The 81,757-nt window shown below is 65.8% G+C and carries 64 protein-coding genes, 3 tRNA genes and 4 pseudogenes; 39 read left to right on the forward strand and 32 right to left on the reverse strand.

The annotated features are described in order from the left end of the window. Nucleotides 1-22: 22 nt before the first annotated feature. The 6 genes and pseudogenes from BST27_RS07815 to BST27_RS07835 form a co-directional block, all read right to left on the reverse strand. Complete coding sequence (locus tag BST27_RS07815) at nucleotides 23-220, reverse strand: transposase (RefSeq protein ID WP_079219753.1); 198 nt, start codon at nucleotides 218-220, stop codon at nucleotides 23-25. Nucleotides 221-402: 182 nt separating this feature from the next. Beyond that, nucleotides 403-1,986 carry a restriction endonuclease subunit S domain-containing protein gene (locus BST27_RS33560; RefSeq protein WP_232007446.1) on the reverse strand — a complete coding sequence of 528 codons (1,584 nt, stop codon included), beginning with the start codon at nucleotides 1,984-1,986 and terminating at the stop codon, nucleotides 403-405. 141 nt (nucleotides 1,987-2,127) lie between these two features. Continuing rightward, nucleotides 2,128-2,907: pseudogene (locus BST27_RS34975) on the reverse strand (HsdM family class I SAM-dependent methyltransferase); the annotation flags it as partial. Then, the gene (locus BST27_RS07825) at nucleotides 2,904-6,023 is read right to left on the reverse strand and encodes a type I restriction endonuclease subunit R (RefSeq protein ID WP_069422169.1); all 3,120 of its coding nucleotides are present in this window, start codon (nucleotides 6,021-6,023) and stop codon (nucleotides 2,904-2,906) included. The pseudogene BST27_RS34975 and the gene BST27_RS07825, both read right to left, overlap by 4 nt. A gap of 3 nt (nucleotides 6,024-6,026) precedes the next feature. Next, nucleotides 6,027-7,301, reverse strand: coding sequence for a restriction endonuclease subunit S (locus BST27_RS07830; RefSeq protein WP_079219751.1), 1,275 nt, complete (start codon nucleotides 7,299-7,301; stop codon nucleotides 6,027-6,029). Further along, nucleotides 7,298-9,034, reverse strand: coding sequence for a type I restriction-modification system subunit M (locus tag BST27_RS07835; RefSeq protein ID WP_069422167.1), 1,737 nt, complete (start codon nucleotides 9,032-9,034; stop codon nucleotides 7,298-7,300). The genes BST27_RS07830 and BST27_RS07835 overlap by 4 nt, the downstream gene beginning before the upstream one ends. 115 nt (nucleotides 9,035-9,149) lie before the next feature. Here BST27_RS07835 and BST27_RS07840 point away from each other — a divergent pair, with 115 nt between their 5' ends. Continuing rightward, entirely contained in the window at nucleotides 9,150-9,584 is a 435-nt protein-coding gene (locus BST27_RS07840) for a hypothetical protein (RefSeq protein ID WP_069422166.1), read from the forward strand. Between the two features lie 161 nt (nucleotides 9,585-9,745). On the opposite strand, the gene BST27_RS07845 is transcribed toward BST27_RS07840, so the two are convergent. Beyond that, nucleotides 9,746-9,828: transfer RNA gene (locus BST27_RS07845), tRNA-Leu, on the reverse strand. A gap of 213 nt (nucleotides 9,829-10,041) precedes the next feature. Between BST27_RS07845 and BST27_RS07850 the strand changes: the two genes are divergently transcribed. The 7 genes from BST27_RS07850 (at nucleotide 10,042) to pknB (ending at nucleotide 20,090) form a co-directional block, all read left to right on the forward strand. After that, nucleotides 10,042-11,745: an FHA domain-containing protein gene (locus tag BST27_RS07850; RefSeq protein WP_069422165.1), complete on the forward strand. Its 1,704-nt coding sequence runs from the start codon at nucleotides 10,042-10,044 to the stop codon at nucleotides 11,743-11,745. A 101-nt stretch (nucleotides 11,746-11,846) separates the two neighbouring features. After that, nucleotides 11,847-12,314: an FHA domain-containing protein FhaB/FipA gene (locus tag BST27_RS07855; protein WP_069422164.1), complete on the forward strand. Its 468-nt coding sequence runs from the start codon at nucleotides 11,847-11,849 to the stop codon at nucleotides 12,312-12,314. Beyond that, complete coding sequence (locus tag BST27_RS07860; RefSeq protein ID WP_069422163.1) at nucleotides 12,311-13,867, forward strand: PP2C family protein-serine/threonine phosphatase; 1,557 nt, start codon at nucleotides 12,311-12,313, stop codon at nucleotides 13,865-13,867. Before BST27_RS07855 ends, BST27_RS07860 begins: the two co-directional genes overlap by 4 nt. After that, on the forward strand, nucleotides 13,864-15,273 hold the full coding sequence (locus BST27_RS07865) for an FtsW/RodA/SpoVE family cell cycle protein (protein WP_069422162.1): 1,410 nt from the start codon (nucleotides 13,864-13,866) through the stop codon (nucleotides 15,271-15,273). Before BST27_RS07860 ends, BST27_RS07865 begins: the two co-directional genes overlap by 4 nt. Continuing rightward, the gene (gene pbpA / locus BST27_RS07870) at nucleotides 15,270-16,745 is read left to right on the forward strand and encodes a D,D-transpeptidase PbpA (RefSeq protein WP_069422161.1); all 1,476 of its coding nucleotides are present in this window, start codon (nucleotides 15,270-15,272) and stop codon (nucleotides 16,743-16,745) included. The genes BST27_RS07865 and pbpA overlap by 4 nt, the downstream gene beginning before the upstream one ends. Before the next feature lie 130 nt (nucleotides 16,746-16,875). Continuing rightward, a complete protein-coding gene (locus BST27_RS07875) occupies nucleotides 16,876-18,219 on the forward strand; it encodes a serine/threonine-protein kinase (RefSeq protein ID WP_079219750.1) in 1,344 nt (447 codons plus the stop codon). After that, entirely contained in the window at nucleotides 18,216-20,090 is a 1,875-nt protein-coding gene (gene pknB, locus BST27_RS07880; protein ID WP_069422160.1) for a Stk1 family PASTA domain-containing Ser/Thr kinase, read from the forward strand. Before BST27_RS07875 ends, pknB begins: the two co-directional genes overlap by 4 nt. On the opposite strand, the gene BST27_RS07885 is transcribed toward pknB, so the two are convergent. Then, on the reverse strand, nucleotides 20,068-20,763 hold the full coding sequence (locus BST27_RS07885) for an aminodeoxychorismate/anthranilate synthase component II (RefSeq protein WP_069422159.1): 696 nt from the start codon (nucleotides 20,761-20,763) through the stop codon (nucleotides 20,068-20,070). The two genes, pknB and BST27_RS07885, sit on opposite strands and share 23 nt — an antisense overlap. A 33-nt stretch (nucleotides 20,764-20,796) precedes the next feature. Continuing rightward, nucleotides 20,797-21,486 (reverse strand): DUF881 domain-containing protein, encoded by a 690-nt coding sequence (locus BST27_RS07890; RefSeq protein WP_069422170.1) that lies wholly within the window; start codon nucleotides 21,484-21,486, stop codon nucleotides 20,797-20,799. A 167-nt stretch (nucleotides 21,487-21,653) separates the two neighbouring features. On the opposite strand from BST27_RS07890, the gene crgA reads away from it, so the two are divergent. Both crgA and BST27_RS07900 read left to right on the forward strand, forming a co-directional pair. Further along, nucleotides 21,654-21,935 carry a cell division protein CrgA gene (gene crgA, locus BST27_RS07895; protein ID WP_069422158.1) on the forward strand — a complete coding sequence of 94 codons (282 nt, stop codon included), beginning with the start codon at nucleotides 21,654-21,656 and terminating at the stop codon, nucleotides 21,933-21,935. Nucleotides 21,936-22,114: 179 nt separating this feature from the next. After that, nucleotides 22,115-22,528, forward strand: a complete 414-nt coding sequence (locus BST27_RS07900; protein ID WP_069422157.1) for a PH domain-containing protein — start codon at nucleotides 22,115-22,117, stop codon at nucleotides 22,526-22,528. Nucleotides 22,529-22,663: 135 nt separating this feature from the next. Here the strand turns inward: BST27_RS07900 and BST27_RS07905 are convergent, their stop codons facing one another. After that, entirely contained in the window at nucleotides 22,664-23,203 is a 540-nt protein-coding gene (locus tag BST27_RS07905; protein ID WP_069422156.1) for a peptidylprolyl isomerase, read from the reverse strand. A 183-nt stretch (nucleotides 23,204-23,386) separates the two neighbouring features. Here BST27_RS07905 and cwsA point away from each other — a divergent pair, with 183 nt between their 5' ends. Both cwsA and BST27_RS07915 read left to right on the forward strand, forming a co-directional pair. Next, on the forward strand, nucleotides 23,387-23,815 hold the full coding sequence (gene cwsA / locus BST27_RS07910; protein ID WP_069422155.1) for a cell wall synthesis protein CwsA: 429 nt from the start codon (nucleotides 23,387-23,389) through the stop codon (nucleotides 23,813-23,815). A gap of 155 nt (nucleotides 23,816-23,970) precedes the next feature. Next, nucleotides 23,971-24,561, forward strand: coding sequence for a TetR-like C-terminal domain-containing protein (locus BST27_RS07915; RefSeq protein WP_069422154.1), 591 nt, complete (start codon nucleotides 23,971-23,973; stop codon nucleotides 24,559-24,561). A gap of 81 nt (nucleotides 24,562-24,642) precedes the next feature. Here the strand turns inward: BST27_RS07915 and BST27_RS07920 are convergent. The 9 genes from BST27_RS07920 to dnaA form a co-directional block, all read right to left on the reverse strand. After that, nucleotides 24,643-24,715: transfer RNA gene (locus tag BST27_RS07920), tRNA-Ala, on the reverse strand. 148 nt (nucleotides 24,716-24,863) lie between these two features. Beyond that, a tRNA-Ile gene (locus BST27_RS07925) sits at nucleotides 24,864-24,937 on the reverse strand. 88 nt (nucleotides 24,938-25,025) lie between these two features. Continuing rightward, the gene (locus BST27_RS07930) at nucleotides 25,026-25,931 is read right to left on the reverse strand and encodes a DUF3566 domain-containing protein (RefSeq protein ID WP_079219749.1); all 906 of its coding nucleotides are present in this window, start codon (nucleotides 25,929-25,931) and stop codon (nucleotides 25,026-25,028) included. Nucleotides 25,932-26,017: 86 nt separating this feature from the next. After that, nucleotides 26,018-29,557 carry an intein-containing DNA gyrase subunit A gene (gene gyrA, locus BST27_RS07935; protein ID WP_069421192.1) on the reverse strand — a complete coding sequence of 1,180 codons (3,540 nt, stop codon included), beginning with the start codon at nucleotides 29,555-29,557 and terminating at the stop codon, nucleotides 26,018-26,020. Between the two features lie 43 nt (nucleotides 29,558-29,600). Beyond that, nucleotides 29,601-31,634, reverse strand: coding sequence for a DNA topoisomerase (ATP-hydrolyzing) subunit B (gyrB, locus tag BST27_RS07940; protein WP_069421191.1), 2,034 nt, complete (start codon nucleotides 31,632-31,634; stop codon nucleotides 29,601-29,603). A gap of 255 nt (nucleotides 31,635-31,889) precedes the next feature. Beyond that, on the reverse strand, nucleotides 31,890-32,456 hold the full coding sequence (locus tag BST27_RS07945; RefSeq protein WP_264000818.1) for a DUF721 family protein: 567 nt from the start codon (nucleotides 32,454-32,456) through the stop codon (nucleotides 31,890-31,892). Then, entirely contained in the window at nucleotides 32,453-33,631 is a 1,179-nt protein-coding gene (recF, locus tag BST27_RS07950) for a DNA replication/repair protein RecF (protein WP_069421190.1), read from the reverse strand. Before recF ends, BST27_RS07945 begins: the two co-directional genes overlap by 4 nt. After that, nucleotides 33,632-34,831 carry a DNA polymerase III subunit beta gene (dnaN, locus tag BST27_RS07955; RefSeq protein ID WP_069421189.1) on the reverse strand — a complete coding sequence of 400 codons (1,200 nt, stop codon included), beginning with the start codon at nucleotides 34,829-34,831 and terminating at the stop codon, nucleotides 33,632-33,634. It lies immediately after the preceding gene. A 536-nt stretch (nucleotides 34,832-35,367) separates the two neighbouring features. After that, nucleotides 35,368-36,852 carry a chromosomal replication initiator protein DnaA gene (gene dnaA, locus BST27_RS07960; RefSeq protein WP_069421196.1) on the reverse strand — a complete coding sequence of 495 codons (1,485 nt, stop codon included), beginning with the start codon at nucleotides 36,850-36,852 and terminating at the stop codon, nucleotides 35,368-35,370. Nucleotides 36,853-37,429: 577 nt separating this feature from the next. On the opposite strand from dnaA, the gene rpmH reads away from it, so the two are divergent. From rpmH to BST27_RS08005, 9 genes are all read left to right on the forward strand, one after another. Beyond that, nucleotides 37,430-37,573, forward strand: coding sequence for a 50S ribosomal protein L34 (rpmH, locus tag BST27_RS07965; RefSeq protein ID WP_079219747.1), 144 nt, complete (start codon nucleotides 37,430-37,432; stop codon nucleotides 37,571-37,573). Between the two features lie 23 nt (nucleotides 37,574-37,596). Then, nucleotides 37,597-37,959 (forward strand): ribonuclease P protein component, encoded by a 363-nt coding sequence (gene rnpA / locus BST27_RS07970; protein WP_069421188.1) that lies wholly within the window; start codon nucleotides 37,597-37,599, stop codon nucleotides 37,957-37,959. Nucleotides 37,960-37,976: 17 nt separating this feature from the next. Continuing rightward, a complete protein-coding gene (gene yidD / locus BST27_RS07975; RefSeq protein ID WP_079219754.1) occupies nucleotides 37,977-38,300 on the forward strand; it encodes a membrane protein insertion efficiency factor YidD in 324 nt (107 codons plus the stop codon). Next, nucleotides 38,248-39,402: a membrane protein insertase YidC gene (gene yidC / locus BST27_RS07980; RefSeq protein ID WP_069421187.1), complete on the forward strand. Its 1,155-nt coding sequence runs from the start codon at nucleotides 38,248-38,250 to the stop codon at nucleotides 39,400-39,402. The genes yidD and yidC overlap by 53 nt, the downstream gene beginning before the upstream one ends. A 110-nt stretch (nucleotides 39,403-39,512) precedes the next feature. Next, nucleotides 39,513-40,079 carry a Jag family protein gene (locus BST27_RS07985; RefSeq protein WP_069421186.1) on the forward strand — a complete coding sequence of 189 codons (567 nt, stop codon included), beginning with the start codon at nucleotides 39,513-39,515 and terminating at the stop codon, nucleotides 40,077-40,079. A gap of 79 nt (nucleotides 40,080-40,158) precedes the next feature. Continuing rightward, entirely contained in the window at nucleotides 40,159-40,890 is a 732-nt protein-coding gene (gene rsmG, locus BST27_RS07990; protein WP_069421185.1) for a 16S rRNA (guanine(527)-N(7))-methyltransferase RsmG, read from the forward strand. Beyond that, nucleotides 40,887-41,846, forward strand: a complete 960-nt coding sequence (locus BST27_RS07995; RefSeq protein ID WP_069421184.1) for a ParA family protein — start codon at nucleotides 40,887-40,889, stop codon at nucleotides 41,844-41,846. The genes rsmG and BST27_RS07995 overlap by 4 nt, the downstream gene beginning before the upstream one ends. Nucleotides 41,847-41,848: 2 nt before the next feature. Next, nucleotides 41,849-42,838 (forward strand): ParB/RepB/Spo0J family partition protein, encoded by a 990-nt coding sequence (locus tag BST27_RS08000; RefSeq protein ID WP_069421183.1) that lies wholly within the window; start codon nucleotides 41,849-41,851, stop codon nucleotides 42,836-42,838. A gap of 351 nt (nucleotides 42,839-43,189) precedes the next feature. Continuing rightward, the gene (locus BST27_RS08005; RefSeq protein ID WP_069421182.1) at nucleotides 43,190-43,939 is read left to right on the forward strand and encodes an acetyltransferase; all 750 of its coding nucleotides are present in this window, start codon (nucleotides 43,190-43,192) and stop codon (nucleotides 43,937-43,939) included. 21 nt (nucleotides 43,940-43,960) lie between these two features. Here BST27_RS08005 and BST27_RS08010 read toward each other — a convergent pair whose 3' ends face one another. The 8 genes from BST27_RS08010 to BST27_RS08045 all read right to left on the reverse strand — a co-directional run bounded on the left by BST27_RS08010 (nucleotide 43,961) and on the right by BST27_RS08045 (nucleotide 55,132). Next, complete coding sequence (locus BST27_RS08010) at nucleotides 43,961-45,181, reverse strand: N-acetylmuramoyl-L-alanine amidase (protein ID WP_069421181.1); 1,221 nt, start codon at nucleotides 45,179-45,181, stop codon at nucleotides 43,961-43,963. Nucleotides 45,182-45,375: 194 nt separating this feature from the next. Beyond that, nucleotides 45,376-45,729 (reverse strand): thioredoxin, encoded by a 354-nt coding sequence (trxA, locus tag BST27_RS08015; RefSeq protein ID WP_069421180.1) that lies wholly within the window; start codon nucleotides 45,727-45,729, stop codon nucleotides 45,376-45,378. Further along, a complete protein-coding gene (gene trxB / locus BST27_RS08020) occupies nucleotides 45,726-46,718 on the reverse strand; it encodes a thioredoxin-disulfide reductase (protein WP_069421179.1) in 993 nt (330 codons plus the stop codon). Before trxB ends, trxA begins: the two co-directional genes overlap by 4 nt. A gap of 97 nt (nucleotides 46,719-46,815) precedes the next feature. Beyond that, nucleotides 46,816-47,547 (reverse strand): anti-sigma factor, encoded by a 732-nt coding sequence (locus BST27_RS08025; RefSeq protein WP_069421178.1) that lies wholly within the window; start codon nucleotides 47,545-47,547, stop codon nucleotides 46,816-46,818. Beyond that, nucleotides 47,501-48,151: an RNA polymerase sigma factor SigM gene (sigM, locus tag BST27_RS08030; RefSeq protein WP_069421177.1), complete on the reverse strand. Its 651-nt coding sequence runs from the start codon at nucleotides 48,149-48,151 to the stop codon at nucleotides 47,501-47,503. Before sigM ends, BST27_RS08025 begins: the two co-directional genes overlap by 47 nt. Nucleotides 48,152-48,207: 56 nt before the next feature. Continuing rightward, the gene (murJ, locus tag BST27_RS08035; RefSeq protein WP_069421176.1) at nucleotides 48,208-51,837 is read right to left on the reverse strand and encodes a murein biosynthesis integral membrane protein MurJ; all 3,630 of its coding nucleotides are present in this window, start codon (nucleotides 51,835-51,837) and stop codon (nucleotides 48,208-48,210) included. Further along, nucleotides 51,834-54,302 carry a DUF6049 family protein gene (locus BST27_RS08040; protein ID WP_232007389.1) on the reverse strand — a complete coding sequence of 823 codons (2,469 nt, stop codon included), beginning with the start codon at nucleotides 54,300-54,302 and terminating at the stop codon, nucleotides 51,834-51,836. The genes murJ and BST27_RS08040 overlap by 4 nt, the downstream gene beginning before the upstream one ends. Continuing rightward, entirely contained in the window at nucleotides 54,299-55,132 is an 834-nt protein-coding gene (locus BST27_RS08045; protein ID WP_069421175.1) for an NUDIX hydrolase, read from the reverse strand. The genes BST27_RS08040 and BST27_RS08045 overlap by 4 nt, the downstream gene beginning before the upstream one ends. Nucleotides 55,133-55,324: 192 nt before the next feature. Between BST27_RS08045 and BST27_RS08050 the strand changes: the two genes are divergently transcribed. The 11 genes and pseudogenes from BST27_RS08050 (at nucleotide 55,325) to eccA (ending at nucleotide 66,596) form a co-directional block, all read left to right on the forward strand. Further along, the gene (locus BST27_RS08050; protein WP_069421174.1) at nucleotides 55,325-56,773 is read left to right on the forward strand and encodes a CCA tRNA nucleotidyltransferase; all 1,449 of its coding nucleotides are present in this window, start codon (nucleotides 55,325-55,327) and stop codon (nucleotides 56,771-56,773) included. Between the two features lie 24 nt (nucleotides 56,774-56,797). After that, nucleotides 56,798-57,304, forward strand: coding sequence for a pullulanase (locus BST27_RS08055; RefSeq protein WP_069421173.1), 507 nt, complete (start codon nucleotides 56,798-56,800; stop codon nucleotides 57,302-57,304). 215 nt (nucleotides 57,305-57,519) lie between these two features. Further along, the gene (locus BST27_RS08060) at nucleotides 57,520-57,846 is read left to right on the forward strand and encodes a WXG100 family type VII secretion target (protein WP_069421172.1); all 327 of its coding nucleotides are present in this window, start codon (nucleotides 57,520-57,522) and stop codon (nucleotides 57,844-57,846) included. A gap of 53 nt (nucleotides 57,847-57,899) precedes the next feature. Continuing rightward, nucleotides 57,900-58,190 carry a WXG100 family type VII secretion target gene (locus tag BST27_RS08065; RefSeq protein WP_069421171.1) on the forward strand — a complete coding sequence of 97 codons (291 nt, stop codon included), beginning with the start codon at nucleotides 57,900-57,902 and terminating at the stop codon, nucleotides 58,188-58,190. Between the two features lie 102 nt (nucleotides 58,191-58,292). After that, a complete protein-coding gene (locus tag BST27_RS08070; protein ID WP_069421170.1) occupies nucleotides 58,293-59,126 on the forward strand; it encodes an ESX secretion-associated protein EspG in 834 nt (277 codons plus the stop codon). Between the two features lie 56 nt (nucleotides 59,127-59,182). Further along, nucleotides 59,183-60,121, forward strand: a pseudogene (locus BST27_RS08075) (MinD/ParA family ATP-binding protein); the annotation flags it as partial. Beyond that, nucleotides 60,121-60,339: pseudogene (locus BST27_RS33565) on the forward strand (ubiquitin family protein); the annotation flags it as partial. The pseudogenes BST27_RS08075 and BST27_RS33565, both read left to right, overlap by 1 nt. Continuing rightward, entirely contained in the window at nucleotides 60,282-61,616 is a 1,335-nt protein-coding gene (eccD, locus tag BST27_RS08080) for a type VII secretion integral membrane protein EccD (protein ID WP_232007390.1), read from the forward strand. The pseudogene BST27_RS33565 and the gene eccD, both read left to right, overlap by 58 nt. Then, a complete protein-coding gene (gene mycP / locus BST27_RS08085; protein WP_069421169.1) occupies nucleotides 61,613-63,250 on the forward strand; it encodes a type VII secretion-associated serine protease mycosin in 1,638 nt (545 codons plus the stop codon). Before eccD ends, mycP begins: the two co-directional genes overlap by 4 nt. Beyond that, a complete protein-coding gene (eccE, locus tag BST27_RS08090; protein WP_069421168.1) occupies nucleotides 63,247-64,755 on the forward strand; it encodes a type VII secretion protein EccE in 1,509 nt (502 codons plus the stop codon). The genes mycP and eccE overlap by 4 nt, the downstream gene beginning before the upstream one ends. Then, nucleotides 64,752-66,596 carry a type VII secretion AAA-ATPase EccA gene (gene eccA / locus BST27_RS08095; RefSeq protein WP_069421167.1) on the forward strand — a complete coding sequence of 615 codons (1,845 nt, stop codon included), beginning with the start codon at nucleotides 64,752-64,754 and terminating at the stop codon, nucleotides 66,594-66,596. Before eccE ends, eccA begins: the two co-directional genes overlap by 4 nt. Before the next feature lie 70 nt (nucleotides 66,597-66,666). Here the strand turns inward: eccA and BST27_RS08100 are convergent, their stop codons facing one another. Then, nucleotides 66,667-67,761, reverse strand: coding sequence for a helix-turn-helix domain-containing protein (locus BST27_RS08100; RefSeq protein WP_232007388.1), 1,095 nt, complete (start codon nucleotides 67,759-67,761; stop codon nucleotides 66,667-66,669). 390 nt (nucleotides 67,762-68,151) lie between these two features. On the opposite strand from BST27_RS08100, the gene BST27_RS08105 reads away from it, so the two are divergent. Further along, a complete protein-coding gene (locus tag BST27_RS08105) occupies nucleotides 68,152-68,430 on the forward strand; it encodes a WhiB family transcriptional regulator (RefSeq protein WP_069421166.1) in 279 nt (92 codons plus the stop codon). 68 nt (nucleotides 68,431-68,498) lie between these two features. On the opposite strand, the gene BST27_RS08110 is transcribed toward BST27_RS08105, so the two are convergent. Beyond that, nucleotides 68,499-68,957, reverse strand: coding sequence for a nitroreductase family deazaflavin-dependent oxidoreductase (locus BST27_RS08110; RefSeq protein ID WP_069421165.1), 459 nt, complete (start codon nucleotides 68,955-68,957; stop codon nucleotides 68,499-68,501). 158 nt (nucleotides 68,958-69,115) lie between these two features. Between BST27_RS08110 and sigI the strand changes: the two genes are divergently transcribed. Further along, the gene (gene sigI, locus BST27_RS08115; protein ID WP_069421164.1) at nucleotides 69,116-70,039 is read left to right on the forward strand and encodes an RNA polymerase sigma factor SigI; all 924 of its coding nucleotides are present in this window, start codon (nucleotides 69,116-69,118) and stop codon (nucleotides 70,037-70,039) included. Here the strand turns inward: sigI and BST27_RS08120 are convergent. Beyond that, nucleotides 69,990-71,126: a MinD/ParA family ATP-binding protein gene (locus BST27_RS08120; RefSeq protein WP_079220294.1), complete on the reverse strand. Its 1,137-nt coding sequence runs from the start codon at nucleotides 71,124-71,126 to the stop codon at nucleotides 69,990-69,992. The genes sigI and BST27_RS08120 overlap by 50 nt on opposite strands. A gap of 341 nt (nucleotides 71,127-71,467) precedes the next feature. Between BST27_RS08120 and BST27_RS33095 the strand changes: the two genes are divergently transcribed. The 3 genes from BST27_RS33095 (at nucleotide 71,468) to BST27_RS08130 (ending at nucleotide 78,645) form a co-directional block, all read left to right on the forward strand. Next, on the forward strand, nucleotides 71,468-71,656 hold the full coding sequence (locus BST27_RS33095) for a hypothetical protein (RefSeq protein WP_197518174.1): 189 nt from the start codon (nucleotides 71,468-71,470) through the stop codon (nucleotides 71,654-71,656). A 934-nt stretch (nucleotides 71,657-72,590) separates the two neighbouring features. Continuing rightward, nucleotides 72,591-77,186: a glutamate synthase large subunit gene (gene gltB / locus BST27_RS08125; RefSeq protein ID WP_069421163.1), complete on the forward strand. Its 4,596-nt coding sequence runs from the start codon at nucleotides 72,591-72,593 to the stop codon at nucleotides 77,184-77,186. Continuing rightward, a complete protein-coding gene (locus tag BST27_RS08130) occupies nucleotides 77,179-78,645 on the forward strand; it encodes a glutamate synthase subunit beta (RefSeq protein ID WP_069421162.1) in 1,467 nt (488 codons plus the stop codon). Before gltB ends, BST27_RS08130 begins: the two co-directional genes overlap by 8 nt. 345 nt (nucleotides 78,646-78,990) lie before the next feature. Here the strand turns inward: BST27_RS08130 and BST27_RS08135 are convergent, their stop codons facing one another. After that, a complete protein-coding gene (locus BST27_RS08135) occupies nucleotides 78,991-79,836 on the reverse strand; it encodes an LLM class F420-dependent oxidoreductase (protein ID WP_069421161.1) in 846 nt (281 codons plus the stop codon). A gap of 51 nt (nucleotides 79,837-79,887) precedes the next feature. On the opposite strand from BST27_RS08135, the gene BST27_RS08140 reads away from it, so the two are divergent. Together BST27_RS08140 and BST27_RS08145 are read left to right on the forward strand one after the other, a co-directional pair. After that, nucleotides 79,888-80,325 carry a hypothetical protein gene (locus tag BST27_RS08140; protein WP_069421160.1) on the forward strand — a complete coding sequence of 146 codons (438 nt, stop codon included), beginning with the start codon at nucleotides 79,888-79,890 and terminating at the stop codon, nucleotides 80,323-80,325. Beyond that, nucleotides 80,325-81,329, forward strand: a complete 1,005-nt coding sequence (locus BST27_RS08145; RefSeq protein ID WP_069421159.1) for a PHP domain-containing protein — start codon at nucleotides 80,325-80,327, stop codon at nucleotides 81,327-81,329. Before BST27_RS08140 ends, BST27_RS08145 begins: the two co-directional genes overlap by 1 nt. Here the strand turns inward: BST27_RS08145 and BST27_RS32325 are convergent. Beyond that, nucleotides 81,326-81,757 (reverse strand): annotated as a pseudogene (locus BST27_RS32325) (PE family protein); the annotation flags it as partial. The gene BST27_RS08145 and the pseudogene BST27_RS32325 overlap by 4 nt on opposite strands.

The raw sequence follows: 81,757 nt of genomic DNA on the forward strand, positions 1-81,757 counted from the left end.
CACCAACTACACTGAGCCCTGCTCACAGGTGAGGACTTTCAGCGGGCACACCTGAGGAATTTCGATGAGCGTGATCAACGTCGATGAGCGCTTGACGTTTCCAGCGGAACAATGTGGCCTGGCAGATTCCGGTCTCCTCGGCGACAGCGGCCACTGGTTCGCCTGAACGTAGCCGGGAAACGATTTGCCGGCGTATCGATGATGAGTACTGACGGGGCATGTGACCTCTTCCTGATCACTCTGCCCTCGACTCTCATAACGGTGGACCAACAACACGGGTACAGATCAGCCGGCCTCACCTACGGGGAACACGCCATCGGGACGTACGCATGCACTATCAAACCTCAACCAGTGCCGTTGGTTCGAATTCGTGCAGAGGACTCGACTGTTTCATCATCGTGGCTAGACCAGTGCTCCCAACTCGGATCGAAAGCCCTCTGCGTCGGCCTGCACTTCGCTCTCCGGACCGTGCTGATAGCTGACCATACGGACACTGCGCCCTTCGGTCCGGTTATAGAAGTATGTCGTGTACTGGGCATTACGCGGAGCCGCACGTAGCTGCACGAACTGTGCGAGACGCAACGGCGACTGTGCCCCATCTCGGACGAGATACAGCTCGCCGTCGATCATCGGTTCTCCAATTCTGAATTCTTGCGTTCGGAAAGGAGAACGGCTTCCGACAGCGACCTCTGCAGTCTGGATGTACCCGTCCTGCGTGCGCCGAGTGCTGCCCGCGCGAACCAGTAGGAGATCCGTCCACACATTCCCGAGGAGCTGACGAAGACTAGTGAGGTCTGATTCCAGTGAGGCGACCTGTGCCTGCCATTCGTCGGGTGATGTGTAGCCTGAGTGTCCGCTCCATCGATTTCGTTTGTGGTTCACCTCGCTGAGCTTCTTCACGACGTCCTTTGATATCAGCCGTTCGATGCCAGACCGGCGCAGCCCGGCGAACGACTTGCGAATGCGGGCCACGTCGTCGGGGTCCTCGCTCTCGAGTGAATCACGGAGTTCTTTCGACGCCTTCTCCGCAATGACAACCCAGGTACCGAACGACGCCCGCTCGATGCTCAAGTGATGATCTCGGAGGGTCTGCGCGATGGTTGTCTCAATCTCGCTGCTTCTGGCAGGATCGCAACGGATCACCGACAACAGCACAGTCGCATGGAAGGTGGCGACACCCTCCCACGCGTGGAGGTAGGCGCGCTGTTTGTCACCCGGTGAAGTTGCAGTTTCCGCCGTCCAAAGCGCAGAGGCAACGGGAAACGGCAACTGGTCCAGCCAGGCTAGCGGTGAGTCTTGAAACGCATGCGCAATTCTGTCCACGACATCTGCTGCGCTTTCCGGCTCCGCCCAGATGCTCTCACGTAGACGCATCAGCTCAGCATGGTACGAGCTGAGTCTCTCGTCGGCTGAGGCGAGAGCAATCTGAACCTCCCGTTGCGGGACAGGGACGATGAGCTCGTCCGCCCAGCGCATCAGCGAGCCGGAGTCCGACCTCAGCGCCTTCACGATGGTGCCCGAGCTGCTTGCTTCGATTGCCCGGCGACTGCTCGCGATGCCCTGCTCTGAGTTCAACCACGCAGCCAGGAATGCCGGTTCCAGGATGTCGGTTTCAAGCTGGATCGACAGCACACGTCCAGTGGAACCCGTGGCTGCGAGCTCCGTAGTGGCGTTGCCTTCGCGTGTTGTTGGAATGAACACATGACCGTCAGCGTCAGCTTCCGCATTCACTGTCGCTGCGGGTGGGGCCGCTAGGAGCCGGCTCAGACGTGTACTTGCCCACCCCTGTTCCTGTATGGATAGCAACACGTCTCGGGTGTCGTCCTCGAAGAACGGACTCGGGTCCAGGTCAACAACAGTCGTCGGATCCGAATCGATGTGGACGCCGGAATCCGGACCGTAACGAGATTCCAGTAACGCCTCGTTGATCGGTTCGTTGCGATACGTCGTGATACGCCAGGAGAGCTGGCGGCCATCGGCGGACATCCGGGACACGGGAGCTTCTGTGCGGGTTAGGTGTTCGACGTTGATGGTTCGGTTGCGGGGGCCAGATCTTCTCGTTCGAAGTCCGGATTCGAGCTCCAGCAAGGCGTTAGCAGGAATGACACGACGACTGTGCCTAGTCGTGAACTGAGTTCGCAGGTCCGCTATCGAGACCCTTCCTCGAGCATGCGCTTCAGGACTGTTTGTGAAGGTGAGAAGATACAGGGCGATTGAGGAGTCCGGGGCTAAACCGTCAGGCAGACGTGTAACGGACTCAAGCAGTCCTGCGCTCACGATCGCTTGGCGCAACGCGCCAGTGGCACCGCCGACCCTCAGTGAACCGGGGGCGACAAGAGCCGCGACGCGCCCTCCTCCGTCCATGGTGGGCCTCAGCTTCTCCAACGCCAATGAAATGAACAGCCAAGTACTGTCGTTAGTCCGCGGCAACCCGAACCGGTACTCGCCTGACTCTCGACGACGTTCTATGCCTGTTGTTGAGCTCCTCCAATCCATTCCCCAGGGGGCATCCACGATGACGAGGTCCGCTGGTAGCCCGGCGAACTCGTCGTGCACAAGGGTGTCACCGTTCGCGATTACAGCGTCCGGAACTGGTTCAAAGCGTTGCTGAGCTTTTCCCGCGGCTTCCTGGCTGATCTCTTGACCGCGATATCGGACATGTGTTCCGGCTGATTGGAGTGCATCGACCAGCATGAACCCCGCGAACCCTGAGCCTGCTGCGGGGTCCCAAATACCAATGGACTCAAGGCTCTGGTTCAGGCGGCTGAGGCACCCGACCGCTAGTGCTCTGGCCAGCGACAAGCTCGTGGTGTGCTCCGTCCCCAGGGAGTCGCGGTCGAAGTCCAGCCTCTGCGGGTACTTTGTCTCGTCGAAGATGGCGCTGAGCGCTGGGTGCGGGTTTCTCAAGCCAGACCCGCCTTCTCAGACTGGTCAACAACCACTTGATGGAACCACTTCGCTATGTCGGAGATCAGGTACTCCCGGCCAGGAGCGTTGGAGAAGAAGTAGTCGCTCATCTTCTGGTGTGCACCCTGGTTGTCGGCGACGGCTCCGGTGACGGCGTCGTCGAAGTCGGGGGACTCGATGAACTGCTTGATGGAGTTGACTTTTGCCTGCTGGACGAGGGCCTGGTCGTCGAGCAGTGTCTGAAGCAGGGATTCGAGGAACGAAACCTTCTGGGACTCGGTGAAGTCCTGGGAGCCGAACAGGTCGTTGAGCCGATCAAGCACCTGTTGGAAGGCGACCATCTTCGGGTCGCGCTTCTCGCCGGAACCGGCTGCGGTGGCGCCCTTCAGGCCGACGCGCACGCCGAGGCCGATGTCGATCTTGCCGCGGTCGATCTGCTTCACGTTCTTCAAGACGACATCGGACAGGTCGATGGGGGCGGTGTAGTTGTCGGGCTGGATGACCCGTTCGAGGTGGCGCAGGAACAGCTGCTTCTTCTCCAGCTCCGGGTCGCCGTAGTTGATGATCTGCGACATGAAGTCGTAGAGGCGGACGAAGGTTCCGGCGTCCTTGCGGAACATGTCCAGTTCGGCGAGTGCGGCTTTGTCGCCCTCGCCGCCGTTGTCGATCAGGGCAGCCTGGTAGCGCTCGGCGAAGCGTTTGTGTGCGGGGTCGATCGCTGCTTTGAGGGCGTTGTGGCCCTTGTTCTTCACGATCGCCTCGGCGCACTGGTCTATCTCGGCCGTCGTGTAGATGCCGGCGGTGTCGAGCTTGGCCGACAGGTCGTGCACCAGGTTGGGGTCGGTCTCGGTCTCCAGGAACGCGTCGGTGTAGTACGGCTCGAACGCCTTGCGGATGAGTTCGGGTTCGTTGACGAAGTCGACCACCTGGGTCATCGCCGCGGTCTTCTGGATACCCGAGGGGGTGCGGTAGGTGCGATTCAGCCGTGAGAGTGTCTGCACCGCAGTCACTCCGGAGAGAATGCGGTCGACGTACATCGCGCACAGCAGCGGCTGGTCGAAGCCGGTCTGGAACTTGTTGGCGACGATCATCACCTTGTACTCGTCGCCGCGGAACGCGGTGCGCAAATCGTGCACCCCGGGATTCATGCTCGCCTCGGTGAAGTCCTCCGGCCCGATCTCGGGGTCGTGCACGGTGCCGGAGAACGCGACCAGGGTGCCGTAGCCGTAGCCCTTCTTGGCTACGTAGTCGTCAATCGCGCGTTTGTAGCGGACGGCGGCCTTGCGGGAGTCGGTGACGACCATGGCCTTGGCGTGCCCGTCCAGCAGATGTGCGACGTTGGCGCGGAAGTGCTCGACGATGATGGCGGACTTCTGCGCGATGGTCTGGGGGTTGAGTTTGACCCAGCGCATCACCTCTTTGGTGGCCTGGGCCTGATCCACCTCCTTGACCTCACCGGCGTTCTGGCCGACCTGGAACGCCAGTTTGAAGGAGTGGTAGCCGGTGAGGACGTCGAGGATGTAACCCTCTTCGATGGCCTGCTTCATGGTGTAGACGTGGAACGGCATGGGCGGCTCACCGTCGGCGGGCCGGCGGCCGAACAGCTCCAGGGTCTTGGCTTTCGGTGTCGCGGTGAACGCGAAGTAGGAGATGTTGGCCGATTCGGCGCGCTCGCTGGCCTCTGCGGCCAGCACGGCCTCGATGTCGATCTCCTTGCCCTCTTCGATCTCTTTGAGTTCCTCGGAGGTGAGCACCGCTTTGAGCTTGCCGGCGACCTGGCCGGACTGTGACGAGTGGGCTTCGTCGGCGATGACGGCGAAGGTCTTGCCTTTAAGGCCCTTGTTGCGGCGGATCTCCTCCATCGCGAAGGGGAAGGTCTGGATGGTGACGACGATGATGAGCTTGCCGTCGGTGAGCGCCTTGGCCAGCATTCCTGATTTCGAGCCGCCGGTCTTGGCGGCCTCGGCGCGGTCGATGGCGACGACGATGCCCTGGTCGTTGTCGATCTGTTTGATGGCGTCCTGCAGTTGGGCGTCGAGGACGTTGCGGTCGGTGACGACGATGACCGAGTCGAAGACCTTCTTGTTGGCGACCTGCAGCCGGGCCATGCGGTGGGCGGTCCAGGCGATGGAGTCCGTCTTGCCCGAGCCGGCGGAATGCTGGATCAGGTAACGCTTTCCGACACCTTCGGCGGTGACGGCTTCGGTGAGGTTGGTGACCGCCTCCCACTGGTGGAAGCGGGGGAATCGCAGCGAGGCTGAGCGGGTGGTCTTGCCGGTGATCGGGTCCGTGGAGGATTCGTGCTTGATGTACATGAGCCGGCCGAGGATGTTCAGCCAGGCGTCGCGCTGCAGGACCCGCTCCCACAGGTATGCGGTCTTGGATCCGTTGGGGTTGATGGGGTTGCCGGCGCCGCCGTCTTCGGTGCCGCGGTTGAACGGCAGGAAGTGGGTCTGGTCGCCGGCGAGTTTGGTGGTCATCCAGACTTCGTCGTTGGACACTGCGAAATGCACCAACGCCCGGGCGCCGGATTCGAACAGCGGCTGCCGCAATCCGGTGTCGGGGTCCTTGGGCAGCCGGGAGGTCTTGTATTGGGTGATCGCGTCGGCGACGGTCTGGGTGAAGTCGGTCTTGAGCTCGGCGGTGGCCACCGGTAGGCCGTTGACGAAGAACACCAGGTCCACCGATCGCTGGTCGGCGGTGGAGAAGTGGACCTGTCGCATCACCCGCACCCGCACCGCGGCGTAGTCGGCGTTGCGTTTCTCGTTCAGCGTCGTTTCGGGCTTGAACACACACATCTGGAACTTCGCCGCCAGATGCGAGAACCCCTTCCGCAGAACATTCAGCGTCCCGCCACCGTTGTCCAACGGGGTGTCAAGGACTTTGACGACCCGATCCAGCAGTTGCGACCGCTGCTTGTCCTCATCCCCATAGCCCGGTTTGACGACCTTGGCCAACTGCTCCGGCTGCGTGTCCACCAGCCAACCCAGCACATCGTCAGGGAACAATGCCCGTTCCTTGTCGTAACCGGCATCGTTGGGCGAATACAACCATCCATGCGCCGCCAGATACTCAGCCAGCTCCTTCTCGAACTCGATCTCGTTGTGCTGAGACATGCTTCAGGCCACTTCCCGCACATCGATCTGACCTGTCACTGTCGCGTTGATTAACGCCGCGCGACGTTCCTGCGCCAACTCGATGAATCGCTCCGACTCGGCAATCAAAACATCGATTCTTGATATTTGTTGGTCAATCTGACTAGCGATGTTCTCTTGGATTTCTATGGGTGGCACCGGCAGTGGCAAGTTGTCCAAGTCATTCTGCTGCACACGGCGATCAAAAGTAGTGTGGGCGCGCGTATAGAGGAGGTACTGATCAATGTATGGACGAGACCGGAGAAGGTGGTGTAGGTATCTCGGACTATGCACTCCCCTAGAACGGAAGACTCGGTAGTCTGGACTGACCGCGCCGTCGACTTCCGAAACGCCGACAGCTCCTCCGATCAACCACATCGGATTGACGACGAGGTCACCAGGCCGAACCGCCAAGTATCGCGGTAGGTTTTTTTTATCAGGTTCTTGGCGGCCACTTGTGCGGGGAACAAGATGGCCGGATGAGGTCAGTGACATCATCGGCAACGAAAGATCTGCGTTGCGGACATCGAGCCTCTGAACTGCGACCTTAAAGCGCACTATCTCCCAGTCGGCAGGACAACGCTCCATCAGCGGCTCCACCGCTTCATGTCTTCCGATTGTCCGTAGTTGCCGTTGACTGACCCCTTCCGTCTCGGACACACCCAACCCGAAAACGCATTGGCTGATCACAGCTTGTCGGCGTTCGAGTAAACCCTCGACCAGGCGCCTCTGTTCTGCGATGAGCGTGTCTATCCGGGCTGTTTCACGATCGAGGAAGTAAACGATCGCACTCTGCTCTTCCGCAGGAGGAACTGGAAAGGGCATGTCTGCGATCATCGGGCGACGAACAGAGTCCACGGTGGATCTCGCACTTCCGTCGAGTGCCATCCGCCAGAACATGCTGCTGAATGCATAATAGAAAAACTTCGGCGAGACGCGTTCGAATTCGTCTAGTACGTAGACCCTCTGGTGCGCCATAAAACGACCAGATACGAGGTGAAATACCTTGGCTACCCCCGCGCCATCCCCTGCCGTAAGAACGGCAGTCGTATCAAATTCCCATTCATCGGAGCGCAAGGGCTCATCTGATCTAACATAAAACGGATACTTGCCTCCAGGTACGGCATTTATTGTGTCGCCACTCCCCGTCTGAATGCGAACCACGTGGCGTCCACGAACTACAGCCCAGTGGGCAGGCAATTCGGCGAAGGTAATGCGATTGTGCTTCGTGTACGCAGGGTATCGATCAACCCCCATCATCTCTCTACCTCCCGAAGCAGTTCCTGGATTCTGGCGACCTGCTTTTCGAGGTCGGCGTCGATTTCGGCGAGGGGGCGAGGTGGGACGTACTTGTAGAAGTGGCGGGTGAAGGGAATCTCGTACCCCACCTTGGTTTTGTTCTCATCGATCCAGGCGTCAGGTGCGTGGGGCAGTATTTCAGTTTCGAGGTATGCCTTGATCGTCGCGGCGCGCCCACTGTCACCGTCGGTGTTTGCACCGTAGGTGAACGGAACGTTTTCGGTGTCGCGTTTCTTCGGGTCTGGTTTGGGATTGCCTTTGCGGTCAGTGATCGGGTCACCGTCGTCATCGAGCAGTGGGCGTTCGACGGTGATAGTCCAGTAGCCGAAGTCGTTGGCGGTGAACACTTTCGAGTAGTCGGGGTCGGCTTCGTCGAATGCGTCGTAGAGGGCGAGGATCTTGTCGCGAGCGTCGTCGTCGATTTCGCGGTTCTTGGAGCCGAGGTTCTTGCGGATCTTCGTCCAGAACGAAGTGGCGTCGATCAACTGGATCTTGCCGACACGGTCGGGGCGTTTGGTGTTGTCCAGGATCCAGATGTAGGTGGCGATGCCGGTGTTGAAGAACATGTTGGTCGGCAATGCGATGATTGCCTCCACCAGATCCGACTCCAGCAGCCACTGGCGGATCCTCGACGGTCCGGACTCGGCAGCGCCGCTGAACAAGGGGGAGCCGTTCAACACGATGCCGGCCCGGCCGCCACCCTCGTGGGCGGGGCGCATCTTGTGCGCGAGGTGGCACAGGAACAGCATCTGACCGTCGCTGACCGACGGCAGGCCGTGGGAGAACCTCGACCCCTGGGCGAGCGCTTCCTTCTCGACTGCCTCCTTAGAGGCCTTCCAGTCCACGCCGTAGGGCGGGTTGGACATGCAGAAGTCGAAGGTGCGGTCCCAGAACTGGTCATCGGCCAGGGTGTCGCCGAGGCGGATGTTGCCAGGGTCTTGGCCTTTGGCCAGCATGTCGGATTTGCAGATGGCGTAGGACTGGTCGTTGATCTCCTGGCCGTAGAGCCGCAGTCGTGCATCCGGGTTACGTTCCAGCAGGCGTTCCTCGGCGACCGAGAGCATGCCGCCGGTGCCGGCGGTGGGGTCGTAGATGGTGCGGACGGTCCCCGGTTCGAGCAGGGCCTCGTTCTCCTCCGCGAACAGCAGGTCCACCATGAGCCGAATGGCATCGCGGGGGGTGTAGTGCTCACCGGCCTCCTCGTTGGAGGCCTCGGCGAACTTGTAGATCAGGTACTCGAACAGGTCGCCCATCTCGGCATTGGGCACCGTGTCGGGGTGCAGATCCACTTCGGCGAACGCCGACGTCACCAGGTACAGACGGTTCTTCTCATCCAAGGTCGCGAGTTCGTTTTCGAACTTGAACCGCTCGAAGACGTCGATGTTGGCCGAGAACCCGGTGATGTAGTCCATCAGGTTCGCCCGCAGGCCTTCGGGATCCTCCAGCAGGCGGGCGAAGTTGAAGGCGCTGGTGTTGTAGAAGCTCAGTCCGGTCTTACGCTTCACCTGGACGTCGAGGGCTCCGCCGCTGTACTTGGCGGCCAGCGCCCGGACGTCGTTACGGGTGGGTTCCAGGATGCAGTCCAGCCGACGCAGGATTGTGAACGGCAGGATCACCCCGCCGTACTGGTGCGGCTTGTAGACGCCCCGGAGCTGGTCGGCGATACCCCAGACGAAGTTGCCCAGCTTGCTCAACTACCTGCCCCCATCGTGAGACTTCCAGTGGTCGGGTTCCGATTCTCACCCATCCCCGCAAGCGTCGTTCCCGTTCCTGCCCGGTCTTGTCGGTGGGTGCGTCAATACTGCGCGCATGAGAGATACCTGGCTTGAGCGCGACCTTCCGGTCCTCAGAGCTGCCATCGCTGTGTTTGAACGCGACGGCGACCCCATGGACATCGACGACATTGCAGCCGAGGCCGGCTTCGACACCGACACGACTCAACGTGCCCTCCGAGCCCTGAGCACCGAGCCGTTCTTCTCCGACGGCCGGGAAACCGGCAACGGCGACATCCTCTGGGTTGGGAAACCAACCGGCGCGGCCCTGCGCGTCGCCGGCCAGTGGCCCACAGCGGAAAACCTTCTGGAACGACTCGTCACCGCGCTCGAAGCAGCGGGTGAGGACGGAACCCGGACTCCTGAGGAGCGCGGGAAACTCCGGCAGATCGCACTGGGACTGCGGACAGCCGCCGCGCAGATAGCCATCGGCGCACTCGGCAGCGCCGGCGGAAACCTGCTCAGAGGCTGACGCCACAACCTCCCGGGATTCCTCTTCGGGGACCTCCGGGCTCACCTCCCCGAGCCACCGCCAGCGCGTCCCGCCGCCCAAACACCCCCACAAACACAAAGGTCACGAACCATTTCTGGTTCGTGACCTTCTGCGTCGCAGTTCGTGGAACTGCTCACACGTGGGCGAAGGGGGACTTGAACCCCCACGTCCCGAAGGACACTGGCACCTGAAGCCAGCGCGTCTGCCATTCCGCCACTCGCCCGAAACAACCGAAGGACCATATCACTCTAGTGGCTGTCTGGTGGCGCCGCGCCTCGGCCTCCGCCTTTACCACCGTCTGGGAGCAATTCTCAGGATTCTCACGGTGACGCTGCTCGACGAAGTCCCGATAGCATGGCTATTGACACGACATTCGTCGAGTCGTTTGCCAAACGGGGCGGAAAATATTCAGGACAAGTGGGGCGAGCGCTGAAGAATGGGTAGCCAGAAAGGGCTCGTTCAGCGCATCGAGCGCAAACTCGAGGCGACCGTGGGGGATGCGTTTGCCCGGATGTTCGGCGGATCGATCGTGCCGCAGGAAGTCGAAGCCCTGCTGCGGCGCGAAGCGTCCGACGGCGTCCAGTCGCTGCAGGGAAATCGCCTTTTGGCGCCCAACGAATACATCATTACCCTCAGTAGGCACGACTTTGAGAAATTGGGATCCGACCCGGATCTCACGTCGAGCGCTTTTGCTCGGTACTTGGCGGACTATATCTACGAACAGGGGTGGCAAACGTATGGTGATGTGGTCGTCCGGTTCGAGCAGTCCACGAACCTGCACACCGGCCAGCTCCGCGCCCGCGGGGCTGTCAACCCCGACGTCGAGCCCCGCCCGACGCCCAGCGATTCCGCCCAGCCACAATCAAATCACGCGTTCGGCGCAGAACCAGGAGTACGACCAATGACTGACAATCCCAGCTACCGCGGGCAGGGGCAGGGGCGGCCCGACGAATACTACGACGACCGCTACAGTCGTCCGCAGGACGACCCCCGCGGCCAGCAGGGTGGTCCCGGCGGGTATCCGCCGGAACCTGGCGGCTACCCGCCTCAGCAGAGCTACCAGCCGCCGCGGCCCGACCAGGGCGGCTACCCGGGGCAGCAGGGCGGCTACCAAGACCAAGGCGGATACGGCCAGCAGGGCGGCGGTTACGGCCAGCAGGGCGGCTACCAAGACCAGGGTGGCTGGGGCCAGCAGGGCGGCTACGGCCCGCAGGGGGGCCAGCAAGGCGGCTACCAAGAGGGTGGCTGGGGCCAGCAGGGTGGCTATCCGCAGCAGTCCTACGAGCCGCGTCCACCCGCGCCCGCCGGTCCGCCTGGCGGCTACGGCCAGAACTACGACCAGGGCTACCAGCAAGGCGGGGGCTACGGCCAACCCGCCGGCGGTGGACAGCCCGGCTACGGCGGTTACGGCGATTACGGCCGCGAACCCGGGCGCCAGGACGAGGGCGGCTACCCGCCGGCGCCGCCGGCCGAACCGCAACGGCAGTCCTACCCCGACCAGGGTGGCGGCTACGACCAAGGTGGCGGTTATGAGCAGGCCGGCGGTTATGAGCAGGGCGGCGGCTACGAGCAGGGTGGCTACGACCAGGGCTACCAGCAAGGCGGCGCGGGCTACGGCCGGCAGGACTACGGCGGCGGCGCGGGCGACTACACCCAGTACGCCGACGCGTCGAACGCGGGCTACGCCCCGCCGGCCGGTGGGTACGGCGAGGTAGGTGGGCGCAGCGAGTACGACTACGGTCAGCAGACCCCGGACTACAGCCAGCCGCCCCCGGACTACGGTCAGCCGCCCACTGAGTACGCCCCAAGCGGCGGGTACGGCGGTTACGGGCCCGGCGGCTACGGGTCGCCGACCAAGACGGTCACCCTGCAGCTCGACGACGGCAGTGGCCGGACCTATCAGCTGCGCGACGGCTCCAACATCATCGGCCGCGGCCAGGACGCCCAGTTCCGGTTGCCGGACACCGGCGTCTCACGCCGCCACCTGGAGATCCGTTGGGACGGGCAGGTCGCGCTGCTGTCGGACCTGAACTCCACCAACGGCACCACGGTCAACAACTCACCGGTGCAAGAGTGGGATTTGGCTGACGGAGATGTCATCCGGCTGGGTCATTCCGAGATCATCGTCCGCATCCACTGAACCGGTGCGCTCAAAGCTGCCGAGCCTCGATCCGCGTCGGCTGTCGCCCAAGTATCGTGACTTTGCTGGGGTGAGCAGGTTCAGGACGGAAAGGACGCCAGATGCAGGGGTTGGTACTGCAACTGTCGCGTGCCGGATTTCTAATGTTGTTGTGGCTTTTCATCTGGTCGGTGCTGCGCATCCTGCGGACCGATATCTACGCCCCGACCGGTGCGGTGATGGTCCGCCGCGGACTCACGTTGCGCGGCGGACACCTGCTGTCGCGTCAACGCCGCGACGTGGCGCGCTATCTTGTCGTGACCGAGGGGGCGCTGACAGGCGCTCGCATCACATTGAGTGGGCAGCCGGTGCTGATCGGACGAGCTGACGACTCCACCCTGGTGTTGACCGACGACTACGCGTCGACTCGACATGCCCGACTTTCGCAGCGCGGTTCGGAATGGTATGTCGAAGATCTAGGATCGACCAACGGCACTTACCTTGACAGGGCGAAGGTGACCACTGCGGTACGAGTTCCACTGGGAACGCCGGTTCGAATCGGCAAGACGGCAATCGAGTTGCGCCCGTGACACTGGTACTGCGGTATGCGGCCCGCAGCGATCGCGGCCTGGTACGTGCCAACAACGAAGACTCCGTGTACGCGGGCGGCCGGTTGTTGGCGCTGGCGGACGGCATGGGCGGCCACGCCGCCGGCGAGGTCGCGTCCCAACTTGTCATCGCGGCGCTGGCTCCGCTGGACTACGACGACCCCGGTGGCGACCTGCTGGGCAAGCTCGAAGCGGCGGTACGCGCCGGGAATTCGGCGATCGCGGCGCAGGTCGAACAGGAACCCGAGCTGGAGGGCATGGGGACCACGCTGACCGCGATCTTGTTCGCGGGTACGCAGCTGGGACTCGCCCACATCGGTGACTCGCGCGGCTACCTGTTCCGCGATGGCGAGCTCACCCAGATCACCAAGGACGACACCTTCGTCCAAACCCTGGTCGACGAGAATCGGATCACTCCGGAGGAGGCTCACAGCCACCCCCAACGCTCGCTGATCATGAAGGCACTGACCGGCCACGAGGTCGAACCCGCCTTGACGATTCGCGAGGCGCGGGTCGGCGATCGGTACCTGCTGTGCTCGGACGGCTTGTCCGACCCCGTCAGCAACGAAACCATCGCCGAGGCGCTGCAGATCCCCGATGTAGCCGAAAGTGCTTACCGCTTGATCGAATTGGCGCTCCGTGGCGGCGGCCCGGACAACGTCACCGTGGTGGTCGCCGACGTCGTCGACGACGAATACGGCCAGACGCAGCCCATCCTGGCGGGTGCAGTAAGCGGTGACGAAGAAGAGTTGACGCTGCCGAACACCGCCGCCGGCCGTGCTTCTGCCATCAGCGCCCGCAAAGAATCGCCGAAGCGTGCTCCGCCCGCCGAGGTCGAAACGGTCGGCCGCTCCACCCGCTGGTCCCGCCGGCGGATGGCGCTGGTCGCCACACTCGTCGTGCTCGCGATACTGGTGGGCTTGTTCATCGCCCAACTGGTGATCCAGGGCAATTACTACGTCGCCGAACGCGACGGCAAGGTCGCCGTGATTCAGGGGATACAGGGCTTGCCCCTGCAAAAGGCGGTGCTGGTCGGCTGCCTCAACGACCAGAATCAGTTCTCCGACGTTGCCTTCGACCAGCTCGGGGATCATCCCGAGTGTCGTCCGCTGACGCCGAAGGATCTTCGCGGCTCAGATCGAGAACAGCTCAAGAACGGTATTCCGGCCGCCGACCTGGATGCCGCGAGGAACACCCTGCGCGAACTGGCGAACAAGGCCCTGCCGCTGTGCCCGGGGCATGCCACAGCGCCGCCCGATCAGGCGCCGTCCACCCATAGCCGGGGAACGCCGGAGCCCACCCAGACGCTTCCGCCGGTGTCGGGCGCAACCACCACCGAGCCATCCCCTGCCACCACGACCCCGAACACGGCTCCGTCCACAACCCCCAGCACGGCCCCGAGCGGCACCACCACGCCGCCCACCGGCACCACCACGGAGTCGCCTTCTGAGACGGCGGCACCGAGTGTGTCTACCGAGGTCGCACCGACAACAGTTCCACCGCAGCCGGGCATTGATTGCCGGGCGGCGGCATGACGACGCAGCTCCCGGCGCCTGTAGCGGTGACGCCGCCGCTGCCTACGCGGCGGAACGCCGAACTGCTGTTGTTGTGCTTCGCCGCCGTCATCACCATCGCCGCCCTGCTGATCGTGGAGGTCAACCAGGAACGCGGTGTGCACTGGGACCTGGCCAGCTACGGTCTGGCATTCCTGACGTTGTTCGGCTTCGCGCATCTGGCCATCCGGCGGTTCGCCCCGTTCACCGATCCGCTGCTATTGCCGGTGGTCGCTCTGCTCAACGGGCTTGGCTTGGTGATGATCCACCGCCTGGATCTCACCGACCGCCAGGGCGGCCACCACGACCACCCCAGCGCCAACCAACAGATGCTGTGGACGTTGGTCGGGGTCACAGCCTTTGCCCTGGTGGTGACCCTGCTCAAGGACCACCGCCAGCTGGCGCGCTACGGCTACATCTGCGGCCTCACCGGTCTCGTTCTGCTTGCGATACCAGGCCTGCTCCCGGCGAGTCTGTCCGAGCAGAACGGCGCCAAGATCTGGATTCGGCTGCCCGGCTTCTCGATCCAGCCTGCCGAGTTCGCCAAGATTCTGCTGCTGATCTTCTTCTGTGCCGTGTTGGTGGCCAAACGCGGGCTGTTCACCAGCGTTGGCAAACACGTGATGGGCCTGACCCTGCCCCGCCCGCGCGACCTGGCGCCGCTGCTGACGGCTTGGGTGGTTTCGGTGGGGGTGATGGTCTTTGAGAAGGACCTCGGCACCTCGCTGCTGTTCTACGCGTCGTTCCTGGTGGTCGTCTACCTGGCCACCCAGCGTTTCAGCTGGGTTGTGATCGGGCTGCTGTTGTTCGCCGGCGGAAGCGTGGTCGCCTATTTCTTGTTCGGCCATGTACGGGTCCGCGTACAGAACTGGCTGGACCCCTTCGCCGATCCCGACGGCAGCGGGTTCCAGATGGTGCAGGCGTTGTTCAGCTTCGCCACCGGGGGGATCTTCGGTACCGGCCTGGGCAACGGTCAACCTGACACCGTGCCGGCCGCGTCGACCGACTTCATCATCGCCGCATTCGGCGAGGAGCTTGGCTTGGTGGGCCTGTCAGCCATTCTCATGCTCTACACCATCGTGATCGTCCGCGGTATGCGCACCGCGATCGCCACTCGGGACACCTTTGGCAAGCTGCTGGCCGCGGGTCTGGCGTCGACGTTGGCCATTCAGCTGTTCATCGTGGTCGGCGGTGTGACCCAGCTGATCCCGCTGACCGGATTGACGACGCCGTGGATGTCCTACGGGGGATCGTCGCTGCTGGCCAACTACGTGCTGCTGGCCATTCTGGCGCGCATCTCGCACGCCGCCCGCCAGCCCATACGCACGCGCCCCCGTAAGAAGTCGCCCATTGCGGCGGCACGCACCGAGGTGATCGAGAAGGTATGAACGCCTCTTTGCGCCGGATCTCGGTGGCCGTGATGGCGTTGATCGTCCTGCTGCTGCTCAACGCCACGATGACGCAGGTCTTCACCGCCGACGGCTTGCGCGCCGATCCCCGCAACCAGCGGGTACTGCTCGACGAGTACTCCCGCCAGCGGGGCCAGATCACCGCGGCCGGACAGTTGCTCGCCTACTCGGTGTCCACCGACAGCCGATTCCGGTTCCTGCGGGTTTACCCCAACCCCGCGGTGTTCGCGCCGGTGACCGGTTTCTACTCGTTGCGCTATTCCAGCGCCGGCCTCGAACGTGCCGAAGACCTGCTACTGAACGGCTCCGATCAACGATTGTTCGGCCGTCGCCTGGCCGACTTCTTCACCGGCCGCGACCCGCGCGGCGGCAATGTCGACACCACGATCAACCCGCGCATTCAGCAAGTCGCGTGGGACGCCATGGAGCAAGGATGCGGCGGCCCATGCAAGGGATCGGTCGTCGCGCTGGAACCGTCGACGGGCAAGATCCTGGCGCTGGTGTCCGCGCCGTCCTACGATCCCAACCTGCTGGCCTCGCACAACGCGGAAGTGCAAGCGCAGGCATGGCAGGAGTTGCGCGACAACCCCAACTCGCCGTTGACGAACCGCGCGATCTCCGAGACCTATCCGCCCGGATCCACGTTCAAGGTGATCACCACCGCAGCCGCACTTGCTGCGGGTCTCACCGAGAACGAGCAATTGACGGCCGCGGCCAAGATTCCGCTGCCCAACAGCACCGCCACGTTGGAGAACTACGGCGGCCAACCGTGCGGTTCGGGACCAACCGTGACTCTGACCGAAGCCTTCAGCAGGTCGTGCAACACCTCGTTTGTCCAGCTCGGCATGCGCCTCGGTCCCGACGCTCTGCGCAGCATGGCGCAGGCGTTCGGGTTCGACACCAACCCCAACCCGATCCCGCTGCAGGTCGCTGAGTCGACCATCGGGCCTATCCCCGACACCGCCGCGTTGGGCATGTCGAGCATCGGGCAGAAGGACGTCGCCGTGACGCCGCTGCAGAACGCTCAGGTGGCGGCGACGATCGCAAACGGCGGGGTTGTCATGCGGCCCTATCTCATCGACAGCCTCAAGGGTCCCGACCTGTCGAATATCAGCACAACAGCCCCCACGCAGCAGCGCCGCGCAGTGTCACCGCAGGTCGCCGCTAAGCTAACAGAGCTGATGATCGGCGCCGAGAAATCCGCACAGCAGAAAGGGGCCATCCCCGGCGTGCAGATCGCATCCAAGACTGGTACCGCAGAGCACGGCACCGACCCTCGTCACACGCCACCGCACGCGTGGTACATCGCCTTCGCACCGGCGAATGCGCCGAAGGTGGCCGTCGCGGTGCTGGTCGAGAACGGGGGCGACCGCCTCTCCGCGACGGGGGGTGCGCTCGCCGCGCCGATAGGGCGGGCCGTGATTGAAGCCGCTTTGCAGGGGGGACCATGAGCCCGCGTAGGCGAACGCCGTTGGTGACCGCAAGCGTGGCGACGCCACGCGCAGCGGGTCGCCACGTGGTGTGCCCAGTGAGGATCGCAGCGCGGAACGCGCGAGGACCGGAGCGAGCGGGAGGCAAGCCATGAGTCCCCGCGTTGGGGTGACGCTGTCCGGCAGATACCGCCTCCAGCGCCTCATCGCCACCGGTGGCATGGGCCAGGTATGGGAAGCGGTGGACAGCCGGCTGGGGCGCCGCGTTGCGGTCAAAGTACTCAAGCAGGAGTTTTCCCAAGACCCTGAGTTCATCGAGCGGTTCCGCGCCGAAGCGCGCACCACCGCCATGCTGAACCACCCCGGCATCGCTCAGGTGCACGACTACGGCGAGAGCGCCATGGACGGGGAGGGCCGGACGGCCTACCTGGTGATGGAGCTGGTCAACGGCGAGCCGCTGAACTCCGTGCTCAAGCGCACCGGGCGGCTCTCGCTGCGGCACGCGCTCGACATGCTCGAGCAGACCGGCCGCGCTCTGCAACTCGCGCACGCCAACGGTCTGGTGCACCGCGACGTCAAGCCCGGCAACATCCTGATCACCCCGACCGGCCAGGTGAAGATCACCGACTTCGGTATCGCCAAGGCCGTCGACGCGGCGCCGGTGACCCAGACCGGCATGGTCATGGGCACCGCCCAGTACATCGCCCCCGAGCAGGCCCTGGGTCACGACGCAACCCCAGCTAGCGACGTGTATGCCCTGGGCGTCGTTGGCTACGAGGCGCTTTGCGGCAAGCGGCCGTTCAGCGGTGACGGGGCCTTGACCGTCGCGATGAAGCACATCAAGGAACCTCCGCCGCCGTTGCCGGCCGATCTGCCGGCCAACGTGCGGGAGCTCATCGAGATCACCATGGCCAAGAATCCGAGCATGCGGTACCGCAGCGGCGGCCCGTTCGCCGACGCGGTCGCCGCAGTGCGGGCCGGCCGTCGCCCCCCAAGGCCGAGCCAGTCGCCGCCGGCGGGCCGCGCTGCGCCGGCGGCAATTCCGTCGGCGACGCCGGCGCGGGTGGCGCCCGCTCCCAGCACCACTCGGACCACGGGGTCGCGCCGGGCGGCCACGGCGCACCGTCCGCCACCGGCCCGCCGCACCTTCTCGTCAGGTCAGCGCGCGCTGTTGTGGGCCGCCGGGGTGCTCGGGGCGCTGGCGATCATCATCGCGGTGCTCATCGTCATCAACTCCAACGCCGAAACCAACGAGCCGGCGACCACCGTCACCCAGACGGAGCCGGCGCCGGCCACCAGCACCCCGGTCGGCTCCGGCCCCGCGCCTGGTGTAGGGCGAAATTGGACGGACGGCCAACAGCCAGGTACTCCTGGGATAAACAACAATGAGCCCGGCTTCCGCCCTGCCTCCGTGACGCCTGGGGCCGACCCGGTGAGGGTTGATCACCCATTCCGTCTATCGGGGTCGCCGGCCCGATATGAGTCAGTGCAATGACGACCCCTCGGCACCTGTCCGACCGCTACGAACTCGGCGACATTCTCGGGTTCGGGGGCATGTCGGAGGTACACCTGGCTACCGACCTGCGGTTGCACCGCGAGGTCGCGGTCAAGGTGCTGCGCGCGGACCTGGCCCGCGACCCGAGCTTTTACTTGCGCTTCCGCCGCGAGGCGCAGAACGCCGCGGCGCTGAATCATCCGGCGATCGTTGCGGTATACGACACCGGCGAAGCCGAGACACCCGCCGGGCCGTTGCCGTACATCGTCATGGAGTACGTGGACGGCGTCACGTTGCGCGACATCATCCACACCGAAGGCCCGATGGCCCCAAAACGGGCAATCGAAGTGATCGCCGATGCCTGTCAGGCACTGAACTTCAGCCACCAAAACGGCATCATCCACCGCGACGTCAAGCCCGCGAACATCATGATCAGCTCCACCAATGCGGTGAAGGTGATGGACTTCGGCATCGCCCGCGCGATCGCCGACAGCGGCAACAGCGTCACCCAGACCGCCGCGGTGATCGGAACCGCGCAATACCTGTCGCCCGAGCAAGCCCGTGGTGACTCGGTGGATGCACGGTCCGATGTCTACTCGTTGGGCTGTGTTCTCTACGAATTGCTCACCGGCGAACCACCTTTCACCGGTGACTCGCCGGTGGCGGTCGCCTACCAGCATGTCCGCGAAGACCCGGTGCCGCCTTCAGAACGTCACGAGGGCATCTCCGCCGACCTCGACGCCGTGGTCCTCAAGGCGCTGGCCAAGAACCCGGAGAACCGCTACCAGACCGCGGCCGAGATGCGCGCCGATCTGGTTCGGGTGCACAACGGTGAGCCGCCCGAAGCGCCGAAGGTGCTGACCGGGGCGGAGCGCCGTTCGCTGCTGTCGTCGCCACCCCACGGCAGCCCGCGCACCGACCCGCTGCCTCGTCAGGTCTTTGATGACACCGACCGTGACCGCCCCATGGGTTCGGTGGGCCGGTGGGCGGCGGCCGTTGCCATCCTGGCGGTGTTGACCATCGTGGTGTTCATCGCCATCAACACTTTCGGCGGCAAGACCCGCAGTGTTCAGGTGCCCGACGTACGAGGGCAGGCGTCGGCCGATGCCATAGCGGCGCTGCAGAACCGCGGCTTCAAGATCCGTACCCAGCAGAAGCCGGACTCGACGATCCCGCCCGACCACGTCATCGGGACCGACCCCGGTGCCAACGTGTCTGTGGGCGCCGGCGACGAGGTCACGATCAACGTCTCCACCGGACCCGAACAGCGCGAACTTCCCGACGTTTCTTCGCTGGGGTACAACGAGGCCGTCAAGAAGCTGCAGGCGGCGGGATTCACGAAGTTCAAGCAGGCGAACTCCCCGTCGTCCCCGGAAATGGCCGGCAAGGTGCTCGGCACGAACCCGCCGGCCAATCAAACGTCGGCGATCACCAACGTGATCACCATCATCGTGGGCTCCGGGCCCGAGACGAAGCAGATCCCCGACGTCAAGGGCCAGACGGTCGAGTTGGCCCAGCAGAACCTCACCGTCTACGGCTTCACGAAGTTCAGTCAGTCGCAGGTGGACAGCACAAAGCCGGCCGGGGACGTGATCGGCACCAATCCTCCTGCCGGCACGGTCGTCCCGGTCGATTCGGTGATCGAACTACAGGTGTCCAAGGGCAACCAGTTCGTGATGCCCGACCTATCTGGAATGTTCTGGACGGACGCCGAACCACGGCTGCGCGCGCTCGGGTGGACCGGGGTGCTGGACAAGGGGCCGGATGTCGACGCGGGCGGCGCCCAGCACAATCGGGTCGTCTACCAGAGCCCTGCCGCCGGGACCGGTTGCAACCGCGACGGCGTCATCACGCTGAAGTTCGGTCAGTAACTTCACGCTCGGGCGGCAGTTGCGGCCGTACCGCGGTGAGGACCTCGTTCTCCAGCCGACGGACCAGGGTGTCGTCGCGTCCCCATCCGCAGTAGGTGAGCCAGTTCGCCAGCATCCGGTGTCCGCCCTCGGTCAAAATCGACTCCGGGTGGAATTGCACCCCGTGGATCGGCACTTCGCGGTGCTGGACGGCCATGATGACGCCGCTGCGGGTGTGGGCGATGGCCTCGAGTTCGGCGGGCAGCGACTCCGGCAGGATGGTCAGGGAATGGTAGCGGGTCGCCGTGAAGGGATCCGGAAGTCCTTGCAGCACACCGGCATTCGTGTGGAACACGCTGCTGGTCTTGCCGTGCAGCAGCTCGGGCGCACGATCGACGGTGGCGCCGAACGCCACGCCGATCGCTTGGTGGCCGAGACACACCCCGAGCAGTGGCGTGCGGGCCGCGGCGCAGGCACGGACCAACGCGATCGACGCGCCCGCGCGTTCCGGGGTGCCCGGGCCGGGGCTCAGCAAAACACCGTCGAACTGCGCCGCGACGGCGGCCGGGCCGTCGGCAGCGGAGAGTCGGTCGTCGTCATTGCGCCACACGTCGGCTTCGACGCCAAGCTGGCCGAGGTACTGCACCAGGTTGAACACGAAGCTGTCGTAGTTGTCGACGACCAGAATCCGCATCGTGACAGGTTACCTCCGTAGTTCGGAGGGGGTTCAGTAGCCGATCGGCCCCGAGGGTTTGGCGACGTGCAGCTGCACTGTGCCCGGGTAGCCGACGATCTGGACGTCGGGCTTGACCTCTTCGCGATACCCGAGGCCGAATCGGACGACGTACTGCTTGTAGAGGGTCACCAGGGGAGCGGCGCCCAGCGCCGCCTGCATCGCCGCGGCGTTGCCGACCGCGGTGATCGTGTAGGGCGGGCTGTAGGTACGTCCGTTGAGCAAAACGGTGTTTCCGACGCAGCGGACCACCGAGGTCGCGATGATGCGCTGGTCCTGCACCTGGATGGCCTCGGCACCGGCGCTCCACAGCGCGTTGAGGACGCCGTCGATGTCCTGCTGATGCACGACCAGATCGTCTGGCGAGGCATCGCGCGGGAAGCGCCCGTTGGCATCGCGCTGTGCGTCGTCGAGTCGGACCACCATGCCCGGGCCGTGCACGGGTTCCATGTCCGCCTCACCGGCCAGCTCGGCGGCCCGCCTCAACATGGCTTGCAGCGCCGCGTCGGTCGACTTCCCGTGCGAAGTATCGATCTTGGTGGTCAGCGCTTCTCGACGCGCGGTGAGCAAGCTCACCGACGCCTGTGCCTCGCGAACCATGTCCACTAGGCGTGGCGCGTCACTGCGGCGAATCTCGGCTCCGCCCGATACCCCGTGCGTCGCGGCCAGGAGCAGCCCCGCCATCAGGCACACCAGCGGGACACCGAAGCGCCACGGCGATCGGCGCTTGTCCTCGCGCTTGGTGGCCAACGTGTCTCTACTTCCGGGTCCAGGTGAGCTGGTCAAAGGGTCAGGTGCGTTAGTCTCGTACCCGAGCGATACCTGCAATAACCGTAACTCCGAGGGATCAGATGCCGAAGTCCAAGGTCCGTAAGAAGAACGACTTCACCGTCAGCGCGGTAAGCCGCACGCCGGTGAAGGTGAAGGTCGGGCCGTCGAGTGTGTGGTTCGTCTGCCTCTTCATTGGGCTAATGCTGATCGGCCTGGTCTGGCTAATGGTGTTCCAGTTGGCGGCCCTCGGGGCGAACGCTCCACAGGCCCTGCACTGGATGGCGGAGCTGGGTCCGTGGAACTACGCGATCGCGTTCGCTTTCATGATCACGGGGTTGTTGCTGACGATGCGTTGGCATTGAGCACCAGTTGGACCCGGCAGGCGAGGATTTGCACAGACGTAATGAATTCATCTCGCGGTCGTTCTGTTCATGGGCTAGCAACCTTGTCGTCACTCAATCACACGCGTGTGATTCATCCCCACTGTTGATAGCGTCTGTGGATAACTGCATCCGCAGTGGTGAGAGGGTCTAGCTAACGCATGCAGCAAACTCAATGGGAGCCTTCTGCGGCTGGAATCGCTGGTTGCGGAGTCGCGGGTCTAATCATGGCTACCGCCTGTGTGACCTTGGTCACAGACCCGCCGGGCCGCGTCATGACCGGGATTGCCGCGCTGGGTTTGATCTTGTTTGCGGGCGTGTCGTGGCGTGCCCGTCCAAAGCTGGCAATCACCCCCGACGGTCTGGCGATTCGAGGGTGGTTCCGGACGCAGATATTACAGCGCCCCGAAATCAAGATCATCCGGATCACCGAGTTCCGCCGCTTCGGCCGCAAAGTTCGGCTACTGGAGATCGAGGGCGTCGCCGGCGGCATGTGGATCCTGTCCCGTTGGGACCTGGGCACCGACCCGCTGGACGTGCTTGATGCCCTCACCGACGCCGGTTATGCCGGTTGAGCTCTTTGGGGCCTTAGTTCTCGACGAGCGCGCGTGTTCGCACGCCGCCACGCCGCGAAGGCTGGCATTTTGCGCGCCCTCGCGGCGGGCTGTTGCGCGGTCTACGGTCGGCGCCCCCGTGGGCGGCCGGTGGGATCAAGAAATGGTGATCGACTCGATGACGACCGGGTCGGTGGGTCGGTCGTTGGCGTCGGTCGGCGTCTTCGAGATCGCCTCGACGACTCGCTGCGACTCGGGGTCGGTCACTTCACCGAAGATGGTGTGGCGCCGGTTCAGGTGCGGCGTCTTGCCCACCGTGATGAAGAACTGTGAACCGTTGGTACCCGGACCGGCGTTGGCCATGGCGAGCAGATAGGGCCGGTCGAACTGCAACTCGGGGTGGAACTCGTCAGCGAACTTGTAGCCAGGACCACCACGACCCGTTCCGGTCGGGTCGCCACCCTGGATCATGAAGCCCTGGATCACCCGGTGAAAGACCGCGCCATCGTAAAACGGCCCAGAGGGGCCACCCGATGCGTTCTGTGTCGAGTACTCCTTGGTGCCTTGTGCCAGGCCCACGAAGTTGGCGACAGTTTTGGGCGCGTGGTTGCCGAACAGGGCAACCTTGATGTCTCCGCGATTGGTGTGCAGCGTGGCGGTTGCGGTCTGGATAGTCACGAAATCACAGTCTGCCATCACGCGTGGGCCGGTCCGCAGCCGGTGTACCCGCCAAGAGCCGCAAAACGACACTCCCGCACACGTCGTCGAGATGGCAGTCTGTGGTGGTACTCCTTAGCCCTGGCCAACGACCCTGGCCGATGATCCAGCAAGAACCGGCAGAGACCCGGCAAGGCCCGGCAAGACCATGAAAGGCGGCAGATGAGCACGAAGGCGGAAACTCGGTTGACCCCACGGGAGCGACTGACCCGCGGCCTCACCTACACGGCGGTGGGCCCGGTGGATGTCACCCGAGGTGTTGTCGGACTCGGGTTGAACTCCGCGCAGTCGGCCGCATCGGAGCTACGTCGCCACTACCGGGAGGGCCGGCTCTCCAAGGAGATCGCAGCCGCACAGGAGACGTTTGCTCAGGAGTTGGCCGCCGCGCAGGAAGTGGTCGCCAGTCTGCCGCAGGTGTACCAGGAAGCGCGTCAATCCCAACGGCGCCATGGCAAGCGGCCGTGGATCATTGGAGGAGCGGCGGTCGCAATCGTGGCGACCGGCGCCATCGCGTTCAGCATCGTTCGCCGTTCCACGCGCCCCGATCCGTCACCGCTGCCACCCAGCGTCGACGTACAACCGCGACCGTAGGACACCCGTTGTCCAACGTGATTCGCAGAGCACCCGAGTCCCGCTCGCAACCGCGCCGGGAGTAAACCCACTATTGGAGAGGTGCCGAACGTGGTTGACGCCGCTCGGGCAGGTTAGGTCGAAGCGTTTCGGTTGATCCTGGAAGGCCGGGAGACATGGAGCCGTCTCGACCACGGCATGCCGCTCAGGCTGCCATTCCTGATGACGTCCGCGCGCGGGTGCTGCCCGCCGTGCTGGATGAGTTGGCCTGCTGGGGTGTTGAGCGGTTCAGCGTGGAAGCGATGGCGGAGCGCCACAATTTCGACCCCGCGATCATCTACCGCTACTGGGGTGATCGCCACCGGCTGATCGTCGATTTTGCCGTAGGGGATAACGAGGCGCTGCAATCGGACATCGACACCGGCTCGCTGCGCGGGGACCTGCTGGCACTTGCCCGTCACGTCGCCGACCGGATCAACACCGAAAGCGGTCGCACGTTCGTGCGGGCCCTGGTCATGGACCTTCGCGGCCGGCATGACCAAGAGACCCGGATGGCGATTTGGCGGGAGCAGTTCGCTGCCGCGCGCACGATTTTGGCTCGGGCAAGAGAACGCGGGGAGTTGCGGCCCGACGTCAACACGCTGGCCGCCGTGCAGATAGTGATGGCGCCACTGAACGTCTACGCGCTGTACAGCGAGGAAGTGATCCCCGTCGAGTACTACACGGCCCTCGCGGACATGGCGTGGCATGCGCTGACTGCCAGATAGGACAGGGTGTCTGGTCCGCGTCCGGGCTTGGCCGCATCCTCGGCACGGTGCGCCGCAGACGACGTCATGGAAAGAAATCTGTGGAGCCTAGGGGAATCGAACCCCTGACACCCGCCTTGCAAAGGCGGTGCTCTACCAACTGAGCTAAGGCCCCTCGTAACCAGGTTCGTGACCAGCGCCGGGATCCGCCGCCATGTGCCAGACTTCGACATCGCGCCGCGAGCGCACTACCGCCGCTACGACAGCCACCATTACCAGCGGCAATGCCACCTTCACCCAACGTCTGGACGGGCACATGATCGTGGGCCTGGGAGGACTCGAACCTCCGACCTCTTCGTTATCAGCGAAGCGCTCTAACCGCCTGAGCTACAGGCCCGCACTCGCGTACGGCCGAGCGACGAGATTACCGCAATCGGCGCCGTACTCCCAAAACGGGTGTATGTGTGCAGTTCACGGACAGCGCGTCAGTCCCTGTCGGCCAGGGTTACCTCGATGCCGCCGATCAGATCCGTCGTCAGGTTGTAGACGAACGCGGCGATGGTGGCCATCGCCGTCATCAGGACGATGTTGACCAACCCGATCAGGACCGCGCCGCCGAATATGGTGCCGCTGGACACCAGCTCGCCGCTGCTCCCGCTGGTGTTGTTCAGCAGGTCGCCGACATTGCTGTTCAGCTTGGCCCACACGCCCATACCGCCGAGCACGAGGTAGAGGAAAGCCACCGCGATCATCCAGACGAAGAACAGCGCCACCGACAACAGCAGCGACACCTTCAGCGTGCTCCAGGGATCGATCCGGCGGATCTGCATGCTGGCCCGAACTGGGCCACGGGTGGCTCGACGTGGCGACACCTGAACCCGGCCTTCTCTGCTCTCGCCGCGGGCTTCGGCGGCCGCCGCGCGGGCTGCTCCGGGACGCGCCGCCGGCGCCTTCTCCGCCGCGCGTTCCGGTGCGGACTTGCGGGCCGGTCCGGGGATCGGGCCGGACAGATCGGGCAGTTCGCTGGCGTAGGCCTCGGCCGGTGGGTTCTCACTACGCGGCGACGGCGCATCCGGCTCCGGCGGTGAGCCCGTGCCCTTACCCGATGTTCCGGACGTTGGCGTCGGAGAGCCGGTGATAAAGCGGTTCAGGCGGGCATCTGCGGCCGAGGACGCCGTCGTTGGCCGCACGTCAGTGGGCGGATCCGCCGCTGCTCGTTGGGTCGTCGAGGACGCCCGAGTCGCGCCGCGCTGCCACGGCGGCGATTCTCCGGAGTCCGGCAACCGGCCGGGTCCGGTCGTCGCCCGGTGTACACCAGCGCGATCGACCACCGCATCCCCATTCGGGTTGTCGCCCTGATTGGGGGCGCCCTGCTCGTTCGGTGAGGTCACCCCAACTCCTAACGTGTCCTATTCAGGCGCCGAGTCTAGTTGCCGGGGTTTACCTGGAGTTGATCCACCGTCCGAATCGTCGCCGGTTAGGTATCCGACCCCTCGCCCTCAGCGCCTTCTTCGCTGTTTTCTTCGGCGTTGCGCGCGATGGCCAGCAGGGAGTCGCCCTCACCGAGGTTCATCAGGCGCACGCCCTTGGTCTGTCGGCCGGCTTTGCGGACCTGGCGCGCGGTAGTACGGATGACGCCGCCGCCCGAGGTGATCGCGTAGAGCTCGCTCTCGTCGTCGACGATCAACGCGCCTACCAGCCGGCCGCGTCTGCGGTCGTACATGATGGTGAGCACGCCCTTGCCGCCGCGGCCCTGTACCGGGTACTCCTCGATCGCGGTGCGTTTCGCGTAGCCCCCGGAGGTGGCCACCAGCAGATAGGTGCCTTCGCGGACCACGTTCAGCGACAGCAGCCGGTCATCTGCGTTGAACCTCATGCCCTGCACGCCCGAGGTCGCGCGGCCCATCGGTCGCAGCGCCTCGTCAGTGGCCGAGAAGCGGATCGACTGGCCGTTGGCCGACACCAGCAGCAGGTCGTCCTCGGCGGAGCACAGCACCGCCCCCACCAGCTCGTCCCCGTCACGCAGGTTGATGGCGACGATGCCGCCGGACCGGTTGGAGTCGAAGTCGGTCAACTTCGACTTCTTCACCAGACCGTTCTTGGTCGCGAGCACCAGATACGGAGCGTCTTCGTAACTCCGGATCTGGATGACCTGAGCGATTCGCTCCTCCGGCTGGAATGCCAACAGGTTGGCGACGTGCTGGCCGCGCGCCGTGCGAGAGGCCTCCGGCAGCTCGTAAGCCTTGGCCCGATAGACCCGACCCTGAGTGGTGAAGAACAGAATCCAGTCGTGGGTTGAGCAGACGAAAAAGTGCCGGACGATGTCGTCCTGCTTCAGCCCGGCGCCCTGCACGCCCTTTCCGCCCCGCTTCTGGCTGCGGTACAGATCGGTCTTGGTGCGCTTGGCGTATCCGGTTTCGGTGATGGTGACGACGACGTCCTCGCGGGCGATCAGGTCCTCGTCGCTGACGTCGCCGTCGGCAGCGATGATCCGGGTACGACGGTCGTCCCCGTGCTTCTCGACGATCTCGGCGAGTTCGTCGCGCACAATGGCGCGTTGGCGTTCCGGCTTGGCCAGGATGTCCTCGAGGTCGGCGATCTCGGCCTCGATCTTGGCCAGATCGTCGACGATGCGCTGACGTTCCAACGCCGCCAGGCGGCGCAGTTGCATGTCCAGGATGGCCTGGGCCTGAATCTCGTCGATGTCGAGCAGTTCGATCAAGCCGGCCCGGGCGATGTCGACGGTTTCCGACGCCCGAATCAACGCGATCACTTCGTCCAGCGCGTCCAGCGCCTTGACCAAACCGCGCAGGATGTGGGCCCGCTCGTTGGCCTTTCGCAGCCGGTAGGTGGTCCGGCGGACGATGACGTCGAGTTGGTGCTCGACGTAGTAGCGGATCATCTGGTCCAAGCGCAGTGTGCGTGGCACGCCGTCGACGATCGACAACATGTTGGCGCCGAAGCTGGTCTGCAGCTGGGTGTGCTTGTACAGGTTGTTCAGCACGACCTTGGCGACGGCATCGCGCTTGATTTCGATGACGATGCGCAGACCGACCCGATCGCTGGACTGGTCTTCGATGTTGGAAATGCCGCTCAGTCTGCCGTCGCGGACCTGCTCGGCGATCGAGGTGATGAAGTTGTCATGGTTGACCTGGTACGGCAGCTCGGTGATGACCAGCGACGTACGGCCGCGTGAATCCTCTTCCACCTCAACGACTCCGCGCATCCGGATGGACCCGCGGCCGGTCTTGTAAGCATCCACGATGCCCTGCGAGCCGACGATCAGTCCGGACGTGGGGAAGTCGGGGCCCTTGACCCGTTCCATGACGGCGGCAAGCGTCGCCTCTTCATCGGCGTCGTAATTGTCCAAGCACCAGAACACGGCCTCGGCGAGCTCGCGCAGGTTGTGCGGCGGGATGTTGGTGGCCATGCCGACCGCAATGCCACCGGAGCCATTGGCTAACAGGTTGGGGAATCTGCTGGGGAGTACCGTCGGCTCTTGGACGCGACCGTCGTAGTTTGGGATGAAATCGACTGTCTCCTCGTCGATTTCCCGCAGCATCTCCATCGCCAGCGGGGTGAGCCGGGCCTCGGTGTTGTGGCTGACGAAACCGTTGGTGAGGAAGGCGTGGTCTTCGGTGTCCACCCGCAGGCTGTAGACGGGCTGCACGCCGGCGTCGGTAACAGACGCGACGCGCGCGTAGTAGAACCGGCCGTCGGTGAGGTCCGTCGCGATGGCCCGCACGTCGGGATCGGCGATATGCGAGAGGATTTCGTCGCCACCGGTGCGCCAGCGCTGGATGTTGTCGATGTTGTGGCGGTTGAGCCAGTCCTTGTCGACCGACCGGCTGCCGCAGTGCCGCCGGATGAACCTTGCCAGACCCGGGACGTGATCGCTGTCGCGGCCTTTGCCCGGCGGCATGGACGACAAGATGCCGACTAGCTTTTCCTGCTTGGCGCCGCCGAATCCGATTTGGTTCGCGAACAATTCGGCCTGGGCACGGTTGGTGATGACGACCTTGTATTCACCGACCGCATGCAAGTAACGGCGCGAGATGACGCCGAACTCCAGTAGCATCTGCTGGACATCCATGGCCAGTTGCTTGCTGCGGGTCGAGTAGGAAATCTGAATCGTGTTGCGCGGCAGCGCGGAGCACGATCCGTCGCCTTCGAAGAGTGCTTGTAGGAAGGCCCGCTTGATGGCCGCGGGGGAGTGCCACAGCCACTCGGGGACGAGTTTGTCCCCAAGCAACAGCGCTTCCATCGTGTCATGCGACTCGGCGGGGCCGAACTCCATTGGGGGCGTGCGCTGTAAGACGACATGGTCGTCGGGTCGAATTTCTTCGATCAGCTTCCACAGCAACGTCGGCACACCGGCGACATCGACCAGGCACAGCAACGGGTGATTGGCGGTACCGGTGACCTCGTAGCCTTCGGCCGTGCGCACCGTGTATGTCTGGTGCTCGCCGGAATGGAACAAGCGGTCAATCGCAACAGGATTCCCATGCCGATCGAGGACCTTGAGATCGACCTGGTTGTCCGTGTTCGGCCGGGCACCCGGGACCACATCAGCGATGCGCACCGATTGCCCGAATGGCAAGCGCACCAACGCATCTCCGGAGACACAGTAGCGCATCGCGGCCGGCGGGTCGTTGCCCGGGGAACCGAAGTTGCCCTGTCCGTCGACTAGCGGATACCGCAACGACCACGGTTGGGCCATGCGCACCAAGGTGTCGTAAATAGACGCGTCACCGTGCGGGTGGTAGTTACCCATCGTCTCGGCAACCGAGCGCGCGGACTTGGCGTGACTGCGATCCGGGCGAAAACCGGAGTCGTACATGGCATACAGCACGCGCCGGTGCACCGGCTTGAGGCCGTCGCGAACCTCGGGTAGGGCGCGGCCGACGATCACGCTCATCGCGTAATCGATGTAGCTGCGCTGCATCTCCTGTTGAATGTCAACCGGTTCGATGCGGTCGACCGAGTCGTCACCCGGCGGCAGCGTCGTGTCTGTCATCTATCCCTCGTCGTTCGTTGTTTAGCTAATCGACCGCGGACACTTACACGTCTAGGAAGCGAACATCCTTGGCATTGCGGGTGATAAAGCTGCGCCGTGCTTCGACGTCCTCACCCATCAGGATGGAGAACAACTCGTCGGCCGCGGCGGCGTCGTCGAGCGTCACCTGGCGCAACACCCGCACCGCGGGATCCATGGTGGTTTCCCACAGCTCCTTGGCGTCCATTTCGCCCAGACCCTTGTAGCGCTGGATCCCGTCTTCCTTGTTGATCTTCTTGCCGGCCTTGAGACCCGCCTCGAGTAGGCCATCGCGCTCACGGTCGGAGTAGGCGAACTCCGGATCGCTGCGCTGCCACTTGAGCTTGTACAGCGGCGGTTGCGCCAGGAACACGTGGCCGTTCTCGATCAGCGGCCGCATGAACCGGAACAACAAGGTCAACAGCAAGGTCGAAATGTGTTGGCCATCAACGTCGGCGTCGGCCATCAGCACGATCTTGTGGTAGCGCAGCTTGGAGATGTCGAACTCGTCGTGAATGCCGGTGCCCAGCGCGGTGATGATCGCCTGGACTTCGGTGTTCTTCAGGACGCGGTCGATACGGGCCTTCTCGACGTTGATGATCTTGCCGCGCAACGGAAGAATCGCCTGGAACATGGAGTCGCGGCCGCTCTTTGCCGAGCCGCCGGCCGAGTCACCCTCCACCACATAGAGTTCCGACTTGCGCGGATCGGTGGAACGGCAGTCGGCCAACTTGCCGGGCAAGCCACCCAGGTCGGTTGCGCTCTTGCGGCGCACCAATTCTCGCGCCTTGCGTGCGGCGATCCGGGCCTGCGCCGAGGACACTGCTTTGTTGACGACCGTCTTCGCCTCGGACGGGTTCGCCTCGAACCAGTGCGTCAACTGTTCGTTGCAAACCTTCTGCACAAACGACTTCACCTCGGTGTTGCCGAGCTTGGTCTTGGTCTGACCTTCGAACTGCGGCTCGGAGACCTTGACCGAGATGACCGCGGCCAGCCCTTCCCGGATGTCATCACCGGTGAGGTTGGGGTCCTTGTCCTTCAGCAGCTTCTTGTCCTTGGCGTACTTGTTCACCACGGACGTCAGCGCGCTGCGGAAGCCTTCTTCATGGGTCCCGCCTTCGTGCGTGTTGATGGTGTTGGCGAAGGTGTGCACGGACTCGGAATAGCCGCCGTTCCACTGCATCGCGATTTCGACTTCGTGGCCGGGACCTTTGCCATCGAAGTCGATGATGCTCTGCTGGATGGGGTTCTTCGTGCGGTTGATGTGCTTGACGAAGTCGACCAGCCCGCCGGGGTAGTGGAATTCGCGGTGCTTGACTTTGTGCGGCGCCTTGGATTCGGCCTCTTTCTCCTCGGCAGACTTGGGCGCGTCGGCGGTGTCGCTGACGATCTCGTCGACAACCTCGGTCTGCTGCACCCGCTCGTCGGTGAGGGTGATGGTCAAACCCTTGTTGAGGAATGCCATTTCCTGCAGCCGGCGCGCCACCGTCTCGAAGTCGTATTCGGTGGTTTCGAAGATCTCCGGGTCGGCCCAGAACCTGATCGTGGTACCCGTCTTCTTGGTGGCCTCGCCCTGCTTCAAGGTGCCCGGCACGGCGTGGTCGTAATACTGCGACCACTCGTACCCGTCGCGTTTGATGTCGACCTCCAGGCGCGTGGACAGCGCGTTCACCACGGACACACCGACGCCATGCAGGCCACCGCTGACGTTGTAGCCGCTGTTCTCCCCGCCGAACTTGCCGCCGGCGTGCAGTTGGGTCATGACGACATCGACGGTGGGGGCGCCGGTGGCGTGCATCGCCACGGGAATGCCACGTCCGTTGTCTACGACCTCCACCCCGCCGTCCTCGAGCAGCCGAACGTCGACCTGGGTGGCGTAGCCAGCCATCGCCTCATCTACGGAGTTGTCGACGACCTCCCAGATGAGATGGTGCAAACCGCGCTCACCGGTCGACCCGATATACATGCCCGGACGTTTGCGGACGGCCTCGAGGCCTTCCAGAACGGTGATCTGTTCTGCGCCGTATCCAGACGGGTTCTTCTTCTTCTGGGCAGCCACGGTCCGAGTGCTCTCCTTGGGGTTGCATGCGAGCGGTCCAGTCACCGCAGCAGTCGCACTAGACCACTCTACCGTTCCCCGCCGACAGGACCGACTCTGCGGCGGCGTTTCTACCTATCTGATTGCGCCGTGCGCTCGATTTCTTCATTCCGGGCGCGTCCCGACGGTTGACATAAGGTTCCCTCTCGTCCTAGCGGCTCTGAGACGCCCACTGTGAAAGTCCGGCGGGGCGGCGGCGGTGGGTCCTTCCTGCGCCTAGCCGTAGGTGTCCCGGGGCCCTCTGCCGCCGATGTGTCGCGGCCCTTTCCGCCACGACGGCTTCGCCGGACCGGTGATCTTCAACGACGTGACCACACCGTTGCCGACGGCGGCGGCGATCTTGGCCAGCAATTGGCTCTGAATGATGCGCAATTGGGTGGCCCACGCCGTGGATTCGGCAGTCACACTGAGCACCCCGTCTTTCAGCGCGGTCGGAGTGGCGTGATCGGCAATTTGGTGCCCCACCACCGAGGTCCACTGCCCGAATACCGTGCCCTCTGCCACGTGCGCCGACCAGCCGCGCTTCTTAGCCAGATCGCGAGCCAACTTGCCCAGCGGTTGCGGGTCCCGGACATCCGGGCCCGGCCCCGACCAGCTTCGCCGCTGACCGGCGACACGGCGCGGTACCGGCGGCCCCGCGTACCCCCGGCCGGCGTCGTGCCCCCGCGCCCGAGCCGCCGTCCGTGCCTCCTCGAGCGTCCGTCGGACCAGGTCGATGCCGGCGAGCCGGTCCACATCGAGGCCCTTGTCGTCGCCCGGAACTTCGTCGTCCTCGTCCGTCACGACGTGACCACCGAGAACCGCCCGGTGTCTCCGTCGCGCAGATCGATCGGAATCAGCCGCGCATCCCATCCCTGCGGAATGTCATCGAGCACCGCCGCGGTCACCAGCACTTGCTCGGCCGACTCGGCCACCGACGCCAAGGCCTGGCGCCGCGCGGAATCCAATTCGGCGAACACATCGTCGAGCAACAACACCGGTTCACTCCCTTCGGCACGCAACAGTTCGTAGGCCGCCAACCGCAGAGCCACCGCGAACGACCACGATTCGCCGTGGCTTGCAAAGCCTTTAGCGGGTTGATCGCCGAGGCGTAATTCCAAATCGTCACGGTGTGGGCCCACCAGACACACGCCGCGTTCCAATTCGGCGTCTCGACGGGCGGCCAGAGCCGCGAGCAGGCTGGCTTCCAGCAATTCACGATCGGCCCCCGCGCCCGGACCGGCGGGACCAGCGGGGGCACCGCCCGTCACCGCGTCCGTGCTGGCGCGGTAACCGATTGCGGCCGAACGTGATTCCGGCGCCAACAGCTGGTAGGCCTTCTCCACTTCCGGTGCCAATTCGTTGACCAGGTTGATCCGTGCGGCCATCAATTCGGCGCCGAACTCGGCGAGCCGGCTGTCCCAGACGTCCAGCGTGTCCAGCGCACTGTTGTCGCCGCGGTACCGCGCGCCCGACAAAGACTTCAACAACGCGGTGCGCTGGCGCACCACCTTGTCGTAATCGGCGCGCAGGGCAGCAACCGCCGGGCGGCGCACGGTCGCCAGATCGTCAAGGTAGCGGCGGCGGTCAGCCGGGTCACCGCGCACCAGCGTCAGGTCTTCCGGGGCAAACAACACGGCGCGGAGTACACCGACCACCTCACGCGTGCTGCGCACCGGTGACCGATTCAGCCGAGCTTTGTTAGCCCGTCCAGCGGCGATCTCCAGATCGATCGCGCATTCCCTGCCCTCGTTGACGACGATGGTCGAAACCACCGCACGATCGGCGCCCGCCCGGATCAACGGTGCATCCGTACCGACCCGGTGTGAGCCGAGAGTGCTCGAATACCAAATCGCCTCAATGAGATTCGTTTTGCCAAAACCATTGCGACCAACGAACACCGTCCGGCCCGGGAGCAATTCGAGGTCGGCGTTGGCCCAGGACCGGAAATCACGCAGTCCCAACTGCCGGATATACACCTATCCGGGCAACCGAACCGGCATCAGCAGGTACACGTAATCCGTCGGCACCGCCTGGAACGGCCCCGGTCCGGTCGCAACCTCGTCGTCTGCCGTCGCCGGCCGCAGCAGCGCCGGCTTGCCCGGGGTGGTGAAGCCGAACGACACCTTCTCCGAGTGCAATGACTGCAATCCGTCGGTCAGGTAGTTCGGGTTGAAGGCGATGGTCAGCGGGTCGCCGGCGAAATCCACGGCGAGGTCTTCTTCCGCACGTCCAACATCGTCGGCGCCGGCCGAAAGCCGCAACGAGCCTTCGCTGAATTCCATCCGGACTTGAGCGCCCCGGTCGGCGACCAACGCAACCAGCTTGATCGCTTCGGTCAACTCCGCCACGTCGATGGTCGCCACCGCGGTGTGCTGCGCCGGCAGTAGCTGGCGGAACTTGGGGAACTCCGCATCGAGTAGCCGAGTTGTGCTGCGTTTGCCATTGCCGGTGATGCCCAGCAGGCCCTCTTTGCCGACGGCCGCCCCGGCACCCAACGACAACCGAACCTCCGAACCGTCGGTGCCCGTCTTCGCGGCTTCGGCCAACGTCTTGGCCGGCACCAGCACCGCAGCCTCGACGTCGGGAGACAACGCCGTCCAGGTCAGTTCTCTGACGGCCAGCCGGAACCTGTCGGTCGCCGCCAAAACCACCGTCTCGCCGGAGATCTCGACCCGGATGCCGGTGAGCATGGGCAGCGTGTCGTCACGGCCGGCCGCGATCGCGACCTGGCTGATCGCCTCGGCGAACAACTCCGACGGCAGAGTGCCTGTATCTTCCGGCAACGTCGGCAACGTCGGGTAGTCCTCGACCGCCATCGTCGGCAACGAGAATCTGGCATTACCGCACGTCAGCGCGACGCGGTTGCCGTCCACGTAAAAGTCGACCGGCTTGTTGGGCAATGCCCGGGTGATGTCAGACAACAACCGCCCGGATACCAAAACACTTCCCGGAGAAGCGATTTCGGCGGCAATCTGCACCTCGGCCGAGACCTCGTAGTCGAACCCGGAGATGGTCAAGCCGTCGTCGGAACCGGTCAACAACACTCCGGAGAGTACGGGCACCGTCGGCCGGGTGGGCAGATTCTTGGCCACCCATGAAACCGCTTCGGCGAACGACTCGCGTACCACACGGAATTTCAAATCGGTGAGGCCAGCTCGTGTCGTAGCCGCGTCCATTGCGTCCCTTCACCTCACGATGGGTACCAATCCAGGGGCTAGCTTCCCCCCGCTAGCTCGGGGACTTTCGGTGCTGAGCGCCGATGACACCTGCGTCGCGACGCCGACACTGCAGTCGAAGAACAACCGTAGATCTTCTAGCCCGAACTTGAAAGCTACCGGTTACGGGTGACACGCAGGTCAACTGGTCCGGCGAAAGGCGCCTGTTGAGCGGGTGTCCCCAGCGTTGTTCTTCAACGAAGAAACAACGGAGAGATCTCAATATCAGTATTAAGGGGTGTGGATCCTGGGGATACGTGCGTCTTGCCGCTGCTAGGCGGCGGGGCGGGGCTGTGGATTGCGGCGTGGAAAGTTGTGTGGTTCAGCTGGACGGGCTGGGGAAGACGGGCGGCTGTGGACGATCGGCCGAGTTCTTCACTCCAGTATTGAGTGGTTGTCCACAGGGCTGCACACAACGCGATGCTGTGATTGATGTGACTGGCGGGGGAGAAGTTTTTTGAAAAAAATTACCGTCAGGACGCGCGGATGTGGTGGATTCAGCGCTTGGCGCGTTGCCGGATGCGGGTTGTGAGCTCTTTGACGTGATCGAAGACCTCACGGCGCTCGGCCATTTCGGACAGGATCTTGCGCTGGGCGTACATCACGGTGGTGTGGTCGCGACCGAACGCCTGGCCGATCTTGGGCAACGACAGATCGGTGAGTTCTCGACACAGGTACATCGCGATCTGGCGCGACTGCGCCAAGGCGCGGGTCTTACCCGGCCCGCGTAATTCCTCGACCGTGGTGTCGAAGTACTCGGCGGTCGCGGCCATGATGGCCGCCGCGCTGATCTGCATCGTGCTGGCGTCGGCGATCAGGTCGCGCAACACGATCTCGGCGAGGGCCTTGTCGATCGGGGTCTTGTTCAGCGAGGCGAACGCGGTGACCCGGATGAGCGCTCCCTCGAGCTCACGGATGTTGCGTTCGATGCTGCTGGCGATGAGTTCCAGCACGTCGTCGGGAACAGCGAGCCGCTCCATTTGTGCTTTCTTGCGCAGGATCGCGATCCGGGTTTCCAACTCGGGCGGCTGAACGTCGGTGATCAGCCCCCACTCGAACCGCGTCCGGAGCCGGTCTTCCAGCGTGGCCAGTTGTTTGGGAGGCCGGTCGGAGGAGATGACGATCTGCTTGTTCGCGTTGTGCAGCGTGTTGAAGGTGTGGAAGAACTCCTCTTGGATGCCTTCTTTGCCTTCGATGAACTGGATGTCGTCGACGAGCAGCACGTCGACGTCGCGGTAGCTGCGCTTGAAGGCCACCTTGCGGTCGTCGCGCAGCGAGTTGATGAAGTCGTTGGTGAACTCTTCGGTGGAGACGTACTTGACCCGCATGCCGGGGAACAGGCGCTGAGCGTAGTTGCCGGCGGCGTGCAACAGGTGGGTCTTGCCCAATCCTGACTCGCCCCAGATGAACAGCGGGTTGTAAGCCCGTGCCGGTGCTTCGGCGATCGCCAAGGTGGCGGCGTGGGCGAAGCGGTTGGAGGCCCCGATCACGAACGTGTCGAAGGTGTAGCGGCGGTTGAGGCTGGTGCCGCTGGCGGTAGTGGTGTCGTTGCTGCGGGGGCGCTCCGTGAAGTACGTCGGCCAGTTCTGCTGGGTGGTGTCCAGGGTCTCGCCGCGCTCGGGGGTCTCAGGGATTTCGTTGCCGACTTCGGTGTCCGGTTCCGGCCCGGTCGATTTGTCGTCGTCGGTTGGCGGCGGCGCGATGCGGACCCCGAGTTGGATTTGCTGTCCCAGCCGGCGACTGAGTGCATCGGTGATTGGTGTTCGCAGGTGGCGTTCGATCTCGTTCTGGACGAAGCTGCTCGGCACCGACAGCAGGGCAAAGCCCTCGACGATGGTGAGTGGTTGGACGAGGTTCAACCATGCTCTTTGTTGGGGAGTCAGCGGGTTGGTCAGTGTCGTCCCATTGGTCGAGTCCCCGTTGAGCTCGGAGACGACCGCGTTCCACACAGTGGCGAATCCAGAACCAGGGTCATCGGTCAACGACGCATCTCCCTGGTTCTCGCTTAACTCCCGGCTGGCCAACGACGCTAATCGAGGTGCCGTTGACTACGAAGCAACTGTCCACAGTGTTATCCACAGATGTGGAAAGGGACAGAAATAGCGCGCCGCACCTTAACCGGCAACGGCTCGCGATCTCCGGGCTGGACGACAACCGTTCGGTTGCCAGGGCAGCTAGTCGATCTGCCATCCTCGCTTCGTTGTCAACCGGTGTTTCAAGTCCAAGAGGCTTGAAACCGCACCGACCGAAGCTAACAGTTTTCGGTGCGGCTGCCAACCGTTGTTTTTCGTTCGAGGCGAGTTCTTCGCGTCCGGGACTGCCGGTGAGAATCATTGCGTTATTGATTGAGCTGGATGTGATTTGGGCCGGACCAGCGTTGACCAGGTTTGACCTGCCGAAGGCGGGTCAGTACCCTCAAACAGTCGCCCGAAAGTCGGCGATACGGCTGCGACCCAGAGCTCGCCTCTGGGGACCGCGCCGGCCAGCAGCGAGACACCTCTGACCGACGAGCCAATCCGGCGGCCGGATGGTGATGCCAGAGACACCAAGGAGTATCCCGTGGCCAAGGGCAAGCGGACCTTCCAGCCGAACAACCGGCGCCGAGCCCGCGTTCACGGATTCCGGCTGCGGATGCGTACTCGTGCTGGGCGGGCCATCGTGTCCAGCCGGCGCCGCAAGGGCCGCCGCGCCTTGACTGCCTGATTGCACCGTCGGGTTTCTTAGCGGTGTTATCCGCGCGCAACCGCATGAGGCGGTCGACTGAGTTCGACGCGACGGTGAAATACGGCATACGTGCCGTTCAGCCCAACATCGTCGTGCATGTGCGCCGAGCTGGTGACGACGAACCGGGGGAGGCCCCGCACGTTGGCCTGATCATTCCCAAGCGGGTTGGTACCGCGGTCGAGCGGCATCGGGTGGCACGTCGTCTGCGGCACGTTGCCCGGGACATGGTGGATGATCTGGATCCGCGTGATCGGGTGGTGATCCGCGCGTTGCCGAGCAGCCGGCAGGTCTCGTCGGCGAGGTTTGAGCAACAGTTGCGCAGGGGCTTGAGACGGGCCTGCGAGTTGGCGGGTACCGACCGGTGACATTGTTGACGGGCAGGTTGACGGGCAGCCCAAGGCGTGCGGTCCGGTCCGCCGGTGCCGTAGTAGTGCGCGGGCTGATTTTCCTGATCCAGCTCTATCGCCATATGGTGTCGCCATTACGACCGGCGTCGTGTCGCTTTGTGCCTACCTGCAGTCAGTACGCGGTCGACGCGCTCACGGAGTACGGACTATTTCGCGGCGGGTGGTTGGCCGCGGTCCGGCTGGCCAAGTGCGGGCCTTGGCACCGGGGAGGATGGGACCCGATACCGGAGCGACACGAGTTAGCAGATGCCAGCTGGGCTGACCCAGCGGCGCGAGGGGAGAACGAGTCTTTTGTTTGATTTCTTCAGCTTGGACTTCATCTACTACCCGGTGTCGTGGATCATGTGGGTTTGGTACAAGCTGTTCAGCTTTGTGCTGGGGCCGGCCAACTTCTTCGCCTGGGCCTTGTCGGTGATGTTCCTGGTGTTCACCTTGCGGGCGCTGCTGTACAAGCCCTTCGTGCGCCAGATCCGCACCACCCGCCAGATGCAGGAACTGCAACCCCAGATCAAGGCGCTGCAGAAGAAGTACGGCAAGGACCGTCAGCGCATGGCGCTCGAGATGCAGAAGCTGCAGCGCGAACACGGATTCAATCCGATCCTGGGATGCCTGCCGATGCTTGCTCAGATCCCGGTGTTCCTGGGCCTGTATCACGTGTTGCGGTCGTTCAACCGGACGACCGGCGGGATCGGTCTGCAGCAACTGACCGTCGAACAGAACGCGAGCCTGGGCAACTACGTGTTCACGGCGACCGACGTCCAAAACTTCTTGAAAGCCAACTTGTTCGGCGCTCCGATCGGGGCGTCCATGACCCAGAGCGGCGGGTTGGACGCGTTCGAGCACTACAACCAGATGGCGGTCATCGCTGTCGGCGTTCCGGTGATGATCCTGGCCGGTGTCGCGACGTACTTCAACAGCCGGGCATCGGTGGCCCGGCAGAGCCCGGAGGCCGCGGCCAACCCGCAGACGGCGTTGATGAACAAGATGGCGTTGTACGTCTTCCCCCTCGGCGTGATCGTCGGCGGACCCTTCCTGCCGCTGGCCATCATCCTGTACTGGTTCGCCAACAACATCTGGACGTTCGGTCAGCAGCACTATGTGTTCGGCATGATCGAAAAGGAAGAAGAAGCCAAGAAGCAGCAGGCTTTGGAACGCCGCGCTGCGAACGCACCGGCGCCGGGGGCGAAGCCCAAGCGGAATGTCAAAGCGGCACGGTCGAGCGAAACCGACGAGTCAGCGAGCGAGGCAGACGGCGACACGGCCACCCCCTCGGAGCCGGATGCTGATGAGCGGCCGACAGAAGTTCGGTCGAAGACGAGAGCGGAACGGCCGACGGGCACTGGCCCGACCAACCGAACCCCCCGACCCGGGGCGCGGCCCAGCAAGAAGCGCAAACGCTGACACCGCGGCGGCGACGTACCGGGGCGAGCCCCGAGCGTGGGCCACCGCCAACAGAACGCTTGAGAACAGCATCGCGACAACGCGAATACCTGTGGAGAGGGAGAGAGACCATGACGGAAGCCGACACCACCGAACTTGCTGACGAAGCGGCAACCACACCCGACCGGGAGGACACCGCGGCTGCGCCTGACAGCGCGGTCGAGGATTCCGATCTCGAAGAGCGGTTGGTGGCCGAGGGTGAGATCGCCGGCGACTATCTCGAAGAGCTGTTGGACCTGCTGGACTTCGACGGCGACATCGACCTCGACGTCGAGGGCAACCGTGCGGTCGTGAGCATCGATGGCAGCAACGACCTGAATAAGTTGGTGGGTCGCGGTGGTGAGGTGTTGGACGCGTTGCAAGAACTCACCCGGCTGGCCGTGCACCAGAAGACCGGTGTGCGTAGCCGGCTGATGCTGGACATCGCGAGTTGGCGGCGCCGGCGGCGTGAGGAGCTGGCCGCCCTAGGCGACAAGGTTGCCCGACGGGTGGCACAGACCGGCAAGCGCGAAGAGCTGTCACCGATGACGCCGTTCGAGCGCAAGATCGTTCACGACGCGGTTGCGGCGGTGCCCGGGGTGCATAGCGAGAGCGAGGGTGTGGAGCCGTCGCGTCGCGTGGTTATCTTGCGCGACTAACCCGTGCGGTAATCGGAATCGATCCGTGACGACGAGCAGCAGACTTACATACGTGTAGTTCCAGGGCAGCAGAGCGGAGATGTTTCACGTGAAACATGGCCCGGCCGGACCGTCGCCGGCGACTCCCTCTCCGCCGACCGAGGCGGTTCCGGACGCTGCGGTGCAACTCTTCGGCGATCGCTTGGACCTCGCCCGGCGGTACGCCCATTGGCTCGCGACGGCCGGAGTGGAGCGGGGCCTCCTCGGTCCACGCGAGGCCGAACGGGTGTGGGACAGGCATCTACTGAACTCCGTCGCCATCGCCGAGCTTCTCCGGGATGGCGAGCGGGTGGTAGACGTCGGCAGCGGCGCCGGGCTGCCGGGCCTTCCGCTCGCGATAGCTCGCCCCGATCTCCGGGTGGTTCTGCTGGAGCCTCTACTGCGGCGGAGCGAGTTCCTCAGCGAGGTTGTGGCCGATCTCGGACTGGACGTCGAAGTTGTGCGCGGACGTGCCGAGGACGCGGCGGTCCGGAAGGGACTGGGGAAGTTCGACGCGGCCGTGTCCCGGGCGGTGGCCGCGCTCGACAAGCTGGCGAAGTGGAGCATGCCGGTGCTGAAGGAGGACGGTCGGATGCTTGCGATCAAGGGGGAGCGTGCGCACAACGAAGTGCAAGAGCACCGGCGTGTGATGGAAGCAATGGGGGCCGTCGATGTCAGGGTGGTCACATGTGGCGCGAACTATTTAGATCCACCGGCAACCGTGGTGGTGGCGCGACATGGACGGCCGACGCGGCGGGCATCCCACCGAGTCGCAAAGGGGACGACAGCATGAGTGGCGTACAGGTTGGGGTGGCGGTGGCCACCGAAGCGGCGCACAATTCCCCGGTGAATGTTTCACGTGAAACATCGGCCGAAGTCGACACCCCCATCGCCGCCGCCGCGGAGCGTGCCATGCGCGTCATCCACACGGCCCATGACCCATTGCCGCGGCCATCGCGGCGCCGGCTCTTCACCGTCGCCAACCAGAAGGGCGGCGTGGGCAAGACGACTACCGCCGTGAACCTGGCCGCCGCGCTTGCCGTGCAGGGCCTCAAGACGCTCGTCATCGACCTCGACCCGCAGGGCAACGCCAGCACCGCGCTGGGCATCGCCGACCGCAAGTCGGGCACGCCGTCGTCGTACGAGGTGCTGCTCGGGGAGGTCTCGTTGGGGGAGGCCCTGCGCCGTAGCCCGCACAGCGACCGCCTGTTCTGTGTCCCTGCCACGATCGACCTGGCCGGCGCCGAGATCGAATTGGTCAGCATGGTGGCGCGCGAGAACCGGCTGCGCAACGCATTGGCCGAGCTGGACAACTTCGACTTCGACTACGTCTTCATCGACTGCCCGCCCTCGCTGGGCCTGCTGACCATCAACGCGCTCGTGGCCGCGCCGGAGGTGATGATCCCGATCCAGTGCGAGTACTACGCGCTAGAGGGTGTGTCGCAGCTGATGCGCAACATCGAGATGGTGAAGGCACACCTGAACCCACAACTCGACGTCACCACCGTGATCCTCACGATGTACGACGGCAGGACGAAGCTAGCCGACCAAGTCGCCGAAGAGGTGCGCCGGTATTTCGGCAGCAAGGTGTTACGCACGGTGATTCCGCGCAGCGTGAAGGTGTCCGAAGCGCCGGGCTACAGCATGACGATCATCGACTACGATCCCGGTTCGCGGGGGGCGATGAGCTACCTCGACGCCAGCCGCGAACTCGCCCAACGTGATCGACCACCAGCCGGGAGGGTATGAGCATGAGCCAGATGTCACGTCGCAAAGGCGGTTTGGGCCGCGGCCTGGCTTCGTTGATTCCTACCGCGCCGGCGGAGGGTGAGGAAGGCCCCGCCGCGTTCGGCCCCCGGATGGGGTCCGCGGCCGCTGACGTCGTCATCGGCGGACCGCTGCCGAGTGCCGACTCGATCGGTGCGGTGTATCGCGAGATTTCCCCTTCCGACATCGAACCCAACCCACGTCAGCCGAGGCAGGTGTTCGACGAGGAGGCGTTGGCGGAACTCGTGCACTCGATCCGAGAGTTCGGCCTCTTGCAGCCGATCGTCGTGCGGGCGGTGCCGGGCTCGGCGAGCGGAGCGCGCTACCAAATAGTGATGGGGGAGCGGCGGTGGCGTGCCGCGCAGGAAGCCGGGCTGGCCACCATTCCCGCGATCGTGCGCGAGACGGGTGACGACAACCTGCTCCGGGACGCTCTCCTCGAGAACATCCACCGGGTACAGCTGAACCCCTTGGAAGAGGCGGCGGCATACCAACAGCTGCTCGACGAGTTCGGGGTCACCCACGACGAACTGGCTTCGCGCATCGGCCGGTCACGTCCGCTGATCACCAACATGATCCGGCTGCTCAAGTTGCCCATTCCGGTCCAGCGCAGGGTGGCCGCCGGCGTGTTGTCGGCCGGTCATGCCCGCGCCCTGCTGTCGCTGGAGGCGGGTCCGGAAGCGCAAGAAGAGTTGGCCAGCAGGATCGTCGCGGAGGGCCTCTCGGTGCGAGCCACCGAGGAAGCGGTGACGATTGCCAATCACGAATCCAAGAATTCGAGCACCCCGTCGGCGCCGCGGCGCAAGCCGATCCACATGCCCGGGCTCCAAGACGTTGCTGAAAAGCTGTCCAACGCCTTCGACACCCGCGTGTCCGTGAGCCTCGGCAAACGCAAGGGCAAGATCGTGGTGGAGTTCGGGTCGGTCGACGATCTGCAGCGGATCGTCGAATTGATGACCTCTGACCGGTCCTGAGCGGTCCCGAATAGCTCTGCACGGGCACGATCAGACATACGCTGTGATTACGTCACTGTGACAGTGCGGCCACGTGCGGCGCGGAATCACTCGGTTCCGACAGCGCAACCTTACGGAGAACTGCTGTGCGTCAAGCTAATTCGAGATGCATCCCGATCCCGGGGCGGACTTCGGCCGGCTGGGCGGCACAGTGATGTACCCAACGCCGGGGGCGACGGTCCAATACTGGCCCGATCGCAAAGAATTCTCCTATCCTAGAGGGGTTGCCGGTGCATATCAGGACGGGCAGAGCGAGGCCAACGCAATAGCCTCGCAATGGGGGTGCGGGAGCGCACGGAGGCCAGGAGACTAGTGTCGGCTCGGATCACAGCGCTGCGGCTCGAAGCTTTCGAGCAGCTTCCCAAGCACGCACGGCGCTGCGTTTTCTGGGAAGTCGATCCCGGGGTGCTCGGTAGCGATGACCACTTGGCCGACCCCGAATTCGAAAAAGAAGCTTGGCTGTCGATGGTGATGCTCGAATGGGGCTCGTGTGGTCAGATCGCCACCGCCGTCCCCGATGAGCGCAGCCAGGCCGAACCGCCGGTGCTGGGGTATGTGCTCTACGCCCCGCCGCGGGCAGTGCCTCGCGCCCATCGGTTCCCGACCGGCCCGGTGTCGGCCGATGCGGTTCTTCTGACATCGATGGGTACCGAGCGCGGGCAAGCCTCCGACGACCTGCCGGCGAACATGATCTCGCGGGTTATCGACGAGTTGGTCCGACGCGGTGTGCGGGCGCTGGAGGCGTTCGGCCGGACATCGGAGGCCACCGAGTTGCACCCCGCAACGGCGGAACCGGACGTTCGGCCGGTGCTGGAAGGCCTCAACGATTGTTCGGTGGAACACTGCATCATCGATGCGGACTTCTTGATCGACATGGGATTCGTTGTGGTGGCACCACATCGGTACTTTCCGCGGCTCCGCCTGGAGCTCGAACAGCGGCTGGGTTGGAAGGCCGAGGTCGAGGCCGCGCTGGAACGCCTGCTCGAAAACGCCCAACTGCAGCAGCCGGTGGGCGCCGCCCCCACGGCGGCAAATACCTTGCGGGCCTTCAGGAATCGCTGAACAAGACCGCTGACAGTTGAACTAGGAGCCGCTGAGCCGGCTCGCCCGCTCGACCGACAACTCGTGCGCCAGCAATTCGGCGAAGGTGAAAGTTCCGGTAGGCCGGTCGTTCTTGCCCAGCAGGTAGAGCCGCTTGACGGCGGCGAGAATGCCTTCGGCAATGGCGTCGCGGGTTTGGGTGGAGATCAGCTTGGCGCGGTCGTCCGGATTGGTGATGTAGCCGACGTCGACCTGCACGGTGGGCATCCTGGTCAGCCGCAGCAGATCCCATGTCCGGCCGTGTACGCGGCAATCGCGTAAGCCGGTGCGGGCCACCACTTCTCGCTGAATGAAGTCGGCCAGGTTGCGGCCGATGGTCGACACCGAACCATGCGAATTGCCGAAATGGAATGAAGCCACACCATTCGCCGCAGGGCTGGGCTGGCTTTCACAACGCAGGCTGATCATCAGGTCCGCGCCAACGGCATTGGCGGTGGCGGCACGTTCGGTGTCCGACGGGCTGCGGTTGGTCGGCCGGGACAAGAACGTCTCCATGCCGATGGCAGTCATGCGTCCTTCGAGCCGACTTGCCAAATCCCACAAGATGTCTGCTTCGCTGATCGGCCCGGTAGGGGTCTGGATGATCAGCCCGTGGTCGGATCCGCCGCGGCCGGGATCGATGATGATCCGCTTGCCGGACAGCTTCGGACCGGACCGGCGGACCAACTCCTCTTCGCGAATCGCGTGGGGCGAGCCGCCGCTGACCCTGGAACTAAGAAAGTACAAGGAGCGCAACGTTTCTGGACCGCAAATGCCGTCGGCGGACAAGCCGTACTCACGCTGGTAGGACATCAGCGCGTTGTGGGTCTGCAACCCGAAATGCCCGTCTACCAAACCGGTGTAGAACCCGAGGTCCTGCAGGCGGGCCTGCAGCGTCGCCACATCGTCGCCGTAGAGCGGCGCGCCGAATTGGTGATACAGCGTGCGGGCACCCAGGCGGTAGGAGGCTTCCTTCAACGCGCGATAGGTGGCCTCGCCGACAATGCCGTCCACCAACAGTCCACGGTGCTGCTGGAAGGCGCGGACGGCGCGGTCGAGTTCCTCGTCGAATAAATCAAGTACGACGTGCCGGCCGGTGCTCAGATCCTCGTCGGGGCTGTCGAGCATGCCCAATGCGGCCAGCGCCGCCCGTATCTCGGTGACAGCGGCGCCGCGGTCGCCGCAGCGCAGCACGTCGCCGTCTTCGCGGCGCGGACTCGGCATACCAAGGGCCCTCCGGCAACTCACACTCACTGCATTGACTGCGCTGACTGCACCGACCGGACAGACAAGGTCGACGACAGCCAACCGGTATTGTCGCAGATCCTCGGCGAATAACGGAAAACGCCAGGCTAGGCGCGAGCCTGATTCGCCTGATCGTGACCCTGGGAGTGACCCAGACCGCAGCTGGATTGCGGCTAGGCGAGGCCGGGAACGACATCGGAAAGCTCGCGCAGCAAGGCGGCTTTGCCCTTCGCGCCCACAATCCGCTTCACCGGCTCCCCACCCTTGAACAGGATCAGGGTCGGGATCGAGACGACCTGAAACATCTGCGCCGTCGTGGGGTTTTCGTCCACGTTGAGCTTGGCGACGGTCAGATTGTCGGCGCGCTCTGCGGCGATCTCCTCGAGAACAGGTGCCACCATCTTGCAGGGCCCGCACCAGGTGGCCCAAAAGTCAACCAGCACAGGCTTACTGCTGGCGATCACATCGGTGGCGAAGGACGCGTCGGAAACCTCGACGGTGGCGGACTGCTCGGAATCGGTGGTCATCGCTGCGCTCCAATCAAATCGGTACTGTCGGCGTCTCCGGATGCTTCGTGCTCGGCGAGCCAGCGCTCGGCGTCGATCGCCGCGGCACAGCCGCTGCCCGCCGCGGTCACGGCCTGCCGGTAGGTGCGGTCCACCAGGTCACCCGCGGCAAACACACCCTCGATCGAGGTGGCGGTGGTGCGGCCCTGCACCAGCACGTAGCCGTCGGGGTCGACGTCGACAGCGTCGCGGACCAGTTCCGAACGCGGGTCGTGTCCGATGGCCACGAAGACGCCGGTGACCGCAAGGGTGCTTTCCTCGCCGGTGTTGGTGTCGCGTAACCGCAGTCCGGTCACCGTGGTGTCGCCGTCGACCGCGACGACCGCCTTGTTGGTGAGGAAGCGAATCTTTTCGTTGGCCTTGGCCCGATTCAGCATGATCTTCGAGGCCCGGAACTCCTCGCGGCGGTGCACCAACGTGACACTGCGGGCGAAGCGGGTCAGGAAGGTCGCCTCTTCCATGGCTGAGTCGCCGCCGCCGATGACGGCGATGTCCTGATCGCGGAAGAAGAAGCCGTCACAGGTGGCGCACGAACTGACGCCGCGGCCGAGCAATTCCTGTTCACCGGGTACGTGCAGGTAGCGGGCGGCGGCACCCATGGCCAGGATGATGGCCCGGGCCCGGTGGGTCTCGCCTTCGCCGGTGGTGACGGACTTGATCGGCCCGTCCAGCGACACCGATTCGACGTCTTCCATCCGCAGGTCGGCGCCGAAGCGCAGCGCCTGCTCACGCATCTGGTCCATCAATTCCGGCCCGGTGATGCCGTCGCGGAATCCGGGGTAGTTCTCCACGTCGGTCGTCGTCATCAGCGCGCCACCGAACGAGGTGCCCTCGAAAACCAGGGGCGCCAGTTGCGCGCGGGCGGTGTAGAGGGCCGCGGTGTAGCCGGCGGGCCCGGAGCCGATGATGATGACCTCGTGGACGGTGTCGTGCGCAGACGGTGCGGTCATGCCTGCCTTCCAGGTACTTCTAGCTGCTCTTAGATCCCTTGGAACGCAAGCCTAGGCCGTGCTGTTCCCGAGCTGTCTCAAGGTGCTCTGCACCACATTATGGGTGGGGTGCCCGGGGAATCGATGTACTGGCCAACAGCCCGGTGTCGGCGGCGCTGCAATTCGGGGCGACGGCAAATACCGCCAGCTCGTGGGGCGAGTCGCCCGCCAGCACCAGCAGCACCCCGGGTCGTGCGTTCACTTCGACCGGTATTGCGCCCAGTACGTCGGTCGATGACGGGTAGCCCAAGCCGCTGAGGCACGACGCCCGCCGGGCCGGCTCGCCGAGCGGGCCGTAGTCGGGCGGTTGGTTCAACAGGTCGATGATCTGCTCGTGGGTCAGCGGGATCGTGGGGGGTGTGGTGGACACCGTGATGAGTTGCGCTGATCTCGGCGTGCTGGGCTCGGGTGGGGGCGCGTTGAGCAGCGCCGCGGTGCCCAGGCCCACCGCGGCGAGCACGGCGGCCAAGCCGATGAGGCCGGCGATGACGCGGCCGGGGCGGGCGGGGGGACGAGCGGAGTGAGCCGGTCCGTCAGCACGCAGTGCGGTTGAGATACGAGCGGCTAGGCCCGGGGGAGGGTCCGGCGCCGAGGCCGGGTCGGCTCCGGCATCCGCGATGTCGCTGCGGACCTGTTGCAGGGCATGCAGGGTGGCTTGCGCCTGTGGGTCGGTGCGGAGCCGGCGGCGCACGCGAGCGGCGGTGTCGTCGTCGAGCAGGCCCGCCTGCAGGTCGGCGAGCAGCTCAACCGTCAGCGGCGGCGGATCCGCGTCGTTCTCGGCTGCATACATCGGCCCCAGTGTCTGACATGCGCGACCGGACGGCCACATCGGTGGGGCCCCTAGCGGCGAGGTGGCCGAGCGACTGCGCCAGCCGAGCGCGCGCTCGGGCGCACCGACTCTTCACGGTCCCTTCGGCCACATCCAGCAGGCGGGCGGTGTCGGCGATCGAGTAGCCCTGCATGTCCACCGCCACGACCGTGGCCCGCTGCTCGACGGGCAGGCGCATCAGCGCACGCTGCACCATGATCGCCGTCTCCACCTCTGCGGTCCGTTCGGCGACGAGGGTTCCGGCGTGCCACGGGTCGGAGAGATCCAGTGGCACGGTGGGGTGCGCTTTGGCGCGGCGCAGCCGGTCCAGGCACGCGTTGACCACGATGCGGTGCAGCCAACTACCGACCGCGGCATCGTGTCGGAAGGAAGCGGCGCTGCGGTGCGCCGACAGCATCGCCTCCTGCAGCGCGTCTTCGGCATCTTGGGTGGTGCGGCTGGTGAGCCTGGCCAGCCGGAACAGCTGCCGGTGGTGGCGCCGGAAGAGCTGTTCGAAGGCCAGGCGATCGCCGCTGACGTGGGCCGCGAGGAGCTCGGCGTCGGTGCGTTCGCTCCCGGATGGCATGGCCGGACAGTAGCCAACCCGCCACCGGCCGGCACTTCACTCGGCGACGCAGCCTGTTAGGAAGCCGCCTGGATGGTGATCTCGGAAATGGCGGCCTGGCTCTTGCCGTCGGTGGTGCCCAACGTGGTGATCCAGACCAGCACGTTCGACGTCTCGGCCGTCGTCTTCACCGGGATGGTGTTGTGCCCGGGCTTGAGCGCTGTGGCCGGCGTCAGCACTGCGGTGTCGCTCAGCTTGGTGGGCGACGCCGTCGGCGAGGAGCGGATCTCCACCTTGGTTCCGGTGCTGGAAATGTCGATGGTGACTGCGCCGACCACCGTGGGCCGGGGCAACTGGAGCAGGAGTCCGAGCCCGTTCTTGAAGTTCGGGAACGGGACCGCGTCGGTGTAGGGGTCGGTCTGCCAGGCGGTGGACGGGTCGCCGTCTGTCACCAGCCCGGCGCCTGACGGGTCATCGGGCTCGCCGTCGGGGGAGAAGACCGTGACCTTGGTGGGTTTGACCTGTTTGCCGGGAATCGTGGGCGTCTCGGGTGCGCCCGCGGCCGACGATGTCTCCGTGTTGAGCCCCAGCCGATCGCCGTTGAGGCCGTTGCCAAGGTCGAACATCTTGTTCAGCACCGACGCCAGGAGTAGCAGCGCCACCAAGATGATGGCGGCGGCCGCGGTGGCGCCGATGATCAGGTTGCGCCGTCGGCTGCCGAACAAGCCGACCGGTCGAGGCAATGGCTCGCGGGAGCCGGCGGTGGCGGGCGAGTCGTCGACGGGACCCAGGATCTCGGTGCGGTCCGCGACCGCCGTGGCCTGCTGCAGCAGGTTCAGCAGCGTTGACGCACTTCGTATGCCGCCGTCCTCCTGCACGGAGCGCACGGCGACGGCGGAGATCTGGAAGGGGATGTCGGGGTCGACGATGGTCGGCTCCACCGGATTGCCCAGGGAGTCGCGGTCGGCGGGGGCGAGTCCGCTGCGCACCCCGGCCTCGGGCAGCGGCCACCGGTTGACCAGAAGGGCGTACAGCGCGGCGCCGATCCCCCGGATGTCGTCCTGCGGGTTCGCGTCGGGCATCGTGGCGGGGAAGGCCAGCACGACGTGGCCTTCGCTGCTGACCCGGATGCGGCTGGGGTGGTCGATCGACAGGGCTACCCCCGCGCGGTGGGCAGCGTCGGCCGCGGCGGCCAGTGAGTGCATGGCGCGGATGGCGCCGACGGGCGAAGGGGCGGTGTCGGCGACTTCCTTCAACGAACCGCCGCGGATCCACTCGGCGACCACCAGGCCGCCGCTGGTTGTCTGTACGACGTCGAGCACCCGGGCCACGCCCGGCTTGTCGATGCGGCTCAGCCGCAGGGTGCGGGCCAGGATCTCGTTGAGGACGTCGTCGGGTAGGGCGCCCTCGGGGTCGACGAAGGTCAGCGCCACCCGTCGTTCCAGGGCGGTGTCCATCGCCTGCCAGAAGTGCAGCGGCGGGACACCGCCGTGCGAGACCAGCAGGCGGTAGCGTCCGTTAGCCACGCGGGCGCCAGGAACGAGGTTCAGGCCGTCACCCGGCGGCAGGGTCTCGGGGCCTTGGGGGCCATGGTCGCGCGGAGCGTCGAGGGGGCTGGGCTTGCTGCCCGCACCGCCATTGCGCGACTCGGGCGCGGGGGCCGGCCGGGGCGGACCCTGGTCGTGGCCGGCCGGGATGTCGGGCTGGAAATCGTCGGCGACCGGGCGTGACGCGTCGGCGCCAGGGCTCGATGCGCTGTTCAACGGGCGGTCGGTCACCTCCGGTCCTTTCGCTATACCGGCTATGGCTACCGGAGGACTCCGCCGGACCGGCTCGTGGACCGTGTTTCCCCCCGGCAGCGACGAATTTCTTTGCTCAGGGTACGTGACAGGTTGTCGGGGAGAAGATTTGACCTGGACAATCGGCTTGCGGGGGGCCGGCACAACGGGCTTCCCACGGCGGCCCAAACCGCCGATTCCGCTCAGCCGGCGCTGGACCGCGCCCAGCGCCGCCCGCGCTTCGGGGACCCGCGCCCCCAACATCACCGCGGCCAGGATCGGCACCATGATCGCCGTCAACACGAACAGCCGCAGCAGCGAACCCGCGCCGCCGCCGTGGTCGGTCAAGCCGCGCAGCCCGAACAGCCGGTCCACCAGGTAGGCGACCAGACCGGCCAGCAACGACGCGGTGGTCGTCACCAAGATGGTGCGTACCTCGTTGGCGCCGATGAGATGTCCACCACCTGGCCGCAGGCTGCGCCGCAGCAGGTAGTAGCCGATCAGCGCGCCCGCCAGGAAACCCAGACCGTTAGCCAGACCGAGGTAGCCGGCGACCAACTCGCGGTCATCCGTCAGGTGCGGCGCCAGCACCGAGCCGACGATCTTGACGGCGGTGATCACCAGGATGATGACGATGGGGGTCCACGGCTGCTCGCGGGCGTAGAACACGCGCAGTTGCAGCAGTACCAATGCGTAGGGGATCAGGGTGAACGCCGACAACGCGATCGCGGCCCCCAGATAACCGGCGTCGACCTGACCGAAGTTGCCGTAGGCGAACAGTGCGGTGCCGATCGCCGAGCCGCCCACGGTCATGATCGCCACGATCGGGATGAGCGTGATCATGGTCAGCCGGGTGGCCAGCGACAGGTCGGCCAGCACCGCCGGGATGTCGTCGGCGGCGGCGTTGCGGCTCAGCCGCGGCATCACGACCGTCAGCACAGTCACGCCGATCATGCCGAACGGCAGCATCAACACCAGCCACGCGTAGTTGTAGATCGCCGGCCCGGACGCCGCGGCGGTACTGGCGATCTGATTGCCGACCACCAGGCCGAGCTGGCTGATCAGCACGTACAGCACCATCGCGGCGGCCATCGTGCCGAACCGCTTGAGCCGCTCGTCGATTCCCCACAGCGGGCGCAGGCTGATGCGCTCGCGCCTGATCGCGATCAGCAGCACCGCCGTCTGGGCAAACACGCCCAAAGTGGTGCCGATCCCGAGCACCAGCAGCTTGGCGTTGCCCATCTTGACCGGGTCGATGGACAGCTCGCCCGGCACGGCCAGGTAGACCCCGAGCGTCGCGATCGCAACGAGGTTGTTGACGACGGGCGCCCAGGCCGGCGGGCCGAACACGTTGCGGGTGTTCAGGATCGCCATGAACACCGAGGACAGACCGTAGAAGAGCACCTGAGGCAGCAGTAGGTAGGCGAACGCGGTGGTCAGCGCCTCGTTGACCTGTGGGTCGCGGCCCAGCATCAGCCGCACCAGCAGCGGCGCCGTCAGCACCGACGCCGTGGTGGCCGCGATGAGCAAGGTCGTGGCCAGCGTGACGAGCCGGCGGACGAAGGCGGCGCCGCCGTCGGGGTCGTCCTGTTCGGCGCGGGCCAGCACCGGAACGAAGATCGCGGTGAACGTCGCCTCCAACACCAGCGCGGCGACCAGGTTCGGCAGCTGGTTGGCCACCGAGAACGAACTGGCCAGCGCCGCGCCCAGGATCGCGGCCAGCAGCACGATGCGGGCGAAGCCGGTGAGCCTGCTGATCAGCGTGGCGAATGCCATGCCCCAGGACCGCTGGACCAGCGCGGCGTCGGACAGCTCAGCGCGGCGCTGGGGTTCGCGTGCAGGCCCTTGCTGGGGCGGCCGGGGGCTGGGCCGCGACGCGTGTCGCGGGGGCGGCGGCGCCGGTGGCACCCGCCGCGGTGCGGCTTTCATACGCGATGCTCTTCGTCCACCCGGCGGGCCGCGACTGGTCGCGTCTCCGGGGGCCGTGAGACGGTGGGCGGCCTCGTCGGTCGCGGGGGGTCCGCGGGCGCCCCGGGCCCGGCCCCCAACGCTTTCGGCCGCCGGGCTGGCGGTGGGTCGCGATCAAGATCGGCACGGTCTGGCTGACCGCGGAACCGGTGCCAGAGCCGTCGGCCCGCCAATAACACCAGGAACGCCGCCGCGGTCAGGGTGATGGCGAACAGCACCTTGCCGTAGGCGTTGGAGTGCACCGACAGACGCACCGGGGCCCCCAGCGGCGTCCCGTCGGGCGTCTTCAGCGTCACGTCCACGGCCACCCGCTGGGTGAAGTTCACCTCGACCGGCACCCGCAGCGGCAGATATCCCGGCGGCACCTCGATCACCCCGAGGTCGGTGACCGTCATGCCCGGTGGGGCGTCGACCTGCAGCTTGACCCGGATGGGCACCGCCAGCCCGTTGTGCAGCGCCAAGGGCAGCGGGCTGTGCTCGGTGGCCAGCGTGTAGGAGCCGCCCGGGTTGACGATCGTCACCGCACCGAACAGATCGTTGATGGTGTTGCCGACGACCGCGGTCCGCTGTTGCGCGAGGCCGTTGCGGGTGTCCGGCGGCACCGATTGGCTCAGCGCGCGCAGCAGGTCTTCGCGCAGCGGCGCGGTGTACTGGGCTCCGGTCAGGCCCGTGCGGTTATCGGTGGTCATCGCCGCGGTCAGCTTGCCCAGGCGGCTCATCTGGCCGGAGATGACGGTGGTGATGTCGTCGTTGAACCGTCCCCGCACGTTCGGGTAGGCGCCCGGCGGCCGGGGTGGATCGGTGCGGGCGGCCGCGTCGGCTACCAGCGCGGGCAGGGGCCGCGGTACCGCCAGCCCGGAGTGGATCGCGGTGGCCAGCGCGGTCAGGATCAGCTGGGCGTCGTCACCGTGCAAATTCCACGTCGCCGGCGGCACCAGGATCTGGGTTCGCGGTGCCGCGGCGGGGGACAGGCTGCGCCACAGCATCGCGCCCAGCGCATCCTGCCGACGGGCGGTGGACGAGTCGTGCATGATCCGCACATTCAGCGACGAGTCGAGATACGTCGGGACGACCGGGTTGCTGCCCGCCGCGGACAGCGCCGCGCCGATGGCCGGGTCGAACGGCGCGACCGCAACCTGCGGAGAAACCCGCCGCGGCGTGATGTCGGCGCTGAGCTGCTCGTCGTCCTGCGGCGACGATGCGGCGGCCGCGACCGCCACCATGGCGCCGTCGGCGCTGAGCAGATCGACCCCGCGGTTGGTCAGGGGGCCGTCCGGCAACAGGGCGACGCCGCGGGTGGAGTTGATTTCCAAGATGCGGTCGATGATGTCGTTGGGGCTCACGGTCGCCGCGTCGCGCAACTCGGGATCGTTGACGCGCTGCAGCGCGTCCAAGTCGGCCTGCGCATACGGCAGCGGTGCCACGCAGGTGCGGTGGGCCAACGTACGCAGCCGGTTCAGCCAGGTGGCCGCGGCGGCTTGGCCCGTGCCCGGATGCGTCGGGGTGCCGGGCAGCTGGCCCGCGGGATCGGCCGAGTTGGACACCACGTAGCCGGCCGACATCGCGTTGGCGGTGACCAGCAGATCGGGGTCGACGGCCAGGCACAGCGCGCGGGTGACCGTGCCGTCGGGATCGACCTCGCGGCTGGTGGCGAGTTCGGCCGCGCTGAGCAGCACATCGAGCCTCCCGCCGCTGGCGAACGAGCCGGCCAGTTCGTCGTCGATCAACCGGACCGGAATGCTGCCGCCGGGAACGCCGGGCGCCAGCCGCGGCCGATCGGCGAGCGGCCACAGCATGGTCATCCAAACGGGTTTCTGCGTATCCGGCGGGACGGCGTTCGAGGCCGCCTCCGACTCGGCCGCCTTGTCGGGCGGAACACCGACCACCGGCAGCAGGAACCGACCGTTGTCCAGTCGGGCGGGCGCGCCGTAGTCGGGGGTGCCGTTGACGTTGACCAAGAGCGGATAGATGCCGGGCTTCTCGACGTCCAGGGACGGTTTGGTCGACGAGCGCAGTGGCGCCGACAGCGTGAAGGCGGCTTGTTGTCCCCGCTGCAGTTCGGGGGACACGGTGAGAAAGTCCCCGACCGCCTCGTACTGGTCGGTGCCGCCGTCGAGCGAGGTCCGGAGCCCGTCGGAATTGGTGAGGGCGGGGGCGTGCTCGAGCCGAACCATGACGTCGCGCACCGGGCGGTCGCCGATGTTGATGACTATGCCGCTGACGGTGACGACGGGCTCGCTGGTGGTGGTGACCATTTCCGGGGTCACCCGATCAATACGTACCTGGACGAACGGTGTGGAGGTGGGCTCGCCGGCATTGGCCCCCGGGGCGGCGGGCAGGGCCAGCACCATCGAGAGACCGGCGATGATGCCGATCACTGCGGCCAGCCGCAATAACCGTGCGCAGCGCAGTCGCAACCCGATCACGGCCCCGGCCTGTGACCGTTCTTCTGACCCGGAGTTGCTTCGGGTCCCTTGGCATGACGGGTGCGGGAGTGCGTCTGCGGGCGCCGCCGCGGCGTGCTGGGAGGCAGCGGCGGGAGCGCTGCCGGGCCGTCGGTTTGCAGCTTTTCGATCAGCTCGTCGGCCACTTCGGCCAGGCGGCGTTCGTCGGCGTAGGCGAGCCGGGACGGGAGCTCGCCGATCGGTACCCATGCCACCTCGGCCACCTCAAGATCCTCGTCGGAGAGTTCTCCGCCCAAGAACCGCATCAAATAGTGGTGCACGGTCTTGTGCACCCGCCTGCCGTCGGTGACGAACCAATAATCGATCCGGCCGAGTGCGGCCAGCACGCTGCCGCGAATACCCGTTTCTTCGGCGACTTCACGGATCGCCGTCTGTTCGGCGGTTTCGCCCTGCTCGATGTGACCCTTGGGCAGCGACCACAGCATTCGTCCGCGCCGGTCGATACGGCCGATCAGTGCGGCAACCTGCTCGTCTTTCGGTCCGTCGATGCCGTCGATGACCAACCCACCGGCCGACGTCTCGTGGACCGTCCGCATCCCGTCCGGCTTGCGGCGCGTCACCCGAGTCCGACGCTGCTTCACGTTGGCCGGGCTGGGCTTTGCCTCGCCGGCCGATGCGTTGACGGACTTGGTGTCCGGCTTGTTCTCGGGCCTGGAGTCGGGCCTGGTGTCGGGCTGGGTGTCGGGCTGGGGCTCGGTACGCTTCTCGGCAGAACCTGCCGCACCACGACCGCGACGCCGGCCACGGCCCCTGCGCCTGGGACGTGGTTTGGCCCGTTCGCCGTCTGACACCCAAGCGATATTAGCTGGCACGGGCGGGTCTACCTGACGTACTCGCCGGTTGTGGGGCCCCTGAGGGGGAAGGGACTGACTTGGGTCGCTTCGGGTCGCGTGGCGAGATTGCCGTGGTGGCTGTGGTGAGCGCGTGCAGCACGACCATGGTGGCAATCTCGGCGGCGGTACATCCGACTAGGCTGATCGAACGTGCCCGACGCTGACCAGGACGTCCAACTGCTGACCGCGGCCGCGGTCGCCCTGAACAAGCACGTCGGCCTGCTGAGTGAGCTCGGGGCCGCGTTCGCCGCCGCCGGCCACGAGTTGTACCTGGTAGGCGGTTCGGTGCGCGACGCCCTGCTGGGCCGGTTGAGCCCCGACCTCGATTTCACCACCGACGCCCGCCCCGAGCAGGTGCAGAAGATCGTGCGGTCCTGGGCCGACGCGATCTGGGAGACGGGCATCGAGTTCGGCACCGTCGGTGTCGGCAAGGGTGAACACCGGCTGGAGATCACCACCTTCCGCGCCGACACCTATGACCAGGTTTCGCGCAATCCGGAGGTGCAGTTCGGCGACCGTCTCGAGGACGATCTGGTGCGACGGGACTTCACCGTGAACGCGATGGCGGTGCGCATCACCGCGACGGGGCCCGGCGAGTTCCTCGACCCGCTGGGCGGTCTGGCCGCGCTGCGGGCAAAAGTGCTCGACACCCCGTCGTCACCGGAGGTGTCGTTCGGTGACGACCCGCTGCGGATGCTGCGCGCGGCGCGGTTCGTCTCGCAACTGGGTTTCACGGTGGCGCCGCGGGTACGGGCGGCGATCGAGGACATGGCACCGCAACTGGCCCGCATCAGCGCGGAACGGGTGGCCGCCGAACTGGACAAGATGATGCTCGGCGCAGACCCGGTCGCCGGCATCGACCTGCTGGTGCAGACCGGGATGGGTGAGGTGGTGCTGCCCGAGATCGGCGGCATGCAGATGGCCATCGACGAACATCACCAACACAAGGACGTCTACCAGCACTCGCTGACCGTGCTGCGGCAGGCCATAGCGCTCGAAGATGACGGTCCTGACTTGGTGCTGCGCTGGGCCGCGCTGCTGCATGACATCGGCAAGCCCGCCACCCGACGGCACGAGGCCAACGGTGGCGTGAGCTTCCACCACCACGAGGTGGTCGGCGCCAAGATGGTCCGCAAGCGGATGCGGGCGCTGAAGTACTCCAAGCAGATGGTCGACGACGTCTCCCAGCTGGTGTATCTGCACCTGCGGTTCCACGGCTACGGCGAGGGGAAGTGGACCGACTCGGCGGTGCGCCGCTACGTCACCGACGCCGGGCCGCTGCTGCCGCGGCTGCACAAGCTGGTGCGCGCCGACTGCACCACCCGCAACAAGCGTCGTGCCGCCCGGTTGCAGGCCAGCTATGACCGGCTGGAGCAGCGGATCGCCGAACTGGCGGCCCAGGAGGATCTGGCGCGGGTGCGTCCCGACCTGGACGGCAACGAGATCATGCGGCTGCTCGACATCCCGGCAGGCCCGGTGGTCGGCGAGGCGTGGAAGTACCTGAAGGAACTGCGGTTGGACCGCGGGCCGCTGAGCCGTGAAGAGGCCACCCAGGAGCTCTTGGCCTGGTGGGAAGAACGGAAAGCAGGGAACCCGTAACCGCGCCGCCGCGTCGGATCAGGTGTGGAGTACTGCCTTGGCGGTGATGACGGCGCGGCCATCTGGAGTCGTCCGCCGGATCTCGATGTGAACGGTGACGGTCAGCTCGACGCGATCAGCCTGGACCTCGACGGCGACGGGATCCGCGACGACGCGCTAGTCGATCTGGACGGTGACGGACTGGCCGACCATGCGGTGCTTGACCTCGACAATGACGGGATACCGGAGAGCTACTTCACCGACGACGGATCGGGGACGTGGGCCGTCGCCGTGGACCATCGCGGGCAGTTGCGCTGGTTCGGCCTCGACGGAATCGAGCACACTGGTGGCCCGCTGGTCGACTTCGACGGGGACGGGCGTCCTTACGACCGCCTGTTCGACAGCGACGGTGACGGGCTGGCCGACCGGGTGTTGTGCGTGGGGGAACGAGGCGTCACCGGCTATGTCGACACCGATGGTGATGGCCGTTGGGATGTGCGGCTTTCGGATGCCGACGGCGACGGCGAAGCCGACGGCGCTACCGATTTGTGAAGTACAGCCGACGATTCGTTGATCAGCTCTCTTTGCTTCGCTGGCCGTATAGTCCATCCACCGATTTGGCCCGAGCCAGTTTGGCCGTGTGTGGTAAATGCCCTGCTGATGCGCCGAAGCCGCCCAGGGACGAGTGAAGTGACAGCTCGGAATAGCTGGTCTAGCTTTACCGAGATCCCGGACCGGGAAAGCGAAAAATTGAGGGAGACGTAAGTATGGCAAACGCGACCATCGTCACACCGGAATTATTGCGGAGCACTCAGCAGCGAATTGAAGCGCGATTGCAGGAAGCCGCGGCAATTGCAAATCAGTACCTGAGCGGCCACGAGAACATCATCAGCGCCACCGGGTGGGCGGGGGATGCCGGCACCACATCACTCAACACCGCCGGCCAGATTCACCACGACCTGCAGCAGATCATGAGCGGCGGGCAGCGCTTGGCGCACGGCCTCGGCCAGGCCGCGGTCCTGATGGAAAACCACGAGGCGGATGCTGCCACCAATCTCAACGGCGTGTTCGGCGGTGGAACAACGGCCGTCTAGGTCGATCCCGCCACGCCCCCATCCCCAGACCTATCCAGTAAGGAACGAACGTCATGGCAGATCAGATTGTCTACAACCACGGCGCCGTCATCGGGTTCGCCGGCGAAGTTGGCTCGCAGGCGGCGCAGCTCATGGAGATTCACAGCGACGTCCTCAACCTCACGCAGGCACTCGCGGACTTTTTTCAGGGGCACGGAGCGACCGCATTCTTCGACGCGCAGCAGCAGATGCTGCGTGGTCTCGAAGACCTGATTCAGACCGTCAGCCGCCACGCCCACACCGTGCACAACGTGGACGAGATGGCACAGGCCACGGACGCCCAGATCGGAAGCTTCTTTCTGTAGGCCGGTAGGCACCACCGAAGCGGTGTGTAGAGGTACCGGGGCGCGCGCGTTGGTGTGCGCCCTGGGCCTCGCCCCTCGCCGTGCGCAAAGGACTGAAAACCCTTGTTGACCACCACCGTTGACGGCCTGTGGGCCCTTCAAGTGCTCGCGGGCATTGAATCCGTGGCCCCCGAGTTGGGGTTGCGCCCCCACTTGCCCAGCGTTGAGCCGAAGCAGCTCGCGTTGGCGCATCCGGTCATGGGTGACCTGCGCTGCGCCGGAGTCGTAGACGAGTCGGATCAGGTCGACCCCACCGTGGTCGAGTGGCTGACCGTGCTTTCACGGCGGGACGTCGCGCTTTTCGTACAGATTTGTGTGCCAGGTGCCGACGAGCTGGCGCGCGCCCTGCTCGCCAGGTTCGCGCAGTGGTGGGTGGTGATGGAACGTTCGGCGGCTCTTGTCCGCATCAGTGGTGCCGGCACCGCCAGCGCGGAGACATCAGCCAGCGCAGTGGTCAGCGCGGAGCTAGAACGGTTGTGCGGCGACCTCGAGTCGGCGCAGCTACGCCCCGTCACCTTGGACGCCGAGGCGTTGCGGGCGGCCGCCACCAGCCAGGACGCTGTGCGCGCATTCCTGGAAGACCAACGGCTGGAAGCCGATCAGCTGCAGACTTTGCTCCTCGCCGCCGACCCTAACCGCTCGGCCCGGGCTTCGGTCGTCGCGATCCAGTGTGGGGTTGCGACGGGCAAGTTCCACCGGTCGCACGTGGACGAGGGCGCGGTGACGGTGATCGACACCCCAGCAGGACGGCTGGTGGCTGAGGATGTCCATTCCGCAGGTCGGAAATGGATGATCATCGCCCCCGGAACAAAAAGCAACATCGCCGTTGCGATCAACCAAATGGTGCGGCGTCTGCCTGCCGAGCAGGAATGGTTTTCGTACCGCAAAGTCGTTTAGCTTGAGAGGTCTGTATGACGCATTCGTGGAGTGTGGCGACAAAACCGGCGGAGCATAATTCCGTCTCGGAAACCTTGCGGATATCCGACATGGTGGCGCCCCGCAAAATTCCGCCCGGCGCGGGCTGGCGCCGGTTCCTCTACACCGCCTCTTTTCGAACCCTCAACCTCGGTGAATCGCCGGCTGAAAGGCATTACCGGGAATTACAGGAGCGAATTCGGCGCCACATCCGCAGGCAGTACGTCATCGGCGTCGTCTCCGGGAAGGGCGGCGTCGGCAAAACCACCATGACGGCGTGCATAGGAGCGGCGTTCCGGGAGTGCCGGCCAGACAACGTCGTCGCCGTCGACGCGGCGCCCGGATTCGGAACGCTGGCCGGGCGCATCGACGAGTCGCCGCCTGGTGATTACTCGGCCGTTCTGGACGACACCGACGTTCAGGGCTATGCGGATATCCGGGAACACCTGGGGCAGAACAGCATCGGGCTCGATGTGTTGGCCGGCAACCGCGCATCGGATCAACCCCGGCCGTTGGTGCCGGCAATGTTCAGCGGCGTGCTGGCACGGCTGCGGCGCACCCACACGGTGATAGTGGTGGACACCTCCGACGATCTCGAGCACCCGGTCATGAAGGCGGTACTCGACTCCTGCGACACCCTGGTGTTCGTGTCCGGCTTGACCGCGGACACCTCCCTGCCCGTCACCCGAGCGATCGATCTGCTGCGGTCGATGGGTTACCACGAATTGGTCTCGCGCAGCCTGGTGGTCTTGAACGACAGCCGCAACAAATACGAGGCGGACGCGCGGACCTACCTGACCGAGAGGTTCGGTCAATGCGGGGCAACCGTCGAATTCATGCCCTTTGATCCCTACCTCGCCAAAGGCGGGATCATCGACACCCAGCACGAGCTGAAGAAGAAGACGCGGCTACGAGTTTTCGAGATCACCGCGGCACTGGCCGACAAGTACATTCCCGATGCGGACAGGCCGCGCTGATGACGAAAGCGGCAAGTCAGGTTTCCTTCCCGGCGCGCTGCGCCGTCGCGCTGGTGTGCGGTGAACACCTTGTCTCGCAGGTATATCCGGCATCCGTGCCGATCGAAGCATTCATCGACAACGTCGTCGAACTGTTGAACGACGAACTCAAGCGCCGCGGCTGCCACGGACTCGAAGCGGGTGTGGGGTACGAACTGCACAAGGCCAACGGCGTGCGGCTGGACATCACCAAGACCCTGGACGAACTCGGCGTCGAAGACGGTGCCACGCTGACCCTGGTGCCGGCGGCCGAGGGCGAGTCGTTCGAGCCGCAGTACGAAGCGTTGTCCACCGGACTGGCGCGGATCGGCTCGAACCGGTCACAGCGGAGACGGCCGCGCACACGGCGGTGACCATCCTGGCCATGGGTGCCCTCACCATTCTGGGATTGGCGCTGCGGCAGCGCATTTCGGGCGAGTCGCAGCTGCCGAGCATCGTCACCGGTGTTGCGGGCCTACTCGCCGCGGGTGCGGCGATCGCGGTGTGGCGTCGGTGGCCCCATCGCATCGACATGTTCGACGGGTTCGGGTGGCTTGCGGTACCGCTGCTGGCGGTCGGTCTGGGCGCAGCGCTGCCGGGAAGCGTTGGAGCTCCTCACCTGTTCATCGCGGCGCTGGGGGCCGCCGTGCTCACGTGCGCACTCGCGGTGACCACCAAGCGTCACGTCAAAGCCGCTGCGGCCGCGGTGACCCTGTGCGCACTCGGCGGGACGATCGCCGCCGCCCGGATGTGGTGGACGATCCCGGCTCAGTGGCTGGGGATGTGCACCCTGGTCGCGTTGCTGTTCGTCCTGACCTTGGGGCCGACGGTTGCGTTGTGGGTGGCGCAGATTCGGCCACCGTACTTCGGATCCATCACCGGACGAGATCTGTTCCGGCGCAGCGCAGGTCTACCCGTCGACGCGGTCACGCCGGTCAGCGATGGCGCTACCGTTGCTTCGGACGACGACGCGGATCCCGACACCACCCCCCGCGGAGCGCAGATCGCTGCGGCCGCGATACGCGCCAACGATGTGCTCACCGGGATCTGCGTGGGCGCCGCGCTGGCCCTGCCGGCGGCCGTCTGGGCAACTCTCATGCCCGGGCGCCATCGCGGCAGTGCCGCAGCGGTGTTATCCGTGCTGTTCATCACGATCTTCATAAGCCGCGGACGGGCCTTCGCAGACAAGCGCCAAGCGGTGGCGCTGGTGTGCGGGGCCGCCGCCGCAACTTGCGCAGGAGTCGTCAAATACGTTACGCACGAACAAGTTACGTCGTCGGGCTCGCTGGCCTGGGGTGCGCTGGCGGTGGGTGCCTTCGGGGGCGCGGGGTTGCTGGCCGCGCTGCTTGTTCCGGTCACCCGATTCACCCCACTGGTCCGCATGACCGCCGAATGGCTCGAAATCGCAGCAATTATTGTCGCCCTGCCGCTGGCGGCCTGGATCAGCGGTTTGTTCACCTGGGTGCGCATGCGATGACGGCGCCATGGATCCGGCGCAGCACGGCTCTGACCACAGCGGCCGTGATCGCCGCCACGCTGCCGAGCCTTGCTGCGGCACAGGCGATCCCACCACCGAGCATCGACCCCGGCCGGGTACCAGCGGACGGCAAGCCGGCACCGGAGCAACCCATGCGGCAAAGCAACATGTGCGCGCAGACGATCACCCTCGCAGATCCCAATGTCACCGCCACCGCACCGGGTTTCACCATGCTCAACGTCAGCAAGGCGTGGCAGTACTCGACCGGCAACGGTGTGCCCGTGGCGATCATCGATACCGGGATCAACCCCAGTTCGCGGCTGCGAGTGGTACCGGGCGGTGACTACATCATGGGCGGCGACGGCTTGCTGGACTGCGACGCGCACGGCACCATCGTGGCGTCGGTGATCGGCGCAGCCCCGCAGGGCATTCCGATGCCCGCCCCGGCGCCCAGCGCCCCGGCGTTTCCGGCCCCGATAGGACCGCCACCGACGGACTCGGCACCACCTCCGCCGGGCGGGAAACCGGCGCCGCCGGTCCCGCCTCCGCCGCCGACTCCGGTGACCGTGACCGAGACCAAACCGGCACCGCCACCGCCGCCGTCGGACGAACCCGCGAATGCGCCGGGCGACCCCGGCGTTGGGCCACAGGACAATCCCGAAGTGCCGCCACCGTCACCCGGCGCACCCGATGGCGTCGTCGGCGTCGCGCCCCACGCGGTGATCATCTCCGTCCGTCAGTCGTCGCGTGCCTACGAGCCGGTCAACCCGGGACCCGGGGACATGGAGGTTCGCAAGAAGGCCGGTTCGATCGCAACCTTGGCCAGTGCCATCGTGCACGCCGCCAACCTGGGCGCCAAGGTGATCAACATCAGTGTGACATCGTGCGTTCCGGCCGCCGACCCGTTGGACCAGGCCACCATCGGTGCCGCCGTGTGGTACGCGGCCACCGTCAAGGACGCTGTAATTGTCGCCGCGGCAGGCAATGACAGTGAAGACGGCTGCGCCCAGAACCCGTCGTTCGATCCGCTCGATCCGACCGACCCGCGCGATTGGCATCAGCTCAAGACGGTGTCGTCACCATCGTGGTTCGCCGATTACGTGTTGTCGGTGGGCGCCGTCGACAACACGGGCGCTCCCATCGGCAAGAGCCTCGCCGGCCCCTGGGTGGCGGCCGCCGCACCCGGCGTCGGAATCATGGGTCTGTCTCCGACTACCGGGGGACCGGTAAACGGTTACCCGCCGATCCGTCCCGGCGAAAAGCCTATGCCGATCTGGGGCACCAGCTTCTCCGCTGCCTATGTCAGTGGGGTGGCCGCGCTGGTGCGCGCGAAGTTTCCAACGCTGTCTGCCCACCAGATCATCAATCGAATCCTGCGTACGGCACACAATCCGCCACGCGGGGTCGACAATCAGGTCGGCTATGGGGTGGTGGATCCGGTGGCTGCGCTGACGTTCGATGTCCCGGCGGGAGAACGGCTTCCGGCGGAGGCGCATAACCGAATAGTCGCGCCGGCCGCCCCGCCGCCACCGCCGGATCATCGCGCCCGCAACATCGCGGTCGCGTTCGCCGGCGTGGTCGCGGCCGTGATCGCGGTGACAGCGTTGGTCGCTCGGGCCCGGCGGCAGCAATGATCGCCCCGACCAGGCTGGTGGTCATAGCCAGCACGTTCGTCGCCCTCCTGCTTGGCTGGTCGGTCGGTGGTTACTTCGGTGCTGCAACGGGGTTGGCCATTGGGCTGGCGGCGGGGGTGATTCCGTGGCGCGGACAGCCGGTGTGGTCGTGGCTGTTCTTGGCGTGGCAGCACAGGCAACCCATCGAATGGTCAGAGCCGCTCACCGTGGCCAACGATCGCGCGGGCGGTGGTGTCCGTTTCCAAGACGGCGTCGCGGTGGCTGCGGTGCAGCTGATCGGAAAGGCGCATACCCCAACAATCTTCACTGGATCGATGGCCGCATATTCCGAGAATGCTTTCGACGTTACCGAACTGCGGGAACTGTTGCGGCAAAGCCTTGGATTGCGGCTGGATTCATTGAGTGTCGTGGGGACGGGTTCTCGCCGACGCGCGACCGGGGATTACCCGCGGGTGTACGACACGCTGATCGGCACACCGCCCTACGCCGGGCAGCGCGAAACGTGGCTCATCATTCGCGTCAAAGCGGCGGACAATGCTGAGGCACTGCGGTGGCGTAGCTCGGTGGGCGCCGCCACGGTGGCAGCGGCACAGCGGGTCAGCGCGGCCATGCGTCAGCGCGGCTTGCGTGCGAGGGTCGCCACCGCCACCGATATCGTCGAGCTGGAGCGCAGATTGGGATGCTCCGCGTTGCAGGTCATGAACCGGCGATGGCGCTCGGTGCGCGGTGGCGGCGGTTGGCTGACGACGTACTGGTACCGACCGGACGACATCACCACGGAGAAGCTGGCCCAGGCGTGGTCGCTCCGAACGGACGGGATCACGCACAACGTAAGCCTTTTCGCGGACGGCTCAGTCACCGCCACCGTCACAGTGCGCAGCGCCCAGCCGCCCACGGCGCCCCCGAGCCTGCTGATGCGGCCGCTGCCCGGTGAGCAAGCGCAGGCGGTGGCGGCCAACATGTGTGGACCGGTGCCAGCGTTGCGCGGTGTTCGCCGTGGCCCGCCGACGGGCCCCCTCGTCGTCCCCATCGGCCCGTCGGGCGTGCTGCTAGGCAAGATTGAGGGCGGCAACCGGCTGATGATGCCGCTCGACGGCGCAGGAGATTTCAGCCGTGTGCACATCGCCGCGGAGGACGCGGTGGCCAAGCGCATCGTGGTCCGGCTGGCCGGCGCCGGCGAGCGGATCACCGTTCACACGCGAAACCCCCAGCGATGGGCCGGCGTTCGCATGCCCGACATCGTCATCAGCGATCGTGGCAAGCCGGTCGCCGGGACCACCGTCAGCGTGGTGGACGGCACAGTCACACCCTCGCCTCGTCCGAATACCTTGATCTCCGTGGGGGAGCCCGATGCCCCCTATCGAGGAACTACCGATGTGCTCATTACCCAGACGGGTCCGGCAACGCTGGAGGTAAGCGCTTCGGGTCGAACGCATCCCGTCGAGGTCGAGCTGTTCCGAGCCGAAAACCGCTACGTCAGCGAGCCAGTGGACAGCTACCGATGAGGACGAGCAGCACCACGACGGCGGCCGCGCGCAAGTGCTTCGACCAGGCGATGGCGTTGCTGGACAACGACCCTGGAGCGGCCCTCGCGCGCTTTCGCGATGCGACCGACATCGACCCGGCAATGGCCGACGCATGGCTGGGCCGGGTCGCCGCCGGTGACGACGCGCTGACGACGATGCAGCAGCTCTACGCGTACGGGAACCGACTGCACCGTGAGACCAATCGACTGGGCGTGCGCTTGGCGGCGCCAATCAAAGCGGGTCCGTACCTGTCGATTTCGGTGACGGACGCGTCGCATGCCGGACTTGCGTTGGCCAGCGCACTCATCGACGACCGCCAATACGCGGAAGCAGAAGCGCTGCTGGGTGATTCGTCTCTGCTTGACAGTTGGGAGAATCACCAGTGGAAGCAGTACATCGAGGCCTACTTGATGTACGCGGCGCAGCGCTGGTCGGACGTTGTTGCGGTGGCGGCTGCGACGCTGCCGCCACGGGCCACCATCATGTCGGCGGTAACGGCGGCGACCTGCGCGTTGGCGGCGCACGCCGCGGCCCACCTAGACCAGGCACGCGTTGCGCTCGACTGGACCAACCGGGTCGAGGTGCGTTCCGGCCGCGCGGCATCGGACCGCTATCGCAACGAGGCAGCCATCACTGCCATCGATCCCAACGAGTTCCCGCTGATCGCGGCCGACCTCGCCTATATCCGGGGGATGGCGCATCGCCAGCTCGGTGAGGAGCAGGCGGCGCAGGTGTGGTTGTCCAAGGCGACGATCAACGGCGCCCTCATCGAATCCGCCAAGCGGGCGCTGGCCGATCCCGGACTGCAATTGGTGGTCACCGACGAGGAATCCATTCGCAGCCGGACCGACAAGTGGGATGTGACCACGCAGCGCTCGGCGCAGCAGCGCAGCGAAGCCGAACACGAAGAGCGCCGAAGTCAACTCCTGCAGGAGGGCCGCGCGCTGCTGGACAACCAGGTCGGTCTGGCCGAAGTCAAGCGAGCCGTCGCCGAACTGGAAGACCAAATCGAGGTGCGGGCGCTGCGGCTGGCGGCTGGGCTGCCGGTGGCGAACCAAACCAACCACATGCTGTTGGTGGGACCGCCCGGCACCGGAAAGACGACCACCGCCGAGGCGTTGGGCAAGATCTACGCCGGGCTCGGAATCGTGCGGCATCCCGAGATAATCGAGGTCAAGCGGGCCGACTTCTGCGGTGAACACATCGGGGCGTCGGGTCCCAAGACCAACGAACTGATCAATCGCTCGCTGGGCCGGATCCTGTTCATGGACGAGTTCTATTCGCTGGTGGAACGGCACCAGGACGGTCGCCCGGACATGATCGGCATGGAGGCGGTCAACCAACTGCTGGTTGCGTTGGAGGCGCACCGGTTCGACTTCTGCTTCATCGGCGCGGGGTACGAGCGGGAAGTCGACGAATTCCTCACTGTCAACCCGGGTTTGGCGGGCCGCTTCAACCGCAAGCTGCGGTTCGAGTCCTACACACCCGACGAGCTGGTGGAAATCGCGGTCCGCTACGGCCGGCCGCGCGCCACCACCATCGAGCCGGCGGCCACCGAGGCGCTGAACAAGGCGTGTACGGCGCTGCGCGCGTACACCGCTCCCGACGGCACGCACGGGATCGACGTCATGCAGAACGGGCGGTTCGCCCGCAACATCGTCGAACGTGCTGAACGGCTGCGGGATTCGCGGGTGGCCGCGCAGCATCGCAGCGCGAAGGGCTCAGTGACGGTGGCGGACCTGCAAGAACTGCGCGCCGAGGACGTGGCTACCGCTGTTGCCGACGCGTGCGCGGAAAAGCATGTGTCGGTCCGGCTTTGACCGTTCCGACCGCCCGTCAGGTGAGCACCGACACCGTCCCGGTCTGGTCGGTGACATAGCCCGGAGCCCACTAATTGAGCTGACGTATCAGCGCTTCGATCGCCTCGATGTCACTGGCCGGCAAAGCTTCTTCGGCCTCAGCGCGGATGATCGTCTCTTCGCTCACCCCGGCCGCTTGGGCGGTTTCGAGCGTGGAAAGATTCGCGCGCCGGCGGGCGGCGTATAGACGCTGCGCCAGCGGCGCATCCGGGGCGGTGGCTCCGAGCGTCATCAACTTGTCGTGCAGACGGCGCACCGCGCCGAGAGCTTTGATCAGCTCCGGGGTGATCCGACTGATGCGGGTTGCTTGGACGGCAATCGTCTCGAGCTGGCGCAAGTCCGCGAGGATCGGCGCGGCCCGCTCGGTGAAGTCGGGATTTCTAGGCTGGGGCAGCGCTGCGATGGCGAGCGTGCAGGTGTCGACCGCCGCGGCGACGGCTTGGGCAATCAACGACGCCGGGCCGGATTCCCCGGACGACGGCTGCGACGACGAGCCGGGGGCCGGGGCCTTGGGCGGGGACGTTGGGGGCGACTGGGTCGGCGGGGCAGTCGGAAGATTTTGTTGCGGGACGGCGCGTTCGCCCTCGCGGATACGGGCAATGGTGCCGCGCGGCCATTGGAGCACTGCCTCGAGCTTGGCCCGGGTGCGTTCGCGCGGCCAACTGCGGCCCTTCTCGAAAGCGATGAGGGCGCCGGCGTTGATGATGCCGTCGGCCGCCAGTCTGCGCTGGCTGATGTCGAGCTCGCGACGACGTGCCGCCGCGGCAGCCCCGGCGCGCACTAGTCCCGGATCGGTCCCGTTGTCGTGATCCCCCGGTTGGCCGTCGACCGCGGGCTCCTTGGACTCGAACGCCAACGCATTGCCTCCATTGGGATCGCCGAACCGAACCGTTGTGCCGCTTGCGGTTACCGAATTCTCATGACGGCCGTCGACGAACATACCGTTGGGCAGGTTGTCGGCGAGCCGCCACTGACCGCCCGCGGAAGCGGGGTACAGGTGGGGCTGAGTGATGTGCGGACCGGCAGTCGGCCGATGCGGTGATTGCTGTGGCCCGGCCAGGTGGGGCCCGACGCTCTGGGACTCGGCCAGCAGCCAGGGCAGCAGCTCGTTTCCGCTTCCCGCCATGCTAACCGTTGCACCCTTCTTGTGGCTGTCACATCGCTACGCTTTTGTGGCGACGGCTGCGACAACTTCTGGTCTGCCTTGAGTCTGGCTGAACCGCGCCGTCGCTACGGTTCACTGTACCTTGAACCGACCTGAATCGGAACGGCTAGCGTGGCATCAGTGCGGTATCCGCGACCAACCGCAGCACCTCCGGAGCCAATCCACAGCTAATTGGCAGCAAGTAAACCCTGGTAAATGCTGCGGTGCGGCGTATGCTCGGGCCTCGTAACTGAAATCCGTAGCACTGCTCGAGCACGCGGATGAGAAACTGTTGCACTGCAACGGTTAGTCCTATACAGTGCTGCAGCAGCGGCCGGACAGCCGCAGCGCTTTTTGGAGGATGGCAACGACATGACCGCTACGACTCTGTACGAGATTCCGCTGGGCGTGTGTACGCAAGACCCTGACCGTTGGACGGAAACGCCCGACGCCGAGGCGAAGATGCTGTGCCGGGCGTGCCCGCGGCGGTGGGCATGCGCCCGCGAGGCCGTCGAGTTGCCGGGCGCCGAGGGCCTCTGGGCCGGCGTCGTCATCCCCGAAAGTGGCCGCGGCCGTGCCTTCGCGTTGGGCCAGTTGCGGTCTTTGGCTGAGCGCAACGGCCAACCGGTGCGTGAGCGAGTGACCGCCTGACTGGCGCAACGAGCGGTCACGCGACAGCGCGAGGAATCTCTGGTTCCTCGCGCTGTTTGCTGTCGGCGCTAGGACGGCCAAGGCGTTGCGACAGAGTCGAATCGGAACACCGCGAGCTGCCCGGCCAGCGCCTCGAACTCGTCCGGGGTGCCGTCGCGAACGATCCCCGAGCGCTTGGCGAAAGCCACCCCAACCGGCACCTGCCGGGGGAACTCCCGCAGCACCGGACGCGCTTCGTCGGCGCTGAGCTCGACGATGTTGACCTTTCGTGCTTTGCGACCACGCGACAGCACGCCGGTGCCGGCGACCCGGGCGTTCGCCGCCCAGTCCGCGCCCGGATATCCGGCCACCACGTAGAGGCCGCCCTGAAAGGTGAACGGCGTCATCGGTGTGCTGCGGGGACGACCCGACTTGCGGCCAGGCACGGTCAAGACCATCGCGGGACCCGTCGGGATGCCGAGCTTCTGCACCGCCAGCACCACCTTGTTCATCGGCTTGAGGAATCGTGGCGGTTGGAGGTCGAGCATGGGTTGCTCCTTCACTGAGATGCGCTGAGATCCGTCGAAAAGAGGTTCTGCACCTAGGACGGGCCGCGGGACCGGAAAGTTACATTCCTCGCGCAGGCATCCCGGAGGCATAGAGTCGGCAGGCGTAACTTCCTTCGCCGCCAGATCGTCGTCAAGGTATGAACCAGCCGCCGTCGAGCAATGACCAGGTCGTCGAGGCGTGGCGTCTGCACCGCCCGTATCTGGTGAATCTCGGGTACCAGATCGTCGGGGACGTCGGCGACGCCGAGGACGCGGTGCAGGAAGCGTTTCTGCGGCTATCGCGGGCCGATGCGGACCAGATCGACGATGTCCGCGGTTGGCTCACGGTGGTCACGAGTCGGCTCTGCCTCGATCAGGTCCGTTCGGCCCGGGTTCGGTATGAACGCCTGGGCGCAGCCGCCGAGGAGATGGTCGGGGGGCGCTCACGGTCGGCCGACCCCGCCGACCGGATCACGCTGGACGACGAGATCGGCGCGGCGCTACGGGAAGTCTTGCGCAGGCTCAGCCCCGGGGAGCGGGTGGCGTTCGTGCTGCACGACGTCTTCGGTGTCCCGTTCGACGAGATCGCCCAGACCGTCGGCCGCCCCGTGGGTACCTGTCGTCAACTGGCGCGGCGCGCGCGGGCCAAGTTCAGCGCCGCGCAGCCCAGAATCAACGAAGTAGCTCCCGGCGAGCACCAGCTGGTCACCGAGACGTTCATCACCGCATGCGCCAACGGCGATATTGCCGCGTTGACCGCGGTCTTGGACCCTGCGGTGTGGGGGATCGGGACTGTCCTTGCCGACCCGGCGCCGCAGCCGCAGATCAACCGCGGGCCGCACGCGGTCGCCACGAATTTGCTGCGTTACCTGGCGCAGGGAGTGACGCTGGTCAGTGGTCCCGCCGGCCAACCGGTGCTGCTTGCGTTCGCCGACCGACGGCTGTTCGCCGTGATCGTGCTGACGATCCGCGGGGGACTGGTGTGCAAACTCGAGGCGACGGTCGACCCGACGGCGCGGGCCGCGGCGACACTCAACGCGCCGGGTTCGGCCCGTCCGCACTCGCCGCGAAGTAGCCCGTAACCGCCGCCGTCACCTGCAAGAACTTCAGCCGCGTCGGCGGCGCCATTTCGTGTGTGACGTCGATGACGCCGCCGGGGCGCAGATGAGGATCGAAGGGCACCTCGACCACGAGTTGCCCCTGATCGAGGAATTCGCGCGCCAACTGTGAACGGGTGCGCTTGTCGGCGTGCCCGTCGGAGTCGTTGAGCACCACGATGCTGCGCTGCAACAGATCGGTGAGGCCGTGGTCTGACAGCCATTGCAGGGTCTTCGCGGCGGCGGCCGCCCCATCTGCCCACGGCGAGGACACCACGATCAGCGCATCGAGATCGCGCAGGACCTCCTGGGTCACCCCAGCCTCCATCGTCGAGCCGCAATCGATGACCGAGATCGCGAAGAACTGATCCAACCGCAGCACGGCTTCCCGGTAGACGGCCGGATCGAGCACCCGGCGTGGGCCGGACGCCGGATCGCCGCCCAGCACGTAGAGCCCGACGGGGTTGTGACCCACCCGGGCGGTCACGTCGCTGAAAGACCGAAGGTTCTTGTCGGCAGTGAGCTCCCAGAACGACCCGGTTGTGGCAGGGTCGATGCGGCTGCTCAACCGGCCGAACGCGGTGTCGGCGTCGATGGCGACGACCCGATCTTGGTGGCGCAGTTCGGCCAAGATGGATCCGACGCTGGCGGCCACCGAGGTCTTGCCCACCCCGCCCTTGCCGAGGACGCCGACTTTGTGGGTGCCGTGCAGCGGCACGCGTATCGCCGCTTCGAGTTGGGCGGCTTCGCGTTGTGCGGCTGACGGACCCGGCTTGATCAGACCCCCGCTGGCCTTCCGGACGGCGCGTCGCCATCCGCGGTCGTCGTACTCCCGCCGAGGCGGTGCTGCTTCGGCGAAGGCGTCGGTCCACGGCTCCTGCTGCGGGGGACCCAGTGGCGGTCCGTGCGGCGAGGGCTCCGGCCGGTGCGGTGCGCCTGGGAACGGCGGAAATGGCTGGGGCGGGCCCCCCGGATGCGGCGGGGTGAGCAGTTGCCGCGTCGGTGGTGGCGGAGCGCCCGGTGACCCAGGCCAGTGCGGCTGCTGAGGAGCGGTCGGCGGTAACGGCGGGATCGGCTCGTCGTGCAACGTGGGCGCCGGCGGTGGGAGCGGTGCGTCGTGGACGGTGGTGGCCGGTGGGGGCAGCGGCGGGATCGCAACGTCGTGCACGGTCGTGGCCGGTGGCCGCAGTGGCGGTATAGGCACCTCGTGCACGGTGGTGGCCGGTGGCGGGATCGGTTCGTCGTGCACTGTGACGGCTGGCGCTGGAAGCGGCGGGATGGGTTCGTCGTGCACCGTGACGACCGGCGTCGGGGCCGCCGGCGTGGGCGGCAGCGGCGGAGGGGGCCCGGGTACCGCTTCGTGCCCCGTCCCCTGCGGCGCGCGCGACGGAAGAGGCGGCGGCGCGGGTGGGTATGACTGAGTCGCCGACGGCGGAGGGCCGACGGGAGGTGGTGGCGGCGCGGGTGGGTGTGCCGTCGGCGGGTGGTGCCCAAGCGGTTGAGGCGGCGCCGGCGGTGGGAACGGGCCGGGCCGCGCCTGTTGGGCGGTCGCGGCCGGTGGTCGCGGGGGCGGTGGCGGTGGCGCGGGTCGCTGTGGCATAGCCGGCTGCGGGCGCGGCACGGGCCGTGCGCCGTGCGAAATGGCGTCTGAGCGATGCGGAAGAGGCGCCTGCCTGCGCGGCGGGTGTGGTTGTTGAGGCGGGTGCGCCGGCGGCACAGCGGGCGTCGGCGGTGCCATGGGCGGGGTGCGCCCAGCGCTGGCCGGCTCATCGGCCACCGGAGTGTTCGACCCGTCGGGGCGTATCCGGTCCCGGAGGAATTCTTCCCGCTCGTTCATGGCTCCTCGGCTGACTGGCGCCGGTCCGTTCCCGCCCGCTGCCCGCGACTTAGCCGGCGCTCGGTTTGCCGGCCAACGCTGCCGGCAACGTGGGACGCTCAATCGGTATTAGTCCAGTATCGACCACCGTCCCATCACCCGCCGCCCTGTGCAAACTTCCGTCAGGGCGTTGGCGCCGGCTTACCCCGCACGGCGATCACCGGGGCGGGATGAATTCAACCCAACGCTGCCATGCATTATCGTTCGCGATGTTGCTGGAGTGACGATCGAGGCGAACCGCGCGCGCCTCCGCAGGCGGCCCGACGGTGCAATCCCAGCAAATCTGTTCGCAGCGGGTCGGCCCGGCCGGTGAGCGCCGTCACAAGAGCGTTTTCGGTCACATCCCGGCAACTCAAAGCCCAGCGTCAAGCGGTTGTCGAACAGCGGTTACAGCGAATTTACGTCGCCGCCAGCTGGCGGGTTACTATTGGAAAGTTGGCATGTCAGGCGGGTTTTGTCATATCGTTTTACGACTTGTCGAGATCGGTTAAAAGGCCACCGTTCAGCGCTGCACGGACGAATTACTAACGAGATCATCACCGCCTGTCGACCAGCCTATCGGCAGGGGCCGAAGGGGTAGGGCCCGCAACCTCCGGGTACAGGCTCCTCGGAGGCGCTGATGAAGGCCGTGCAGAAAGTTTTGTGAAGGGTTAGGTGGGAATGGCGCCCAAGCGCGTCGGGTTGTACAACCCCGCGTTCGAACATGATTCGTGCGGGGTTGCCATGGTCGTCGATATGCACGGCCGGCAGTCCCGAGACATTGTGGAGAAGGCGATCACCGCGTTGCTCAATCTAGAGCACCGGGGCGCGCAGGGGGCCGAGCCGCGCAGCGGCGACGGCGCCGGGATCCTGATCCAGGTCCCGGATGCATTCCTGCGCGAGGTGGTGGAGTTCGAGCTGCCGCCTGTGGGGAGCTACGCCACCGGCATCGCGTTCCTGCCGCAGTCGTCCCGGGACGCCGCCGCGGCCTGCGAGGCGGTCGAGAAGATCGTCGAAGCCGAGGGTCTGCAGGTGCTCGGCTGGCGCAACGTTCCCATCGACGACTCGTCGCTGGGCGCGTTGTCACGCGACGCGATGCCCACCTTCCGCCAGATCTTCGTCGCGGGTGCGGAGGGCATGACGCTGGAGCGCCGCGCTTACGTCGTGCGCAAGCGCGCCGAGCATGAACTCGGCACCAAGGGACCCGGCCAAGACGGGCCCGGTCGGGAAACGGTGTACTTCCCCAGCCTTTCCGGGCGCACCTTCGTCTACAAGGGCATGCTGACCACCCCGCAGCTCAAGGCCTTCTACCTGGACCTGCAGGATGAGCGCCTCACCAGCGCGCTCGGCATCGTGCACTCGCGCTTCTCCACGAACACCTTCCCGTCGTGGCCACTGGCACATCCGTTCCGGCGGGTGGCCCACAACGGCGAGATCAACACGGTCACCGGCAACGAGAACTGGATGCGGGCCCGGGAGGCCCTGATCAAGACCGACGTCTTCGGTTCGGAAGCCGATGTCGAGAAGCTGTTCCCGATCTGCACGCCGGGCGCCTCCGACACCGCGCGGTTCGACGAGGTCGTCGAACTGCTGCACCTCGGTGGCCGCAGCCTGGCCCACGCGGTGCTGATGATGATTCCCGAGGCTTGGGAACGACACGAATCGATGGACCCCGCACTGCGGGCGTTCTACCAGTACCACGCGTCGTTGATGGAGCCGTGGGACGGCCCGGCGTCGATCACCTTCACCGACGGCACCATCGTCGGCGCGGTGCTGGACCGCAACGGTTTGCGTCCGTCCCGCATCTGGGTCACCAGCGAGGGCCTGGTGGTCATGGCCTCCGAGGCCGGCGTCCTCGACCTGGACCCCTCGACCGTGGTGCAGCGGATGCGGCTGCAGCCCGGCCGCATGTTCCTGGTGGACACCACTCAGGGCCGCATCGTCGCCGACGAAGAGATCAAAGCGGAGTTGGCGGCCCAGCACCCGTACCAGGAGTGGCTCGACCAGGGTCTGGTTCCCATCGAGAAGTTGCCTGCCAACAAGTACGTGCGGATGCCGCACCACCGGCTGGTGATGCGGCAGCAGGCCTTCGGCTACACCTATGAGGAACTCAACCTCCTGGTGGCACCGATGGTGCGCACCGGCGCCGAGCCGATCGGCTCGATGGGCACTGACACCCCGGTCGCCGTGCTGTCGAAGCGTCCGAGGATGCTCTACGACTACTTCCACCAGTTGTTCGCGCAGGTGACCAACCCGCCGTTGGACGCCATCCGCGAGGAGGTGGTGACGAGTCTGCAGGGCACCACCGGTGGCGAGCGGGACCTGCTCAACCCGGAACCGGACTCCTGTCACCAGATCTCGCTGCCCCAGCCGATCCTGCGCAACTACGAGCTGGCCAAGCTGATCAACCTCAACCCCGAGGACGAGGTCAACGGGCGTCCGCACGGCATGCGGTCCAAGGTGATCCGGTGTCTGTACCCGGTCGCCGAGGGCGGCGCCGGGCTGGCCGCCGCGATGGATGAGGTGCGGGCGCAGGCGTCGGCGGCGATCGCCGACGGCGCCCGGATGATCATCCTGTCCGACCGCGGCTCCGACGAGCAGCTGGCCCCGATCCCGTCGCTGCTCGCCGTCGCGGGCGTGCACCACCACTTGGTGCGGGAGCGGACCCGTACCCACGTGGGGCTCGTGGTCGAATCCGGTGATGCCCGCGAGGTGCATCACATGGCGATGCTGATCGGTTGCGGCGCCGCCGCGATCAACCCGTACCTGGTTTTCGAGTCGATCGAGGACATGCTCGACCGAGGCGTCATCGACGGCTTTCCTGGTGGGCTGGACCGCAACACGGCGCTGCAGAACTACGTCAAGGCCGCCGGCAAGGGCGTGCTGAAAGTCATGTCCAAGATGGGCATTTCGACGTTGGCGTCCTACACCGGCGCGCAGCTGTTCCAAGCGGTCGGGGTCTCCGAAGAGGTTCTCGACGAGTACTTCACCGGCCTCTCCTGTCCCACCGGCGGGATCACGCTGGACGACATCGCCGCGGACGTCGCCGCGCGCCACGCGCTGGCCTACCTGGACCGGCCGGACGAACGTGCGCACCGCGAGCTGGAAGTGGGCGGTGAATACCAGTGGCGCCGGGAAGGCGAGTACCACCTGTTCAACCCGGAGACGGTGTTCAAACTCCAACACGCCACGCGCACCGGCCAATACAAGATCTTCAAGGAGTACACCCGGCTGGTCGACGACCAGAGCGAGCGGATGGCGTCGCTGCGCGGCCTGCTGAAATTCCGCGCCGGCGTACGTCCACCGGTTCCGCTGGAAGAGGTGGAACCGGCCAGCGAGATCGTCAAGCGTTTCTCGACCGGAGCGATGAGCTACGGCTCGATCTCGGCCGAAGCGCACGAAACGCTGGCCATCGCGATGAACCGGCTGGGCGGCCGGTCCAACAGCGGTGAAGGCGGCGAGGACGTCAGGCGATTCGAGCGCGACCCCAACGGCGACTGGCGTCGCAGCGCCATCAAGCAGGTCGCGTCGGCACGGTTCGGGGTCACCTCGCACTACCTGACCAACTGCACCGACATCCAGATCAAGATGGCTCAGGGTGCGAAACCCGGTGAGGGTGGCCAACTTCCGGGCCACAAGGTGTACCCGTGGGTCGCCGAGGTCCGACACTCCACCCCCGGCGTGGGCCTGATCTCGCCACCGCCGCACCACGACATCTACTCGATCGAGGATCTGGCGCAGCTGATCCACGACCTGAAGAACGCCAACCCGCAGGCACGGGTGCACGTCAAGCTCGTCTCGGAGAACGGGGTCGGCACGGTCGCGGCGGGTGTCTCCAAGGCACACGCCGACGTGGTCCTGATTTCCGGGCACGACGGCGGTACCGGCGCGACCCCGCTGACGTCGATGAAGCACGCCGGCGCGCCGTGGGAGCTGGGTCTGGCCGAGACGCAGCAGACGTTGCTGCTCAACGGGTTACGTGACCGGATCGTGGTCCAGGTCGACGGCCAGCTCAAGACCGGACGCGACGTGATGATCGCCGCGCTGCTGGGCGCCGAGGAATTCGGTTTCGCCACAGCGCCATTGGTGGTGGCCGGCTGCATCATGATGCGGGTGTGCCACCTCGACACCTGCCCGGTCGGTGTGGCCACCCAGAACCCGGTGCTGCGCGAGCGGTTCACCGGCAAGCCGGAGTTCGTCGAGAACTTCTTCCTGTTCATCGCCGAAGAAGTCCGGGAATACATGGCGCAGTTGGGTTTCCGTACCTTGAACGAAGCGATCGGCCAGGCGGGTGCGCTGGACACCACGCTGGCGCGCGCGCACTGGAAGGCCCACCGCCTGGATCTGACGCCCGTCTTGCACGAGCCGGAATCGGCGTTCATGAACCAGGACCTGTACTGCAGTTCGCGGCAGGACCACGGGCTGGACAAGGCGCTCGACCAGCAACTGATCGTGATGAGCAGGGAAGCCCTGGACTCGCAGAAGCCGGTTCGCTTCTCCACCAAGATCAGCAACGTGAACCGCACGGTGGGCACGATGCTCGGCCACGAGGTCACCAAAGCCTATGGCGGCCAAGGGCTGCCGGACGGCACCATCGACATCACATTCGACGGGTCGGCGGGCAACAGCTTCGGCGCTTTCGTGCCCAAGGGCATCACGCTGCGGATCTACGGTGACGCCAACGACTACGTCGGCAAGGGTCTGTCCGGTGGACGAATCGTGGTGCGGCCTTCGGACAACGCGCCGCCGGACTACGTCGCCGAGGAAAACATCATCGGCGGCAACGTGATTCTGTTCGGTGCGACCAGCGGCGAGGTTTTCCTGCGCGGCGTGGTCGGGGAACGTTTCGCGGTCCGCAACTCGGGCGCACATGCGGTCGTCGAAGGCGTGGGCGACCACGGCTGCGAATACATGACTGGCGGCCGGGTGGTCATCCTGGGCCGCACGGGCCGCAACTTCGCCGCCGGCATGTCGGGCGGCATTGCCTACGTGTACGACCCCGACAACGAACTGCCCAACAACCTCAACACCGAGATGGTTGACGTAGAAACACCTGACGAGGACGACGTGGAATTCCTGCACGGCATCATTCAGGCGCACGTGGACAACACCGATTCCGCTGTCGGGCAGCGGATCCTGGCTGACTGGAGTGGCCAGTTGCGGCACTTCGTCAAGGTGATGCCCCGCGACTACAAGAAGGTGCTGGAGGCGATCGCCCAAGCCGAACGCGACGGCACCGATGTCGACAAAGCGATCATGGCGGCGGCGCATGGCTGATCCACGTGGCTTTCTGAAATACACCAAGCGCGAACTGCCCAAGCGGCGGCCCGTGCCGATTCGGCTGCGCGACTGGCACGAGGTCTATGAGGAATTCGACGAGGGGACCCTGCGCGAGCAGGCGACCCGTTGCATGGACTGCGGTATCCCGTTCTGCCATAACGGATGTCCGCTGGGCAACCTCATCCCGGAGTGGAATGACCTGGTGCGCCGCGGCCGCTTCCGCGACGCCATCGAACGGCTGCACGCCACGAACAACTTCCCGGACTTCACCGGCCGGCTCTGCCCGGCGCCGTGTGAGCCGGCGTGCGTGCTGGGTATCAACCAGGACCCGGTGACGATCAAACAGATCGAGCTGGAGATCATCGACCGGGCTTTCGACGAGGGTTGGGTTGAGCCGGTACGGCCGCACTGCGAAACCGGAAAGACCGTGGCGGTCGTCGGTTCGGGCCCGGCGGGTCTGGCCGCTGCCCAGCAACTCACTCGGGCGGGACATGTCGTCACCGTCTTCGAGCGTGACGACCGCATCGGGGGACTGCTGCGTTACGGCATCCCCGAGTTCAAGATGGAAAAGCGCGTGCTGGACCGGCGGTTGGAGCAGATGCGCGCCGAGGGCACCGAGTTCCGGCCCAACGTCAATGTCGGCGTCGACATCACCGCCGAGCAGCTGCTCGCCGATTTCGACGCCGTCGTGCTGGCGGGCGGGGCCACCGCGTGGCGCGACCTGCCGATTCCGGGCCGCGACCTGGACGGCATTCACCAGGCGATGGAGTACCTGCCGTGGGGCAACCGCGTGCAGGAGGGCGACGACGTTCTGGATGAGAACGGTCAACCGCCGATCACCGCCAAGGGCAAGAAGGTCGTCATCATCGGCGGCGGCGACACCGGGGCCGACTGTCTGGGCACCGCGCACCGTCAGGGCGCGGCCAGCATCCACCAGTTCGAGATCATGCCGCGTCCACCCGAAACTCGTGCGGAATCGACGCCATGGCCGACCTACCCGCTGATGTACCGGGTGTCGTCGGCCCATGAGGAGGGCGGCGAGCGGGTCTTCTCCGTGAACACCGAGGAATTCGTCGGCAAAGACGGGCACGTCACCGGGCTCAAGGCGCACGAAGTGGTCATGGAGAACGGCAAGTTCGTCAAGGTCGAGGGCACGGACTTCGAGCTCGAGGCGGATCTGGTGTTGCTGGCGATGGGCTTTGTCGGGCCGGAGAAGGAGGGCCTGCTCACCGAGCTCGGGGTGGAGTTCACCGAGCGCGGCAACGTGGCCCGGGGCGACGACTTCGACACTTCGGTGCCGGGCGTGTTCGTTGCCGGCGACATGGGCCGGGGGCAGTCGCTTATCGTCTGGGCCATTGCCGAGGGACGGGCCGCTGCCGCGGGGGTGGATCGGTATCTGATGGGCTCAAGTGCACTGCCGGCGCCGATCAAGCCGACCGCCCGCCCGCTCGTTTAGTCACACCAGTCACACCAGAAACATTTGATAAATTGCGCGGCGCGTCGCTGAACGTTTGCCAGACGCAAGGTGTCTAATGGGCGACTGTGGGATCAGTCACATAGAGATCCCGCGCTAGTTCCAAGATCGCAGGAGTGTCACTGTGCGTAGCAACCGAGTGCCCCGGTCACGCGTCAGCCGAATCGCCTGGTCATGGCTTCGCCATCCAGTGAAGAGCCACGAGTTCCCGGCCAAGCACGAGCGCCTGGTTACCGCCGAAGAGTTACTCCGCTTTGCAATGTGAGCGCCCCCGGCGGCGCGCCATGAGCGCGCGGCGGGTTTGCTCTGGGTTTATCAGGCGGTTGTCTAGAGAAGTCCAGATTCCCGGATCGCTTCCGCCATCGGTTCCAGCACGCTCGGGTCGTGCGGTGGATTGATGTAGACGATGCCCAACTCCAAGCCTTCGGCGGCCAGCGCAGCGGCGTCCGCGATGACCTGGCTGTAGTCACGTTCCGGACCCAAGCGCAGATGCGCCGACAACGTGATTTCCTTGGGATCGCGTCCGATGTCCGAACAGTGCGACGCAAGGACGTCGCGCTTGCGGGCGAACTCTTCGGGCGTGCCGCCGGCGAAATTCCAGTGTTGGGCGTAGCGGGCGACAATCCGCAGGGTGCGCTTCTCCCCGCTGCCGCCGATGCAGATGGGCGGGTGCGGCCGCTGCGGTCCCTTGGGTTCGTTGCGGGCGCCCTTGAGTTGGTAGTACTTGCCGTGAAAGTCGGTCGTCTCCTGGCTGAGCAGGCCGATCAACACCTCGCACGCCTCTTCGAAGCGGTCGAAGCGTTCCTTGATGGTGCCCAGTTCGATGCCGTAGGCGTTCGACTCCTCCTCGTTCCACCCGGCGCCGATGCCGAGTTCGAGTCGGCCGTTGGAGATGATGTCGAGCGCGGCAGCCATATTGGCCAACACGGCGGGGTGGCGGTAGTGGATTCCAGTGACCAAGGTGCCCAGCCGCAGCCGTTTGGTCGCCTGGGCCAGCGCCGTCAGGGTCGTCCACCCCTCGAGACACGGGCCGCTGGAGTCGCTGAAAATCGGGTAGAAGTGGTCGAAGGTCCAGCCGGATTCGTAGACGTCGATGTCGTCGGCGGCCTGCCAAACGGACAGCATCTGCTGCCAGGTCGTGTTCTGCGGTGAGGTTTTGAACGCGAATCGCATACCTACGACGTTAGGCCCGCTTCCTGTGGCACAACTACACTCGGACCAACGATGAGCTGTGCCCTCGGAGTTGACACCAAAATCACCCTGCTCGCGACCGGACTGATCTTTCTGCTGGCGCTTGGTCTCGGGGTGTGGAAGTACCGCCAGATCATGGTCAGCGAGGACCACCGCGCTCACCCCTATGTCGACATCGCCCACCGCGCGGCACTGCTCTACTCGTTCGCGACCCTGCTGATCGCGGTGTTCGTCCAACTCAGCGCCTGGCCCGCCTGGGTCAACCTGTCCGGGGCCATGGTGGCGGTGTTTTTCTTCGTCGCCGCGATCGGCAGCTACATCCTGCACGGGGCGTTGCGCGACACCGACAATCAGTTCGATCCGCCGGTGCGGGGCACCCGGCTGGCGATGGCCTCCCTCATCGTGGGCGAGATGGGCGGTTTCGCCGTGGTGTTCGCCGGATTCATCGCTGGGCAATTGTGGCCGGGGTAGTGGACCCGGTAGTGGCGCTGCGCCAAATCGCCTACTACAAGGACCGCAGCCGTCACGATCCCCGGCGGGTGATGGCGTATCGCAAGGCCGCCGACATCCTCGAGGGCATGGACGAGGCCGCCCTGGAACGTCACGGCCAGGCAAACAGCTGGCAATCGATCCCGGGGATCGGGCCCAAGACCGCCAAGGTCATCGCGCAGGCGTGGGCCGGACAAGAACCTGACCAACTGGTCGAATTGCGGTCTGAGGCAAAGGATTTGGGTGGCGGAGAGATCCGCGCCGCGCTGCGGGGAGATCTGCACCTGCATTCGAACTGGTCCGACGGATCCGCGCCGATCGAGGAGATGATGACGACCGCGGCGGAGCTCGGCCACGAGTACTGCGCGCTGACCGACCATTCACCCCGATTGACCATCGCCAACGGCCTGTCCCCGGATCGGCTGCGCAGGCAACTCGACGAGATCGACGCGCTGCGGGACAAGTTCGCGATGCGCATTCTGACCGGGATCGAGGTGGACATCCTCGAGGACGGCAGCCTGGACCAGGAGCCCGAGCTGTTGGAGCGGCTCGACATCGTGGTGGCGAGTGTGCACTCGAAGCTGTCCATGGATGCCGCCGCCATGACTCGGCGGATGATCAACGCCGTCTCCAACCCGCACACGGACGTACTGGGCCACTGCACCGGCCGGCTTGTTTCCGGTAACCGCGGCATCCGGCCCGAATCGAAGTTCGACGCCGAGGCGGTGTTCACCGCCTGCCGTGACCACGGCACCGCCGTGGAGATCAACTCGCGTCCCGAGCGTAGGGATCCGCCGACCCGGCTGCTGAACCTGGCGCGGGACATCGGCTGTGTGTTCAGCATCGACACCGATGCGCATGCGCCGGGCCAGCTGGACTTCCTGGGTTACGGCGCGCAACGAGCTTTGGATGCCGGTATCTCGGTCGAGCGGATTGTCAACACCTGGCCTGCCGAGCAGCTGCTGGAGTGGGCGGGATCAAGTTAGACCGACTGCCCGCCGCCGCCGCCGTTGCCAACGATCAGGGCCTCGGCGCCCAGGCCGGCGACGCCGGTGAGGCCCCCATCACCTCCGAACTGGCCGACACCGCCACCCGCGCCTCCGGCGCCACCCAAGTCGCCCTTTGTACCTGCGACGCCAGGGACGGTGGTGGAGGGATACGCCCAAGCGCCGCCGCCACCACCGCCTCCGGGGCCGGTGCCACCGATGCCTGCGGCGCCTCCCTGAGCCAGACCGAGCGAGGCGGTGGTGACCGCGTTGCCGCCTGCACCACCCGCTCCGCCGGCGCCGCCGGCGTAGGCGGCCCCACCGCCTCCGCCGCCTCCACCGCCCAAGGCCATGTCCCCGGTCGATACCCCAAGCGCGGCCGCGCCGGCGCCCCCAACGGCGGCGCAGGTGGTACCGGCGGCGGGGGC

Origin of the sequence: Mycobacterium intermedium (genome assembly GCF_002086275.1) — a bacterium.
In the GTDB taxonomy this organism is placed as follows: Bacteria; Actinomycetota; Actinomycetes; order Mycobacteriales; family Mycobacteriaceae; genus Mycobacterium; species Mycobacterium intermedium.

Coding starts and splice junctions, on each gene's coding strand:
- trxA (WP_069421180.1), bottom strand. CDS start 45,729: ATGACCACCGATTCCGAGCAGTCCGCCACCGTCGAGGTTTCCGACGCG.
- BST27_RS07815 (WP_079219753.1), bottom strand. CDS start 220: ATGCCCCGTCAGTACTCATCATCGATACGCCGGCAAATCGTTTCCCGG.
- BST27_RS07825 (WP_069422169.1), bottom strand. CDS start 6,023: ATGTCTCAGCACAACGAGATCGAGTTCGAGAAGGAGCTGGCTGAGTAT.
- sigM (WP_069421177.1), bottom strand. CDS start 48,151: ATGCCATCCGGGAGCGAACGCACCGACGCCGAGCTCCTCGCGGCCCAC.
- BST27_RS08130 (WP_069421162.1), top strand. CDS start 77,179: ATGGCTGATCCACGTGGCTTTCTGAAATACACCAAGCGCGAACTGCCC.
- BST27_RS07875 (WP_079219750.1), top strand. CDS start 16,876: ATGAGTCCCCGCGTTGGGGTGACGCTGTCCGGCAGATACCGCCTCCAG.
- BST27_RS33560 (WP_232007446.1), bottom strand. CDS start 1,986: ATGTCCGCCGATGGCCGCCAGCTCTCCTGGCGTATCACGACGTATCGC.
- dnaN (WP_069421189.1), bottom strand. CDS start 34,831: ATGGACGCGGCTACGACACGAGCTGGCCTCACCGATTTGAAATTCCGT.
- BST27_RS07840 (WP_069422166.1), top strand. CDS start 9,150: ATGAGAGATACCTGGCTTGAGCGCGACCTTCCGGTCCTCAGAGCTGCC.
- sigI (WP_069421164.1), top strand. CDS start 69,116: ATGAACCAGCCGCCGTCGAGCAATGACCAGGTCGTCGAGGCGTGGCGT.
- eccA (WP_069421167.1), top strand. CDS start 64,752: ATGAGGACGAGCAGCACCACGACGGCGGCCGCGCGCAAGTGCTTCGAC.
- BST27_RS07995 (WP_069421184.1), top strand. CDS start 40,887: ATGAGTGGCGTACAGGTTGGGGTGGCGGTGGCCACCGAAGCGGCGCAC.
- BST27_RS33095 (WP_197518174.1), top strand. CDS start 71,468: ATGACTGAGTCGCCGACGGCGGAGGGCCGACGGGAGGTGGTGGCGGCG.
- BST27_RS08025 (WP_069421178.1), bottom strand. CDS start 47,547: ATGTATGCAGCCGAGAACGACGCGGATCCGCCGCCGCTGACGGTTGAG.
- BST27_RS08065 (WP_069421171.1), top strand. CDS start 57,900: ATGGCAGATCAGATTGTCTACAACCACGGCGCCGTCATCGGGTTCGCC.
- BST27_RS07850 (WP_069422165.1), top strand. CDS start 10,042: ATGGGTAGCCAGAAAGGGCTCGTTCAGCGCATCGAGCGCAAACTCGAG.
- BST27_RS08000 (WP_069421183.1), top strand. CDS start 41,849: ATGAGCCAGATGTCACGTCGCAAAGGCGGTTTGGGCCGCGGCCTGGCT.
- BST27_RS07985 (WP_069421186.1), top strand. CDS start 39,513: ATGACGGAAGCCGACACCACCGAACTTGCTGACGAAGCGGCAACCACA.
- BST27_RS07900 (WP_069422157.1), top strand. CDS start 22,115: ATGCAGCAAACTCAATGGGAGCCTTCTGCGGCTGGAATCGCTGGTTGC.
- BST27_RS08140 (WP_069421160.1), top strand. CDS start 79,888: ATGAGCTGTGCCCTCGGAGTTGACACCAAAATCACCCTGCTCGCGACC.
- yidC (WP_069421187.1), top strand. CDS start 38,248: ATGCCAGCTGGGCTGACCCAGCGGCGCGAGGGGAGAACGAGTCTTTTG.
- BST27_RS07890 (WP_069422170.1), bottom strand. CDS start 21,486: ATGGCGGGGCTGCTCCTGGCCGCGACGCACGGGGTATCGGGCGGAGCC.
- BST27_RS08100 (WP_232007388.1), bottom strand. CDS start 67,761: ATGGCGGGAAGCGGAAACGAGCTGCTGCCCTGGCTGCTGGCCGAGTCC.
- mycP (WP_069421169.1), top strand. CDS start 61,613: ATGACGGCGCCATGGATCCGGCGCAGCACGGCTCTGACCACAGCGGCC.
- BST27_RS08010 (WP_069421181.1), bottom strand. CDS start 45,181: ATGCCGAGTCCGCGCCGCGAAGACGGCGACGTGCTGCGCTGCGGCGAC.
- gltB (WP_069421163.1), top strand. CDS start 72,591: ATGGCGCCCAAGCGCGTCGGGTTGTACAACCCCGCGTTCGAACATGAT.
- BST27_RS08060 (WP_069421172.1), top strand. CDS start 57,520: ATGGCAAACGCGACCATCGTCACACCGGAATTATTGCGGAGCACTCAG.
- trxB (WP_069421179.1), bottom strand. CDS start 46,718: ATGACCGCACCGTCTGCGCACGACACCGTCCACGAGGTCATCATCATC.
- BST27_RS08135 (WP_069421161.1), bottom strand. CDS start 79,836: ATGCGATTCGCGTTCAAAACCTCACCGCAGAACACGACCTGGCAGCAG.
- rsmG (WP_069421185.1), top strand. CDS start 40,159: ATGTTTCACGTGAAACATGGCCCGGCCGGACCGTCGCCGGCGACTCCC.
- BST27_RS07855 (WP_069422164.1), top strand. CDS start 11,847: ATGCAGGGGTTGGTACTGCAACTGTCGCGTGCCGGATTTCTAATGTTG.
- BST27_RS07865 (WP_069422162.1), top strand. CDS start 13,864: ATGACGACGCAGCTCCCGGCGCCTGTAGCGGTGACGCCGCCGCTGCCT.
- pbpA (WP_069422161.1), top strand. CDS start 15,270: ATGAACGCCTCTTTGCGCCGGATCTCGGTGGCCGTGATGGCGTTGATC.
- cwsA (WP_069422155.1), top strand. CDS start 23,387: ATGAGCACGAAGGCGGAAACTCGGTTGACCCCACGGGAGCGACTGACC.
- pknB (WP_069422160.1), top strand. CDS start 18,216: ATGACGACCCCTCGGCACCTGTCCGACCGCTACGAACTCGGCGACATT.
- murJ (WP_069421176.1), bottom strand. CDS start 51,837: ATGAAAGCCGCACCGCGGCGGGTGCCACCGGCGCCGCCGCCCCCGCGA.
- BST27_RS07830 (WP_079219751.1), bottom strand. CDS start 7,301: ATGATGGGGGTTGATCGATACCCTGCGTACACGAAGCACAATCGCATT.
- crgA (WP_069422158.1), top strand. CDS start 21,654: ATGCCGAAGTCCAAGGTCCGTAAGAAGAACGACTTCACCGTCAGCGCG.
- BST27_RS08105 (WP_069421166.1), top strand. CDS start 68,152: ATGACCGCTACGACTCTGTACGAGATTCCGCTGGGCGTGTGTACGCAA.
- BST27_RS08110 (WP_069421165.1), bottom strand. CDS start 68,957: ATGCTCGACCTCCAACCGCCACGATTCCTCAAGCCGATGAACAAGGTG.
- BST27_RS07885 (WP_069422159.1), bottom strand. CDS start 20,763: ATGCGGATTCTGGTCGTCGACAACTACGACAGCTTCGTGTTCAACCTG.
- BST27_RS07905 (WP_069422156.1), bottom strand. CDS start 23,203: ATGGCAGACTGTGATTTCGTGACTATCCAGACCGCAACCGCCACGCTG.
- BST27_RS07915 (WP_069422154.1), top strand. CDS start 23,971: ATGGAGCCGTCTCGACCACGGCATGCCGCTCAGGCTGCCATTCCTGAT.
- eccE (WP_069421168.1), top strand. CDS start 63,247: ATGATCGCCCCGACCAGGCTGGTGGTCATAGCCAGCACGTTCGTCGCC.
- gyrA (WP_069421192.1), bottom strand. CDS start 29,557: ATGACAGACACGACGCTGCCGCCGGGTGACGACTCGGTCGACCGCATC.